This window comes from Streptomyces paradoxus (genome assembly GCF_014202475.1).
In the GTDB taxonomy this organism is placed as follows: domain Bacteria; phylum Actinomycetota; class Actinomycetes; order Streptomycetales; family Streptomycetaceae; genus Streptomyces; species Streptomyces paradoxus.
In genome coordinates, this window is the sequence record NZ_JACHGV010000004.1 from 450839 (window position 1) to 565314 (window position 114476).

Sequence of the window (114476 nt, forward strand, 5' to 3'; positions counted from 1 at the left end):
GCGTCCTGCTGCTCAACGCCGGCCACGAGGCCACGGTGAACGCCACGGTCAACGGCTGGTACGCCCTGTTCCGCAACCCGGCCCAGCTGGAGACGCTGCGCGCGGACCACACGCTCGTCCCCTCCGCGATCGAGGAGCTGATGCGCTACGACACCCCGCTCCAGCTGTTCGAGCGCTGGGTCCTGGACGAGATCGAGATCGACGGCACGACGATCCCGCGTGGCGCGGAGATCGCCATGCTCTTCGGCTCCGCCAACCACGACCCGGCGGTGTTCCGGAACCCGTCCGCCCTCGACCTCACCCGCGCGGACAACCCCCACATCTCCTTCAGCGCGGGCATCCACTACTGCATCGGCGCACCCCTGGCCCGTATCGAGCTGGCGGCGTCGATGGGGGCGTTGCTGGAGAGGGCCCCGACGCTGCGCCTCGCCGCCGAACCGGAGAGGAAGCCGAACTTCGTGATCAGAGGTCTGGAGGAGTTGGCGGTCGAGGTCGGCTGACTGGCGCGAGCACCGGAGACAAGACGTTCGGGCCGGGTGAGCCCCGTCCCGGAAAGGATCACGAACCCGGCGGCGCACTGCCCGCCGGCACCGTCAGCCCCCACGCCCCCTCCCGCACCACCCACGTCCGGGTCCGCACCGGCCCCGACACCACGGTGTCCGCGCGATAGCGGAAGTGCGCCCCGGACACCGTCACGGTCCGGCCCTCCGCCAGCAGTGGCGAGGCCTCCGCACCCACCGACACGGGTCTGACCTCCACCGACGCGACACCCGACGCCGACGGTGACACCGACACCGCCTCCACCGGCTGGTTCAGGTCGACGAGGGTCTCCCCGTCCACCTCGACCCGCAGCCGCGAGGGCCCCGGCTCGGGCGCGGCGGCCGGCCGGGACGGGCGGCCCGCCGGAACCAGCGTCCGGACCAGCGACTGGCAGGTCCGCAGCCACGGGCGGCCCGGCACGTCGTCCGGGTCCGGCGCGTCCTCCGGGTCCGCCCCGGCCGCCGGTGCGGGCCGCAGCGGCGGTATCCGCAGCGCGCCGAGCACCACCCCGTCGCTGTCGTCGACCATCAGGTCCATGCGCCGCTCGACCCCGTCGAGCACCGCCCGCGCCGCTGCCACCGGCCCCGTCGGCACCCCCAGCGACCGCGCCAGGGACAGCGCGCCCCCGACCGGCACCACCGACAGCGCGCATCCGGACAGCTCCCGGTGCCGGTGCAGCAGCGCCACCGCCCGGATCAGCGCCCGGTCGTCGCCCACCACCACCGGCCGCCGCGAGCCCCGCCGGGCCAGCGCACGGGCGAACTCCTCCGGCCCGTCCGGCAGGCACAGCTTCAGGCCGGCACCCGCCCCGAGCACGTCTTTCGCGATCCTGACGGACTCGCCGTCCGACCTACGGGCGACCGGGTCGACCACCACCAGCAGCTGCTCGGACGTCGCGGAAGTCGCCACCTCGGCCATGCCTCGCTTCCTCGGGTAGCATCTTTGTGCAAGAGCCCCTTGCGCTATTGCGCCAGGGGCTTCGTCTATTCCGGGGCATCCGGTCCGACGGTTGGCGGCCAACGGCGGTCGCGGTGCACGCGGCTGCATATTCTCCGCGTTCGCCCTCGACCATGGACATGCCCCGCCCGGAAGGGGTGTACGCGCGTGCCCGCACTTGTGCTGCTCGGTGCTCAGTGGGGTGACGAAGGCAAGGGAAAGGCCACCGACCTTCTCGGTGGCTCCGTGGACTATGTAGTGCGCTACCAGGGCGGCAACAACGCCGGCCACACGGTGGTCGTGGGTGACCAGAAGTACGCACTGCACCTCCTCCCTTCCGGAATCCTGTCCCCCGGCTGCACGCCGGTCATCGGCAACGGCGTCGTCGTCGACCCGTCGGTCCTGCTCTCCGAGCTGAGCGGTCTGAACGAGCGTGGCGTCGACACGTCCAAGCTCCTCCTCAGCGGAAACGCGCACATCATCACCCCGTACAACGTGACGGTGGACAAGGTGACCGAGCGCTTCCTCGGCAAGCGGAAGATCGGCACGACCGGGCGCGGCATCGGCCCGACCTACGCCGACAAGATCAACCGCGTCGGGATCCGCGTGCAGGACCTGTACGACGAGTCGATCCTCACGCAGAAGGTCGAGGCGGCCCTCGACGTCAAGAACCAGATCCTCACCAAGCTCTACAACCGGCGCGCGATCGCCGTCGACCAGGTGGTCGAGGAGCTGCTGGGGTACGCCGACAAGCTCGCGCCGTACGTCTCCGACACCGTCCTGGTCCTCAACCAGGCGCTGGAGGAGGACAAGGTCGTCCTGTTCGAGGGCGGCCAGGGCACGCTCCTGGACATCGACCACGGCACGTACCCCTTCGTCACCTCGTCGAACCCGACCGCGGGCGGCGCCTGCACCGGCGCCGGCGTGGGCCCGACGAAGATCAGCCGGGTCATCGGCATCCTCAAGGCGTACACCACCCGCGTCGGCGCCGGCCCGTTCCCGACGGAGCTGTTCGACGAGGACGGCGAGGCGCTGCGCCGCATCGGCGGCGAGCGGGGTGTCACCACCGGCCGTGACCGCCGCTGCGGCTGGTTCGACGCGGTCATCGCCCGCTACGCGACCCGCGTGAACGGCCTGACCGACTTCTTCCTCACCAAGCTCGACGTCCTCACCGGCTGGGAGCAGATCCCGGTCTGCGTGGCGTACGAGATCGACGGCAAGCGGGTCGAGGAGCTGCCCTACTCCCAGACCGACTTCCACCACGCCAAGCCGGTCTACGAGATGCTCCCGGGCTGGAACGAGGACATCTCCAAGGCGAAGACCTTCGCCGACCTTCCGAAGAACGCCCAGGCGTACGTGAAGGCGCTGGAGGAGATGTCCGGCGCCCCGATCTCCGCGATCGGCGTGGGCCCGGGCCGGGACGAGACGATCGAGATCAACTCGTTCCTGTAGCCGCACCGGACGGCACACGCGCCACGCCCCGGCGACCCCCGCGGTCGCCGGGGCGTGGCGCTGTCTGCTCCCGATGGAGCACTCAAGGGGCATAACCGTCATATCCGGACATAGTCTGAGCCTGCGAATCGCAGCAGCCACCACCACCCCAGCCACCACCCCGAGACGGAAGAAGTGAGTGCTATGCGCGTGATGCTCAAGGCGACGCTGGACACCGACAAGGGCAACGTCGCCATCCAGGGCGGCAAGATGCCGCAGATCATGCAGGAGGCCCTGGAGAAGCTGAAGCCGGAGGCGGCCTACTACGGGCCCTGCGGGGGCCGCAGAACCTGTTTCATGGTCTTCGACATGCAGGAGAGCGCCCAGCTCCCGCCCCTGCTCGAACCGTTCTTCAACGACCTCAACGCCGACGTCGAGGTCTTCCCGATCATGAACGGCGACGACCTCCAGAAGGGCCTGTCCCAGCTGGCCTGACCCTCAGCTGAAGACGATCATCGACCCCTGGGCGAGACTGCGGGTCACGGCCGCGTGCAGCCCCAGCCAGACGTGCCGCTCACGGGCGAACGGACTCGGGTCGTACGGGGCGGGGACGGCGGGTTCCTCCAGCTCCGTCGGGGCGAGCGGCGGCTGGGGAGCCGCCGGCGGGTTGGCCGGGTCGATCCCGATGCCCGGGGCGACCGTCTCCAGTTCCCGCAGCAGGGCGTGCGAGGAGCCCAGCGGGCCGCCGCCCGCGAGGAGATCGTCGTCGGCGAGCGGACTGGGGAAGTCGACGGGGACGTAGGCGCCCGCGTGGTCGTAGTGCCAGACCAGGTGCGACTGCTGGGCCGTCGACTCGAACATCTCCAGCAACTGCTCGTAGTCACCGCCGAGTTCGTCGACGGGTGTCACCGGCAGGCCGCACACCTGGAGCAGATACGCGCGGCGCAGGAAGTGCAGCGCGTCGTAGTCGAAGCCCGCGACCGGGGCGACCTCACCGGACAGGCCCGGCATGTACTGGTACACCGGCACCGGCGGCAGACCGGCCTCGGCGAGCACCTTGTTGTATTGCGCGAGTTCCTCGGCGAAGGGGTTGTCCGGCGTGTGGCACAACACGTCCACGAGCGGTACCAGCCACAGGTCACAGGCCAAAGAAGGCTCCTCGCTCAGCGCGATCGGGTAGCACGGTGGTCAAGAAGGGTAGCGGTGCGGCACGGTCACGGCTCCCGCCGTGCATGTCCCATACCCAGACGGGCAGCGGCGACGCGGGTCATCCGGAGGCGAGCCGCTCGATCAGGGTGAGCGAGTCCGCGTTGTACCGGGCGATGATCGCCCGGGCGGTGTCGTTGTCGCGGTCGATCAGGGCCTCCACCAGCTGCGTGTGACCGGCCCACAGCTCGCCGCGCAGATCGGTCAGCCGCCGCAGGTGCTGCACCGCGCAGACCCAGGTCTGGACGCGCAGCCGGTGCAGGAAGTCGGCGAGGTAGGGGTTGCCGAAGCAGGCGCCGAGCTCGCGCCAGAAGCGCAGGTCGTAGCCGATGAGGACGGTGAGGTCACCGGCCGCGGCGGCCCGCTGCGCCTCCTCGCCGCGCCTGCGGACCCCGGCGACGACGGCGGCGGCCCGGGGATCATCGGGCCGCACCGCGTTCGGCCGCCCCTCGTTCAGGGCGAGGAACATGCCCTCGATGACCAGCCCGCGCGCCTCGATCATGCCGCGGAAGTCGTCGACCGAGTACTCGCGGACCCGGAAGCCGCGGTGCTGGTCGGCTTCGAGGAGTCCCTGCGCGGAGAGGTCGACGAGCGCCTCGCGCACCGGTGTCGCCGACACCCCGTACTGCTCGGCGATCTCCTTGACCGTGAACTCCTGCCCCGGCTGGAGCCGCCCGGCCAGCACCTCGTCACGGAGCGCGTCGGCTATCTGCTGCCGCAGGGTGCTGCGCGTCACGGCGCCGTTGCCGGTGCTGGCGGGCATGGTCAGGGCGTCTCCCTCGTCGCGTTCGGGTGGCGTGCGCGTATCTGTCTACGAGCACGCCACCTTACGCGTTCGACTGAGGCACGAGAATGTCGGTTACTGACGGGTTTACAGGCCTTTACTCCGTGTACTCGTCAGCGACCGAGAGTGCCGCGTCCAGCGCCGCGAGCCCTTCCTTGAGCTCCGCCTCGCCGATGTTGCAGGGCGGCACGACATGCGTCCGGTTCATGTTCACGAAGGGCCACAGGCCGCCCTTCTTCGCGGCGGCGGCGAAGGCGGCCATCGGGGCGTTGGCCTCACCGGCCGCGTTGTACGGCACCAGCGGCTCCCGCGTCTCGCGGTCGCGGACCAGTTCCAGCGCCCAGAACATGCCGGTGCCGCGCACCTCGCCGACGCTCGGGTGCCGCTCGGCGAGCGCGCGCAGCTCCGGCCCGACGACGTCGGCGCCCAGCCGGGCCGCGTTCTCGACGACACCCTCCTCGGCCATGACGTCGATGGTCGCCACCGCGGCGGCGCACGCCAGCGGGTGCCCGGAGTACGTCAGGCCGCCGGGGTACGGGCGCTTCCCGAACGTCTCGGCTATGGCACCGGAGATCGCGACCCCGCCCAGCGGCACGTACCCGCTGTTCACGCCCTTCGCGAAGGTCAGCAGGTCGGGCGTGACGTCGAACAGGTCGGCCGCGAACCACTCACCGGTCCGCCCGAAACCGGCCATGACCTCGTCCAGGACGAAGACGATCCCGTGCTTGTCGCAGATCTCCCGCACGCCGGCGAGGTAGCCGGGCGGCGGGACCATGATCCCGGCCGTGCCCGGGATGGTCTCCAGGATGATCGCCGCGACGGTCGAGGGCCCCTCGAAGGCGATCGTCGTCTCCAGGTGCTCCAGCGCCCGGGCGCACTCCTGCTCCTGGGTCTCGGCGTAGAAGCGGGAGCGGTAGAGGTAGGGCGCCCAGAAGTGCACGACCCCGGCCGTGCCGCTGTCGGACGCCCAGCGGCGCGGGTCGCCGGTGATGTTCACGGCCTGCTGGGTGCCGCCGTGGTACGAGCGGTACGCCGAGAGCACCTTCGGGCGGCCCGTGTGCAGACGGGCCATCCGGATGGCGTGCTCGACGGCGTCGGCGCCGCCGTTGGTGAAGAAGATCTTGTCCAGGTCGCCCGGGGTCCGCTCGGCGATCAGCCGGGCCGCCTCCGACCGGGCCTCGACGGCGAAGGCGGGCGCGAAGGTCGTCATCCTCGCGGCCTGCTCCTGGATCGCGGCGACGACCTTCGGGTGCTGGTAGCCGATGTTCGTGTAGACGAGCCCGCTGGAGAAGTCGAGGTAGCGCCGGCCGTCGTAGTCCCAGAAGTACGACCCCTCGGCACCGGCGACGGCGAGCGGGTCGATGAGCTCCTGCGCGGACCAGGAGTGGAACACGTGCTGACGGTCGGCGGCCTTGACGGCGGCGCCGGCTTCGGGGTTCGGCTGAGGGGTCATGCGGGCGAGCGTAGGTGCGGGGGAGACGGCGGTGAAAGCGGCGGCCTGTCGGGCGTCGGCGGCCTTCCTCCGACAGGTTGTCCAGAGACACGGCCCAACACATTGACAGTCTTCTGTCGTACTGACAGGATGCTGTCATAAGTAGCGCAGGACCGAGGAGGAGTCATGAACGCCACCACCGGCCGCCCCGGCAAGCCCGTCCATCTCGCCGTCTACGACACCCTCGCCGACTGGGAGACCGGCCACGCCACGGCCCAGCTCGCCCGCACCGGTCACGAGATCCGGACCGTCGGCCCGTCCGCCGCCCCGGTGCGGAGCGTCGGGGGCCTGCGCATCCAGCCCGATCTGGCCCTGGACGACCTGCGACCCGAGGACAGCGCGCTGCTGATCCTCCCGGGCGCCGACCTCTGGGCTGTGACATCAACCGCTACCGCGGCGGGGGGCGATTCCCTGGCCCCCTTCGCCCGCACGGCCCGGGCCTTCCTGGACGCGGGCGTCCCGGTCGCCGCGATCTGCGGAGCCACCGCCGGACTCGCCCGCGAGGGCCTGCTCGACGACCGCGACCACACCAGCGCGGTCTCCTTCTACCTGGCCGCGACCGGCTACGCGGGCGGCGGACGCTACGTCGAGGCCGACGCCGTCACCGACGGCGCCCTGGTCACCGCCGGCCCGACCGAACCCGTCGCCTTCGCCCGCGAGATCCTCCGCCTGCTCGGGGTCTACGAGGGCGAGGTGCTGGACGCCTGGTTCCGGCTCTTCCACGACTCCGACACGGCGGCGTACGCGGTGCTGGAGAAGGCCGGCGCGCTGTGAGCCGCGAGCGTCAGGACCTCCTCAGCCGCAGCGCCCTCGGGGTGTTCCGGCTCAACGGCCAGTTCCTCGCCGTCGCGGAGGAACTGGCCCGGCCCGCCGGGCTCACGGCCGCCTGGTGGCAGGTGCTCGGCGCGGTCCTCGGGGAGCCGCTGCCCGTCTCCGGCATCGCCCGCGCCATGGGCATCACCCGGCAGAGCGTGCAGCGCATCGCCGACCTGCTGGTGGAGCGGGGGCTCGCGGAGTACCGACCGAACCCGGCGCACCGCCGCGCCAAGCTCCTCGCGCCGACCGAGGAGGGGCGTGCGGCGATCGCCCGGATCGACCCCGGGCACGCGGCCTTCGCGGACCGGCTGGCGGAGGCGTTCGGTGAGACGGAACTGGCGGAGGCGGTGCTGATGCTGGAACGGCTGTCCGAGGTGCTCGACCAGGCAGGTCCGCCTGTTACGGAACCGTAGACGTCGTCCAGGCCACCCGGCCCCGGCCCCGCACTATTCTCGATCCGTTGCTCACGTGTGGGGGGAAGGCGGCTGAGCGATGGAGAAGCTGGGGCCCGGGGATCCGCAGCACATCGGTGCGTACCGGTTGCTGGCGCGGCTCGGTGCGGGGGGCATGGGGCACGTGTATCTGGCCCGCTCCGGGCGGGGCCGCACGGTCGCCGTGAAGCTGGTCCGTGAGGAGCTCGCCGCACAGGAGGAGTTCCGGGAGCGGTTCCGGCAGGAGGTGCAGGCCGCGCGGCGGGTCGGCGGCCACTGGACGGCGCCGGTGCTCGACGCCGACACCGAGGCCGCCGTGCCGTGGGTCGCCACCGGGTACGTCGCCGGGCCGAGCCTGCAGCAGGTCGTCGGGCACGACCACGGTGCCCTGCCCGAGCGCACGGTCCGCATCCTCGCGGCCGGGCTCGCGCACGCCCTCAAGGACATCCACGCCGCCGGCATCGTGCACCGCGACCTCAAGCCGTCCAACGTGCTGGTCACCATCGACGGCCCGCGCGTCATCGACTTCGGAATCGCACGCGCCCTGGAGACGGTGACGGACGGCGGGCTCACGCGCACCGGCGCGCTCGTCGGATCGCCCGGCTTCATGGCGCCCGAGCAGGTGCGGGGCGACCGCATCACCCCGGCGTGCGACGTCTTCTGCCTCGGCTCGGTCCTCGCCTACGCCGCGACCGGCGCCCTGCCCTTCGGCACCGCCAACAGCGGTGTGCACGCCATGATGTTCCGCATCGCCCAGGAGGAACCGGACCTGGACGGCGTCCCCGAGGGCATCGCCGACCTGGTCCGGGACTGCCTGCGCAAGGACCCCGCCGCCCGGCCCTCCCTCGACCGCGTCCTGGAACGCACGGGCGCGCACGACACCGTCGCCGACGGCCGCGCCCTCGATCCGTGGCTGCCGAGTGCGCTGGTGGCGCAACTGGGGCGGCACGCGGTGCGGCTGCTGGAGACGGAGGACCCGGAGGGAGTCGGCTCCGCCGAGGGGGCGGGTCCTCCCGGGCCGGCTGCCGGTCAGCGGGGTTCCGGCCCCGGCCCCACCCCCGAGCACGCGCCCGCCGCCGACGAGGCGTCACCGCGCCCCGCGCTGCCCCCGGCCCCCGCGACGGCGCCCGCCGCGACCCCCGGCCCGCCCCCGCCGGGCCTGCCCGGCGAGGGTCCGCCGGTCAACCATCTGCCCACCATGGTGGCGGGTCAGAGCGCGCCCCCGGCGCCGCAGCAGCTCCCGGCCGCGGGAGCCCCGCCCCACCCGCAGCCGCAGACACCCCCGCCCGCGCACCCGGCGTACGGCTACCCCCAGCAGCACCCCCAGCCCCATCCCGCCTACGGCGGCCTCGGCTCCACCCCGCCGTACGGCCCGCCGCCGTACGGCCCCCCGCAGCCGCAGCGGGGAAGAGACGGCCGCTCCACCGCGCTGCTCGTCCTCATCGCCCTGGTCGTCGCGCTCGCCGCGGGCGGGTCGGTGTACGCGCTGATGCAGGGCGGCGGCGACGACCGGGCCGACGACCGCCCGGGCCCCACCCAGGGCACGGGCACGTCCCCGACCACCCCGGGCCCGTCCCCGACGACCTCGCGGCCGGACACCTCCCCCTCCCCGGCGGACGGCACGATCCCGGCCGGGTACCTCGGCACCTGGACCACGACGATCGACAACGCCGACGGCGAGCACAGCCGTTCGCTCACCCTCCAGCAGGGCGACCCGGGTGACACCGTCCTGTCCCTCGTGGCCGACGGCCCGACCCAGGGCGGCGGCACCTACCACTGCGTGTTCGAAGGGCGGTTGACCACGGAACCCGGCAGCGACGGCACGCTGAGCATCGGCCCGTCCACCGTGAAGGTCGGGCAGCCCCGCACCGCCTGCAGCCCGGGCGCGGCCACCGAGGTGACCCTCCTCCCGGACGGCACACTCCAGCGTGTGAACACCAACAGCGGGGAGCGGCTGACGTACACGAAGCAGTGACCAACTGACCTCAGCGGCACGGTCGTTGAACGTCGGGCGAATTCCGGCCGACGAGAGCCGGATGGGCGCTCGCGCCGCCGTACGGTGGCCGGACGAGCGAACGTCCGGGCGGCGGCAGCGGGGGCACCCACGGTGGAGTGGTTGAGCGCGGAGAACCTCGTGGCCGTGGCCACGGCCCTCCTCGGCATCATCGCCTCGGGCGTGATGGTCTGGTACGAACGCCGCGTGCCGCGCCGCAAACGCGTGGGCTACCGGGTGCAGATGGACAACCCCGTCGGCGACGACGTGCGCTCGGGCCGCGCCAACCGCCGCCTCGGCCTGTTCGACGAGGCACCCGGCATGTCCGACGCGACCCTGGTCCTGCTGCGCATCGAGAACGACGGCTCGCAGGGCATCGACCGCGACGACTACACCGGCCCCGAAGTGCACGGTCTGACCGCGGTGTTCGCGGGCCGAACCGTCCGCGGTGTCTCGGTCACCCAGCCGTCGGACACCGACCACCTCATGGACCACTTCACCGCGGCACGCGGCTTCGCCTACGACGGCAACACCCTGCGCATCCCACGCGTCCCGCTCAACCGCGGCGACCACTTCAAGCTGCTCGTCCTCCTCTCCGGCGGTGACGTCGGGGACGAGATCCGGCTGGTCGGCGGACTGCGCGACGGCGAGGTGCACCCCAACCGCAGTGCCACGCCGGACGAGAAGCCGCCGTTGTTCAGCCGGGCCGCGCGGCTGATCACCATCGCGCTCACGGCGAGCGTGGTCACCCTGGCGGCGATCGTCGTCGCCCAGGACGACACCCCGCCCCCGATCGGCTGCGCGAGCGGCACCCTCACCCTCACCGGCTCGACCGCGTTCGCACCCGTCCTGCGCGAGGTGGCCGAGAAGTACGAGCGCGACTGCGGCGGCGACCCCGTCATCGACGTGGACGCCCACGGTTCCACGGCCGGGATACGCGAGCTCACGGCCACCGGCGACCGGGCGAAACGGGACTCCGGGGGTTCCCCGCCGGTGGTCGCCCTGTCGGACGGCCCCAAGCCGGCCGGGCTGCCCGACCTGCGGGAGAACCGGGTCGCGGTGTCCGTCTTCGCGCTCGTGGTCCACGACGACGTGAAGCTGACGGACCTGTCCACCGACGACGTCCGGCGCCTCTACCGGGGCGAGATCCGCAACTGGCGGCAGCTCGGCGGCCCCGACCTGCCCGTGCGCCTCGTCAGCCGGGACGCCAACTCCGGGACGAGGCAGGTCTTCCAGCGCCGGGTGCTGGGCCGGGGCGAGATCGCCAACTCCTCCGTCGACTGCGTGCACAGGGACGACCCCACGGCAGCCGTCCCGCGCTGCGAACTCGACTCGACCGAGCAGGTCCTGGCGACGGTCGCCCGCCTCCCCGGCGCCGTCGGCTACAGCGAACTGAACCTCGCCGCCCGGGCGAAGGGCCTGCACGCGCTGCGCCTGGACGGCGACCCGCCCTCCGTCGACGCCATCGAACACGGCACGAGCGCCTACCCCTACCGCGAGATCGAGTACGCCTACACCTACGGACGCCCCCCGGCCGACTCCCTGGCCTCCAGCTTTCTCACGTACCTGGCCCGCGGCAACGGCCAGGACGTCATCCGCACCCACGGCCACGTGCCGTGCTGGACCCCGGAAGGGCTCACCCTGTGCGCGCAGGACGGCGGGAGCTGAGGCCCCTCACCGCGGCTCCGGCGGACGCTGGCGCGGCATGTTCGGCCGGGTCCCGCCGTGCGGCGGCACCGTGAACCGCCCGTTCACCCCCGCCTCGGGCCCGCGGCCCGGCCCCGGGAACACCACCGTCTGCAAACCCGCCGGCGCGGCACAGCCCGACCGGAACTCGCCCATCCAGTCGGCGGTCTCCACCCGCACCAGCTCCGTCATGTCATCGGAGAACCTCCGCAGCACCCCGAGGCACCGCTCGGCGGCCTCGCCGGCCGTGCCCTCCGCCGGCCCGAGCACCTCCCGCACGCTCTCCGCCGCCCAGTCGAACTGCAGCGCCTGCAGTCGCCGCTGCACGGCCTGCGCGGTCGCCACGTCCCGCATCCAGCCCGACGTCACCCCGAAGTACCGGTCGACGGCCACGCAGGCCGCCCCCACCAGCAGCGCCAGACACCCCCAGGGCGCGATCCCGCCCGCGACCCCGGTCAGATCCAGCAGGGGCAGCGCGACCCCGGTGACCGCCCCGGCCGCGGTCCCGCAGCGCAGCACCCGCGCGCACCGCCGCTTCCACACCCGGTCCGCGAGGTACCAGGCCGCCGTCCGCAGCGCCCCGCGCTCCACCCACCGGTACAGCTCGTCCAGCCGGACCGCCGGCTCGCCCCAGTCCCCGAGCGGAAAGACCCGCCCGGTCAGATCGCCCGGCCGCAGCCCGGCCGCCGCCTGCTCGCCCCACCCGTCCTGAGGCGGCCCCTCGGGCTGCATCTCCGGCTGACCCACCCGGCACTCCTCACTGATCACGAATGACCACGCACGGTTCACTCACCGATCACGCTGCGCGATGGACGAAAGCCCGCATCCGGAACGCGCCCGACCCTTCCTACCTCCCAATGGGTGGCGAAGACGTAGCTTTCGCCTCTTTTCCGCCCGGAAGTATTCCTTGATCGGGTATAGGGCGCGAGCGGGACTCACTCGAAAGAGTGCCGGGGCGACGGCAGCCCCGACCACGTAGGCTCGTGCCGAACGGGAAAACCCGTACCGAGCAAGGAGCTGATCGTGATCCCCGGTGGTGGCCAGCCCAATATGCAGCAGCTGCTCCAGCAGGCCCAGAAGATGCAACAGGACCTGGCACAGGCGCAGGAGGAACTGGCGCAGACGGAGGTCGACGGGCAGGCGGGCGGCGGTCTCGTGACGGCCACCGTCACCGGCGCCGGCGAACTGCGCGCCCTGAAGATCGACCCGAAGGCGGTGGATCCGGAGGACACCGAGACCCTCGCCGACCTGGTCGTGGCGGCCGTCCAGGCGGCCAACGAGAACGCTCAGACGCTCCAGCAGCAGAAGCTGGGCCCGCTCGCGCAGGGTCTGGGCGGCGGCGGTATCCCCGGCCTGCCGTTCTGACCCGGCTCACCGCCTTCCTCGGACAGGCGGCAGACAACTACGGTACGTACGGGACGGTGCGTACCGACCCCGAAGACCCAGGAAGGGCAGTCCGTTGTACGAAGGCGTGGTCCAGGACCTGATCGACGAGCTGGGGCGGCTGCCCGGCGTCGGTCCGAAGAGCGCCCAGCGGATCGCCTTCCACATCCTGCAGGCGGAGCCGACGGACGTACGGCGCCTCGCGCAGGCCCTGATGGAGGTCAAGGCGAAGGTCCGCTTCTGCGCGACCTGCGGCAACGTCGCGCAGGAGGAGCTGTGCAACATCTGCCGCGACACCCGCCGCGACCCGGCCGTCATCTGCGTGGTCGAGGAGCCGAAGGACGTCGTGGCGATCGAGCGCACGCGTGAGTTCCGGGGCCGCTACCACGTCCTGGGCGGCGCGATCAGCCCGATCGACGGCGTCGGCCCGGACGACCTGCGCATCAGAGAACTCCTGGCCCGCCTGGCGGACGGGACGGTCACCGAGCTGATCCTGGCCACGGACCCGAATCTCGAGGGCGAGGCGACGGCCACGTACCTCGCCCGCATGATCAAGCCCATGGGCCTGAAGGTCACCCGCCTGGCCAGCGGCCTCCCGGTGGGTGGGGACCTGGAATACGCGGACGAGGTCACCCTCGGACGCGCCTTCGAGGGGAGACGACTCCTAGATGTCTGACGCCACGCTGCACGCGACCGACCAGAACCCGGACGATTTCGCGGTCCAGATCGCGGACCAGATCGAGAGCTTCCTGGTCGCCGTCACGGAGGTCGCGAAGGGCGACGAGCCGGAATCGGCCGTGCCCTTCCTCCTCCTGGAGGTCTCCCAACTCCTCCTGGCCGGCGGCCGGCTCGGCGCGCACGAGGACATCGTGCCCGACGAGCGCTACGAACCCGACTCGGGCCCCGAGCCGGACGTCGACGAGCTCCGCGAGAACCTGGCCCGCCTGCTGGACCCCGTCGACGTGTACTCCGAGGTCTTCGACCCCTACGAGCCCCGCAAGGCCCCGGTCCCGGCCCGCATCTCCGACGACCTCACGGACGTCATCACGGACCTGCGCCACGGCATGTCCCACTACCGGGCGGGCCGCACCACGGAGGCTCTGTGGTGGTGGCAGTTCTCCTACTTCTCCAACTGGGGCTCCACCGCCTCGGCGAGCCTGCGGGCCCTGCAGTCGGTCCTCGCCCACGTCCGCCTCAACCAGCCCCTGGCCGAACTCGACGGCCTGGACACGGACCAGGGCATGGGCGACGACACACTGGAGATCGAGGCGGGCCGCGTGATGGCCGAGGAGATCGCGGAGCCCCTGGGGCTGCGCCCGGCTAAGTAGCGTCGACCGGCCGGGCGCTGCCGCCCGGCTCCTGCTTCATGACCAGACCGGGCACTTCGGGCAACGCGGCGAGAACGGCATCGCGCACGCGCTGAAGATCGACGTCCAGACCCTCCAGCCGTTCCACGAGTTCCTTGGCGGGCAGGGCGACGCGGCGCGCGACCAGAAGGAAGTCGGAGATCGGCTCTTTGAGGCCGAGGCACGAGTTCTGCTTCCCCGGGCCTCGTTCCACTCGGCAGAGGCGGTGGTCGGTCTCGTCCAGCCGGCCGATCCGGTCCTCGGGGACCCGGAAGCCGAACGCGGTCAGTCGTTGCGCGATCTCGTGCGGCTCCTTGGGCAACTTCCGGATGACGGACACCAGATGGTGCAGGGGGACCGGTCGGCCTTCCTCGAGCGGCAGCTGCATCTCCTCGTGCAGGCCGAGGAGGTACTGGTCGAAGGCATAGGCGTCTTCCGGTGCGGTGTCGAGCGTCGTGAGCAGACCGTACTGAGCGAGACGGTCGACCACCGCCCGGGGTGGTAGCCCTAGGCCGGAGGACTTCATGACCACGTGGTGCACCGACACCGGCCGGTCCGGAGACAGCGGCTCCCCGGGTGGCCCGAAGCGCCGAGTCGTCCCGAGCAGGATGTCGTCCCTGGGTTCGGCGCTCGGAGGGAACGAGACGTCCGGTGGTACGAGACCGTAGGCGCGCAGCCGGTCCGCCACCTCCGCCGGGCGTAGCCCGGACTCGAGCGCTGCTCGGACCACCTGATGGGCGGTCACGACGTCATCCGCCCGGATCCAGGGGGGCCGGGCGTCGGCACGGGCACTGAGGATCACCACGTCCGTGTCGTTCGCCATGGGCGGCAACGCTGAGGGCGTGGGCAGTCCCAGTGCCTCGACACCTCGAGACATCTCGTGCAGGGGAACGCCCTGCGCGGCTGAGACGCGGGCCAGTACACCGGGCGGAATCGCCGTTTCCTCCCGCAGGCTGTGCCACTCTCGGGAGCCCCACCCCCACTCCCTGCTCCGCTGGAGGAAGTGGTCGGCCTGTTCTTCGCCGGCGGGGACGAGTTCGGGATGGAATCCGAGGGCGCGCAGTTCCCTCACGATGTGCGACACCGGACGCTGCAACTCGGCTGCTGCATGGAGCACATGGCCGAGGGGGACCGGCTTCTCGGGGTCCAGCGGGGCTTCCCCCTGCAGGCGGTCGCTGACCAGGCGAAGCGTCCTCTCGGCCCTGGCCTCCAGCAGGGGAGCGTCCGCCGTGACGGTGAAGCCGAACCACCTCAGCCACTGGACGGCCGTGCCGAGGTCGATACCGGCGTCGCGGCAGGCCTTGAGGAGGTGACCCGGTGGCACCGGTGCGTTGACCTCGAGCCAGGGGCTCCGGCCGTTCAGGCGCCAGCTGAGGAGGACCAGTGCCCGCTCGTCCAAGTCCTCCGCCGACGGGTCCGGTTCCACCACGGTGAACCCGAATCCCCGCATGCGTCGCGCGGCCTCACGGAGACTCATGCCGAACTCGAGCCGGGCCTTGAGCAGGTGCCCTGGGGGGACCGGCCCAGCACTGTCGATCCAGAGCGACATCGGAATGCCGGAGCGGAACGGAGGGGCCAGGTCATGGCTCAGGAGCGCCAGGTTGATGTCGTCGATGACGGGTTCCTCCTCCGCTGCCGGTGGTGTCTGCAGGCGGAGTTCCCTCATGCGTTCCAGGGCCTCGCGGTAAGGGATGCCTCGGATCGTTGAGAAGAAGAGGGCATGTCCGGGGGAGGCCAGGGAGATGCCGAGGTCCCGGAAGGGCCAGTGGCGCTGGTTCCAGTCACCGTCGACGGGGGTGCACGCGAGGACGTCGGACGGAAGCGCAGGCAGGACCCGCTCCACCCGGTCGAGCTCCGGGACGACCGCGGTGAGCGCCGTCAGTTCGGCGTTGGGCCTGTGGGCCAGCAGCCTCCAGAGCAGGAGGTGGTCGTCCATGGTGCCGATCACCCTGCCGGCCGGGGTCTCGCCGCCGGTGATCTCGAAGTCCTTGAGGCGGGAGTCGCTTCGGTGGACGAGCAGAGCGTCTTGGGGGAAGAACCCGGTGGCGGCCATGGACGTCAGATGACCGTGCAGTTCCATCTCGTGCCCCGCCGCCCTCGCCGCCTCCGTGACGATGTCGGCGAGCCGGGGGCTGCGGCCCGCGATCTCGGACAGCCACGCGACGTCCAGGATCGGGGGGTCGGCCGACAGGAGCGCCGGGAACGCGGCTCTGAGCAGCGCTTCGACGTCCGCGCAGACGTCGGCGTCCAGAATCTCCGTCCGGTCCACGGACAGCCGGCGGGGGCGGGTCCGGCCGGTGAGGTTGACCACGGCACCGCGCAGGGCGCGCTGGTCACCCGGGGCGGTCAGTACGCCACGCAGGACCCGGGGTTCGGCGTAGATCCCGTCGACCAGGACGCCTCCGCCGTGCCGGCACCAGACGACCTGGCCGTCCTCGCCGTCGGGCCCGGCCTGCCAGGAGACCAGGTGGCCGTGCGCCTCGAAGCCGTCCGACCGCAGCGCGAGTGCCTCCCGCGGGCGCAGGACCCCGGGCTCCCACACCACGGTCTGCCTGCCCTGCCGGGCGGTGGTCGCGAACTCGGCGATGCCCAGGAGCCTGCGCAACTCCCTGACGCAGGACGGTGCCTCCTCGCCGTCGCGCAGATACAGGCGGACCGTGGTGCCGATGGATCCCGGGCTTCCGGTCGGCCGGACGCGGAAGTAGTGGCCCGGGCCGCTGATCAGCACCGTGATCTCGCGTAACCGGCCGTCCACTCCGTTCATGTGGCAGGTGGTCACACGGATCTCGTCGGCGAGCATGAAGTAGCTGAGCACTCCGATGCCGAACCGGCTGTTCGGGTGCATGGTGACGCCGCGGCTCTGCCACTCCTGCCGCTCCTCCTGGAATCGCGGGAGGTCCGTGAAACGTACTCCGGCCTGGGAGAACACCTCGGACAGGGTGATCTCGTCCATGCCGACGCCGTTGTCCCGGCACTCCAGGTAGTGCCGGTCCTCCTCCTCGTCGTACCCCTGGGTGAACTCGATCCGCCCCCGGTACCCGCTGTCGGTCTCGGTGGCCTCGGACCGGGCCTTGCGGTAGCGGCAGGCGTCCAGGGCGTTCTGGTAGAGCTCGCGGATGGCGAGGGACCGGTCACGGTAGAGGTTCTCGCCCATGAGGAGCTCCTGGACGCGTTCCTCGTCGAGCCGGAAGCGGATGACGCCGCCGACGGGAACGGCCCTGCCCTCGGCGTCGACTTCACGGACCTCCTCGGCCCCCGTGTACAGAGGCAGGGCGTCGAAGTCGGGTGCTGCGGCCCGCCGGACGGCCCGCAGCAGGGACTCCAGCCGTCGGGTGTGCTCGGTGAGAGCGGCCACCACGGCGGGGTGGCCGCAGCGGGCCCGGAGCCCGATCCCCTCCCCGCGCGGCTGCCACGAGGCCTTGTCCACCGTGGTGAGGAGCTTCGCCGGGTCGAGGGGGTCGGGAATGCCCACGTGCCGCACGATCACCGAGGAGAGGTCCGTGGTCTCGACCGCCATGCCGTGCGCCACGGCGAAGACGGACCCCACCAGCCGTTCCCGTACGTCCTGGAAGTCCCGTCCGTCGAAGTCCAGTTGGTAGGGGTCCTCACGCAGGTGGTCCGGACGGGCGGCGTCGAACAATTCGTTCGGGCCCGAGTGGGCGCAGCCCAGCAGACGTGACAGCGGCTCCGGATCGAGCACGGCCTCCAGACCGGTGCCTTCGGTGCCCATTGCCGACAGGAACCGGGGGAGTCGCCCCGGCTGCCGTCCCGCCCACTGGTGGAACAGCCACCACCCGATCTCCCGCCGCCCGTCCGGCCTGTCCCTCAGGGCGCCCAGTTCCGCCCGCCGGACGAGCCGTTCATGGCCGCCCAGCAGCACCTCGAACATCCGCCGTTCCGTGTCCGGCGACGTCCGCTGCCCGAGGTCCGTCGGATCGACGTGGGACAGTTCCGCCGCCGTCCGTGTTCGGTGGGTCTGGTGGAGGAAGGGGAGCAGGGAGACGAGCGCGGCCTCGGCGGGGGACAGGAGCAGTGCCCCGCCGCTGCGGGGCAGATCGAGGAACCAGTTGGTCCAGCGGGAGATCCGTCGTGCGAGGTTCACGTCGTGCCACGGGTCCTCGGCGAGCGCGGCCCGGGCCTCGTCATACAGCTCGGCCAGCCGCCCCGCGGCATTCCGGGCCCGGGCCTTCAGCGGTTCGGCCTGTTCCGCCGCGCCCGGCCGCAGCAGCCGCCAGGCAGGGGAGTGGGTGACGGCCTCCTCCCAGCACGAGCGGACGTCTGAGACGGGGGACGCGGCGGGGCGGACGAGCGCGGGGCCGGTGCCCTTCCCGCGCTCCGCGCGGGCCTTCGCGGCGAGGGCGCGCCAGCGTGCCGTGGGCGGGATGCGCAGGGACGGGTTCCGTCGGCGCGCGATGGTCTCGAGGGCGGAGACCAAGAGCACCACTTTGTCGTCGGTGCGGGGGACCATTCCCCTTTTCACCCAGTCCGCGACGCTGCTGTCCGACGGGACGTCACCACGGGAGGTCACCAGGGTCCGGATCTCCGCGTGCACGGCGGTCGGGTCGGGCCCGTCGGCAAGCCGCAACAGCCGGTCCAGCTCCGTCCAGTAGGTGTGTGGTTCCGTCATGACCCCTGCCCCCGTGCGCGTGCCCCGCCCCGTCGCCCCGAGTCGGGCGAGTCGGCCGACTCGGAAAGTTCCAAGCTACCGACCTGACCTGCACGGCAACCCCTGATCGAGAGGATTGGCCCGCACGGTGGCCGGTCCTGCCCCGGCACCCTTCAGGACGTTCCCTTCACACCGACGCCCTCGAAGGAGACGCAATGGACCCGCTTCTCATCGCTGCCGTGTGCGCGTGCAGCGTCCTGACCCTGCTGATCGTCGCCCTGGCGGCCGTGCACTTCGTGCGCTCGGCGCTCGACGGAGCGGCGTCCGAGGACCGGGCCCGGATCCTGGGTGCCCTGGCCGAGGTGATTCGGGCGGTGCGGGGCAGGCGGTGATCTCCCCGGCGCTCAGAGTCGTACGGCCGCCCCCGTCACGCCGATGCCCGTGCCCGGATCCGCCGGTACCGTCACCGTGATCGTGCTCGGGCGGCCCATGTCCGTGCCCTGGTGGATCGTCAGGGTGGCCGGTACCGAGGTGAGTTCCAGTTCCCTGAGGTAGCCGCCGAACGCGGCCGCCGCCGCTCCCGTCGCCGGGTCCTCGGTCACGCCGCCGGGCGGGAACGGGTTGCGGGCGTGGAAGACGGCGGGGGATTCGCGCCAGACGAGGTCGACCGTGGTCCAGTCCCTGCGGGCCATGAGGGCGGTGAGCGCGGGCATGTCGTAGTCCAGGTCCGCCAGCCGGTCCCGGGTCGCGGCGGCGATGACCGGGTGCCAGGCTCCGGCGAAGGCCACCCGGGGCGGCAGGGCCGGGTCCAGGTCCCCGGCGGACCAGCCGAGGATCGCCAGCAGTTCGGCGAGGTCGGCCTCATCGAGGGGGACCGTACGCGGGGCGACGCTCACCAGGGTCGCCACGAGGGTGCCGTCCGCCGTCCGGTCCGTGGTGACGGTGACCAGGCCCGCCGCGGTGCGCAGCAGCAGCCGTCCGGTGCCGTGCCGCTCCGCGTGGGCCACGGCCGTGGCGATCGTCGCGTGGCCGCAGAACGGCACCTCGGCGAGCGGGCTGAAGTAGCGGACGTTCAGGGAGCCGTCGCAGGCCTCCACCGCGAACGCCGTTTCCGAATAGCCCACTTCGGCCGCCGTCGCCAGCATCGCCGCGTCGTCGGCGCCGCTCGCGTCGAGCACCACCCCCGCGGGGTTGCCGCCCTCGGGATCCGTGCTGAACGCCACGTAGCGCAGTATCTCCATGCCCAGACGGTAGCGCCCGGCCCCCGGTCACGCAGCGTGATTTGGCGGCTCCTTGTACGGGCCCTGGACGCGGGCTGTACGGCCCCTAACCGGTGAAACGCGAGGCTGGAGTCACTTCCACCGCAGAGAACGCGGAGGCAAGCCGACTCCCCTCGATCACACCGGAGATGTCATGAACCGTCGCCCCGCCCGCCGGCGCATAGCCGTAGCCGCCATCGCCACCGCAGTCCTGGCCGCCGGCACCTTCGCCCTCGGTGCCGGGGTCGCCGGAGCCGACGCAGGGAACAAGGGCGGGAAGCACGCCAAGCCGGTGACCAAGACGCAGGTGCTCGGGCTGTTCGACCAGTGGAACGCCGCGCTGCAGACCGGTGACCCGAAGAAGGTCGCCGACCTGTACGCGAAGGACGCCGTCCTGCTCCCGACGGTCTCCAACCAGGTCCGTACGGACAGAGCCGGGATCGTCGACTACTTCGAGCACTTCCTGCAGAACAAGCCGAAGGGTACGAAGATCGAGTCCGTCGTCAACGTCCTCGACCGCGACACCGTCATCGACACCGGGGTGTACGAGTTCGCGCTCACCGACCACGACACGGGCGAGAAGAGCACCGTCAAGGCCCGCTACACCTACGCCTACGAGAAGCAGCCGAACGGCAAGTGGCTGATCGTGAACCACCACTCCTCGAAGATGCCGCAGGGCTGAGCGGGTCAGCCACCGCCGCGGTGGGACGCCCGCAGCGTGATCGTCACGCACAGGCCGCCGCTCGGAGCGTCCGTCAGCGCCACGGTCCCGCCGTCGTCCGTCGCCAGCTGCCTGACGACGGCGAGACCGAGGCCGGAGCCGGACTTCCCGGTCAGGCCCTGGCCGCGCCAGAAGCGGTCGAAGGCACGGGACTTCTCGGCATCCGACATGCCGGGCCCCTCGTCCAGGACCGACACCCCCACCACGTCGCCCCGGGGCTCCACCCGCACGGTGATCGTCCCGCCGTCGGGCGAGACCTCCAGGGCGTTGGAGAGCACGTTGTCCAGCATCTGGTCCAGATGACCGGGGCTGGCCAGCACAGACGGCCGGCCGTCGGTACTCCCCCTGAGCGCGATGGTGACTCCGCGCTCGTCGGCGGCCGGCCTCCACACGGCGAGCCGCTCCCGCACGATGTCCATCAGCGGGAGCGGCTCGGCCGCCGTCACCTTCGCCTCGGCCCGGGCCAGCACCAGCAGTCCGCTGACCAGCCGGCTCATCCGGACGACCTCCGCCGTGGCCTGCTCCACGTCCTCCCGGACGAACTCGTCGTCGACGCCGTCCGCGATGTTGTCCAGGGACAGCCGCAACGCCGTGAGCGGCGTGCGCAGTTGGTGGGAGGCGTCCGCGACGAAGATGCGCTGGGCCGCGATCAGGGTGTCCAGCCGTTCGGCGCCCTGGTTGAGGGTGCGCGCCAGGGTCTGGGTCTCGGGCGGGCCCGTCACGGGGGAGCGGGCCGTCAGATCGCCGTCGCTGAACTTGCTGGCCATGTCGTTGAGCTGGCGCAGCGGCCGGGTGAGGCGCCGGGCCACCGCGACGCCGAGCAGCGCGGCCACCCCGAGGACGAGCACGGCGAGGACCGCCCGGAAGCCCCAGATCTGCCACAGCCGGCCGGTCATCTCGTCGGTCGAGTACAGGATGCGCACGGCGCCGACGACCCGGTCCGTGCCGGCCGCGCGGGCCGGCACCGTGATCTCCAGTTCGGGGCCCCAGATGAAGGAGGAGCCCCAGTCGGTCGTGGACCCGCCCTCCTCCAGGGCCTTGGCCAGGGCCGCGTCCGCCGTCGGCCGCGGCAGGTCCGCCGGGCAGCTCGCGGTGCGGGTCACCTGGATCTCGTCGTCGTAGGCCTTGGCCATCTCCTCCAGCGCCCGGCAGGAGGCGGCCCGGCCGTCGCCCAGGAGCAGGGCCATGGCGTCGGCCTCGCGCAGGACCGACGACCTGGTGTCGTCCCGCAGCTGGTCCGTGAGCGTGAACGCCACCGGCACGGTGAACAGCGCGATGGCGACCGCGACGAGCAGGACGTAGCTGCGGACGAGCTGGCGGATCATGAGGCGGTGCCGTCCCCGCCCGCGTCCTTCGTGATCTCCAGCCGGAAGCCGACCCCGCGCACCGCCTCGATGGTGATCGCCCCCGCGAGCTTGCGCCGCAGCGCCGCCACGTGCACGTCCAGCGTCTTCGTCGGGCCGAACCAGTTCGCGTCCCAGACCGCTTCCATGATCTGCTCGCGCGACATCAGCGCCCCGGGCTCCTCGGTGAGGAAGGCCAGCAGGTCGTACTCCTTGGGCGCGAGGGCGACCTCCTCGCCGTCCAGGCGCACCCGGGCCGCCTTGCGGTCGATCGTCAGGCGGGTGCCGTAGCGGTCGGGGCCCGCGCCGGGCGTCCCCGCGGGGGTGCGGGGCCGGGTGCGGCGCATGACGGCCCTTATCCGCGCGATGACCTCCCGGACGCCGAACGGCTTGGAGACGTAGTCGTCCGCGCCGAGCTCCAGGCCGACCACCCGGTCCGTCTCGTCGCTGCGGGCGCTGATCACGATGATCGGGAGGTCGCCGCGCTCGCGCAGCGCCTTGCAGACGTCGAGGCCGTCGGTGTCGGGCAGGCCGAGATCGAGCAGGACGACGTCGTAGGGGCCCTCGTGCCGGAGGGCCGCCTCGCCCGTGGTCACCCACTCGACCTCGAAGCCGTAGCGCCTGAGGCCGCGGCGCAGGGACTCGGCGACCGGTTCATCGTCTTCCACCAGGAGTACGCGCACAGCCGAACCCTAGTGCTTGAAAGTTGTGTGACCGGGACCGCGGCTCGTGCGATTGTGACGCCGGGCACTTTCCCGAGTGGCGTGTGCCCAGATGGGCATGAGCGACTCTGGACGGGCGGGCCGAGATCTCACCATGCGATATCGCGGAAGGGATTTTCGGACGCTCGTTAGACTGAGCCGACCGCGGTACGAATGCGTATGAGCGGATAGAGACGGATTGAGCGAGGAGCGCACGTGGGCCTTGTCGTGCAGAAGTACGGAGGCTCCTCCGTAGCCGATGCCGAGGGCATCAAGCGCGTCGCCAAGCGGATCGTGGAAGCGAAGCAGAACGGCAACCAGGTGGTTGCCGTGGTTTCCGCGATGGGCGACACGACGGACGAGCTGATCGATCTCGCCGAGCAGGTTTCCCCGATGCCTGCCGGGCGCGAGCTCGACATGCTGCTGACCGCCGGAGAGCGGATCTCCATGGCCCTGCTGGCGATGGCGATCAAAAAGCTGGGCCACGAGGCCCAGTCGTTCACCGGCAGCCAGGCGGGTGTCATCACCGACTCGGTCCACAACAAGGCCCGGATCATCGACGTCACGCCGGGCCGGATCAAGACCTCGGTGGACGAGGGCAACATCGCCATCGTGGCCGGTTTCCAGGGTGTCAGCCAGGACACCAAGGACATCACCACGCTCGGCCGCGGCGGCTCCGACACCACGGCGGTGGCCCTCGCCGCCGCCCTCGACGCCGACGTCTGCGAGATCTACACCGACGTCGACGGCGTGTTCACCGCCGACCCGCGGGTGGTGAAGAAGGCCCGGAAGATCGACTGGATCTCCTTCGAGGACATGCTCGAACTGGCGGCGTCCGGGTCCAAGGTGCTGCTCCACCGCTGCGTGGAGTACGCCCGCCGGTACAACATCCCGATCCACGTCCGGTCCAGCTTCAGCGGGCTGCAGGGCACGTGGGTCAGCAGCGAGCCCGTCGTTCGCACGACACAGCAAGGGGAAAAGCAGGTGGAGCAGGCTCTCATCTCCGGTGTCGCGCACGACACCTCCGAGGCCAAGGTCACGGTCGTCGGCGTGCCGGACAAGCCGGGCGAGGCGGCCTCGATCTTCCGCACGATCGCCGACGCCGAGATCAACATCGACATGGTCGTGCAGAACGTGTCCGCCGCCTCCACGGGCCTGACGGACATCTCCTTCACGCTGCCGAAGACCGAGGGCCGCAAGGCCATCGACGCGCTGGAGAAGAACAAGGCCGGCATCGGCTTCGACTCCCTGCGCTACGACGACCAGATCGGCAAGATCTCCCTGGTCGGCGCCGGCATGAAGACCAACCCGGGTGTCACGGCCGACTTCTTCACGGCCCTGTCCGACGCGGGCGTGAACATCGAGCTGATCTCGACCTCCGAGATCCGCATCTCGGTGGTCACCCGCGCCGACGACGTCCCCGAGGCCGTCCGCGCCGTGCACTCCGCGTTCGGGCTCGACTCCGACAGCGACGAGGCCGTCGTCTACGGGGGCACCGGCCGCTGATGGCCGACCTCCGACAGGACGCCCGGACCGTACGGTCCGGGCGTCCGACGCTTGCCGTGGTGGGTGCGACCGGTGCCGTCGGCACGGTCATGCTCCGGATCCTCTCCCAGCGGGCCGACGTCTGGGGCGAGATCCGGCTGATCGCCTCCCCGCGCTCGGCCGGCCGCAAGCTGACCGTGCGCGGCGAGGAGACCGAGGTCCTCCCGCTCACCGAGGAGACCTTCGACGGGGTCGACGTCGCCATGTTCGACGTCCCCGACGAGGTCGCCGAGCGGTGGGCGCCCCTCGCCGCCGCCAAGGGCGCGGTGGTGGTCGACAACTCGGGCGTCTTCCGGATGGACCCGGACGTGCCGCTCGTCGTGCCCGAGGTCAACCCGCACGCCGTGCGGATGCGCCCACGCGGGATCATCGCCAACCCCAGCTGCACGACGCTCTCCATGATCGTGGCCCTGGGCGCGCTGCACGCCGAGTTCGGCCTGCGCGAGCTGGTCGCCTCCTCGTACCAGGCCGTCAGCGGTGCCGGGCGCGACGGTGTGCAGACCCTGCGCCGGCAGCTCTCCCTGGTCGCCGGCACGGAGCTGGGCACCAACCCCGGCGACGTACGGCGGGCCGTCGGGGACCACACCGGGCCGTTCCCGGAGCCGGTCGCCCTGAACGTCGTGCCGTGGACCGGTACGGCGTGCGAGGACGGCTGGTCGTCGGAGGAGCTGAAGGTGCGGGACGAGTCCCGCAAGATCCTCGGCCTGCCCGGCCTTCCCGTGGCCGTCACCTGTGTCCGGGTGCCGGTGATCACCACGCACTCCCTGACCGTGCACGCCCGCTTCGAGGGCGAGGTCACCGTCGACAAGGCCCGCGAGATCCTCGCCACGGCGCCCGGTGTCGTACTGTTCGACAACCCGGCCGCGGGGGAGTTCCCGACGCCGGCCGACGTGGTCGGCACCGACCCGACCTGGGTCGGGCGGGTCCGGCGGGCGCTGGACGACCCCACGGCGCTCGAACTGTTCGTGTGCGGGGACAATCTGCGCAAGGGGTCCGCGCTCAACACCGCGCAGATTGCCGAGCTGGTCGCGGCCGAGCTGCCCTGACGGGTCATCGATCCGTTTTCGAGAAGTTTCGCCGCGGCAAAATGCCCGGGCCGATGTCATAGGCGGTTTGTAGGATCTCTGCACGACATGTGAGCCGGTCGATGGTCCGGACCACTTGTCCATGGCGCTTCGGCATCAGAGGATTTACCTCCCCGTCCTCCGCAACCGTGCGGAGGGCGGGGAGCGTCTTTGCGGTCGCCCTTCGGCCGTGGAAGCGCTTTATCAGGCGTGGGGACGCCTGGAACCGGGCGTGGGGACGTCCGTTTACATTTGGACATAGGGGAAGAGCGGGACGCATGAGGGCATTTGATGCACCATCGGTTGTGCTGCCTGACGCGGGTAGACCGTCCACGACGACGGTCGGCGTGAAAGTGATGCCCGGCACGTACAACCCTGACAGGGGTCAGCGTGTCCAACAGGCGTGGCAGAGGTACTCGACTTCAGCGCGGCACGCGGCACGGTCCTTCGACCGCCCCGTCCGGCGGCTCTACGACCCCGCATGGCCGGTACGCCCGGTGGCATGCCGGTGATCGCGCCCGTGCCCGCAGCGCGGCCGGCCCGCATACCCAACCAGCGTGACGGCGCAGAGGACGGCGTCGCCGCCGGGACCTCCGTCGACCACCTCACGGAGACCTACCGCGCGCACTACCGCTCGCTGCTGGGTCTCGCCGCCCTCCTCCTCGACGACACCGCCTCCTGCGAGGACGTCGTCCAGGAGGCGTTCATCCGTGTCCACTCCGCCCGCAAGCGGGTCCGCGACCCGGAGAAGACCCTGGCGTACCTGCGCCAGACCGTCGTCAACCTCTCGCGCTCCGCGCTGCGCCGCCGCATACTCGGCCTGAAGCTGCTGTCGAAGCCGATGCCCGACATGGCCAGCGCCGAGGAAGGCGCCTACGACCAGCTGGAGCGCGACTCCCTCATCAAGGCGATGAAGGGGCTGCAGCGCCGCCAGCGCGAGGTGCTGGTGCTGCGCTACTTCGCGGACATGACCGAGGCGCAGGTCGCCGAGGCCCTCGGCATATCGCTGGGCTCGGTCAAGGCGTACGGCTCGCGCGGCATCGCGGCGCTCCGGCTGGCCATGGAGGCGCCGGCATGAGTGACCGCAACGGCGCGGGCGGCAACGGGCGCGAAGGCCCCGAGCCCGCCGAGCGCCCCGACGAGTGGCAGGCGCCGACAAGGCGGCACGGGCAAGATCCGAAGCAATCGCACGCTGGGAACGGAACTGTGAACCACGGCCCCGACGACCAGAGCCCGGACGGGCTCGACTCGGACGAGCTGGACCTGCGCACGATGCTGCACCAGGTGGTGCAGGAGGTGGAGCCGCGCGACGGCACCCTGGAGTACCTGCGCAAGGCGGTGCCCCAGCGGCGGACCCGCAAGCGGCAGGCCGTCGTCGGCATGGCCGCCGCCGCGCTCTTCATCGGCACCGCCATCCCCGCCCTGGTGCACGTCTCCAACGCCACCGGCTCCGACGCCAACCCGTCCGCCATCGGCCACGCCTCCGAGACGCAAGGCGGCTCGGGCGGGGGGAAGGGCCCGGACGGCGGCGAGAGCACCGCGGGCGGCTCCTCCGGCAAGACCGAGGGCAAGGAGAAGGGCGACAAGAAGGAGAAGGACAAGGGCAAGGGATCCGGCGCCTCCACCGGCGCGTCCCAGGGCGGTACCGGCCCTTCCTCCACCGCCGCCGCCGGCATCCAGGCGTGCACCGCCGCCCAGCTCGGCCCCGCCTCCGGAAGCGCCGGCGCCCCCGACTCCACGGGCGCTGTCTCCGGCTCCTTCCGTGTCGTCAACGTCTCCGGCGCGGCCTGTACGGTCACCGGCCCCGGCTCGGTGAGCGCGCTGCCGCAGGGCGCCGCCGACATGAGCAAGGTCAGTTCGGCCCGGCACATCGCGGGCGACGCGGCGTCCGGTCTGCTGCCCGACCCGTCCCTGGAGGCCGCCCAGCTGGTGCTCCAGCCAGGCATCGGCTACGACGTGAAGTTCGCCTGGGTCCCCTCCGAGACCTGCCCCACTCCCGGCGGCAGCGTCGGCGGTCCCGACCCCAGCCCCGACCCCACCCCCTCGGAGGACCCGGCGACCACGGCCGGCACCTCCACCGGCGGCGACACGGGCGCGGCCCCGCAGCTGGCCAGGGAGGACGGCACGGTCGACGGCAGCGTGGCGGTGACGTACACCCCGGGCACGGGCTCGGGCGCCACCTCGGTGACGGTGTCCAACGCGTGCGCGGGCACCGTGTACTGGACGGGCGTGCTGGCGGGGGCGTAGCCGGTCACGGTGTATCGGAGGGGCGTGCCGACGGGGGCGTGGGCGCGGGCACGGTGTACTGGACGGGCGGTGCCGGCGGGGGCGTACGAAGGGGAGCAGTCTCGCCCGGGCTGCGGACCCACCCTGGCCCCGGCGAAGACGCCCCTCACTTCACGGCGGCGTCCACGGCGACCGGCTCCTCGTCCGTCACCAGCCCCAGCTCCGCGTCCCGCACGGACTCCACCTCACGCCGCAGCAGCCGGAACCACATGAAGATCACGAACCCCACGAAGGCGAACCACTCGGCGGTGTAGCCCAGGTTCTGGAACGCCTTCAGGTCCAGCCCCGAGTCCGGCGGCGCGGCGGCCGGCACCGCCTTCATCCCCGCGTCACCCTTCGACAGCGTGACCCACGCGTCGTACACGTCGTAGGGCACCAGGTTCACCAAGGACGCCGCGCTGATCGCCGCCGTCTGCCCGGCGGGCAGTCCGCCCTGCGCACTGACCCCGTTGTCCCCGGGGGTCTCCGACGCCTGGAGCGCCCCGGTGACGGTGACCTCGCCGGCAGGCGGTGCGGGAACCCGTGCGGTTCCCGCGGCCCCGGGCAGCCAGCCCCGCACCACCGGCAGCGCCTCGCCCGAGCCGGTTCGCAGGAGGGTCAGCACGTAGAAGCCCTGCTTGCCGTCGAGCTCCCGCCCGGGCACCAGCAGCTGCTTGCCGTACCGCCCGCTCGCGGTGACCAGCTTCCCGGACGTGGCCTTGGTCACCGGCAGCATGTCCTTGAGGGGCCGGGGCGCCTCGCGTCCGGCCTCGGCGACCTGCTCGGTCGCGGTGTGATGGTCCTGCACGCGGTCCTCGAACCGGCCCAGCTGCCAGGACCCCATGAAGATGCAGAAGGGGATGGACAACAGCACGAAGACGTTGATCCCCCACCATCGGGGCGTCAGCAGAAACCGGTACACACCCCCACGGTACGGGGCTGTCGGGCACGCCCTGCCCGCGGGGTCGGCAACGGAGAGGGCCCGTCGGGGAGGCCGGCGGAGAAGAGAGCGGTTGCCGACCCGCCAGGCCTCGGCGAGCCCGACGTCGGGCCGCGGGGCCCGACCGGCTCGGAAGGGGGAACCGGTGGAGGTTGTCCACAGGCTGGGGACCTCGCCAGCGCATTGTCGGCCCGGGCGGGCAGTATGGGGCCATGACTGAGAGCAACGGGTCCGAAGCGCGGGATCAGCGGGACCAGCACGAGCAAGCGGTACAGGCGGGACAGCAGGAGCGGATGCCGGACTGGGAAAAGCGCTTTCGGGCGCCCCGGGTCTCCCTGCCCGACTGGGCGGAGGACGCTCCGGACCGTGCCCTGTTCGTCTCGAACGCGACCGGGACGTACGAGCTGTACGCCTGGGACCGGTCGACGGGCGAGCAGCGCCAGGTGACGGACCGCCCGAACGGCACGACGGACGGTGTGCTGTCCCCGGACGGCGCGTGGATCTGGTGGTTCGACGACAAGGACGGCGACGAGTTCGGCGTGTGGCGCCGCCAGCCCTTCACGGGCGGCGCGGACGAACCGGCCGCCGAGGGCCTGGAGGCCTCCTACCCGGCGGGCCTCGCCCTCGGCCGGGACGGGCGCACGGCGGTCGTGGGCCGCTCCACGGACGAGGACGGCACGACCATCCACCTGGTGCGCACCGGCGAGGAACCGGTGGAGATCTACCGCCACCGCGAGTCGGCCGGAGTCGGCGACCTCTCCCACGACGGCTCGCTCATCGCCATCGAGCACACCGAGCACGGCGACGCGATGCACTCCGCGCTGCGCGTCCTGCGCCCCGACGGCACGGTGGTCGCCGGCCTCGACGACACCGAGGGCGGCACCCGCGAGCTGGGCCTGGAGGTCCTCGGCTTCGCCCCCGTCGACGGCGACACGCGCCTGCTCATCGGCCACCAGCGCCGCGGCCGCTGGGAGCCCCTGGTGTGGGACGTGGCCACCGGCGAGGAGGCGGACCTGGCGCTGGAACTGCCGGGCGATGTCAGCGCCGAGTGGTACCCGGACGGCAGCGGCCTGCTCATCGCGCACAGCTTCGAGGCCCGCAGCGAGCTGTTCCGCTACGACCTGGCCGGCCGCGCCCTCACGGAGATCCCGACCCCGCCGGGCACCGTGTCCGGTGCGACGGCCCGGCCGGACGGCAGCGTGGAGTACCTGTGGTCCTCGGCGGCCGAGCCGTCCGCGGTCCGCTCCACGTCGGGCGGTGTCGTGCTCGACCCGCCCGGCATGAAGTCGCCCGGCTCGGTGCCGGTGGAGGACGTGTGGGTGGAGGGGCCGGGCGGCCGCATCCACGCCCTCGTCCAGAAGCCGCAGGGCGCCACCGGCCCGCTCCCCACGGTCTTCGACATCCACGGCGGGCCCACCTGGCACGACAGCGACTCCTTCGCGGCGGGCCCCGCGGCCTGGGTCGACCACGGCTATGCGGTGATCCGTGTCAACTACCGGGGCTCCACCGGCTACGGCCGGGCCTGGACGGACGCCCTGAAGCACCGCGTCGGCCTCATCGAGCTGGAGGACATCGACGCGGTGCGTGAATGGGCCGTCGGCTCCGGCCTCGCCGACCCCGACCGCCTCGTCCTCACCGGCGGCTCCTGGGGCGGCTACCTCACCCTCCTCGGCCTCGGTGTCCAGCCCGACGCGTGGACCCTCGGCATCGCGGCGGTGCCCGTCGCCGACTACGTCACGGCGTACCACGACGAGATGGAAGCGCTGAAGGCGATGGACCGCACGCTCCTGGGCGGCACGCCCGAGGAGGTCCCCGACCGCTTCGAGGCCTCGTCCCCCCTCACCTACGTCGACCAGGTCAAGGCCCCGGTCTACATCTCGGCCGGCGTCAACGACCCCCGCTGCCCGATCCGCCAGATCGAGAACTACGTCAAGCGCCTGGAGGCGCGAGGCGCGGTGCACGAGGTGTACCGCTACGACGCCGGGCACGGCTCGCTGGTGGTGGACGAGCGGATCAAGCAGGTGCGGCTGGAGCTGGAGTTCGCGGAGAGGCACCTGAGGGAACGGGGGAGCGCCCAGTAGCCCAGGAGGCGGGGGTGGTCCGGCGGCTGCGGGTGGGGTGTGGCTGATCGCGCGGTTCCCCGCGCCCCTCGGGCGCGGGCGTCACGCCCCCGCCCGCTCCCGCCGCCTCCGCCCCAGCAACTCCGCGAGCCCCCGCCGGGTCGCCGCCAGCACCACCCGGTCCCCGGCCCCCAGCACATACGTAGGAGGCAGATCCCACACCAGCCCCGATGCCGCCGGCACCCGCTCCTCGCCCGCCGGTTCTCCCTCTCCCCGACGTCCCCCGGGAGGTGACGTGTTGAGCGCCAGCACCCGCCAGGCCCCGGCCCGGAACGCCTCCCCGACCGTCCGCCCCTCCAGCTGCGGATGCCCGGCCACGTCCAGCTCCGCGAACAGCAGCACCCGCCGCTCCACCGGAATCGCCCCCAGGATCTGCCGACCCATCATCGCCCCGGCGAACGCGGGAGCGGCCAGGTGCGACACACTGCGGCTGCGCGTGAGGGCGAACGGATGCGCGGCCCGCAGCGTGCGGTACACGGCCGTCGCGAAGTCGTCGTCGTACAGCCGCAGTACGACCCGCAGGTCGGGCCGTACGGACCTGGCGTACAGCGACGCCTCCAGGTTCGTCGTGTCCGCGCTGGTCAGCGCCAGCAGCGCATGGGCCCGGTGGATCTTCGCGGCCTCCAGCACGCCTTCCTGGGTGACGTCCCCGAGTACCACCGGCACTCGCAGCCGGCGCGCCGTGGCCATCCCTCGCGCGTCCGGATCGGACTCCACGCACACCACGGGGATGTGCAGCTCCCGCAACCGCGTCAGCACCCGCGTCCCGATCTTGCCGAGCCCGAGCAGCACCACGTGCCCGCCGAGGCCCCGCGGCGGCTTGCGCAGCGCGGACGCGCTGCGGAACGTGCCGAGTGCCTCCAGCACCGCGGCCAGCAGCACCGGCAGCAGCAGCAACCCGACCAGCCCGGACAGCAGTTGCAGCACCTGCCGCGCGGTCGACTTATGGAACGCGGGATCGTTGATGCCGAACAGATCGAGCAGCGTCACGTAGGTCGCGTACAGCGGATGCTCGCCGGTCACGATCATCAACCCGACGGCGAGCGCCAGCACACAGCCCACCAGCCCGGCCAGCGACCACCGCAGCCGCCGCGAGAACAGCGAGGCGAACGGCGGCACACCGCCCCGCCCGGCGGGCAGGGACGGCCCCGAGTACGACACCTGCTCCAGGACGACGGTGCCGCGCCCGGTCGCCGCCGCCACCGCGGCCTCGTCCGGCAGCAGCCGGGGCCGGTTCTCCCCGCTGCCCTCGGAACCGTCCGCCCCGGCCGGGTCGTTGCTCGTCGCGGACAGCAGCGCCAGGGTGCACAGCCCCGGGTCGGCCACCTCGCCCGGCCGCGGCGGCTGGCGTTCCACAGCACGCAGCACCAGCCCCTCCGTCTGGACGACCTTGCTGGTGCCGGCGAGAGCGGTGGCGGCCAGCGCGGGCGCGGCCGTGTCGGCGTCGGACAGCACGGTCGTCGACGCGTCGAGGCCCGCTCCCCGCCCGTCCCCGGCGGCGACGGCGGCGGTCTGGTCCAGCAGTTCCTCGATGTGCTGCCCCAACCGCCGGTTGTACAACCGGAGTACGAGGCGGATGCGGGGGTTGAGCCGGCGGGCGGTGAGCGCGGCGCGGATGTTGGTCTCGTCGTCGTCGTAGACGAGCGCCAGTGCCGCCGCCCGGTCGGCGCCCACCTCGGTGAGCACCGCCTCGGTGACCTCGGCGGCCTCGACGACCTGCTCGTTCGCGGCCGGTTCGCCGCCGCCCGCCCCCGCCCGGCTGACGGCCGCGCTCACCACCCGGTCGAGCAGCGCCGCCGACGCGGCCCTGGCCCGCCCGACCACCGGGCGGCGCACCCGCCTGCCGGAGGGCGGTACGACGAGCGTGACCTGCTCGGCGTAGACGCCGCGGAGTTCGGCGGCCAGCCGGTGCGCGAGCCCGTCGTCACCGCACACGATCATGTGCGTGGCCGGATCACTCGGCTGACCTTGGTTCGGAACGCTCCCCACGAGGAGAAGACTGCCTCACCGGGACGGCCGGTTCCAGAAGGGGACGGTGCCGCGTGAACGCCCGGCCGTCGCCGTCCGTACGCAAGGGGAGGGAATGGGGAATGCCCTCGCGCACCACCGGAGGTACCGGGCCCGTGGCCATCACGAAGACTGCCCCGCAGGACAGCGCCGAGCCCGGCGGCACCGAGGGGGACGGCGGCGCGACGGAAGGCCGCGCGACGGAAGCCCGCGCCAAGGAAGCCCGCGGGAACGAAGGGCGCGAACAAGAAGGCCGCGAGCAAGAAGGCCGGCACCTCAACTCCCCCCTCCTGCTGACCCTTGTGCTGCTCACGGCGGTGATGTTCCAGGACCCGATCCGCGGGGCCCTGGCCGCACCCGTGATGCAGAGCTGGATGACGGTGTTCGTCGCGGTCATGGTCCAGGCGCTGCCGTTCCTGGTGCTCGGCGTGCTGTTGTCGGCGGCGATCGCGGTGTTCGTGCCGCCGTCGTTCTTCGCGCGGGCGCTGCCGAAGCGCCCGGCCCTCGCCGTCCCGGTCGCGGGCGCCGCCGGTGCCGTACTGCCGGGCTGCGAATGCGCGTCCGTGCCGGTGGCCGGAGCCCTGGTCCGCCGGGGGGTCACGCCCGCCGCGGCCCTGGCCTTCCTCCTCTCGGCACCCGCCATCAACCCGATCGTGCTGACGGCGACGGCCGTGGCGTTCCCCGGCAACCCGGAGATGGTCCTGGCCCGTTTCGTCGCGAGCCTGCTGGTGGCCTGCTCGATGGGCTGGCTCTGGCACCGCCTCGGCCGCACGGACTGGCTCCGCCCACCGGACCGCGCGTCGTACGAGGGGCAGGGCAGGGGAGCGGCCTTCTGGGGGTCGGTGCGCCATGACGTGACGCACGCGGGCGGTTTCCTGGTGATCGGCGCGATGGCCGCGGCGACCCTCAAGGCCGTGGTCCCGGCGCAGTGGCTGAGCCTCGCGGCGGGCAACCCGGTCCTGTCGGTCCTGGTCCTCGCCGCCCTGGCCGTCCTGCTCTCCATCTGCTCGGAGGCGGATGCGTTCGTGGCGGCGTCCCTGACCCAGTTCTCCCTGACGGCCCGTCTGACGTTCCTGGTCGTCGGCCCGATGATCGACCTGAAGCTCTTCGCGATGCAGGCGGGCACCTTCGGCCGTGCCTTCGCCCTGCGCTTCGCCCCCGCGACCTTCGCCCTCGCCGTCGTCGTATCGGCCCTGACCGGAACGGTCCTGCTGTGAACCGCCTGGCCCAGACGGCCCTCCTCTTCCTCCTCGGCGCGACCCTCCTGCACGCCGCCACGACCGACCTCTACCTGCGCTACGTCAAGGAGGGCCTGCGCCCCCTGGTCCTCCTGGCCGGCGCGGTCCTCATCGCCACGGCGGCCGCCACCCTCTGGTACGACCGCAGGGGCCGCGCCCACGACCATCACCCGCACCGCGAACCCCGTGTCTCCTGGCTCCTCACGCTCCCGGTCCTCGCCCTGATCCTGGTCGCCCCACCGGCCCTGGGCTCCTACAGCGCGGCGCACACCGGCACGGCCCTGACGAAACCCTTCGGCTTCCCAGCCCTCCCCACCGGGGACGCACCCCTGCGCCTCGCCGTGGCCGATTACGCGGGCCGCGCGGTCTACGACGACGGCCGCTCCCTCCAGAACCGCCGGCTGAAGATCACCGGCTTCGTCACCCTGGACCGCAAGGGCACCCCCTACCTGGTCCGCATGGGCCTCAACTGCTGCGCGGCCGACGCCCAGCCGGTCAAGATCGCCCTCACGGGCGCCATCCCCCCGGTCCTGCGGCCGGACACCTGGCTGGAGATCACGGGCACCTACACCCCCCGCCGTATGAAGGACCCGGTGAACGGCGGCCCGATCCCGTACCTGAAGGTGACGACCGCCCGACCGGTCCCCACCCCGCACGACCCGTACGACGAGACGTGGAACACCTGAACTCCGGTGTGCCACGCCCGCTTTGGGGTACTCGGGAAGAACCGCTGATCAGCGAGGAGTACGCATGAGCACACTCCACGGCGAGCACACGGCGGAACTCGACCCGCCGCGCCTGTCCGAGGCGGTCCGCGCGGAGCTGGCCAAGGCGGACCACCGGGCCGGCCTGACCCTGGCCACCCTCGGCGCGGCCCTGACCGCCCTCCTGGCCGCGATCACCGCCGGGGTCATCACGCCCACCCAGTACGCCACGATCCCCCAGCTCCTCCTGTGGACCGGCTGCGCGGCCTGCGCGCCGTCCCTGGTTCTGCTGAGCCTGGCCACAGGGCCCCGGCCTGCCGACATCCCGTCCCGGCACCGCCGCATACGGCACGCGATGGGATGGGGGGCGGTGTTCCTGGCTCTCACTGTGGCGGGGACGCTGGCCGGGGTGCTGTCCTAGTGCCTCAGGCCCCGAGCCGGACGCCCCATTACATTACTCGCCGGTATTGAGATCGGCCGTTCAAGAGGAACGCTCGTTCGGTCAATTCAGGCTTCCACGCGAGAAAACAGGCCACTTCTCTTCACCTCTGTTTGCCAGGGCACGGCCCGACGGCAGCATGGTCGGGCTTGAGCGGCGCGAGGCGCCGCGGAGTGAGACCGTCGGAGGTGCTGGTGAATCACGTGTGGCCGCCATCAACATTTCTCGGCCGGTTGCGGAATGCCACACGCGAGGAACTCCTGGAACTGGGCACGCCGATCGCCTATCCACCGCATCGTGCGCTGCTGCAGCAGGGCGACGAGAGCCGGCACGTCCTGCTGATCACGAGCGGTGTCGTGAAGGTCGTCGCCAGCGCGGAGAGCGGCTACGACATGCTGCTGGCCGTCCGGATAGCGGGCGACCTGGTCGGTGAGATGGCCGCCTTCGAGGACCGCCCGAGGTCCGGCACGGTCGTCGCGTGCAGCGACGTGACCGCGCGCATCATCCAGATGCGCGCACTTGAGGCCTTTCTCACCCGCCACCCGGACGCGATGCGGGCCATCCTCCACATGCTGTGCGCCCGCCTGCGCTGGGCCAACCGGCGACGGGTGGACTTCCAGGCCTACGACTCGCTGACCCGGCTGGCCCGGGTCCTGGCCGAGCTGAGCCAGGCCTACGCCCAGCCCGTGCCGGACGGCGACGGCCGGCGGTGCGACCTCGGTGTGACGCTCACCCAGAAGGAACTCGCCTCGCTGGCCGGTCTGAAGCTCAACACGGCCGAAAAGAGCCTGGCCGCACTGACAGCACAGGGACTGGTGGAACGCAGTTACCGAACCATAACCATCTGTGACGTCCCGAAACTGCTTGAATTCGCCAAAGTCGTGGCCGACAACCCGTATTAGTACGGGATCACTTCTCGCCCCCTCTCCTAGCCTCTCGGGCAGCACTTCGTGAGCGGTGCCCGCTCATGGCACGTCCAGAGAGGAATGATCGGGTGGCTGAGTGGTCCGGTTTCCGTCCTTGCGCCTGTATAGCCGTGGACGCGGAGGCCTACGGTGGAAAGAACGACCGTGGACAGTCCCAGACGCAGCATGATCTGCCGCGCCTTCTGGACGGCGCCGCCAGGGGCGCCGACCTGGATCGCGCGCAGTGGCAGATCCAGCGCAAGGGCGACGAGCAGCTCGCGGTGCGTCTCCTGGACGGCACCGAGCCGCGCCTGGTCGACGACTACATTCGCCATCTCGTCGCCGAGTTGCGCGAGTACAACGTCCAGCGCGTGCCCGAGGCCCGGATGCGGCTGCGGGCGGTCGTCCACCAGGGGCTGGTGGAACTGGCCGACAACGGTTTCGCCGGCACGGCGGTGGTGGCCACCGCACGCCTGCTGACCGCGCGTCCGCTCTACGACGCCCTGGCCGCCCACCCCGGTGCCGACCTGGCGCTGCTGTTGTCCGACGACGTCTTCCGGTCCACGGTGGCGGGAGGGCACACGACCCTGTCCACCGAGGACTTCACCCGCGTCACCGCGCAGGTGAAGGAGTACGAGGCCACGGCCTGGCTGTGGGTGCCCGCCCCGGCCGTGGCTCCGCCTGAGCCCGGGGCCGCGCAGTGGGGGAAGCACGCGGCCCCGGCACCGGGGGAGCCCGCGGCGGACCGGCCGCAGCCGGCCGCCGTGGGCGGGCCGTTGATCAGCAACGAGTACCGGGGCGAGCACACCAACGTCACCAACATCGCCGGCCCGGTGGACGCCCGGGGAGCCGTCTTCGGCTTCGGGAGCGCCGGTGGCTGACGTCACGGACCCGGACGACGGGCTGGACCCGCCCCTCGTCCCCGCTCCCGACGAGGACCCCGAGCCGCCCGTGCCGGACGACCCCGGCAGCGCACCGCGGGCCGGGGACGAGGAGCAGGGCTCCGACAGGCCCGCCGAGCGGCGCCGGGAGCCGGACGAACGGGAGGAGGACGACCGCGGTTACGACGACCTCCGCCGCGTCCACCAGCTCGTCAACAACAACTTCTACGGTGTCGTCGACGCCACGGGAGCGGCGTTCGGCATGGGCGCCGCCTCGTCCCCGGGCCTCGCCCCGGGCACCATCGAACCGGAGGAAGCGGACCGGGCCCTGCGGTTCTACCTGCCCCCGCAGCCCTGCTTCGACGAGGCGCTCGACAAGCTGCGCGAGAACGCCCTCGTGGTGCTGACCGGCCAGGACGGATGCGGCCGGGGCGCGGGATCCCTCGCCCTGCTCCGGGAGATCCTGGGCGACGCGGCGAGGCTGCGCAGCCTCTCACCCGCCAACGCCCTCGCCGACCTGGCCGCGTCGCGGGACCTCAGACCAGGTCAGGGATACGTCATCCTCGACTACGTGGGCGAGCTGCCCGACCGGGCCGTGCAGGCCTATGAGGTCGGGCGGCTGAGCGAGGAACTGCGCCGCACGGGGTCGTACCTGGTCGTCACGGCGGCCGGGGCGACGCGCCGGCGGCTGGCCCTGCGGGACCACTGCGTGCCGTGGCACACCCCGGACCCGGTGGAGCTGTTCGAGCACTGCCGGCGGATGCTGCCGCACGTCCCCCTCGCACCGGACACCGAGCAGGAGCTGCTGGAACGGGTCGGTGAGCAGCGGCGGCCCGCGGACGTCGTCGCCGCTGCCGCCGTCCTGCCCCAGGAGGGTGCCGGGAAGGCGCTGGACACCCTCCGGGACCTCTACCGGGAGCGGGTCCAGGAGTGGTTCCGGCAGCAGCCCTCCGCGGACGACCTGCTCCCGCTCGCGGCCCTGGCCTTCCTGGAGGGCGTGCCGGAGCGGACGTTCGAGAAGGAGTGCGCCGCGCTCGCCGTTCACGTGCACGAATGGGAGCAGAGCGGCGAGAGGCCGGTCGCCGGGGCCGACGACGAGAAGGGGACGTCACCGGGCGGCGCGGTCGCCCGGCAGTCCCGGGCCCGGTGGAGGGAACGGGCCGTGGGGCTCGTGACGACCGAGCACCGGCCGGGCCGGGGCCGGGACGCCGGCCGCAGCGAGCGGCGTCCGGTCTTCACCTCGCCGCGCGTCCGCGAGCTCGTCATCGCCGAACTCCACGACCTGTACGGATACGGGCTCTGGTACCCGCTGCGCCAGTGGCTGGGCGACCTCGCCCTGCGCGGCGACCTCGACACCCGTACCGAGGTGGCCCGCGGCGTCGCGCTGCTGGCCCGGCACGCCCTCGTCGAGGTCGACGAGAACCTGCTGAAGGTGTGGTCCGAGGGACTCACCAACCAGCGCGTCACCGCCGCGCTGACCCTGCAGTTCATGTGCGACGTCGAGCATCTCGCGCCGCAGGCCCTGAACATCGTCGTGAGCTGGACGGACAACAGCGGCCAGGGCCGTGCCGTGACGGCGGCCATGGCGCTGACGGGCCGCCTGGGCTCCCTCTACCGGCTGGACGCGCTCAACGGGCTCTGGTCGCTGGCGCAGCGCGGGGAGCGGGTCGCGTTCTCGGCCCGCCGTTCGCTGGTCCTGCTGTTGCAGACCGCCGAACTCGATCCCGAGCGCGTGCTGTTCATCCTCCGCTACGTACGGACGGTGATCGCCAGGACGGGGCCGGGGTCACGGGAGAGGTCGATCGCGCTGCGCACCACGGTCCAACTGCTGGAGGCCGTAGGGCTGGAGACCGACGAGCCCGTCACCGCTGCTCTTCTGCGCACCGTCCCGGACAGTGCCCGCCACCTCGGGTCCCTGTGGGCCGACGTACTGCACAGCGGCAACAGGAGCCGGGCGGTCGGCGCGCTGTGCCGGACGCTGGTGCAACTGCGCGACGACCCCTCCGTCACCGGCGCCGTGCGCGAACTCGGCGAGGCCATGCGCGGCGCCATGACGGGCCGCCAGTGGGCGGCCCTGTGCCACCACCTGTCCATCGCCCTGAAACACCCCGACTACGCGATCCCCGGCGCCCGCCAACTGGCGCAGGTGCTCATCGGATCACTGCGCGGACGGGCGCCGGCGGACCCCCGGCGGACCACCGCGCGCCATATATCCACCGCACCCTTCCCTTCAGCCCGAGGAGGCCGAAGCAAGTGAACTACCCGGTCATCGCCGAGCACATCCTGACCACGGTCCAGGGGACCTGGTGGTCTCGGCGTCGCCGCCGCGAGGACGTACCCCCACTGCCGCCCGGCGCGGCCTACGTCTTCAGGGTCGGCGGGAACTACCGCACCTTCCCCGAGGGCATGGTGTTCGACCCGGCCCACCCCGACGTGCTCGACGCCTCCTCGGTCAGCCTGGTCGACACCCGGGCCCGCCTGGTCGAGGTCGAGCGCACGCTCCCGTCGATGAGCGAGGCGGACAACTTCACGGTGCGGGCGGCCTTCACCTGCCAGGTGACCGACCCGACGATCGTCGCCCGGCAGGGCATCATCGATGTCACCGTTCCCCTGCGTGCCTACCTGATGGGCGACTCCGACCTGCCGAGGATGGGCGCCGGGCACCGCGTGGAGGAGGTCAATGCCGTACGCATCGAGGTCAGCCACCGTATGACGGCCTACAGCGCGATCGTGCCACCACGGGTCGCGGGCATGAGCGTGGAATTCGTCAGCGCCGAGGTGCACGCCTCGGACGACCTGCGCGACTGGGAGCAGAAGCTGCGCGACGAGCGGCGTGCCTGGGAACTCCAGCGCGGGCAGCGCGACTTCGAGACCGAGGACGCCCGGCGGATCGCGGAACTGCTCTCCCAGGGATCCGACCACGTGGACGCCTTCGGCATCGCCCGGCAGGAGATCGACGTCACCCAGGCGGCCGCCCGGATCCACCGGGCCACCGATGAGGAATCGGCCCGCCGTCACACGGCCGAGACGTCCGACCGGGCCCATGCGCAGGCGCGGGAGACGGCGGAGGCGCAGATGCGCCGCGACATGCTGCTGACGCTGCTGCGGCAGATGGGCGGCAGCGAGTACGTCGACTACCACCAGGTCCTGGACCAGGTCCTGCGGGAGACCGGCGGCCAGGCCGCACCCGCCGTCACAGCCGCCGCCGACAGCGCCCGCATGGTCGAGCCGGGCACGGCGCGCGCCGGCAGTGCGGCAGCGGGCCGGGCCGGCGCGCGCGACGCCCAGGTTGGTTTCGTCGCGGACGAGGACGATCTCGTTGACTGACTTCCTCACGAACCTCCGGACGGCCTCGCGCCCCGCGGAGGACCAGCAGCCCCATGGCGACGGCGCTGCCGCTCGCGCCGCTCGCGCAGAGAACGGACGGGCCACCGCCCGCACCACCGGGCGGCGGGAGGCGCCCGCCCCCGCCTCCGTTCCCCGCCCCTCCGGATTCGGCACCGCACGACGGCTGCGCGCCCTGACCGGTGTCGACGAGGAACTGCTGGCCAGGGTCAAGTACGAGCGGAGCAAGTACACGGCCCTCGGCGGGGTGGTGCTCGGCACCTCCGTCATCGCGGCGTTCTCCATGTGGAACTTCGCGACCGAGGCACTCGGCAGGGTCTCCTTCCTGGCCCTGATACCGACGGTCATCTGGATGCTGTTCGTCCTCAACCTCGACCGCTGGCTGGTCACCCCCCAGCCGAACGCCCGGCGACGGGCCGGCCCTCTCGTCACGCGCCTGCTCATCGCGCTCCTGCTCGGTGTGGTCATCGCCGAACCGCTGGTCCTGCGCATCTTCCAGACGGCCATCGAGGAACGCGTCGCGGACGAACGCACGGACGCCATCGACCGGCTGCGCACGAACCTGGTCCGCTGCAACCCCGTACCGTCCACGACTCGGGCCGTCACACCCGAGGGATGCGGCCGGACGTACGTCCTCTCCTTCGGTGCGACGCCCGGCGAACGCGGCGAGGAACTGGAAGCCCTGCGCTCGGACGCCGCCACCCTGCAGAAGCGAGTGGACCGGGACACCACCCGGCTGGAGGCCATCGACTCCGAGGTACGGGACGAGTGCCGCCGGCTGGTCCGTATCGCCGCCACCGGCCTCTACCAGCGGACCTCCGAGTGCCTGCGCCTGCGTGACAAGGCACAGGGCTACCGGACCACGCACCGCACCAGCGAGAACGAGAAGCGGCTCGCCGGCATGAACAACCGCATCTCGAAGATCGAGGCCGAGCTGACCGGGTCCCGCGGGGCGTTCCTGAAGGCCCGCGCCGACGGCATCGAGCAGCGGCTGGACGAGGAACGCGCCAAGCAGAGGGAGATCGGTCTCCTGGAGCGGATCCGCGCCCTCGACGAACTCGCGAGCGGCAACGCGGTGCTGTTCGCGGGCATCTGGCTGGTCCGCCTGCTGTTCGTGCTCCTCGACATGCTTCCCGTGCTGGTGAAGTACCTGAGCGGCGACACCGCGTACGACCGGATGCTCAGCAGCGAGAGCAACAGCGCCGTCAAGATCCACGGAGAGGAGGTCCGGCTCGCCGAACGCCGTGCCATGGCGAATCTGGAGATCGCCCAGGACGCCATCGAACAGGACGTCCGGCGCCACCGCGCCGAATCGGAGGCGGCGTCCAGGGAGCACACGGCCGCGATGAACATCAGGGTCCGGCAGGCCGTGAACGCCCTGGAGGACGAGATCCGCCGGTCGTCGACGGTCTGAAGCACCCGCCCGCACGAGGAACCGCGCACCACGGCTGCCGCCCGCCCGCCGGGCGGCAGCCGCCCGACACCGACGGCAAGGAGGAGGGAGCCATGACCACACCCGGAGGCGACGCCGACCGCGGCGCGGAACTCGCCAGGATCCTGCTGACCGAGGCCCGTGAGGAGCTGGTGAGGGCCGACAACAAGGCCGGTCTGATGCTGGCGTCCCTGGGCGCGGCCCTGACCGCCCTGCTCGGGGCGATCGGCAGCGGCGTGATCACCCCGCGCCAGTACCCGGCGGTCCCGCAGTTCCTCCTGTGGGCGGGCTGCGCCGCCTGCGTCCCCGCACTCGTCCTGCTCGGCCTGGCCGTGACCCCACGGCTGGGAAGCCCCCACCACTCCCGCACGCACTACTTCGGCGACGCGAGGCTGGCGCTGTCGGCCGCCCACCTGGAACGGACGGTCCGCCGCACCGACCCGGTGTCCCGCGACCTGAGCCAGCTGGCGGTCCTGTCCCAGACCGCCTGGACCAAGTACCGCTGCATACGCCACGCCCTGGCGTGGGGCACGGCCTTCGTCGCCCTCACGCTGCTGGGCATCGTGAGCGGGGCGTCGATGTAGCGGGATCCCCGCACAAACCGAAACCGAAAGGGCCTGATCCACTGGATCAGGCCCTTTCGGTTATTGCACTGTCGGGGTGGCGGGATTTGAACCCACGACCTCTTCGTCCCGAACGAAGCGCGCTGCCAAGCTGCGCTACACCCCGATGTCGCTGCTGTCGCGGCGACGACGTTTACTTTAGCCCACCGGTGGCTAGAGACGAAATCCGGTTTTGCCGCGGTGGTGGGTGGGGTTCGGGCGGGCGTGGTCGAGGGCCACGAGGAGTACGGCCAGGGCGTAGAAGGAGAGGCCCAGGAGGAGGGCGTTGCCGAGGACGCGCTTGAAGCCGTCCTGGCCGACGTCCAGGAACGGGTAGAGGTAGCGGTCGGGCGTGCCCGGGAGGAGCAGCTCGCCTCGGGTGAGGCAGAAGGCCAGGTAGGCCATGGGGTAGAGGAGCCAGGTGCTGGCCTGGCGGAGGTGCATGCGGCCGGGGGACGTGAGCAGGAGCCAGTCCAGGACCGCCGCGATCGGGGTCACCGTGTGCAGCACCGCGTGGGAGAGGGCCTGCCCGCCCGTCGGGGCGGCGGCCTCGCCCGTGAGGGAGAAGGAGCTCGCCTCGTCGGTCAGCAGCAGGTGGTGCACCAGGGCCGCGATGACGACGTAGAGCAGCGTCGCCCCCAGTACGGTACCCGGCAGGGGTCGGCCGGCCGTCCACGCGCGGCGGGCCGAGAGGGCCATGACCAGCGCGAGCAGCATGTTGCTCTGGATCGTGAAGTGACTCAGAACCCGCGACGGGTCGCCGAGGAGCAGTTCGAGTGTCACGCCCCCGGCCGCCGCGAGGGCGACCAGCAGGCGGAAGGCCGCGGCCGCGGGGCGGCGGACCGGGGGGACGACGGCCGTGGCGGGCACGGGGGAGGGCTTCAGTGCCGGCGGGGACGGTATCGCTGGGAGGTCCGGGATGTCCCGGGGTATCGGGGCGGTCATGCCCCCACGCTGGCAGAACCGGACATAGGGGGCGATGTGGCCGGGGCTGTGTGGGTTACCCGGGGCCGACCAGCCCCGACGAGTTCCGATCAGCCCCGATCAGCCCCGACCAGTCCTGCCGCGTCTAATTCCGCCAGTCCTCGTCCCGCCCGACCAACGTCAGCAGCGTGGCCTCCGGCGGGCACGCGAACCGTACCGGCGTGTAGCGGTTCGTGCCGCAGCCCGCCGACACGTGCAGGTACGACGTATTGCCCTCCGCCCTGTGCCTGGACAGGCCCTTCACCCGGTCCGTGTCCAGGTCGCAGTTGGTGACCAGGGCGCCGTAGAAGGGGATGCACAGCTGGCCGCCGTGGGTGTGGCCGGCCAGGATCAGGGGGTAGGCGTCGGCCGTGAAGGCGTCCAGGGTGCGCAGGTACGGGGCGTGCACGACGCCCATGGAGAAGTCCGCCGACTCGGACGGGCCGCCGGCCACCTGCGCGTAGCGGTCCCGCTTGATGTGCGGGTCGTCCAGGCCCGTGAGCTCCACCGAGACGCCCTCGAGCTTGAGCTCGCCGCGTGAGTTGGTCAGGTTGAGCCAGCCCGCCGCGTCGAAGCTGTCCCGCAGGTCCTCCCACGGGTTGTGCACCACGCCTTTGGCCGGCGCGTTGCCGTTGAGCCCGTGGCGGCCCTGGGCCCTCTCGAGCAGGTAGAGGGCGGGGTTGCGCAGCTTGGGGCCGTAGTAGTCGTTGGAGCCGAAGACGTACGCGCCCGGGAACTCCATCAGGGGGCCGAGCGCGTCGAGGACCTCGGGGACGCCCTCCGGGTCGGACAGGTTGTCGCCCGTGTTGATCACGAGGTCGGGGCGCAGACCCGCCAGCGACCGCAGCCAGCGCTGCTTCTTGCGCTGGCCGCCGACCATGTGGATGTCGGAGACCTGGAGCACACGCAGGTGGCGCATTCCCGGGGGCAGGACCGGGACGGTGACCCGGCGCAGGCGGAAGGAGCGGGCCTCGAAGCCCGCCGCGTACAACAGACCGGCGGCGCCAGCCGCCGCGATTCCCAGGGGGACTCCGTATCGCGCGCGCATACAACCATCGTGTCAGACCGCGACCCTTGCCCGTGCCCGGGCGGCGCCCGAAATCCCCTGACGGCACCGGCCCTTCGGCCACGGCCCCCTAAATGAAGGGGCGCTCTTCCTCCCGCACCTGCGACAATCGACCCCATGACCACGCTCAAGTCGAAGCTGCAGGATGACCTCAACGTTGCGATCAAGGAGCGCGACGAGCTGCGCTCCTCGACGCTCCGGCTGACGCTCGCCGCGATCACCAAGGAGGAGGTCGCGGGCAAGGAGAAGCGCGAGCTCTCCGATGACGAGGTGCAGAAGGTGATCACCCGGGAGGCCAAGAAGCGCCGTGAGGCGGCCGACGCCTTCGCGCAGGGTGGCCGTGCCGAGCAGGCCGAGCGGGAGAAGGCGGAGGGCGAGGTCCTCGCCACGTACCTGCCGCAACAGCTGTCGGACGAGCAGCTTCAGGAGATCGTCGCCCAGGCCGTCGAGGAGGCGAAGGCGGCCGGTGCCGAGGGGCCGCGGGCCATGGGCGCGGTCATGAAGATCGTGAACCCGAAGGTGGCCGGGCAGGCCGAGGGCGGCCGCGTCGCCGCCGCTGTGAAGAAGCTGCTCGCCGGCTGATCCGGTGATCGCCCCGGAGACCTGCTGACCCGGTACGGACGGAGACGGCCCCCTCTCACCCACGCGGGTGAGAGGGGGCCGTCCCTTGGGGCGTCCCTTTGGTCGTCCCTTGGGTCGCGCCTTGGGCCGTCCGTTTCGGTTACGTTCCGTCACGCCTGCCGATCAGCCGAACCGGCCGCCGTTTCCGTTGCCGCCGCCGTTGCTCTGGCCCCGGATGAAGCCCTCCGGGATGGAGAACGAGGGCGTCGGGAAGGGCTCGCCGCCGCCTCCGCCGTTGTTGTTGCCGCCGACGAGGCCGCCGATGAAGCCGTCGTCGCCGTTGCCGTCGTCGTCGCGGCCGCCACCGTCGTCGTCACCGTCACCGCGGTCCCGCGGCTTGCTGTCGGGGATGTGGACGGTGTTGAAGTTCTCGACGGGCTTGCCCTCCAACGCGCCGGACATCATGTCGCCCCAGATCGGGCCGGGGACCTCGCCACCGAAGACCTTGCCGTACGAGCGGCCGCCGATGGTGATGCCGACCATCTTGCGCTTGTGCGCGGGGTCGCCGACCCAGACCGCGCCGGCCATGTTCGGCGTGTAGCCCACGAACCAGGCCGCGTAGCGCTCGTCGGTCGTACCGGTCTTACCGGCACTGGGGCGGCTGCCGAGGCCGGCCTTCTTGCCCGTACCGTCCTCGACGACGCCCTTCAGCAGCGCGTTGATCGTGTCGGCGGTGTTCTCCGACATCGCGCGCGAGCAGGTCGACTTCGGCACCTCCAGGGACGAGGTCTTGTCACCGACCCGCCGGCTGACCGACTCGATGGCGACCGGCGTGCAGTACATGCCGCGCGAGGCGAAGGTCGCGTACGCGTTCGCCATGGTCAGCGGGGACATCTCCTGGGTGCCGAGGGCGATGGAGGGCACCTGGGGCATCTTGTCGCCGTCGGCCCGCACGACGCCCATCTTCTTCGCCATCGTCGTCACCGGGCAGATGCCGATGTCGCTGATCATCTGCACGTAGTAGGTGTTGACCGACTTGGCGGTCGCCTCCCGCATGTCGTACGGGCCGACCTCGGAGGAGTTCTCGTTCTCCAGTTTGGCCGGGTTGGCGGGGTCGTTCACCCACCGCTTGCCGTCACAGGCCGAGACCGGGCTCGGGTACGCCATCTGGTAGGGCGACGGGTACACCTTGTTCGCCGGCATGCCGTCCTCGAGGGCCGCGGCGGCCACGATCGGCTTGAACGTCGAACCGGGCTGGTAGCCCATGCCGCCGCCCATCGACTGGTCGACGGACAGGTTGATCTGCGTCTCGTTCTTCTTGAAGCCGTACGGACGCGACTGGCCCATGGCGAGGATCTTGCCGGTGCCCGGCTGGACGAGGGAGGCGGCGGTGGCCACCTCGTCGCTCTTGTAGACGTGCTCCTTGATGGACCGCTGCGCCGCGTTCTGGGCCTGCGGGTCCATGGTCGTGCGGATGGTGAGGCCGCCCTGGTTCCAGATCTTCGCGCGCTGTTTCTTGGTCTTGCCGAAGACCGGGTCGTTCAGGAAGACCTCGCGCACGTAGTCGCAGAAGAAGCCCGCGCCCTTGACCGCCGTGATGCAGCCGTTCTTGGGCTTGCTGACCTTCAGGCCGAGCGGTGCCTTCATCGCGTCGGCGGCCTGCGCCCTGGAGATGTCGCCGACGGCCGCCATGCGCTGCAGCACGGTGTTGCGGCGCTTGGTGGCCTCCGTCTCGTCGTTGACCGGGTCGTACCGGCTGGGCGACTGGACGATGCCGGCGAGCAGGGCCGACTGCTCCAGGCTGAGGTCCTTGGCGGACTTGGAGAAGTAGCGCTGGGCGGCGGCCTCGACGCCGTAGGCCTGCTGGCCGAAGAACGTGATGTTCAGGTAGTTCTCGAGGATCTTCTTCTTGCCCAGCTCCTCCTCGACCTGGATCGCGTACTTGAGCTCGCGGATCTTGCGGCCGATGGTCTGCTGGGTGGCCTGCGCGACCTTGGTCGGGTCGTTGCCCGCCTCCTCGACGAAGACGTTCTTCACGTACTGCTGCGTCAGGGTGGAGGCGCCCTCGGAGACCCCGCCGGTCTGCGCGTTCTTGTTGAGGGCGCGCAGGACGCCCTTCAGGTCGACCGCGCCGTGCTGGTAGAAGCGCGAGTCCTCGATCGCGACGATCGCCTTCTGCATGTACGGCGAGATGTCCTTGAGGGGGACCACCGTGCGGTCGCGCGAGTAGACCGTGGCGATCTGGCCGCCGTCGGCGTCGAGGATCGTGGTGCGCTGACTCAGCGGCGGGGTCTTCATGTTGGCGGGGAGGTCGTCGAAGCTCTCGACCGATCCCTTGGCCGCAAGTCCCAGCGCGCCCACCGCCGGGAGCGCGATGCCGGCCAGCACGGCTCCCGCGAGGACACTGACACCGAGGAACTTGGCGGCCTGCTGCGTGGGAGACAGACCACCGCCCGAGCGCTTGTTTGGCATGAGGGCAGCCTACGTTCTCATTCGCCGGACAGGCGTATAGGCCTTGGCCTAAGCTGCTCTCAACTGTCACAGCAGTGAGGTCACGTATCAATACGTCCGGCGACCCCGAATCGTTCTGGGTGTTCCCCAACTTTTTTGGTGGGGCCGTGTCCGAATCCGCCTTGTGTGTCATACGGCGTCCGTTGTGACGTAGCTGAACTGTCCCGGTTTGTCGGGAAAGTTACGTATGCCGCCAGCTCACTCCCCCGGGTGATCTGCCGCTTACCCATAGTCCGTTCGGGCCATTCAAGATTGGGCCCGAAGGGGGTGTTGCGCTGTGCCCACCTTCCGTAACGTCCTCAACTGGCGGCGGTGAATATGCCGCTGCCGCCGTGGGGGAGCCTCGATTCGGGAGAGGACGGCGCCGGTATGGGCTGGGTAGTCGACTGGAGTGCGCAGGCGGCCTGCCGCACTACCGATCCGGATGAACTGTTCGTTCAAGGAGCAGCGCAGAACAGGGCCAAGGCGGTGTGCACGGGTTGCCCGGTGCGCACGGAGTGCCTGGCCGACGCGCTCGACAACCGCGTCGAGTTCGGCGTGTGGGGAGGCATGACGGAGCGGGAGCGCCGCGCACTGCTGCGCAGGCGTCCCACGGTGACCTCCTGGCGCCGGCTGCTGGAGACGGCGCGCACGGAGTACGAGCGGGGGTGCGGTGTTCTGCCCCTGGACGACGACGAGATCTACGAGAACTACGCTGCGGTGAGCTGAGGAGTCCCCCTCGGGAGCTCCCCGGCTCCAGGTCTGAGGGCCCTTTCCGGGCCCTTCGCCATCACCTGCGAGTTCTTGGCCATGACTCAGGCGCCCCGGGTGACCTCAGGCAGTCGCCTCGGGCGGTTCCGGCTGGTCGACGGGGCCGGGCAGTTCGCGCTCGTCGGCCGCGAGCCGGTCGCCGATGGCACGCAGTCCCGCGAGGTCGTGCACATCGCCGGGCAGCGCGGCCACCTCCGTCACGGCCACCTCGGGGTGCAGCGCGGTGAAGCGGTCACGCGTGCGTTGCTCACGGGAGAGCAGCTGCATGCGATCGGCGTGCAACCTCAGCAGGCCAGCCGTGAGCTGGTCCACGGACCGCTCGGCGTCCTCGACGTGCTCGGTGTTCTCGGCGTCTTCGGTGGGGGAGCCACCCTCGGGAGCCGATCCCGGAGCCCCAGCTGGTGTTCCGGGCGTGGGAGAGTCTGAACTGGTCTGTGCGTCGGGGGAGTTACGAAGTACTGCTTTCCCGCCCTCCTGATCCACAATGCGGGGCTCTTCAAGATTTTCCGCGGCGGCGAGCGCCCGCTCGGCCGACAGCCGGTCGGCGCCGCTGCCATGCACCCGGTTGAGCACCAGGCCGGCGAGCGGCATGTCCTCCGCCGCCAGGCGTTCCACGAAGTAAGCGGCCTCGCGCAGCGCGTCCCGCTCCGGTGCCGCGACCACGAGGAACGCCGTGCCGGGCGCCTGGAGCAGCTTGTACGTCGCGTCCGCGCGCGTGCGGAAGCCGCCGAAGGTCGTGTCCATCGCGGACACGAACGTCTGGACGTCCTTGAGGAGCTGACCGCCGAGCAGCTTGCCGAGGGTGCCGGTCATCATCGACATCCCGACGTTCAGGAACTTCATCCCGGCCCGGCCGCCCAGCTTCGCCGGTGCCGTCAGCAGCCGGATCAGCCGGCCGTCCAGGAACGAGCCGAGCCGCTTGGGCGCGTCCAGGAAGTCCAGCGCCGAGCGGGACGGCGGGGTGTCGACGACGATCAGGTCCCACTCGTCCCGGGCGCGCAGCTGCCCGAGCTTCTCCATCGCCATGTACTCCTGCGTGCCCGCGAAGCCCGCCGAGAGCGACTGGTAGAAGGGGTTGCCCAGGATGGCGTCCGCCCGCTCGCGGTCCGCGTGCGCCTCGACGATCTCGTCGAAGGTGCGCTTCATGTCGAGCATCATCGCGTGCAGCTCGCCACCCGCGGTGTCGTCGATGCCCTTCACCCGGCGCGGGGTGTTGTCCAGCGAGTCGATGCCCATGGACTGGGCGAGCCGGCGGGCCGGGTCGATGGTCAGGACGACCACCTTGCGGCCCCTCTCCGCGGCGCGCAGGCCCAGGGCCGCCGCGGTCGTGGTCTTGCCGACCCCGCCCGAGCCGCAGCAGACCACGATCCTGGTCTTCGGGTCCTCCAGCAGCGGATCGACGTCGAGCAGACGCGCCGGCGACAGACGGTGGTGGGCCGGGTCCGGACGACTCATGACATCCCCTGCTTCCGACTCATGACGGGCCTCGCGTGCCTTGCCTGTCCGTCCTGGCTCATGACACGCCCTGCTCGCGCAGCTCACGGGCCAGCTCGTACAGCCCCGCCAGCTCCATGCCCTCGGCGAACAGCGGCAGTTCGTGCAGCGGCAGGCCCAGCTCGGCCAGGACCGCGCGCTGCTCGTGCTCCAGCGTGTACCGCTCGGCGTACTCCTCGGCCTGCGTGAGCAGCGGGTCCACCAGCCGCTCGGCGTGCCCGCCGCGCCGCGCCCCGCCGAGCCCCGCCGACGACAGGGACCGCGCGACAGTGGAACGCGGGACCGTCCGTACGAGTTCCAGGTCGGTCTCGTCCAACACCTCCGGCCGGACCATGTTCACGATGATCCGCCCCACCGGCAGCCGGGCCGAGCGCAGCTCGGCGATGCCGTCCATGGTCTCCTGGACCGGCATCTCCTCCAGCAGCGTCACCAGGTGCACGGCCGTCTCGGGCGACTTCAGCACCCGCATCACGGCCTGCGCCTGATTGTGTATCGGGCCGATCTTGGCGAGGCCCGCGACCTCGTCGTTCACGTTCAGGAAGCGCGTGATCCGCCCGGTCGGCGGGGCGTCCATGACGACGTAGTCGTAGACGAACCGCCCGCTGCGCTCCTTGCGGCGTACGGCCTCGCAGGCCTTGCCGGTCAGGAGGACGTCCCGGAGGCCGGGCGCGATGGTGGTGGCGAAGTCGATCGCGCCGAGTTTCTTGAGGGCCCGTCCCGCGCTGCCCAGCTTGTAGAACATCTGGAGGTAGTCCAGAAGGGCCAGTTCGGGGTCGATGGCGAGTGCGTACACCTCCCCGCCCCCGGGTGCTACCGCGATTTTCCGTTCCTCATAAGGCAGCGCTTCCGTTTCGAAGAGCTGCGCGATGCCCTGACGGCCCTCGACCTCGACGAGAAGCGTCCGCTTCCCCTCCGTGGCCAGGGCCAGCGCTAGGGCCGCGGCCACCGTGGTCTTGCCGGTACCGCCCTTGCCGCTGACGACCTGGAGCCTGCTCACGTATTCGAGCCTAACCAGTTCGTGCCCGGGCTACGCGGGAGGCTGTGGACAACCCATGCCGTGGTCGGCCGCGTGACCCCTCCGGGACAGCGGCTAGAGTCGGCCACATGACCAAGTGGGAATACGCAACCGTGCCGCTGCTCGTCCACGCCACGAAGCAGATTCTGGACACCTGGGGCGAGGACGGCTGGGAGCTCGTCCAGGTCGTGCCCGGGCCGAACAACCCCGAGCAGCTCGTCGCCTACCTGAAGCGGGAGAAGCAGTAGTGGGCGCCGTCGAGGCGAAGCTGGCCGAGCTCGGCCTGAGCCTGCCCGACGTGGTACCGCCGCTCGCCGCGTACCAGCCGGCCGTGCAGTCCGGGCCGTACGTCTACACCGCCGGGCAGCTCCCGATGGTGGACGGCAAGCTTCCGGTCACCGGCAAGGTCGGCGCCGAGGTCACCCCGGAGGAGGCCAAGGAGCTGGCACGCACGTGTGCGCTGAACGCCCTGGCCGCCGTGAAGTCCGTCGCCGGTGACCTGGACCGCATCGCGCGCGTGGTGAAGGTCGTCGGCTTCGTGGCCTCGGCCTCGGACTTCACGGGCCAGCCCGCGGTGCTGAACGGCGCGAGCGAGCTGCTCGGCGAGGTCCTCGGCGACAAGGGCGTGCACGCCCGCAGCGCGGTCGGCGTGGCGGTGCTGCCGCTGGACGCGCCGGTCGAGGTCGAGATCCAGGTGGAGCTCGCGTAGCACCCTCTTCGGTGGCCCCAGCTGCGGAATCCGTCCCCGGGGGCCACTCGAACATCCGCCCGTCACGGGATAGCCTCGCGCCCATGGCGAACGGTCAGTGGTACCCCCCGGAGTGGCCCGACCGCATCCGCGCACTCGCGGCCGGCACCCTCACCCCGGTGACCCCGAAGCGCGCGGCCACCGTCATGCTCCTGAAGGACACCGGCAGCGGCCCGGCCGTCCACATGCTGCGCAGACGCGCCTCCATGGCCTTCGCCGGAGGCGCGTACGCGTATCCGGGTGGCGGTGTCGACCCGCGCGACGACGACCACCACGTCCGCTGGGCCGGCCCCACGCGCGCGTGGTGGGCGGACCGGCTCGGCGTCGACGAGACGGCGGCCCAGGCGATCGTCTGCGCGGCCGTACGCGAGACGTACGAGGAGGCGGGCGTGCTGCTCGCCGGGCCGGCCGCCGACGCGGTCGTCGGTGACACCACGGGCGCCGACTGGGAGGCCGACCGGGCCGCCCTGGTCGCCCGGGACCTGTCCTTCGCGGAGTTCCTGGACCGCCGCGGCCTGGTCCTGCGCTCCGACCTGCTCGGCGCCTGGACCCGCTGGATCACCCCGGAGTTCGAGTCCCGCCGCTACGACACCTGGTTCTTCGTGGCCGCGCTCCCCGAGGGGCAGCGCACCCGCAACGCCTCCACGGAGGCCGACCGCACGGTGTGGATCGCCCCGAGCGAGGCGGCGGCCGGGTACGACAAGGGCGAGCTGCTGATGATGCCGCCGACGATCGCGACCCTGCGCCAGCTGACGGCATACGGGACGGCCGCCGGGGCACTCGAAGCCGCCCCGGGGCGTGATCTCACGCCCGTCCTGGCCACCGCCCGCCTGGTGGACGGGGAGATCGTGCTCTCCTGGCCGGGCCACGACGAGTTCACCAAGCACATCGCGACCGGTGGAGCCACCGCATGACGGACGCAACCGCCCTTCCCGGCCAGCCCCGCGGCGGGGTCCTCTCGGGGCCCGCCACCGCGCGGGCCGTGAACGTCCTGGCCCCCAATGCCTCGGCGATGACCCTGGACGGCACGAACACCTGGATCGTCTCCGAGCCCGGCTCGGACCTGGCCGTGGTGATCGACCCGGGTCCGCTGGACGACGGGCACCTGCGGCAGGTCGTCGCCACGGCCGAGCAGGCCGGCAAGCGGGTCGCCCTGACCCTGCTGACCCACGGCCACCCCGACCACGCGGAGGGCGCCGCCCGGTTCGCCGAACTGACCGGCACGCGCGTGCGTGCCCTCGACCCGGCCCTGCGGCTGGGCGAGGAGGGCCTGGCCGCCGGAGACGTCATCACCACCGGCGGGCTGGAACTGCGCGTCGTACCGACCCCCGGCCACACCTCCGACTCCCTCTGCTTCCACCTCCCGGCCGACCGGGCGGTCCTCACCGGCGACACGGTCCTCGGCCGCGGCACGACGGTCGTGGCCCACCCCGACGGCCGTCTCGGCGACTACCTGGACTCCTTGCGCCGCCTGCGCTCCCTCACGGTCGACGACGGCGTCCACACAGTCCTGCCGGGGCACGGCCCCGTCCTGGACGACGCCCAGGGCGCGGTCGAGTACTACCTCGCCCACCGCGCCACCCGCCTCGCCCAGGTGGAGACGGCCGTGGAGGACGGCTACCGCACCCCGCCCATGGTCGTGGCCCACGTCTACGCGGACGTGGACCGCTCCCTGTGGCCGGCGGCGGAGCTCTCGGTCCGGGCGCAGATGGACTATCTGGAGGAGCACGGGCTCATCTAGGGCCCCAGGGGAGCCCATGCCCTCAGGGACGCGGCGCTTTGACGCCGTGCACGCGCGCGTACTCCGCGGCGAGCCAGGGACCGAGATCGCCGACGTACGCCGCGAGCACGGCGGCGTCCCCGGCCGGGTCCCGCGCCAGGGCGGCCGCGGTCCGCAGCTGGTCGCCGCGCTCGGGGTAGAACCCGGCGAAGGCTTCGGCCATCTCGTGCAGGTCGCTGGTCCAGCCGTTCCAGCGGGGCATGACGAGCGTGAAGCCCGTACGGACCAGGTGCCGGGACATGAAGCGCACCAGGGGCCGGCGGGCCTCCTCCGTGTCGCCCGCCTCGGCGATCCGCCGGCGCCAGTGCGGGAGGAGCCGGGCCAGGTCGCCGTTGGTCTCGCGGGCCAGCCGCGAGTCCGGGCGGTAGCGCGGCAGGCACGCGGCCAGGTCCTCGCCCAGCAGCGGTGTGCACAGGCAGGCGACGAACCACCCCAGGTCGTACCTCTCCAGGTCGCTCAGCAGCCGTGCCCGGCTGAACAGCAGCGTGCCGTGCCCGTCGATCTGCCTGAACTCCTCGTCCAGGGCCGCGCCGAGCGCCCGGGCGTCGTCCCGGTCCGCCGCGGTCGGCTCCTGGTGCAGGGCGAGCAGCAGGTCCAGGTCGCTGCGGCCCACGCGCGCGGTGCCGCGCGGTATCGACCCGTAGAGGTACGCGCTGTGCAGCCGGTGCCCGAACACGGCGGTGAGCCGGTCACGTGCCGCGGCGACGACCGGACGGAAGGCCGGGGGCACGCGCGCGAGGGAGCCCTCCCGGGTGAGGAAGCCCCGCGCGTCGAGTCCGGGACGGCGGACAGCATTGCCGGTCATGCGCTCACGGTGCCGCGCGCAGGGCCGCCGAGGGCGCGTTTTCCGCTTCCTTGACGACTTCCTTGACGACGTCGGGCCCCGTCTCGTGAGGAGACGGGGCCCGATGACGTACGGCCAGGTGTGCGGTCAGCGTGAGCGCTTGGCGAGGCGTTCCACGTCCAGGAGGATCACCGCGCGGGCCTCCAGGCGCAGCCAGCCGCGCTGGGCGAAGTCCGCGAGGGCCTTGTTGACCGTCTCGCGGGACGCGCCGACCAGCTGGGCCAGCTCTTCCTGCGTGAGGTCGTGCACGACGTGGATGCCCTCCTCGGACTGCACGCCGAACCGGCGCGACAGGTCGAGCAGGGCGCGGGCGACGCGGCCCGGGACGTCCGAGAAGACGAGGTCGGACATCGCGTCGTTGGTCTTGCGCAGCCGGCGCGCGACGGCGCGCAGGAGCGCGGTGGCCACCTCCGGGCGGGCGTTCAGCCAGGGCTGGAGGTCGCCGTGGCCGAGGCCGAGCAGCTTGACCTCGGTCAGTGCCGTGGCGGTCGCGGTGCGCGGGCCCGGGTCGAACAGCGACAGCTCGCCGATGAGCTCGCTGGGGCCGACCACGGCCAGCATGTTCTCGCGGCCGTCGGGGGACGTGCGGTGGAGCTTCACCTTGCCCTCCGTGACCACGTACAGGCGGTCTCCGGGGTCGCCCTCATGGAACAGCGAGTCACCGCGGGCGAGGGTCACCTCACTCATGGAGGCGCGGAGCTCCGCGGCCTGCTCGTCATCGAGCGCCGCGAAGAGCGGATTGCGCCGCAGAACGTCGTCCACGAGTTCTCTCCTTGTCGACCTGCTCAGGGGATCTTGCTCCCCCGTGTACCGAGGGACCGTGGTGCCCATTTTGTCGGGCGGTCCAAACAGTGTGATCTGTCACAAGGATGCCGCACACGTGTCCCGGGGTACGCGGCAGGGGTCCAATTGGGCGCCGATCTTCAGGGGCCGGGGCGGATGCCGGTGCCGGGCCTTAGGCTGGCCGGGTGTCCAAATCGCCGGTGAGAGCACAGGCCGAGGGGGCTGCGCGGGTGGTTGTACGTCGCGATTCCGCTGTGGGCGAACAGAGCCCCGATGGCGGTAGGAAAACGGCGAAACAGAACAAGACGGAGCCGGTGAAGAAGGCCGCGTCCGCGAAGAAGGCAGCGTCCTCGAAGGGCGCTGCCTCCAAGGCGACTGCCTCGAAGGCCACGGCTTCCAAGACGGCATCGGCTTCCAAGCCGGCCTCCAAGAAGGCGGCCGCTCCCAGGAAGGCCACCAAGGCCGCGTCCGTGAAGAAGGCGCCCGCGGCCAAGAAGGTCACGGTCGCGCCCAAGAAAGCCACCGCCCGCATCAAGGGCACCGCCCCCGCCAAGACCGTCGTCCACCCGCCGGGGGACGAGTCGCGTACCGCCCTGGTCCGCCGGGCCCGCCGCATCAACCGCGAGCTCGCCGAGGTCTTCCCGTACGCGCACCCCGAGCTGGACTTCGAGAACCCCTTCCAACTGGTCGTCGCCACGGTCCTGTCCGCCCAGACGACCGACCTGCGGGTCAATCAGACGACCCCCTCCCTCTTCGCCAAGTACCCGACCCCGGAGGACCTGGCCGCCGCCAACCCCGAGGAGGTCGAGGAGATCCTCCGCCCGTGCGGCTTCTTCCGGGCCAAGACGAAGTCGGTCATAGGGCTGTCGAAGGCCCTGGCCGAGGACTTCGGCGGTGAGGTGCCCGGGCGTCTCGAGGACCTGGTGAAGCTGCCCGGCGTCGGCCGCAAGACCGCGTTCGTCGTGCTGGGCAACGCCTTCGGGCGCCCCGGCATCACCGTGGACACGCATTTCCAGCGCCTGGTGCGCCGCTGGCGGTGGACCGCCGAGACCGACCCGGACAAGATCGAGGCCGCCGTCGGCGCGCTCTTCCCGAAGAGCGACTGGACGGACCTCTCGCACCACGTGATCTGGCACGGCCGACGCATCTGCCACGCCCGCAAGCCCGCGTGCGGCGCCTGCCCGATCGCCCCGCTCTGCCCGGCGTACGGCGAGGGCGAGACCGACCCGGAGAAGGCGAAGAAGCTCCTCAAGTACGAGAAGGGCGGCTTCCCCGGCCAGCGTCTGAAGCCGCCGCAGGCCTATCTGGACGCGGGCGGCACACCGGCGCCGCCGCTGGGGGCCGGATGAACCGCCCGAAACATGCGGTCCGCCGCCCAAGCGGCCCGACGCGCCCCCCTGGGAGCCTGACGCGCCGCCCGTTCAGGGGATCCCGGGCGCTCACGGAACGATCTCGGGGCCGCCGCGCGTTGGATGCGGCAGGACGACGGGGGTGGCGATGACGCGCGCGAGCGACACACAGGACGGCCCGGTGGTGCTGAGCAAGGACGGGCTGCCCGGCTGGCTGGACCCGGTGGTGCACGCCGTGGAGACCGTCCGGCCGACGCAGCTGAGCCGCTTCCTGCCGCCGGAGGACGGCGCCGGACGGCAGTCCGCCGTGCTGGTCCTGTTCGGTGAGGGCGCACAGGGGCCGGAGCTGCTGCTCATGGAGCGTGCGACCTCCCTGCGCTCGCATGCCGGCCAGCCTTCCTTCCCGGGCGGCGCCCTCGACCCGGAGGACGGCGACCCGTTCGGTGACGGCCCGCTGCGGGCCGCCCTGCGCGAGGCGGAGGAGGAGACCGGCCTCGATCCCTCCGGCGTCCAGCTCTTCGGCGTCCTGCCCCGGCTCTACATCCCGGTCAGCGGCTTCGTCGTCACACCCGTGCTGGGCTGGTGGCGGGAGCCGAGCCCGGTCGGGGTCGTCGATCCGAACGAGACCGCGAGGGTCTTCACCGTCCCCGTGGTGGATCTCACTGATCCCGCCAACCGAGCGACCACCGTCCACCCCAGCGGCCACCGAGGTCCGGCATTTCTGGTCGAATCAGCCCTTGTCTGGGGTTTCACGGCCGGAATCATCGACCGGCTGCTGCACTTCGCGGGCTGGGAGCGGCCCTGGGACCGCGAGAAGCAGGTCCCGCTCGACTGGCGCGCATGACAGGGTGGCCTCCGTGAACGTGCTGGACATCTTGTTGCTGGTCGCCGCCGTGTGGTTCGCGGTCGTGGGGTACCGCCAGGGGTTCGTCGTCGGCATCCTGTCGGTGATCGGCTTCCTGGGCGGCGGCCTCGTCGCGGTGTACGTGCTGCCCGTCATCTGGGACGCACTGACGGACAACGCGGAGGTGAACACGACCGCCGCCGTCGTCGCGGTCGTCGTCGTCATCGTCTGCGCCTCCGTCGGCCAGGCCCTGACCACCCACCTCGGCAACAAGCTGCGCCGGCACATCACCTGGTCCCCGGCCCGGGCCCTCGACGCCACCGGTGGCGCCCTGGTCAACGTCGTGGCGATGCTCCTCGTCGCCTGGCTGATCGGCTCGGCCCTCGCGGGCACGACGCTGCCCACGCTCGGCAAGGAGGTCCGCAACTCCAAGGTGCTGCTGGGCGTCTCGCAGGCCCTGCCGGACCAAGCGGCCACCTGGTTCGCGGACTTCTCCTCCGTCCTCGCGCAGAACGGCTTCCCGCAGGTCTTCAGCCCGTTCTCGAACGAGCCGATCACCGACGTCCGGCCGCCCGACCCGGCCCTGGCGAACAGCCCGGTGGCGACCCGCGCCCAGCGTTCCATCGTCAAGGTCACGGGCACGGCCCCGAGCTGCGGCAAGGTCCTGGAGGGCACGGGCTTCGTCTTCTCCGACCGCCGCGTCATGACCAACGCGCACGTGGTGGGCGGAGTCGACGAGCCGACCGTGCAGATAGGCGGCGAGGGCAGGAAGTACGACGCCAAGGTCGTGCTCTACGACTGGCGGCGCGACATCGCCGTCCTCGACGTGCCCAATCTCAAGGCGCCCGTCCTGCGGTTCACCGGGAAGGACGCGGCCAGCGGCGACAGCGCGATCGTCGCGGGCTTCCCGGAGAACGGGTCGTACGACGTGCGGGCCGCACGCGTGCGTGGCCGCATCTCGGCCAACGGCCCGGACATCTACCACCGCGGCACGGTCCGCCGCGACGTCTACTCCCTGTTCGCGACAGTCCGCCAGGGCAACTCCGGCGGCCCGCTGCTCACCCCCGACGGCAAGGTCTACGGCGTGGTGTTCGCCAAGTCCCTCGACGACGCCAAGACCGGGTACGCGCTGACCGTGGACGAGATCCAGCAGGACATCACCAAGGGCCGCACCGCCAACCAGCAGGTGGGCAGCGACAGCTGCGCGCTCTAGGCGCGGAGCTGAGGCGGCAGGTGCCGGGGCGTCACTCGCGAGGGTGACGCCTCAGTCGCGTGTGTGGCGCAGACGTACGGAGACCCAGCGGGCCCGGCGGCGGAGGATGCGCGGGATCCCCACCCTGGGATCCGCGGTCACCATCTGCGGTGCGCCGCTTCGCTGGTGGGGGTTCGTACCGCTCGCCGAGCGGCGATTGCGGGTTGCGTCACTGTAGTCGTGCGTCCAGCCCATACCCCGACGTGTGCCCCCGCCCCATGGTCGATAACCGCGCCCGGGGCGTCCAATTGGCCTATGCGCCGGGCAATTGGCCGTTCGTCAGACAAGCGTTCACGTGCCGGTGACCGGGCGAGGCCGACCGGTCACCGGTCGGGTTCGGGATCCCGGAGCCAGTTGATGAGTTCCGAGGAGAACGCGACCGGGTCCTCCTCGTGCGGGAAGTGACCGAGGCCGTCGAACAGGCGCCAGCGGTAGGGGGCTTCGACGTACTCGCCGGACCCGGCCGCGCTGCGCGTGCGCATCACGGGGTCGAGCGAGCCGTGCAGATGCAGGGTCGGCACGCGCACGGGCCGCTTCATCCGCCGGTTGAACTGGATGCCGTCGGGGCGGGCCAGGGAACGCACCATCCAGCGGTACGGCTCGACCGCGCAGTGCGCCGCGGAGGGGATGCACATGGCGCGGCGGTACGTCTCCAGCGCCTCGTCCTCGGGCGGGCGCGGCCCGGACCACTCCTGGATCAGCTCCGCCACGAGCGCCCCGTCGTCGGCGGTGAGCTGCCGCTCCGGGATCCAGGGGCGCTGGAACCCCCAGATGTGTGAACCGGCGCGGCTCTGCTTGACGTCCCTCAGCATGGCCGAGCGCCAGCGCCGCGGGTGCGGCATGGACGCGACCGCCAGCCGCCGCACCAGCTTGGGGCGCATCGCCGCCGCCGTCCACGCGAGGTATCCGCCCAGGTCGTGGCCGACCAGCGCGGCATCCGGCTCGCCGAGGGAGCGGATGACGCCGGTGACGTCGAGCGCGAGGTTGGCGGGGTCGTAGCCGCGCGGTGTGCGGTCGCTGCCGCCGACGCCCCGCAGGTCCATGGCGACGGCCCGGAAACCCGCGTCGGCGAGCGCCACGAGCTGGTGCCGCCAGGTCCACCAGAACTGCGGGAAGCCGTGCAGCAGCAGCACCAGCGGCCCGTCGCCGAGCTCGGCGATGTGGAAGCGGGCGCCGTTGGCGGCGACGTCGCGATGGCTCCAGGGGCCGTCGAGCAGGACGGCCGGAGCCGGTGGTGCCGGGGGTGTGTCGGGGTCCGTCATGACGACGAGCGTGCCACAGCCTCGATGGCCTCGGGGACCCGGTCCTGCGGGAGCTCCGGCCGCGGGTGCGGCTTGGCCTTCTGCAGCACGACGGCGCTCTCCTTCATCGACGCGGCGACCTTCTGCGGGCCCTTGCCCTTCTTGGCCTTCTTCGCGAAGGTCACGCCGATCAGCGCGAGTACCCCGGCGACGAGCACGTTCGCCGCGAACGACAGCAGGAAGCAGACCGCGAGGTTCCAGTCGCTCCAGGTGCGGATGCCGTACGCCAGCGCGAAGTTCAGCATCGGCAGGGAGAAGATCAGCACCGCGCCGGCCGCCGAGAAGGCGCCTCCGCTGGTCGCGCCCCGCTTCACGTCCTGCCTGAGCTGCGCCTTCGCCAGCGCGATCTCGTCGTGCACCAGCGCCGACATTTCCGCTGTCGCCGAGGCGAACAGCTGGCCGATGCTGCGTTCGGCGCCGACCGGGCTGCCGTCGGGTGCGCTCATCGCGGTCTCCCTCTTCTGCGTACGGTCCGTTGTCCGCGTCTTGTCCCTGACCCGCCACAGTCGTCCGGCCGGGCACGGTCCGACTGCGTAAGGTCCCGTCTTTTGTACCGTCTCGTCAGATCATGCCGGACGATGGTGGTCCTCGCCTGCCCCGCCCGGTACTTCGGCAAGCCCGTGGTGTGCGGTTGCCTTCTCCCGGGCGATCCGGCGGTGGTCGGCGGCCTTGCGCTCGTAGAGGGCGGCGAGCCGCAGGTGGTAGGCGGGGTCGTCCTCCTCGTAGACGTCCGGGACGCCGTCGGCGTCCTCGTCGCGCTCCTCGTCCTCCCACAGCCGGCGGTACTTGGCGTTCCGCATCTTCAGCAGAACGGTCGCGAGTGTCGCGGCGATCAGCGAGCCCAGCAGGACGGCTGCCTTGACCTCGTTGGTCATCGCCTGATCGCCGTCGAAGGCGAGTTCACCGATGAGCAGCGACACGGTGAAGCCGATGCCGGCGAGACTCGCCACAGCGAACACGTCGGCCCAGGCGAGGTCGTCGCTGAGCGAGGCGCGGGTGAAACGGGCCGCCAGCCACGTCCCGCCGAAGATGCCGAGCGTCTTGCCGACGACGAGCCCGAGGACGACGCCGAGAGTCTCGGGCGTGCTGAACACGTCGGCGAGCGCCCCGCCGGACACCACGACCCCCGCGCTGAACAACGCGAACAACGGCACCGCCAGCCCCGCCGACAGCGGCCGCACGAGGTGCTCGATGCGCTCGCCAAGGGAGCGGTCCTCCCCCTCGCGGCGGTGGCAGCGCAGCATCAGGCCCATGGCGACACCGGCGACGGTGGCGTGGATGCCGCTGTTGTACATCAGCGCCCAGACGACGAGGGCGAGCGGCACGTACACGTACCAGCCGCGGACGCCCGCCCGCAGCAGCACCCAGAAGAGCAGCAGCCCGGCGACGGAGCCGCCGAGCGCGGCGAAGTTCAGGTCGGCGGTGAAGAAGACGGCGATGATCAGGATCGCGAAGAGGTCGTCGACGACGGCGAGTGTGAGCAGGAAGGCCCGCAGCGCGCTCGGCAGGGAGGTGCCGATGACGGCGAGCACGGCGAGCGCGAAGGCGATGTCGGTGGCGGTCGGCACGGCCCAGCCGTCCAGGGAGCCGCCGCCGGCGACCGCGGTGACGGTGTAGACGAGCGCCGGTACGGCCATGCCGCACAGGGCGGCGACGACCGGCAGCGCGGCGGCCTTCGGGTCGCGCAGGTCACCCGCCACGAGTTCCCGCTTGAGTTCGATCCCGGCGACGAAGAAGAAGATCGCCAGCAGTCCGTCGGCGGCCCAGTGCGCGACGGACAGGTCGAGGCCGAGGGCGGCGGGGCCGATGTGGAAGTGGGAGACGCTCTCGTAGCTGTCGTGCAGCGCGGGGATGTTCGCCCAGAGCAGCGCGGTGACCGCGGCGGCGAGCAGCAGTACCCCGCCGACGGTCTCGGTGCGCAGCGCGTTGGCCACATAGGTCCGCTCGGGCAATGACAGCCGACCGAGGACCTTACGGGGGGTGGTGGGGCGGGGCGCGGTCACGGGGGAGACCTCCGGTCGATGGGCAGGGCGGAACACCTGCCGACCAGACTTCCCGGCGCACCATGGAGCACTTGTTTTGCTTAGTTTAGGTAAGCGTACGGCTGTGCGCATCCCGCGGCCCTCGCCGCTGGTGCGTCCTGACGGAGGGCACCCGCTGATGGGTGCCCTCCGTCAGCTCCGCCATGCCGGTGCCGCGATCAGTCCTCGCTGGCCGCGGCGGGCAGCTTGGCCTGGATGAGGTCCATGACCGTGGAGTCGGTCAGCGTGGTGACGTCGCCCAGCTGGCGGTTCTCGGCGACGTCACGCAGCAGACGGCGCATGATCTTGCCGGAGCGGGTCTTGGGCAGCTCCGCCACCGGCAGGATCCGCTTGGGCTTGGCGATCGGGCCGAGGGTGTTGCCGACGTGGGTGCGCAGCTCGGCGACCAGGTCCTCGGTCTCCGAGGCCGTACCGCGCAGGATCACGAATGCGACGATCGCCTGCCCGGTGGTCTCGTCCGCGGCGCCGACCACGGCCGCCTCGGCGACCGAGGGGTGGGAGACCAGGGCCGACTCGACCTCCGTGGTGGAGATGTTGTGCCCGGAGACGAGCATGACGTCGTCGACCCGGCCGAGCAGCCAGATGTCGCCGTCGTCGTCCTTCTTGGCGCCGTCTCCGGCGAAGTACTTGCCCTCGAAGCGCGACCAGTACGTGTCGATGAATCGCTGGTCGTCGCCCCAGATGGTGCGCAGCATCGACGGCCACGGCTCGGTCAGCACCAGGTAGCCGCCACCGCCGTTCGGCACCTCGTTGGCCTCGTCGTCGACGACCGTCGCGGAGATGCCGGGCAGCGGCGTCTGCGCGGAGCCGGGCTTGGTCGCGGTCACGCCCGGCAGCGGGGTGATCATCATCGAGCCGGTCTCGGTCTGCCACCAGGTGTCGACCACCGGGGTGCGGTCGCCGCCGATGTTCTTGCGGTACCAGATCCACGCCTCGGGGTTGATCGGCTCGCCCACCGAGCCCAGCACGCGCAGGCTGGACAGGTCGAACTTGGCGGGGATGTCGTCGCCCCACTTCATGAACGTACGGATCGCGGTCGGCGCGGTGTAGAGGATCGTGACGCCGTACTTCTGGACGATCTCCCAGAAGCGGCCCTGGTGCGGGGTGTCGGGCGTGCCCTCGTACATGACCTGCGTCGCGCCGTTCGCCAGCGGGCCGTAGACGATGTAGGAGTGTCCGGTGACCCAGCCGACGTCGGCCGTGCACCAGTACACGTCCGTCTCCGGCTTGAGGTCGAAGACCGCGTTGTGGGTGTAGGCGGTCTGTGTCAGGTAGCCGCCGGAGGTGTGCAGGATGCCCTTCGGCTTACCCGTGGTGCCCGAGGTGTAGAGGATGAACAGCGGGTGCTCGGCGTTGAAGGCCTGCGGGGTGTGCTCCGCGTTCTGCCGCCCCACCAGGTCGTGCCACCACACGTCGCGGCCCTCGGTGAAGGCGACCTCCTGGCCCGTGCGGCGTACGACCAGCACGTGCTCGACGATGCCCGCCTTCTCGACCGCCTCGTCCACGGCCGGCTTGAGCGCGGACGGCTTGCCGCGCCGGTAACCGCCGTCGGCGGTGATGATCACGCGCGCGTCGGCGTCCTGGATGCGGGTGGCGAGGGCGTCCGAGGAGAAGCCGCCGAAGACGACGGAGTGCGCGGCGCCGATCCGGGCGCAGGCCAGCATCGCGATCGCCGTCTCGGGGATCATCGGCATGTAGACGGCGACCCGGTCGCCCGCCTGGACTCCCAGCTCCACAAGGGCGTTGGCGGCTTTGGAGACCTCGTCCTTGAGCTCGGCGTAGGTGATCGCGCGGCTGTCGCCGGGCTCGCCCTCGAAGTGGATGGCGACCCGGTCGCCGTGACCGGCCTCCACGTGCCGGTCGACGCAGTTGTAGGCGACGTTGAGTTCGCCGTCCTTGAACCACTTGGCGAACGGCGGGTTCGACCAGTCGAGGGTCTCGGTGGGCTCCTTGGCCCAGGTCAGCCGACGGGCCTGCTCGGCCCAGAAGCCGAGCCTGTCAGCCTTGGCCTGTTCATACGCCTCCGCCGTGACGTTGGCGTTCGCTGCCAGGTCGGCGGGGGGTGCGAACCTGCGCTCTTCCTTGAGCAGGTTGGCCAGGCTTTCGTTGCTCACGGCATCTGCCTTTCCCAGGGTGTCCGTTGTGTCCCAGGCCACAGCTCATCAGACCCGAGGGTGCGATGACAAGGGCCGACCGCCGATTGGTTTAGACCTGTCGGGCGGTGCTGTCGGGGACCGGGGTCATCCGTACCCACGGACGCCGACCAGGGAAAGTTCACTGCGGGTGCCGCCCGTCACCCGAAGCTCGGGTGGGTTGTGGGAAGTCGGGGCGTGTTCGGGGGAGGCGGGTGGCCGGGTGGCTCGGCGATGGGGCGGCGGCGGTCGGCAGCTTGTGAGGGCGCTGCGGTGGGGCGGACGGTCGCGGCCTGCTGGGGGCGGTCGTGCGAGGCGGGGGCCTGACACCTACTCGGGTGCTCGGGTGAAGCCGGGGCCCGGAAGCCTGCCGGGGCGGTCCGCTGCGACGGGCCGTCGGGTGTGCCCCCGGCTCGATCGGGAGCACACCCTCAACCCGTGCCGAGCCATCGCACACCCGGGCCCGGCGTCCGGCTCACGCCGTCAGGTCCGACTCCCGTACCCGGTCGAAGACCCCTCCGGTATCCGTCTCGGTGAGCAGATACGCCTCGGCCTCGCCCACGTGGAAGTACATCCCGTGCAGCTCCAGGGTGCCCTCGTCGAGGGCCCGGGCGACCGAGTCGTGGGCGCGCAGGTGTTCCAGCTGCTGGACGACGTTCGTCAGGGAGAGCTGCTCGACCGCGTCCTCGGGGTGGCGTCCGGCCAGCTTGCCCCAGGGCAGACTCGCGTCGGCCATGCGCTCCAGGCTCGGCAGCCCGTGCCGCAGCCACCGCTTCAGCGGGGTCCGGGCGCCGCCGGGCTCGGAGTCGAGCAGCGCCTGCATGGCGCCGCAGCCCGAGTGTCCGCACACCGTGATGGACCGCACCCTGAGCACGTCCACGGCGTACTCGATGGCGGCGGCCACCGAGTCGTCGCCGCTCTCCTCGCCCGGGCGTGGCACGAGGTTGCCGACGTTGCGCACGACGAACAGGTCCCCCGGACCACTGGAGGTGATCATCGACGTGACCAGCCGGGAGTCCGCGCAGGTCAGGAAGAGCTGCGAAGGCCGCTGCCCCTCACGTGCCAGCCGGGCCAGCTCGCTGCGCACCAGGGGCGCGGTGTTGCGCTGGAACGCGCTGATGCCACGCACGAGTTCGTGCCCCCTGGCTCCACCGGTGCCCGTCGGCTCCGTCTCGGCGCGGTCCGACCCGTCCGGGTTCTTCTCAGGCGGGGGTGCGGACTGAGGGCCGTCGCACTGGTGGTTGCGCCAGGGCGTCCAGGGCCGGCAACGGCAGTCGGTGCCGGACTGGGGCTCGGAGATGCGGGTGCCGGGATGCCGGCCGGTGATCTCGACGGTGCCGCCCTGCGCGGTGTGCGTCTTCTGCCAGTCCTGCAACGTCTCGTACGCCGCGTGGTCCATGAACGACCCGTCCAGCTCGACGACGGTGTCGGCACCGTGAGGCACGAGATGCAGGGCCCGGCTGAGCCGTGGCACCGCGAGGAACGTCAACTGCCCTCTGACGTGGACGTGGTGGACTCCTTCCTTCTCCTCGTGCGTGATGCGAGTGCGGGTGAGGCGGTGCAGGGCGACGCCGACGGCCATGGCGATGCCGAGCGCCACGCCCTCCAGGACGCCGAGGGAGACCACGCCGAGGGTGGTGACGGCGTAGACCCAGACTTCCCGGTGGCGGGTCACCGTGCGGATGTGGTTCAGGGAGACCATCTGGACGCCGACGGCCATCACCAGGGCGGCGAGCGAGGCCAGCGGGATGAGCTCCAGGATCGGGACCATCAGCAGCGCGGCGATCACTACGAGAACGCCGTGCAGCATCGTGGAGTTCCGGCTGACGGCACCCGCGTGCACATTCGCCGAACTCCGCACGGCCACACCGGCGATGGGCAGTCCGCCGAGCGAGCCGGAGACGATGTTGGCGGCGCCCTGCCCGAGCAGTTCGCGGTCGAGGTTGGAGCGCCCGACGCGGGGCGACAGGCCGGGCCGGCCGGCCACCAGCTTGTCCACGGCTACGGCGCCGAGCAGTGACTGCACGCTGCACACCAGGGTGGTGGTGAGCACGGCGGCGACCAGCCCGAGCACGGGGCCCTCGGGGAGCCCGGCCAGGGCATGGTTGCTCCAGGACGGCAGGTCGACCTTGGGCAGGCGGAGCCCGGCGAGGGCGGCGGCCGCGGTGGCTCCGGCGACGGCGACGAGCGCGGCCGGGACCTTGCGCAGCAGGAGTCCGGCCCGGCCGGGCAGTCTCGGCCAGAGCAGCAGCAGCGCCAGGGTCAGCACGCTCACGGACACCGACTCGGGACGCATGTCCGCCAGCTGGGCGGGCAGCGCGCGGAGGTTGTCCGGGACGGAACTCTGCGGTGTGCCGCCGAGCATGATGTGCAGCTGGGCGACGGCGATGGTGACGCCGATCCCGGCGAGCATGCCGTGCACGATGGCGGGGCTGACGGCGAGAGCGCCACGGGCCACGCGCAGGCAGCCCAGGCCCAGTTGGGCGAGGCCGGCGAGGACGGTGATGGCGCAGGTCGTCCGCCAGCCGTAGCGCTGGATGAGGTCGGCGGTGACGACGGTGAGTCCGGCGGCCGGTCCGCTCACCTGGAGCGCGGAGCCGCCGAGCCGCCCGGCGACCAGTCCGCCCACGGCCGCGGCGACGAGGCCGGCCTGGAGGGGGGCGCCGGTGGCGAGGGCGATGCCCAGGGACAGGGGCAGGGCGATCAGGAAGACCGCGATCGAGGCCGACACGTCGGCACCCGCGATCCGGAATCGGCGGGGCCCGGCCGGCGGCGGACTGTGGGGCGGATGGGTGCGTTCGGTCCGGTTCGGGTCGGCGGCGCGTGTGGGGACGCAGGCTGACATGGTTTCCCGTCTCCTCCGGGGCTGCGCGGTCGCGTAACGGTGGGGTCCGCTTCGGGCGGGTTCGGTCGCGGCGGTCACGGTGTAATTCGGCGGGATGAATCAACGCTCGGTAAACGGATCGTAATGCAGAGTAAAGGGCGAGCATAGACTTTACGGGCAAATGGGTGAATACATCACTCTGACGAGTGAAGTGGCTCTTTGATCGGCTTGTCGTACTAATTCCTTCTCGATCTCGTGCGAATTTGGCGGCGCTGTCCGCACCCGAGAGAAGGAAGAAGGTGGGCGGAACATGGCCGCCACCCACAGAATCGCCGCGAGTTCCGTGATCGCCGCGGTCTGCGCCGCATCGCTCGCCGGTTGCGCGACCGGCATCCCCCGGCAAGAAGCCCCCGCCCCGCGGAAACCGGCACCGGCACAGGCGCCGAAGAGCGCGATCCGGCTGATCGGCGACGGCTCGACCGCCTACACCGGCGCCCAGCCGAACCTGCCCAGACCCGAACGCCTGCGGCCCGGCCAGAAGCCCCCGCAGTTCGTCGTCTTCTCCTGGGACGGCGCGGGCGAGGACAGCCAGAAGCTCTTCTCCCACTTCCGCAAGGTCGCCAAGGACAACAACGCGACCATGACGTACTTCCTGAGCGGCGTGTACATGCTGCCGAACGAGCAGCGCGACCGGTACCGGCCCCCGCAACACTCACCGGGGCGCTCCGACATCGGTTTCAACGACCCCAGCGGCATCGCCGCCACCGCGGAGCAGCTGCGCCTGGCGTGGCTGGAGGGCAACGAGATCGGGACCCACTTCAACGGCCACTTCTGCGGCAGCGGCGGCGGCGTGGGCGAGTGGTCGGTCGAGGAGTGGAAGGACGAGATTTTCCAGGCCAAGCAGTTCGTGAAGACCTGGAAGACCAACACCGGCCTGAAGGACGCGCCCCCCCTGCCCTTCGACTACGACAAGGAGCTCATCGGCGCCCGCACGCCCTGCCTCGAAGGCCAGCGCAACTTCATGAGGGCGGCCCGCGACCTGGGCTTCCGCTATGACACCAGTGGCGTGAACGACCAGGTCTGGCCGAAGAAGAAGCAGGGCCTGTGGGACGTGTCCATGCAGCTCGTGCCGTTCCCCGGCCATTCCTTCGAGCAGCTCACCATGGACTACAACTTCATGGTCAACCAGTCGGGCACCAAGACCCAGGGCAACCCCGCCATGCACGACTTCTGGGGCGACCAGATGCGTGACGGCCTGCTCAAGGGCTTCTCACGGGCCTACAACGGCAACCGCGCGCCCCTGATCATCGGCAACCACTTCGAGTCCTGGAACGGCGGCACCTACATGCGGGCCGTCGAGGAGGTCATCGAGACGGTCTGCACCAAGGAGGAGGTGCGCTGCGTCTCGTTCCGGCAGCTCGTGGACTGGCTGGACGCGCAGGACCCGAAGACGCTGGAGAAGCTGCGCACGCTGCAGGTCGGCCAGGCACCCAAGGAGGGCTGGGCGTCCTTCCTGTCGGACCGTCCCGCCCCGGCTCCCAAGGGCGTACCCGGTCCTCCGGCAGCGGCCAGGGGGTAGCCCTCCGGGGTGACGCCGTCAGGCGCACGCGCGCGTGAAGAAGGCCACTCCGCCGTGGGGCCGGGCCCGGGGATGCGTAGGGTCGTACTCATGAGTACAGCAGGCGCGAGCGCCGATCCCCTCGCGGCCCTGGGGGCGCTGCCCGGAGTGGCCGATTCCGTGGAGTCCGTACGCAAGGCCGTGGACCGGGTCTACGGGCACCGGGTCATGCGGCGGCGCAGCAACGCGATCACCTCCGAGGCCGCCCTGCGCGGCGCCCGCGGCTCGGCGGCGCTGTCCGGCGCCGACTGGGCTCTGGAGGAGGTGCGCCGCCGTACGGACTTCAGCGGCGACGACGAGGCCCGCACCGTGGGCGCCGCCCTGCGGCTCACCGCGGAGGCGGGCCAGCTGCTGTCGATCTGGCGGCAGTCGCCCTTGCGGGTGCTGGCCCGGCTGCACCTGGTGGCGGTCGCGGACCAGGGCGACCAGGTGGGGCGCCCCCGCAAGGAGGGCGAGCAGGTCGACGAGCCGCTCGTCGGACTGCCGCTGCCGAGCGCCACCGAGACGCACGGCAGGCTGGACGGACTGGCCGGCCTGATCATCGCGGGCGGCTCGGCACCGGCGCTGGTGACGGCAGCCGTCGTGCACGGCGAACTTCTGGCGCTGCGCCCCTTCACGTCCCACAACGGCCTGGTCGCCCGCACGGCCGAACGCATCGTCCTGGTCGGCAGCGGCCTGGACCCGAAGTCGGTCTGTGCGGCCGAGGTCGGCCACGCCGAGCTGGGACGCGACGCCTATCTGGAAGCCCTCGGCGGGTACGTCTCCGGTACTCCGGAAGGCGTCGCGGCCTGGATCGCCCACTGCGGCAGGGCGGTCGAACTGGGGGCCCGCGAGTCGATGGCCGTGTGCGAGGCGCTGCAGCGCGGAGCGGCGTGACGTCATTCGGCCGGAACAATGATGCGGCGGTACGAGTTCTCGTACCGCCGCTGGCATGAGCATCGGGTTACCAAGCGTCCTCGATATATGCCCATCAGGCCGGGAGCTTTGCCCGTCCCTGGTGCGGCTGGCCCGTATTCGACGGGTCGACGTCGCGTGGGTGCCCGGTGTTCATGCTCGGTCCGTGGGGCCAAATGCGTTAAAAGGTGATCCTCTCGGATGTCCTTGGTCTCGCGGGCCGTTGAGTCCTTTGTACTCCTGCCCCGGAGCAAGCGGAAGTCCAGACTGCACTTCTTTACTTTTGGGTTCACATGGGGCGGCCGGTCGCCGCAGGTCAAGCGGCCGTCGTCCGGCGCCTGTTCGCGTACCAGACGAGTCCCGCGGTGGCAGCGGCGGCGCCTATCGCCGCGACCGCGACCAGCGCCGGGCGCGGCGGCACGGAGAACGCGGGGATGCGCTGCTTGAGGCGGACCGGGCGGTGGAAGTCCAGGATCGGCCATCCGCGCGAGAGAGCCTCGCGGCGCAGTGCCCGGTCCGGGTTCACGGCATGCGGGTTCCCGACGGATTCCAGCATCGGCACATCGGTCGCCGAGTCGCTGTAGGCATAGCAGCGGCTGAGGTCGTAACCCTCGGACTCGGCCAGTTCCCTCACGGCCTCGGCCTTGGTCGGGCCGTAGGCGTAGTACTCCACCTCACCGGTGAAGCAGCCGTCGTCGCCCACGACCATGCGGGTGGCGACCACGCGGTCCGCCCCCAGCAGCTCGCCGATCGGCTCGACCACCTCCGCGCCGGAGGTGGAGACGATCACGACGTCGCGGCCGGCGGTGTGGTGCTCCTCGATGAGCGAGGCGGCCTCGTCGTAGATGATCGGGTCGATCAGGTCGTGCAGCGTCTCGGCGACGATCTCCTTGACCTGCTCCACGTTCCAGCCGCGGCACAGGGCGGACAGATATGCGCGCATGCGCTCCATCTGGTCGTGGTCTGCGCCGCCGGCCAGGAAGACGAACTGGGCATATGCGGTACGCAAGACGGCCCTGCGGTTGATCAGACCGCCTTGGTAGAACGACTTGCTGAACGTGAGCGTGCTCGACTTCGCAATGACCGTCTTGTCCAGGTCAAAGAAGGCAGCTGTGCGGGGCAACGAGTGGTTTTCCACGCCCCAGAGCATAGGGGCAGCCCATTCGGCGTAAGGTGGGGGCGCGTGGGTTTGCCTGAGAAGGCTCTCGGGTACACCATGGAAGTCACGGATCGTTCGCGACCGTGCTAACCCGGCCCGACTCCTCCCCCCCCGAGTCGGCCGTGGGGACGACCCCCGCTCTCCCCCCCGGCGGGGGTCGTCGCATGTCCGGGTGGGTTTTCTCCTCCTTCTCGCGGTCTGCAAGCCGTTCCGATGTCACGTTGCCATGCGACTTGACATGCTCATGATGTGTCACCGTGAGTGGCCGTCGGGCTGCTCTGTGGAAGCCGGGCAGAGGGCCTGAGCGGCTCACCGGTATGGGTGACGGTGATATTCACAACCCCCGGGGCGTCCACAGTTTTCCACCAAGATCCACACGATTTCCGGGATCGCTGCACCGTGATTCCAGCGCGCCCCGCTCGCGGCGAGTTCCTGGCCGGTTCCGAGTACTCAGGGGCGTTTGGCCGGTTTCTGCCGGCCGTTCACAGGGAGGCCGCTTGCCGGCTCTTCCCACGTTTGGGAATCGCGGGGCCGCAGAGGCCGCGCGAGTCATGCAGCGAAGGGGGATGGAAACCGTGGCCGGAACCGTCACACACGACCCGCCGCCGGGCGCCGGAGGGCGGCAGGGCGGACCGCTGATCGTCACCGAGGACACCGAACTCCTCGACGACCTGCTGCGCCTGTGCGCGGCGGCGGGCGCCACACCCGAGGTGCACCACGGGGTGCCGGAGCGCAGGGGCAGCTGGGAGGCCGCGCCGCTCGTCCTGGTCGGCGACGACGCCGCGCGGCGGGTGCGCGGGGCCGTGCGCAGAAGGGGCGTGGTGCTCGTCGGCCGTGACCAGGACGACTCCGGGGTGTGGCGGCGGGCCGTCGAGATCGGGGCCGAGCACGTCCTGATGCTGCCCGACGGCGAGCAGTGGCTGGTCGACCGGATCGCCGACGTGGCCGAGGGCGTCGGCCGGCCCGCTCTCACCGTGGGCGTCATCGGCGGCCGGGGCGGGGCCGGAGCGTCCACGCTCGCGTGCGCCCTCGCCGTCACCTCCGCGCGGGAGGGACTGCGCACCCTCCTCGTGGACGCCGATCCGCTGGGCGGCGGACTCGACGTACTCCTCGGCGGCGAGACGGCCCAAGGGCTGCGCTGGCCGGCGTTCGCCTCCTCGCGCGGCCGGGTCGGCGGGGGCGCCCTGGAGGAGTCGCTGCCCGAACTGCACTCGCTGCGCGTGCTCAGCTGGGACCGCGGCGACCGGATCGCGGTCCCGCCACAGGCGGTGCGCGCGGTCCTCGCGGCGGCCCGGCGCCGGGGCGGTACGGTCGTGGTCGACCTGCCGCGCCGCATCGACGACGGCGTCGCCGAGGTCCTCACCCAGCTGGACGTGGGCGTACTGGTGGTGCCCGCCGAGCTGCGGGCCGTCGCGGCCGCGGGCCGGGTGGCCTCCGCGGTCGGCATGGTCCTGCGGGATCTGCGGGTGGCCGTCCGCGGGCCCTACCCACCGGGGCTCGACGACCGTGAGGTGGCCCGGCTGCTCGGACTCCCCCTGGTCGGCGAGGTACCGGTCGAGCCGGACCTGTCGCGCCCGGACGACGCCACGGCACCACCGGGCGCCACTCCCCGCGGACCGCTCGCCCGGTTCTGCAGGGAGTTCTGGGAGCGGGCGCTCGTCGAGGCGGGTACGGCATGAGCACCCTGGCCGGAATCGAAGGCGCGGCGCTCCTCGACGGAGTGCGGCGGTGGCTGGCCGAGAGCGGCGCCGATCCGACGCCCGCGCGCGTGGCGCAGGCTCTGCGGGAACAGGGGCGGGTCCTCGGGGACGCCGAAGTCCTGGGAGCCGCAGCACAGTTGCGGTCCGAACTGGTCGGCAGCGGGCCGCTGGAGCCGCTCCTCGCCGATCCGTCGGTGACGGACGTGCTGGTGTCGGCCCCCGACCGGGTCTGGGTGGACCGGGGCGGGGGACTGGAGCTGACGCCGGTGCGCTTCGCGGACGCGGCGGCCGTACGACGGCTCGCGCAGCGCCTCGCGGCGGTGGCCGGGCGCCGCCTGGACGACGCCCGGCCCTGGGCCGACGCCCGGCTGCCCGACGGGACCCGGCTGCACGCGGTGCTGCCGCCGGTGGCCGTGGGCTGCGCCTGCCTGTCACTGCGGGTCGTTCGGCCGCGTGCCTTCACGCTCGGCGAGCTGGTCGAGGCGGGCACGGTGCCGCCGGGCGGGGACCGCATGCTGCGCGCCCTGGTCGACGCCCGGCTCTCGTTCCTCGTCAGCGGCGGCACCGGCACCGGCAAGACCACGCTGCTCAGTGCCCTGCTGGGGCTGGTGGGACCGGACGAGCGGATCGTCCTCGCCGAGGACTCGGCGGAACTGCGGCCCGACCATCCGCACGTCGTCCGGCTGGAGACCAGACCCGCCAACCAGGAGGGCGCGGGCCTCGTGACTCTGGAGGACCTGGTGCGCCAGGCGCTGCGGATGCGGCCGGACCGGCTGGTCGTGGGTGAGGTGCGCGGGCCCGAAGTGGTGCATCTGCTGGCCGCGTTGAACACCGGCCACGAAGGCGGCTGCGGAACCGTGCACGCCAACGCCGCCACCGATGTACCGGCCCGGCTGGAGGCGCTCGGCACGGCCGCCGGGCTCGACCGGGCCGCGCTGCACAGCCAGTTGGCGGCCGCCCTCTCCGTGGTGCTGCACCTGGTGCGCGACCGCTCCGGGCGGCGCCGGATCGCCGAGGTGCACGTGCTGGAGCGGGACCCGTCGGGCCTGGTGCGGACGGTACCGGCGCTGCGGTGGGGAGCGGAGGCGTTCGTGCGTGAGCGGGGGTGGGAGCGGCTGCGGGGGCTGCTCCGGGGCGGGGCGAGCGGGAGCGGGCCGGGTGGGGCCGGGGTGGGAGGTGGTGAGTCATGACGGGGGTGGACGAGATGTCGATGGGCGCGGCCGTGGCATGCGTGGGAGCGGCTGTCTGGCTGCTGGGTGAGCGTCAGGAGGCGGCGCGACGGGCGCGGCTGCTGCTCGCGGGCGGCGGTGCGCCAGGGAGCGGGCCGCCCGGTTGGCGGCGGATGGCCGGTGAACTGCGGCACGTCCGTGAGCGGCTGAGGCCCGAGTGGTGGTCGCCGGTGGCCGGGCTGGTCCTGGCGGTGCTCGGGGTGTCGGTGCTGCCGGCCGTCCTGGGCGCGGCCGGGGTGCCGCTGTTGCGGCGGGCCCGGCTGGCCGGCCGGGCGCGGCGGGACCGGGAGCGCCGGGCCGACGCGGTGGTCGCGTTGTGCGGGGCGCTCGCCGGCGAGGTGCGGGCCGGACGGCAGCCGGGTGAGGCGCTGTTGCGGGCCGCGCGGGACTGCGGCGGACTCGCGGACGCGCAGGCGACGGTGCTGGCGGCGGCACGGTTCGGTGGTGACGTGCCGGACGCGCTCGCCACGGCGGCCCGGCAACCGGGTGCCGAGGGGCTGCGGGGACTGGCGGCGTGCTGGCGGGTCGCCGTGGACCAGGGTGCCGGGCTCGCCGCCGGGCTCGACCGGCTGGCCGCCGCTCTGCGCGCCGAACGGGACCAGCGATCCGATCTGCGGGCCCAGTTGGCGGGCGCCCGGGCCACGGCGGTGATGCTCGCCGGGCTGCCCGCGCTGGGGCTGCTCATCGGCACCGCCCTCGGGGCCGATCCCCTGCACGTGCTCCTGCACACCGGGGCGGGGCTGGGCTGCCTGGCGGCCGGCGGGGTCCTGGAGGGCCTGGGCCTGTGGTGGGTGCAGCGGATCGTGCGAGGCGCGGAGGCGGCGGCATGAGCAGCGCAGAAGTTGTCCACAGGCTGGGGGCGGCCGTGGGGATCGTGCTGGCCTGCGGATGGCTTGCGCGGTGGCTGGTGGAGGCCCGGCGGCGCCGGAGGATGCGCCGGCGGCTGGCCGAGCTGTCGGGCATCAGGGAAGCGACCGGTCCCGTCCCACGGCGGGCATGGCGCGGGGCCGCGCGGACGTGGCTGGCCCCGGTGGGCGTGGCGTGCGCCGGATGGGTGATTGCCGGAGGTTTCACCGGGGCCGCGGTGGGACTGGCCGGCGCCGTGGGGTGGTGGCGGTGGCGGCTCGGGCAGGAGACGGCCAGGGCGGCCCCGGGGACACCCGACATCGCCGAGGCCGCACGCCAACTGCCCTTGGCCGCCGACCTGCTGTCGGCCTGCATCGCTGCGGGCGCAGGCCCGGTGATCGCCGCGCAGGCGGTGGGTGAGGCCCTGGGCGGCCCGGTCGGCGACGCCCTCGCCCGGGGTGCGGCGGAGGTGCGGCTGGGCGGCGAACCGGGCTCGGCCTGGAAGAGGTTGGGTGCCGTCCCGGGCGCCGGAGGCCTGGCACGGCTGCTGGAACGGGCCGATGTGTCCGGGCTGCCCGCCGCGGTACCGGTCGCCCGGCTCGCCGCGGAGGCCCGGGCCGACTGGGGCCGTGCCGCTACGGCCCGGGCCCGGCGAGCGGGCGTGACGGTCAGTGCGCCGGTCGGGCTGTGCTTCCTGCCCGCGTTCATCGCCGTCGGCGTGCTGCCCGTGGTGATCGGGCTCGCCGGCGGGGTGCTCGGAGGGGGTGGTGGATGACGCGGCGACCGACCGGAAGCAAGTGAGTGATGAGCAGAGGAAATTCGGACTCTTTCCCACGGGGGTTGAGATGTATCAGGCGGTACGGGCACGGCTGCGTGCCCTGGTGTGCGGGATGCGTGCGGCGCGGAGGGACGCGGGGATGGTCACCTCCGAGTACGCGATGGGAATCGTCGCGGCGGTGGCGTTCGCGGTGGTGCTCTACAAGGTCGTCACGAGCGGCCCGGTCAGCGCGGAGCTGCAGAACATCGTGAAGGAAGCCCTCAATGCGCGGATGTGAGCGGGGCGCGGACCGGGGGTTCGTCACGGCGGAGTCGGCCGTGGTGCTGCCCGTCCTGGTGATGTTCGCGATGGCGCTGGTGTGGGGGCTGCTGGTCGTGGCCGCGCAGATCCAGTGCGTGGACGCGGCGCGGACGGGTGCGCGTGCGGCGGCCCGCCAGGACCCGCCCGGCGCGGTCGTGAGGCTGACCCGCGAGGCGGCGCCGCCGGGCGCGAAGGTCACCGTCAGCCGGGACGCGGAGTACGTCCGGGTGGTCGTCGTGGCCGAGCCGCCGGTGCTGCGCGGTCTGTCCTTCGCCGTGCGCGAGGAGGCCGTGGCGTCGGTGGAGGAGGCGGTGGGCACGTGAGACGGGGCCGAAGGAAGGCCGTGAGTGACCGGGCATCGGCCACCGCCCGGTGCGCCGGCCCGAACGGCGGGGCCGTCGCCGTCTGCGGGGCCGGCTCGGAACGGGAGTCCGCCGGTGTCCGGGGTGTCGGCTGGGGCCGGTGGTCCGCCGGCGGCTGGGGTGACGGCTCGGACCGGGGGTCCGCCAGCGTCTGGAGTGTCGGGGCGATCGCCGTCCTGTGCGTGGTGTTCGGTGCCGTGCTCGCGCTCGGGCAGGCCGTCGTGATCCGCCATCGTGCGGCGGGCGGTGCGGATCTCGCGGCGCTCGCCGCGGCGGACCACTGGGCCGACGGTGGCACGGCTGCCTGTGCCCGGGCCGGCCGGGTGGCCCGGGCACAGGGCGTGCGGCTCCTGCGGTGCGAGGTCGCCGGGCAGATCTCGGACGTGACGGCGGCGTCGGGACGCGGGCCGTTCACGGCGGAGGTCAGGGCCCGGGCGGGGCCTCCGACGGGTCTGCCGGATCTCCCGGCGGCTGCTCAGGTGCCTCGTCCGCCGTTTCCTTCTCCTCGGGAGCCCCCTCCAGCAGCACCGTGAGGAGCCGCACGGCCCCCCTCTTGTGCAGCGGGTCGTTGCCGTTGCCGCACTTGGGGGACTGGATGCAGGACGGGCAGCCGGTGTCGCACTCGCAGGAGGCGATGGCCTGGCGGGTGGCGGTCAGCCAGGTGCGGGCGGTGTGGAAGGCGCGCTCCGCGAAGCCCGCGCCACCCGGATGGCCGTCGTAGACGAAGACCGTGGGCAGGAGCGTGTCGGGGTGGAGCGGGATCGACACGCCGCCGATGTCCCAGCGGTCGCAGGTGGCGAAGAGGGGCAGCAGGCCGATCGACGCGTGTTCGGCGGCGTGCAGGGAACCGCCGAGGATCTCCGGGTTGATCCGGGCCCGGTCCAGCTGGTCCTCGGTGACGGTCCACCACACGGCGCGGGTGCGCAGCGTACGAGGAGGGAGGTCGAGTCTGGTCTCACCGAGCACTTCACCGGTGATGAGCCGTCTGCGGAGGTACGAGACGACCTGGTTGGTCACCTCGACGGAGCCGTAGCAGAGGCGGCCGTCACCCCAGGGGATCTCGACGTCCGTCTCCAGGACGGAGATCGACGTCGTGTCGCGGGCGACCGTGGAGTAGGGCGGGGCGGCCTCCTCGACGAGGGCGACGGAGTCCTCCAGGTCCAGCGACCGCACCAGGTACGTGCGGCCCTGGTGGAGGTGGACCGCCCCCTCGTGCACCGTCGAGGGCGCGGCGCCCGCGTCGACCGTGCCGAGCAGCCGGCCCGTGCCGGTCTCGACGACCTGGACCGGGCGTCCGCCCTCACCGCGGATGTCGGTCAGGTCGGCGGCGCGCTCACGGCGGGTCCAGTGCCAGGCCCGGGTGCGGCGGCGCAGCAGCTTCGCGGCCTCCAGCTGGGGCAGGAGGCTTTCGCCGGCCGGGCCGAACAGCTCGAGGTCCTCGTCCGTCAGGGGCAGCTCCGCGGCGGCCGCGCACAGGTGCGGGGCCAGCACGTAGGGGTTGTCCGGGTCGAGGACGGTCGATTCGACGGGCTGGTCGAACAGGGCCTCGGGGTGGTGGACGAGGAAGGTGTCCAGCGGGTCGTCGCGGGCGACCAGGACGGCCAGGGCGCCCTGCCCGGACCGTCCGGCCCGGCCCGCCTGCTGCCACAGGGAGGCCCGCGTGCCCGGGTAGCCGGCGATGACGACGGCGTCGAGGCCGGAGATGTCGATGCCGAGTTCGAGGGCGTTCGTCGCGGCGAGGCCCAGTAGTTCACCCGAATGGAGGGCTTGTTCGAGAGCGCGGCGTTCCTCGGGGAGATAGCCGCCCCGGTACGCCGCGACACGCCCGGCCAGCGACCGGTCGACCTCGGCGAGTCGCTCCTGGGAGATGACCGAGATCAGCTCGGCGCCGCGCCGGGAGCGGACGAAGGCGACCGAGCGCACGCCCTGCACGGTGAGGTCGGTCAGCAGGTCGGCGGCCTCGGCGGTGGCCGTGCGGCGGACGGGGGCGCCCTTCTCGCCGTGCAGCTCGGTCAGCGGCGGCTCCCAGAGGGCGAAGACCAGCTCACCGCGCGGGGAGGCGTCGTCGGCCACCTCCAGCACCGGCACACCGGTCAGGCGGCGGGCGGCCACCGCGGGCTCGGCGGCGGTCGCGGAGGCCAGCAGGAACACGGGCGACGCGCCGTAGCGGGCGCACAGCCGGCGCAGTCTGCGCAGCACCTGGGCGACGTGCGAGCCGAAGACGCCCCGGTAGGTGTGGCACTCGTCGATGACGACGTACTTCAGCGACTTCAGGAAGGAGGACCAGCGGGGGTGGGACGGCAGGATGCCGCGGTGCAGCATGTCCGGGTTGGTCAGGACGTAGTTGCCGTACTGGCGGATCCACTCGCGTTCCTCGAACGGAGTATCGCCGTCGTACACGGCCGCGCGAACGGAATGGCCCAGGGGATGTGAAAGTTCCTTCACGGAACGGCACTGGTCCGCCGCGAGCGCCTTGGTGGGGGCCAGGTAGAGGGTGGTCGCGCCGCGGCCGTTCGGAGCCTCGGCGCCCTCCACCAGGGCGGACAGGACCGGCACGAGGTAGGCCAGGGACTTGCCGGAGGCCGTGCCGGTCGCGACGACGACCGAGTCGCCGTCCAGGGCGTGCTCCGCCGCGCGTGCCTGGTGGGCCCAGGGATGCTCGATGCCCGCGGCTCGCACGGCCGCGACGACCTCGGCGCGGATCCGGTCCGGCCAGACGGCATGCCGACCCTCACGTGGGGGCAAGTGCTCCGTATGAGTAATGCGCGAAGCCCTGCCCGGACCGGACGCGAGCCGGTCCAGGACCGCGTCCGGCGCGGGTCGGGGGGCAGGGTCCGTCCGGGTTCGATCGGATCGGTGATTCTTGGCCATCGGCACCGAGTGTGTCACTGGCGTGACGGACAATGGAGCCAAGGCGTCGTGCACGCCTGCCGGTAAGCGATTGAATGCCATCGCGGCTGGCGAAGCGTCCAGGGGCTGAAGCCGAATGCCCCCAGGGCGACCGCTCGATAGCAAGGTGCTGGAGGATCCGTGGACCTGTCCCTGTCGACCGAAACCATGGGCGATCGCACGATCGTCAGGGTCGGTGGCGAAATCGACGTATATACCGCGCCCAAGTTGCGCGAGCAGTTGGTCGAGCTGGTGAACGACGGCAGTTTCCACCTTGTCGTCGACATGGAGGGCGTGGACTTCCTCGACTCCACCGGGCTCGGCGTACTGGTCGGCGGCCTGAAGCGCGTGCGTGCCCATGAGGGCTCCCTGCGCCTGGTCTGCAACCAGGAGCGCATTCTGAAGATCTTCCGTATCACCGGCCTCACCAAGGTGTTCCCGATTCACACCTCGGTCGAGGAAGCGGTTGCGGCCACCGACTGACACCGGACCCGGGCCACGCGCCCGGGCCGGCCGTCGTTCGGCAGAAGTGAAGACCGAGGGGACCCGGGCTTTCGGCGGCCCGGAGCCTCCCGACAGCACGCCCGTAGTTGCGAGGGGGATGCATGGCCACCGTTGAGCTCCGCTTCAGCGCGCTGCCCGAGCACGTCAGGACCGCCCGGCTGGTGGCGGCAGCGGTGGCGCGCAGGGCCGGAGTGGACGAGGCCGTCCTCGACGAGGTCAGGCTCGCCGTCGGCGAGGCGTGTACCCGCGCCGTCGGACTGCACCAGATCGGCGGGATCTCGGCACCGGTGAAGGTGCTGCTGATCGAGGAGGAGAAGCAGTTCTCCATCGAGGTCGGCGACGAGGCCCCGCACGCGGTGGCCGGCGGGGGCGCCTCCGGTGGTGGCCCCGGCGACGCCGACGGTGAGGCCGACGAGGACGAGATGGGCCTCGCGGTCATCAGCGGCCTCGTCGACGACGTCGAGGTCAGCGCGGGAGAGCACGGCGGGCTGATCAAGATGACCTGGCCGACCACGCCGCCGCCGACGATCCTGGTCTGACCCCGCCACCGCACACTGTTCATCCGAAGGGCCCCACCACCCGTGGGGCCCTTCGTCATGTGCGGGTGTCAGTGATCGCCTTTACAGTAGTTCCTGTGCCGTTCATCGCGTGAATTCGTTCACGATCATTCGCGCGCTCTCCGGCAGCCTCGGAATGCTTTCAAGGCATTACCTCGGAAGTCCAATTCCGTTTATCGCGCTCTGTTTTGATCAGGTTCCGGTACCTACAATCCCGTCCACATCTTGAGCTCAGCCCAAGCGTCAAGGAGGACGAATGGCGGGGCTTTCCCTCTCACAACAGTCGGGCCATCCCACCGACCTCGCAGCCGCCGTACTGACCGATGGCAACCGCGTCCTCATCGCGGTCATCGCGGTCGTCGCACTGGCGGCACTGGCGGTCGCGGGCGTCCTGGTACGCCAGGTGCTCGCGGCCGGCGAGGGCACCGACAGCATGAAGAAGATCGCGGCGGCGGTCCAGGAAGGCGCGAACGCCTATCTGGCACGTCAGCTGCGCACGCTCGGCGTATTCGCCGTGGTCGTGTTCTTCCTGCTCATGCTGCTGCCCGCGGACGACTGGAATCAGCGTGCCGGACGGTCGGTGTTCTTCCTGATCGGAGCGGCGTTCTCGGCGGCCACCGGCTATATCGGCATGTGGCTCGCCGTGCGCAGCAATGTGCGTGTCGCCGCGGCGGCGCGTGAAGCGACCCCGGCGGCAGGCGAGCCGGAAAAGGATCTGACCGCGGTTTCCCACAAGGCGATGAAGATCGCCTTTCGCACGGGCGGCGTGGTCGGCATGTTCACGGTGGGCCTCGGCCTGCTCGGTGCCTCCTGCGTGGTGCTGGTCTACGCGGCCGACGCGCCGAAGGTGCTGGAGGGCTTCGGCCTCGGGGCGGCGCTCATCGCGATGTTCATGCGTGTCGGCGGCGGCATCTTCACCAAGGCCGCCGACGTCGGCGCCGACCTGGTCGGCAAGGTCGAACAGGGCATTCCGGAGGACGACCCGCGCAATGCCGCGACCATCGCCGACAACGTGGGCGACAACGTCGGAGACTGCGCGGGCATGGCGGCCGACCTCTTCGAGTCGTACGCCGTGACCCTGGTCGCCGCGCTGATCCTCGGCTCGGCGGCCTTCGGCGACGCCGGGCTCGGTTTCCCGCTGCTCGTGCCGGCGATCGGTGTGATCACCGCCATGATCGGCATCTTCGCGGTCGCACCCCGGCGCGCCGACCGTAGCGGCATGAGCGCCATCAACCGCGGGTTCTTCATCTCCGCGGTGATCTCGCTGGTGCTGGTGGCGGTGGCCGTCTTCGTCTACCTGCCGGGGAAGTACTCCGAGCTCGACGGCGTCACCGACGCCGCGATCCTGGGCAAGGACGGCGACCCGCGGGTCCTCGCGCTCGTCGCGGTGGCCATCGGCATCGTGCTCGCCGCCGTGATCCAGCAACTGACCGGCTACTTCACCGAGACCACCCGCCGGCCCGTCAGGGACATCGGCAAGAGCTCGCTCACCGGCCCGGCCACCGTCGTCCTCGCCGGTATCTCCGTCGGTCTCGAATCAGCCGTCTACACCGCCCTGTTGATCGGCCTCGGTGTGTACGGGGCGTTCCTGCTCGGCGGCACGTCCATCATGCTGGCGCTGTTCGCGGTGGCGCTGGCCGGCACCGGCCTGCTCACCACGGTCGGTGTGATCGTCGCGATGGACACCTTCGGGCCGGTCTCCGACAACGCGCAGGGCATCGCGGAGATGTCCGGTGACGTCGAGGGGGCGGGCGCGCAGGTGCTGACCAACCTGGACGCGGTCGGCAACACCACCAAGGCGATCACCAAGGGCATCGCGATCGCCACGGCCGTGCTCGCGGCGGCGGCCCTGTTCGGGTCGTACCGCGACGCGATCTTCACCGGCGCGCGGGACGTCGGCGAGAAACTCAGCGGGGAAGGCGCCCCGATGAGTCTGATGATGGACATCTCGCAGCCCAACAACCTCGTGGGTCTCATCGCCGGCGCGGCGGTCGTCTTCCTCTTCTCGGGGCTGGCGATCAACGCCGTGTCACGGTCGGCGGGTTCGGTGGTCTACGAGGTGCGGCGGCAGTTCCGCGAGAAGCCCGGGATCATGGACTACAGCGAGAAACCGGAGTACGGCAAGGTCGTCGACATCTGCACCAAGGATGCCCTGCGCGAGCTGGCCACCCCCGGTCTGCTGGCCGTGATGGCGCCCATCTTCATCGGGTTCACGCTCGGCGTCGGGGCGCTCGGCGCGTTCCTGGCGGGCGCGATCGGCGCGGGCACGCTGATGGCGGTGTTCCTCGCCAACTCCGGTGGCGCCTGGGACAACGCCAAGAAACTCGTCGAGGACGGCCACCACGGCGGCAAGGGCAGTGAGGCCCACGCGGCGACCGTGATCGGAGACACGGTCGGCGACCCCTTCAAGGACACCGCGGGCCCCGCGATCAACCCGCTGCTGAAGGTCATGAACCTGGTGGCGTTGCTCATCGCGCCCGCGGTGATCAAGTTCTCCTACGGGCCGGACAAGAGCATCGGGGTGCGGATTCTGGTCGCCGTCCTCACGTTCCTCGTGATCGCCGGGGCGGTGTACGTGTCAAAGCGGCGCGGTATCGCCATGGGTGACGAAGACAACGCCGGTTCGGCACCCAAGTCGGCCGATCCGGCGGTGGTTTCGTAGGGAGGTTTCCGAGCCCCAGCTCAAGGTGCGGGCGGGCGGCGCGCGTTGACGCGTCGCCCGCCCGCGCTGTGTGGGTACACGATCACGCGTGAGCCTTATCTCGCTTGGTGCAAAAGGTTACAAAACGGTCTTAATAGACGTCTGGCGTGCGGTTGCCGTGCATCTGGCGTGTATGTTCCGGGGCCGAGAGCCATGGAAGGGACCAAACCGGTGAACAAGAAGCTCGCGGCCGCACTGTCCGGCGGTGCGGTACTGGTACTGGCGCTGTCGGGCTGCGGCGGCGACGACAGCAACGAGAAGCTGGACTCCTGGGCCAAGCAGGTCTGTGACGCCGTACAGCCGCAGGCCAAGAAGATCGAGTCGGCCAATGCCGCGATCCAGAAGGAGACCTCGGACAACAGCACGCCCGAGGACGTCCAGAAGACCGACGCCCAGGCCTTCCAGGACATGTCCGACGCCTACAAGGCGATCGGGACCGCCGTGAACAAGGCCGGGGCCCCGGATGTCGAGAACGGCGAGAAGAAGCAGCAGGACGCGGTCAAGGAGCTCAACTCGATCTCTGCCTCGTACGCCTCGCTGAAGAAGCAGGTCGACGGGCTCGACACCAAGGACCAGGGCAAGTTCGCCGACGGTCTGAAGGACATCGCCACCGAGCTGGACAAGCTGAGCCAGAGCGGGAACGACGCCCTCAGGAACCTGGAGGAGGGCGAGGTCGGCCAGGCGATGGCCAAGCAGTCCAGCTGCAAGGCGGCGACGGCGTCGGCGGGGGCCACGCAGAGCTGAGAAGCGGCGGCTGGGTGACTGCTGGGCCAAGCGTGCCTGTTGTGCCCAGTGTTCCTGTTGCGTCTAGTGCGCCTGCTGGGCCAAGCGTGGCGGTTGAGCATAAGCGTGGCTGTCAGGCCCGAGCGTGCCTGTTGTGTTGTGCCACGTGCACCTCTTGTGCCAAGCGGCCGAAGCTCGTGCGAACCCCGGCACGGGCAGGTGCGGCACCCGCACCGGCGGCCACAATGGGGGGCGTGAGTAACGCCAGCCAGTCACCCCTGCCCCCGCTGCCCGCCTCCGACCGTCCCGAAGCCGCCGCCCGGCTCCGGGACGCCCTGCTCGCGGCCTCCTTCACCGCCGACGGACTGCTCGAACTGCTCGGCGCCCCCGCGTACGCGGCGCTGGCCCGGAGCGAGACCGTGCCCGCCCTCCGGGCGACCCGCGGGGACACGCCCCTGGAGATGCTCGTCCGGCTGTTCCTGCTCCAGCAGCCGGTGCCGCACGCGCGTGTGGCCGAGGTCCTGCCCGTGGACGCCTGCCTGGAGAGCGGCTGGCTGGCCCGGGCCGGCGGGGACGAACTCGCCGCGACGGTGGACGTCCGGCCCTACGGCGGGCCCGGCGGCGAGGACTGGTTCATCGTGTCGGACCTCGGCTGCGCGGTAGGCGGCGCCGGCGGGATCGGCCGGCGTGAGGAGGGTGTCGTCCTCGGCGTCGGCGGCGCCTCGATGACCCTCGCCGGGATCACCGTCCGTACGCCCGTCGCCGCCGCGCTCGACCTCGGCACCGGCTCCGGCATCCAGGCCCTGCACGCCGCGCGGCACGCCACGCGCGTGGTGGCGACCGACCTCAACCCGCGCGCCCTGCACATCACCGCCCTCACGCTCGCGCTGTCCGGCACCGCGGCCGCCGATCTGCGCGAGGGCTCCCTCTTCGAGCCCGTGCGGAGCGACGAGACGTACGACCTGATCGTCTCCAACCCGCCCTTCGTGATCTCGCCCGGTGCCCGGCTCACCTACCGCGACGGCGGGATGGGCGGGGACGATCTGTGCCGCACGCTCGTTCAGCAGGCGGGCGATCGCCTGAACGAGGGCGGGTTCGCGCAGTTCCTCGCCAACTGGCAGCACGTGGAAGGGGAGGACTGGCAGGACCGGCTCAGGTCATGGGTGCCCCGGGGCTGCGACGCGTGGATCGTGCAGCGCGAGGTGCAGGACGTCAACCAGTACGCCGAGCTGTGGCTGCGTGACGCGGGCGACCACCAGGGCGACGCGGCGGAGTACCAGGCGCGGTACGACGCATGGCTCGACGAGTTCGAGGCGCGCAAGGTGAAGGCCGTCGGCTTCGGCTGGATCACCCTGCGCAGGACGAGTGCCGCCGTGCCCTCGCTCACGGTGGAGGAGTGGCCGCACCCGGTCGAGCAGCCGCTCGGCGACACGATCCGGGCCCACTTCGACCGGCTCGACCACCTGCGCGGCCAGGACGACGCCGCGCTGCTCGAAGCGCGTTTCCGGCTCGCCGCCGAGATCGTGCAGGAGCAGGTCGGGCTGCCCGGCGCGGAGGACCCCGAGCACGTCGTGTTGCGCCAGAACCGCGGCATGCGCCGGGCGACCCGGGTGGACACGGTCGGTGCGGGCTTCGCGGGCGTGTGCGACGGCACGATGAGCGCGGGCCGCATCCTCGACGCCATCGCCCAGCTGATCGGAGAGGACCCGGTGCTGCTGCGCGACCGCACACCGGCCCAGATCCGGCTGCTGGTCGAGCAGGGGTTCCTGGAGCCGGTCCGCTGAGCGGACCGCCGAGGGACGGCCTCGGGGGACTTCGAGGCGGCTCGCCAACAAATTCGAGTCGATTTGAACACCTCGTCCGAGACGGTTCGTGAGGAACCGGACGACCTTGATCCGCCGTCGTGTCGCCCCGGCGTTCACCTCGGGTTCGCCTGCCCGCCGCCCACGCGTGTCAGCCTCCCGTGGCTGGGGATGGGCGGACAGGGGAAAAGGGGCGCGGCGGGTCATGGAGAGTGAACCGGCGATCTTCGCGGGAGCGGTGTTCTCCCTGTTCGGAGGCGGGCTGCTGGCGTGGACGGTGACGCGCGTGCGGCAGGACCGGCCGGTGGCCGAGGGTGTGCGGCCGGTCGCGTCGGCGACCTTCGCCGGCGTCGTCGCGGTGCTCGCCCTGGCGGCCGGAACCTGGTGCTTCACTCGCCTCTGAGGCCCCTTCCGGCGACGTACCCGCGCGTGACCGGGGCGTCGCACTGCGCTCAGGTGCGGGCCGGCTCCCGCTACGCCGGGCGGCAGGATTGGTGGTAGTCGGGTTACCGTTCGAGTGGCCGTTGCGGGCTTTTCCCGTTTGACACGGGGGCGGGATGTACCGTCACACTCCGCAGCGTCAGCACGTACCCAGCCCCGGTGAGCGACTCCGGGGAGGCCCCAGACTCGACCGGAGAGAAGAGCGAAGTTGTCCCCGACCAGCGAGACCGCGAAGGGCGGCCGCCGACTCGTCATCGTCGAGTCGCCTGCCAAGGCGAAGACGATCAAGGGCTATCTCGGCCCCGGCTACATCGTCGAGGCGAGCGTCGGGCACATCCGCGACCTTCCCAACGGCGCCGCCGAGGTGCCCGAGAAGTACACCGGCGAGGTCCGCCGCCTCGGTGTGGACGTCGAACATGACTTCCAGCCGATCTATGTGGTCAACGCCGACAAGAAGGCGCAGGTCAAGAAGCTCAAGGACCTGCTGAAGGAGTCCGACGAACTCTTCCTCGCCACCGATGAGGACCGCGAGGGGGAGGCCATCGCCTGGCACCTCCAGGAAGTGCTCAAGCCCAAGGTCCCGGTCAAGCGGATGGTCTTCCACGAGATCACCAAGGCCGCGATCCAGGCCGCCGTGGCCAACCCGCGCCAGCTCAACCAGAAGCTTGTCGACGCCCAGGAGACCCGCCGCATCCTCGACCGCCTGTACGGCTACGAGGTCTCGCCGGTCCTGTGGAAGAAGGTCATGCCGCGCCTGTCGGCCGGCCGTGTCCAGTCGGTCGCCACACGTCTCGTGGTGGAGCGGGAACGCGAGCGCATCGCCTTTCGTTCGGCTGAGTACTGGGACCTGACGGGCACCTTCGCGACCGGCCGCGCCGGAGACTCGTCGGACCCGTCGTCGCTGGTCGCGCGCCTGCAGACCGTCGACGGCAGGCGGGTCGCGCAGGGCCGCGACTTCGACTCCCTGGGACAACTGAAGAGCGCGAACACCCTCCACCTCGACGAGGCGAACGCCCGCGCCCTGGCCGCCGCCCTGGAGCAGACGCGGTTCGCCGTCCGCTCCGTGGAGTCCAAGCCGTACCGCCGCTCGCCGTACGCCCCGTTCCGTACGACGACGCTGCAGCAGGAGGCCAGCCGCAAGCTCGGCTTCGGCGCGAAGGCCACCATGCAGGTCGCGCAGAAGCTGTACGAGAACGGCTACATCACCTACATGCGTACGGACTCCACGACCCTGAGCGACACGGCGGTCTCCGCCGCCCGCGCCCAGGTCACGCAGCTGTACGGCGCCGATTACCTGCCGCCGCAGCCGAGGACGTACGCGGGGAAGGTCAAGAACGCGCAGGAGGCCCACGAGGCGATCCGCCCCTCGGGTGATCGTTTCCGCACTCCCGCCGAGACCGGACTGACCGGTGACCAGTTCAAGCTCTACGAGCTCATCTGGAAGCGGACCGTCGCCTCCCAGATGAAGGACGCGACCGGCAACAGCGTCACGGTGAAGATCGGCGGCACCGCCTCCGACGGCCGGGACGTCGAGTTCAGCGCGTCCGGCAAGACGATCACCTTCCACGGCTTCCTGAAGGCCTACGTGGAGGGCGCCGACGACCCGAACGCGGAGCTCGACGACCGCGAGCGCCGGCTGCCGCAGGTCTCCGAGGGCGACGCCCTGAGCGCCGAGGAGATCACGGTCGACGGGCACGCCACCAAGCCCCCGGCCCGCTACACCGAGGCCTCCCTGGTCAAGGAGCTGGAAGAGCGCGAGATCGGCCGCCCGTCGACGTACGCGTCGATCATCGGCACGATCCTGGACCGCGGCTACGTGTTCAAGAAGGGCACGGCCCTGGTGCCGTCCTTCCTGTCCTTCGCCGTGGTCAACCTCCTGGAGAAGCACTTCGGGCGGCTCGTCGACTACGACTTCACCGCCAAGATGGAGGACGACCTCGACCGCATCGCCCGCGGCGAGGCCCAGTCCGTGCCGTGGCTGAAGCGGTTCTACTTCGGCGAGGGCACGGTCAGCGGTGGCGCGGCCGACGCCGGCAACGGCGACGGTGACCACCTCGGCGGCCTCAAGGAGCTGGTGACGGACCTGGGCGCGATCGACGCGCGCGAGGTGTCGTCCTTCCCGGTGGGCAACGACATCGTGCTGCGGGTCGGCCGCTACGGGCCGTACATCGAGCGCGGCGAGAAGGACACCGAGCAGCACCAGCGCGCCGACATCCCCGACGACCTGGCGCCCGACGAGCTGACCGTCGACCTCGCCGAGGAACTGCTCGCCAAGCCGAGCGGCGACTACGAGCTGGGCACGGACCCGGCCACCGGCCACACCATCGTCGCCAAGGACGGCCGCTACGGCCCGTACGTGACGGAGGTCCTCCCCGAGGGCACCCCGAAGACGGGCAAGAACGCGGTCAAGCCGCGCACGGCGTCCCTGTTCAAGACGATGTCCCTGGACACGGTGACCCTCGACGAGGCCCTGAAGCTGATGTCGCTGCCGCGTGTCGTCGGCGCCGACGCCGAAGGCCAGGAGATCACCGCGCAGAACGGCCGCTACGGCCCGTACCTGAAGAAGGGCACGGACTCGCGCTCGCTCCAGGCCGAGGAGCAGCTCTTCACGATCACGCTGGAGGAGGCGCTGGCGATCTACGCCCAGCCCAAGCAGCGTGGCCGGGCCGCGGCCAAGCCGCCGCTGAAGGAGCTGGGCACCGACCCGGTGAGCGAGAAGCCGGTCGTGGTCAAGGACGGCCGCTTCGGGCCGTACGTCACCGACGGCGAGACCAACGCGACCCTGCGCTCCGGCGACAGCGTCGAGGAGATCACCCCGGAGCGCGGTTTCGAGCTGCTCGCCGAGAAGCGCGCCAAGGGGCCGGCGAAGAAGACCGCGAAGAAGGCGGTCAAGAAGGCACCGGCGAAGAAGACGACCACGGCCAAGAAGACCGCGGCGAAGAAGACCACGGCCGCGAAGAAGACGACGGCGAAGAAGACCACCGCGAAGAAGACGGCCGCCAAGACGGCGACCGCCGCCAAGTCCGCGGAGGACTGAGCCCGTTCGAGTCCTGTGCGCATTCGGACCGACGCGTCCGGATCTTCGCCCCGGGTTCGGAAAGCGAACGCCCCGGCAACACTTCGGTGTCGGGGCGTGCGCATGCCAGGCCGCGCCCTCCAGGGTGCCGGTGGCTCCCGATAGGCTGAACGCATGACGCGAGCCGACCACCCAACGGCCCCTCAGCCCGCCCCCGACGACGCCCTGGTCGCGGACTCCCGCGAGCGTGCCGTCCGCGCCCTGCTGCGACGACCGCAGCTGAAGCAGTTGTGGAGCGCACAACTCGTGGGCGGCGTGGGGGACACCCTCGCCCTTCTCGTGCTGGTCGTCCTCGCGCTCCAGACGGCCGTCGCCGAAGGCTCGTTCGGAGGCGGTTACCGGGGCGTCGCGTTCGCAGTGGCGACCGTTTTCGGGGTGCGCATCCTCGCGACGCTCCTGTTCGGCGCCGTTCTGCTCGGCCCGCTCACCGCGCTCACCTCGCAGGACGGGCCGCTCGACCGCCGCTGGACCATGGTGGGCGCCGACGGGCTGCGCGCGGCGCTGCTCATCGTCGCGCCCCTGTGGATCGACTGGACGCCCGGGAACGCACTGGCCGTCCTGCTCGTCACGGTCTTCGTGATGGGGGTCGCCGAGCGGTTCTGGACGGTGTGCCGTGAGAGCGCGGCCCCCGCGCTGCTCCCCGCCCCGCCGCCGGAGGGCGCGACGGTCCGGCCGCTGCCCGACCACATGGACACCCTGCGCCGCCTGTCGCTGCGCACCGGCTTCGTGGCGATCCCCCTCGCGGCCGTCGCACTGGTCGTCGCGGCCCTGTTCAACAACCTGCTGGGCACCGGGATCGACTGGTTCGGCCAGCACCAGGCGGCTCTCGCCTCCTACCTGGCCGCCGGCCTGTTCGCCGCGTCCCTGTCGGTGCTGACCTTCCTGGAGCTGCCCGGCACGCGCACCCCGCGCGCGCGGTCGCCGCTCGAAGGGCTGCGCCGCCCGAAGACCGGCAACGGCGCCGACAAGGGCCGCACCGGCGCGATGCCGCTGCTGGTCCTGTCCTGCGCGGCCGTCGCCGCCGCGGTGTCGGCCGCCGTCGCCGTCGCCGTGCTGCACGCCAAGGACCTGGGCGGCGGCCCGGTCCTCTACGGCCTGTTCGTCGCCGCCCTGACCGGCGGTGTCGTCGTGGGCATCCGTACGGCGCCCGCCCTCGTGCCCGCCCTGTCGCGCCGCCGGCTGCTCGCGCTGACGATCGCCTTCACCGGCGTCGCCCTGCTGGCCGCCGGGCTGGTCCCGGACGTCACCACCGTGCTGCTGATCCTCGCGCTGGCCGGCCTCGGCGCGGGCCTGTCCGCCAACATCGGGCACACCCTGCTCGACCAGGAGACCGAGGAGTACCGGCGCGCCCGCACGACGGAGCACCTGCACGCGGTCGTCCGGGTCTGCGTCGCGCTCGGCGCGGTGATCGCCCCGCTGGTGGCGGCGGCGATCGGACCGCACCGGCTGGAGAGCGGCAAGTTCGTCTTCGCGCACGGCGGCGCGGCCTTCACGCTGATGCTGACCGGCGCCCTGCTGCTGCCCGTCGCCGCGCTGGTGCTGGCCAAGGTCGACGACCGTTCCGGTGTGCCGCTGCGGCAGGACCTGAAGGACGCGCTGCTCGGCGGCGACGACCCCGAGCAGGGGGCAGCGGCCTCCGGCTTCTTCATCGCCCTGGAGGGCGGCGACGGGGCCGGCAAGTCCACCCAGGCCGAGGCGCTGGCCGAGTGGATCCGCGCCAAGGGCCACGAGGTCGTGCTGACGCGCGAGCCGGGGGCCACGCCCGTGGGCAAGCGGCTGCGCTCGATCCTGCTGGACGTGTCGAGCGCGGGCCTGTCGCACCGCGCGGAGGCGCTGCTCTACGCCGCCGACCGGGCCGAGCACATCGACACCGTCGTACGGCCCGCCCTGGAGCGTGGCGCGGTCGTCATCTCCGACCGGTACATCGACTCGTCCGTCGCCTACCAGGGCGCCGGCCGTGACCTCTCGCCGACCGAGATCGCCCGGATCAACCGCTGGGCGACGAACGGGCTCGTGCCGCATCTGACCGTGCTGCTGGACGTCGCCCCGGAGACCGCGCGTGAGCGGTTCACCGAGGCGCCGGACCGGCTGGAGTCGGAGCCCGCCGAGTTCCACGCGCGCGTAAGGGCCGGTTTCCTCACCCTGGCCGCGGCCGACGCCGGACGCTACCTGGTGGTGGACGCCGGCCAGGAGCCCGAGGCCGTCACGACGGTCATCCGGCACCGGCTCGACCAGGTGCTGCCGCTCTCCGAGGCCGAGATCAAGGCCCAGGAGGAGGCCAGGAAGAAGGCCGAGGAGGAGGCCCGCCGCAAGGCCGAGGAGGAGGCCGCCCGCAAGGCGGAGGAGGAGCGCCTGGAGCGTGAGCGCCAGGAGCAGCTGGCCAAGCTGCGCGCCGAGGAGGAGGAGCGCAAGCGGCGCGAGCTGGAGGAGGCCCAGCGGCGCGAGGCCGAACGGCAGGCGGAGGAGGCCCGGCGCCGGGCCGAGGAAGCGCGCAGGAAGGCCGAGGAGGAGCGGGCACGGCTCCTCGCGGAGGAGAAGGCCCGGGCCGAGGAGGAGGCCCGCCGCAAGGCCGAGGAGGAACGGCGCCGCAAGCAGGCCGAGGAGGAGGCGCGGCTGCGCGCCGAGGCCGAGGCGCTCCGCCTGGAGAAGCAGCGCAAGGCCGAGGCCGCGCTGCTGCGGGCCGAGGAGGCACGACGGCTCGCGGAGGCGGCGGCCGCCGCGGCCGAGGCCGGGCCGAAGAGCTCCACGCCGAAGACCTCCCCCACGCAGGGTGGCGCGCCCGCCGCGGCCCATCAGGACGCGGCGACCGTGCCCACCCCGGTGGTGACACCGGGCGGTGCGGGGGACGACACGACCGTGCTGCGCCCGGTGCGGGACGACGGGCAGGGTGCGGACCGGTCCTCCGGCGAGTCGGAGGCCGAGGTGACGGCGGAGCTGCCGATGCCGCCCGCGCCCGGGGAGCAGACGGAGGTGCTGCCGCCGGTCGCGCCGCGCGCCGGGGAGGAGACCGAGGTGCTGCCGCCGGTGCGCGACCGGGACGCCTCCGGAGCGGCCGACGAGACGGCGGTGCTGCCTCCGGTCCGCCCGGCGGACGCCGAGGAGACGGCGGTGCTGCCTCCGGTCCGCCCGGCGGACGCCGAGGAGACGGCCGTACTGCCTCCGGTCCGGCCGGACGACGCCGAGGAGACGGCCGTCCTCCCGCCGGTGCGCGGGGACGAACCGGCGGACCGGGTTCCGCCCGGGTACTTCCGGAAGGACACCCCGCAAGCCCGGCCCGACGGCACCGAGGACCGTACGCGGGAGATGCCCCAGGTCGACGCCGACGGGGCGCCGCGCCGCCGCCGGTCCGACTGGGCCGAGGAGACGCCGCTGGACGACCTGCCCTCGCTGGCGGACGAGCTGCTCGGACCGCACGACGACGAGCCGGACGACAGGCGTGGTCGCCGGGGCAGGGGCGGCCGGGGCCGCTGACGCCTCCGGCGGCCCGGCCCGAGAGCCCGGTCTCCGCACCGCGAGCCAGTGGGGGTGGCAGGCGTTGTCAGTGGCCGCCCCCACAATGGATCTCGCAACGCAGCACGTGACGGAAGGGCGGCGTGACCCATGACCGTGTGGGACGACCTCGTCGGGCAGGAGAGGGTGAGCGAGCAGCTGGCCGCTGCCGCCCGGGATGCCGACGCCCTGGTCACCGCCGCCACCACCGGCACCCCGCCGCCCGAGGCGTCGAAGATGACGCACGCCTGGCTGTTCACCGGCCCGCCCGGAGCCGGGCGGAACCAGGCGGCGCGCGCGTTCGCCGCGGCGCTGCAGTGCGTCAGCCCCGACCGCGCCCTCGGCGGCTCCCCGGGCTGCGGATTCTGCGACGGCTGCCACACGGCCCTCATCGGCACCCACGCCGACGTCACCACCGTCGCCGCGGTCGGCACCCAGATCCTCGCCGACGACATGCGCGACACCGTCCGCAAGTCGTTCACCTCACCGGCTACCGGCCGCTGGCAGATCATCCTCGTCGAGGACGCCGAGCGGCTGAACGAGAAGTCGGCCAACGCCGTCCTCAAGGCCGTGGAGGAGCCCGCTCCGCGCACGGTGTGGCTGCTGTGCGCCCCCTCCATCGAGGACGTCCTGCCGACCATCCGCTCCCGCTGCCGCCACCTGAACCTGAGCACGCCGAGGGTCGACGCGATCGCCGACATGCTCGTCAGCCGCGAGGGCGTCGAGCCGGACGTGGCCGCCGCCGCGGCCCGGGCGACCCAGGGCCACGTCGACCGGGCGCGCCGCCTGGCCACCGACCCGGCCGCGCGTGAACGCCGGGCCGCCGTGCTCAGGCTGCCGCTGCGCGTCGAGGACATCGGCGGCGCGCTCAAGGCCGCCCAGGAGCTCGTCGACGCGGCCGCCGAGGACGCCAAGCAGCTCGCGGAGGAGACGGACTCCAAGGAGACCGAGGAGCTGAAGGCCGCTCTCGGCGCCGCCCAGGGCGGCCGCATGCCCCGGGGCACCGCGGGGGTGATGAAGGACCTGGAGGACAAGCAGAAGCGCCGCAGAACGCGCACGCAGCGTGACAGCCTCGACCTCGCCCTCACCGACCTCACGGCCTTCTACCGCGACGTCCTCGCCCTCCAGCTCGGCTCGCGCGTGGCCATCGCCAACGCGGACGCCGAGGACGCCCTGGAGCGTCTCGCCCGCGGCAGCTCCCCGGAGTCCACACTCCGCCGTATCGAGGCGATCGCCGCCTGCCGCGACGCCCTCGACCGCAACGTGGCGCCGCTGCTCGCGGTGGAGGCGATGACGATGGCACTCAGAGCGGGCTGAGGGGCCGGCCGGACACATGGGCCGGACCTGCGCCGGACACACGGGTCCGGCATGCGCTTGACGCCGTAACTCGTACGAGGCACGACACGCACGCACGGCATCCAATCCGTCGCCCAGAGTTACGCTCGCTGGATGTACACACGGCGCCCCTCCCGCTCCGCCTCCGGCTCCGGCGGTCTCCACCGCAGGACACGAAACCGGGCCAAGACCGCCGCCGGTCTCCTCGCCACGGCCGCGCTGCTCGTCTCCGCCTGCTCCTCCGGCGGCGCGACGACGTCCGCCGCCTCCGCGGCGGCGGAGGCGGCACTGGTCGCGCTGCCGCAGGCCACGCCCGCGGCGCTCTCGTCGTACTACGGGCAGCAGCCGGCCTGGCGCGCCTGCGGTGTCCCCGGCTTCGAGTGCACCACCCTCAAGGTGCCGCTCGACTACGCCAAGCCGTCCTCCGGCGACGTCCGGCTGGCCCTCACCCGCAAGAAGGCCACGGGCCCCGGCAAGCGGCTGGGCTCGCTGCTCGTGAACCCGGGCGGACCGGGCGGCTCGGCGATCGGCTACGTCCAGGCGTACGCGGGCATCGGCTACCCGGCCGAGGTGCGGGCCCGCTACGACATGGTGGCGGTCGACCCGCGCGGTGTGGCCCGCAGCGAACCCGTCAAGTGTCTGGACGGGCCGGGCATGGACACGTACACGCAGACGGACGCCACGCCCGACGACGGGAGGGAGACCGACGGGCTGGTCGCGGCGTACCGGACGTTCGCCGAGGGCTGCGGCGCGGACGCGCCCCGGCTGCTGCGCCACGTGTCCACCGTGGAGGCGGCCCGGGACATGGACATCGTGCGGGCGGTGCTCGGCGACGAGAAGCTGAACTTCGTCGGCGCCTCCTACGGCACCTTCCTCGGTGCGACGTACGCCGGGCTCTTCCCGGACCGGGCGGGGCGGCTGGTGCTGGACGGCGCGATGGACCCGTCGCTGCCGGCCCGGCGGCTGAACCTGGAGCAGACGGCGGGCTTCGAGACGGCGTTCCGGTCCTTCGCGAAGGACTGCGTACGGCAGGCCGACTGCCCGCTGGGCGGCAAGGGCACCCCGCCCGAGCGGGTCGGCGAGAACCTCAAGGCGTTCTTCGAGAAGCTCGACACGCGGCCCGTCCCCACCGGCGGCGGGGACCGCAAGCTCACCGAGTCCCTCGCCACGACCGGTGTGATCGCGGCCATGTACGACGAGGGTGCCTGGGAGCAGCTGCGCGAGGCGCTGACGTCCGCGATGAAGGAGAACGACGGCTCCGGACTGCTCGTCCTGTCCGACGGCTACTACGAGCGGGACGCCGACGGCGCCTACAGCAACCTGATGTTCGCCAACGCGGCGGTGAACTGCCTGGACCTGCCCCCCTCCTTCGACACCCCCGACGAGGTGCGCGGGGCGCTGCCCGAGTTCCGGAAGGCGTCGCCGGTCTTCGGCGAGGGTCTGGCGTGGGCCGCGCTGAACTGCGCGTACTGGCCGGTGCACGCCACGGGTGAGCCGCACCGGATCGAGGCGAAGGGTGCGGCGCCCATCGTCGTGGTCGGCACGACCCGGGACCCGGCGACCCCCTACCGCTGGGCGCGGGCCCTGGCCGGCCAGCTCTCCTCGGCCCGCCTGCTCACCTACGAGGGCGACGGCCACACGGCGTACGGCCGCGGCAGCTCCTGCATCGACCGGACGATCAACGCCTACCTCCTGCGTGGCACCCCGCCCACGGACGGAAAGCGCTGCTCATAGCCCTGCTGCCGGCCCCGGAGGGCCCGCCTCCGGGGCTGGTGCGGAGCACCCTCGGAAAATGTGTAGACTTACCGTCGTTGCTGATCGCACCATGGTGCGGACAGCGCGCCGCCTTAGCTCAGATGGCCAGAGCAACGCACTCGTAATGCGTAGGTCTCGGGTTCGAATCCCGAAGGCGGCTCCACTGGAACCCCAGGCCGGATGCTTTCCGGCCTGGGGTTTTCTCATGCGCGCATGCCCGCCAGCTCCACCGGCCGGGTGCGCAGGGCGAACGACGCGGGCAGGGTGGCCGCGAGGACCGCGAGGAGGGCGCTCGCGGCGATCACCGCGCCCACCGTGGGCCAGGGCACGACGATCGTGGACCGCACGTCGAGCAGGCCCAGGGCGGTGCGGACGCCGAGCAGGTTCACCGCCGAGACGGCGGCGCCGAGCACCGCGCCGACCGCCACGACCATCACCGACTCGACGGCGACCAGGCGCAGCACCTGGGGCTTCGTGGCGCCCGTCAGGCGCAGCGCGGCGAGGTCGCGGACCCGGTCCGTGGTGGCCATGACCAGCGTGTTGGCCAGCGCGATGCCCGTGTAGACCAGGGCGATGGCCAGGATCATCAGCAGGCCGAGCCGGGTGGACTCGCTGGAGCGCGGGTAGTGCGCGTCGATCCACTGCCCGGCGCCGAGCACCTCGACACCGCTCGCCTCGCCCGCCGCGCGCAGCCGCCGGTCGACGGCGGCCCGGTCGGCGTCGGCGGCTACCTTGATGTCGACGCGGTCGATGCCCGCCCCGGCGGCGTTGCGTGCGGTGAGGTACACGCCGTTGTTGCCCGTGCCGATCGAGAGGACCGCGGCGATCCTGAGGTTCGCCTTGCGGCCGTCGCCCAGCCAGACGGGCACCCGGTCGCCGACGCGGGTGGTCAGCCATTCCTCGTTGACGACGATGCTGTCGTCGTCGAGGTCGGTCAGTTTTCCCGCCACGACGGGGAGCCGGGACACCTCGGACAGTTCCCTGCCGCTGCTGACGGCGCGAGCCTCGGAGCGGACGAGGGCGGTGCCCTCCTCCAGGACGGTCACCCCGGTCGAGCGGGACGTGCTGACCGTCACGCCGGGGACGGCACGGGCCGCCCGGACGAACCCGGCGGGCAGCGCCCGGCCCGCGTCGCCCGCCGAGACCACGTAGTCGGCCCGCGTCTGGGTGCGTGCCTCGGTGGCCTTTGCCTCGTTGATGGTGGCGGTCGTGCCCATCAGGGAGCAGGCGAGCGCCACGGTGATGATGACCGGCGCGGCCACGGCCGCCGTCCGGCGCACCCCGGCCGCCGCGTTCTCCCGCGCCAGCATGCCCACGGCGCCCGGCAGCCGGGCGGGCAGCCAGGTCAGCAGCCGGGTCAGCGGCCGCACCAGAACCGGCGCGAGCAGGGCCATCGCCACGATGAGCAGCATCGGCTGGGTGATGTACGTCTTGCGCTTCAGCACGTCGCCGGGGTTCTCCACCAGCGCCGTCACCAGCAGGCCGAGGCCCGTGAGCAGCACGGCGGCGGCCACCAGGAGGCGGCTCCACGGCATCGTGCCGCTGTCGACGGCCGACTCCCGCAGCGCCGCCGTCGGTCCGGTCCGGCCCGCGCGGAAGGACGCCACGACGACACCGCACAGGGCCACGGTCAGGCCGGTCCAGAAGGCGACATGGAGCGGCCAGGCCTGCTCACCGATCCTGAACCAGGCCGGGGCGATGCCCTGCCCCGACATCCACGAGGCGAGCCGCGGCGCGGCCCACCGGCCCAGCCGGCACCCCGCGGCCGAGGCGAGCACCCCGATCACCAGGGCCTCCGCGCACACCATGCGCCGTACCTGACCGGGTGTCGCGCCCGCCATCCTCAGGAGCCCGAACTCCCGCCTGCGCTGCGCCACCGCGAAGGTGAACGTCGAGGCGACCACGAACACCGACACGAACGCGGTGATGCCGGCCGCGGTGCCGAGCAGGGCGTTCACGGAGACCAGGGCCTCCTCGTCGCGGTCCGGGTCGGGGTCGGCGCGCCGCCGGTCGTCGCCGGTCAGGACGGCCATGCCCGAGCCGGTGCCGAGCGCCGCGCGGACGGCGGCCGGGTCGGCGTCCACCGTCACCCGGTCGATGCGCGGTGACAGGCGCGCGGCCTCGGCGGCGGTGAAGAACACCGCCGATTCGAAACCGGCCGCCGGCACCGTGCCGACCACGGTGCGAGTACCGGCGCCCCCGGGCGTGACGACCTGGATCCGGTCCCCGGTGCGCACCTGCGCGCCGGGCCCGGTCGTGACGACGACCTCGCCGGGCGCAGCGGGGGCGCGTCCGGAGGTGAGACGGTACGGCGTGGCGGCGGCGACCGCCCACGAGTGGCCCACGAGCGCGGTGTCCGCACCGACCCGCCGGTCCGCGTCCGGCACCGAGACCGGGAACGTACGGTCCTCGGCGACGGGGCCCACCGTGGCCAGCTTGTCCGCCAGCTTCTCCGGCACCGCACGGGGGCTGGTCAGCTTCGACGTCCGCACCCCGATCGGGGTGTCGGCCTTCAGCTCGTCCGTGCCCTGCACCACGACCCGTGCCGCGGCGAACCGTTCGGTGCCCCGCTCCGGCGCGTCGAACGTCGCCGCGAGTGCGAGGCCCGTGGTGGCGATGAGGCCGACCCCGAGCGCGAGCGCGACGAACGAACCGACGAACGTGACCCAGCGGGTGCGCATTCCGCGCAGCGCGAGACTCAGCACGACGCCACCGCCGCGGCCTTCGAGGGGACGGCGCTCAGGGCGGTCATCCGCTGGGCGACCTGCTCCGCCGTCGGCGTGTACAGCTCGCCCTGGACCGTGCCGTCGGCGAGGAAGAGCACCCGGTCCGCGTAGGAGGCGGCGACCGGGTCGTGCGTCACCATGATCACCGTCTGGCCGCGGTCGACCATCGTCCGCAGCAGCGTCAGCACCTCGCGGCTCGTGGTGGAGTCCAGGGCGCCCGTCGGTTCGTCACCGAACAGCACGTCCGGCTGGGTGACCAGGGCGCGGGCGAGCGCCACGCGCTGCTGCTGGCCGCCCGACATCTCGCTGGGCCGGTGCCCGGCACGCTCGCGAAGGCCGACCTGCTCCAGCACGTTCAGGACCTCGGACCGCCTGGGGCGGCGGCCCGCGAGCCGCAGCGGCAGCCCGACGTTCTGCTCGGCGGTCAGCGCGGGCAGCAGGTTGAACGCCTGGAAGACGAACCCGATGCGCCGCCGGCGCAGCAGCGTCAGCTTCTTCTCGCTCAGCCGTGTCAGATCGGTCTCCCCGAGGAAGACCTGGCCCCCGGTCGGCCGGTCGAGTCCCGCCGTGCACTGCAACAGGGTCGACTTGCCGGAGCCCGAGGGGCCCATGACGGCGGTGAAGGTGCCCCGCGGGATGTCGAGGCTGACCTGGTCGAGGGCGGTGACGGCGTTGTCGCCCGTCCCGTAGGAGCGGGTCACGGAGCGGAGCCGGACGGCTGCTGGATTCATGGTGTCCACTCAACCGGGCCCGCACGACCGGGACATCGCAGCGGGACGGAGTCCTGGGGGTGGAGGTAGCTCCACCCTCCTGTGCTCGATGGCTGCACCCGGCGCGGACAGGGCAGGGCGCAAGGCCGCAGACCGCGCGGGGCGCTCCGGCACATCGCAGCTGGGCCCCGTCCCGGCCGGTAGCCGGCACCCGCCCCGATGGGGGAGCCAGCTGGGTGGTCCGGACCGGAAAGGTCTCATAGCGTGCGGCGCATGCACCCCCCGACGATCTGGACCCGGCTCCGCCTGCGCCACTACCTGCGCAGCGGCTGGCCCTGGCGCGCGGCGCTGTACCTGCTCAGCAGTGCGGTCCTCGGCCTCATCACCCTGCTCACGCTCGTGCTGCTCGCCATCACGGGCAGCATGCTCACCGTGGTCGTCGTCGGTCTTCCGCTGCTGCTCGTCCTCGTCCTCACCGGGGTGCCGCTGGCCTCGGTCGAGCGCCGCCGGCTGCGTCTGATCGACAGCGAGCCGCTCGCCGATCCGCACCGCGAACCCGACCGCACCGGTCTCACCGCCTGGCTGCGCACTCGGCTCCAGGAACGCGCCACCTGGCGCGAGTTGGGCTACGCGGTGCTCTTCGGCTTCCTGCTGTGGCCCCTCGAAGCGCTGGTCGTGGGCTCCGTCCTCCTCGTGTGCGGCGGGCTGCTCGCGGTGCCGGTGATGCTGGCGGTCGACGGCGAGGAGGCGCGGGTCCTCAAGCTGTGGATCGTGGACAGCCGGCCCGGGGCGCTCGGGGCGGCGCTCGCCGGGCTGCTGTTGCTGCCCGTGTTCGCCTACCCGCTCGGCGCGATCGCCGCGGGCCGGGCGGCCCTGACCCGCTTCCTGCTGGCCTCGCCGACCGGCGAACTGAACTCGAAGATCAAGGAGCTGGGCCGCTCCCGGGTCCGCCTCGTGGACGCCTTCGAGGCGGAGCGGCGCCGCATCGAGCGCGATCTGCACGACGGGGCACAGCAGCGGCTCGTCGCCCTGTCCATGACGCTCGGCCTGGCCCGCCTCGACGCGCCGGACGGGCCGCTCGGCTCGCTGCTCGCCAAGGCGCAGGACGAGGCGGCCACCGCCCTCGTCGAGATCAGGGAGCTGATCCGCGGCATCCACCCCCAAGTCCTCAGCGACCGGGGCCTGGTGGCGGCCGTCGAGGATCTCGCGGACCGCTCCTCGATCCCCGTAGACGTGGACCTCGACCTGCCGGTCCGGCCCCCGGAGGCGATCGAGACGGCCGTGTACTTCGCGGTCAGTGAGGCCCTCGCCAACGTCGCCAAACACAGCGGCGCGAGCAGGGCCGTGGTGCGGGGAGGCCTGGACGACGGGCAGTTGTCCGTGGAGGTCGAGGACGACGGTCACGGGGGCGCGGACGCCGGGCGGGGGACGGGCCTGCAGGGCGTCGCCGATCGCGTCTCGGTCCTCGACGGCCGCCTGCGGGTGTCCAGTCCGCCCGGCGGGCCCACCGTGTTCCGCCTGCTGGTACCGTGCCAACCGCCTGATCCGACCGCGTGATTGAGGAACTGATGCTGCGCATCGTGCTGGCCGAGGACAGCGTCCTGCTCCGCGAAGGACTCCTCGGCCTCATGGAGCGCTTCGGGCACCGGGTGGTCGCCGCGGTGGGTTCCGCGGACGAGCTCACCGAGGCGGTCGCCGCGCACGAACCCGACATCGTGGTGACCGACGTACGGATGCCGCCCGGCTTCTCCGACGAGGGCCTGCGTGCCGCCATCGCCCTGCGCCGCAGCCGGCCCGGACTGCCGATCCTGGTCCTCAGCCAGTACATCCAGCGGTCCTACGCCGAGGATCTGCTCGACTCGTCCGACGGCACCGGGGTGGGCTATCTCCTCAAGGAACGGATCGGCCGCGTCGAGGAGTTCGTCGACGCGGTGCACCGGGTCGCGGAGGGCGGCACCGTCGTCGACCCCGAGGTGGTGCGCCAGCTGATCAGGCACCGGCGCGACCCGCTGGCCCGGCTCACCGCGCGGGAGCAGGAGGTGCTCGCGCTGATGGCGGAGGGCAGGTCCAACGCGTCGATCGCCGCGGCCATGGTGGTGAGCGAGGGCACCGTCAGCAAGCACTTCGGCTCCATCCTCACCAAGCTCGACCTCTCGCTCGACGACACGACCAACCGCCGGGTCCTCGCGGTCCTCGCGTATCTGCGCGGGCGGCCCGGAGCGGACCGCGCCTAGGGCCTGTCGTTTGGATCAGGCCTGACCCAAACGACAGGCCCCATGGGGTGTCCGGGCCGCCCCCGGGTGTGTCAGCGGGTGCTTTCCCGCTCCACCGGGAGCCACAGTTCGGCGTCCGCCTCCGTGCCGTCGCCGGACAGGCGGGTGCGGAGGATCTCCGGGCCGGGGCGGGTGCGGTAGGGGTTGGACGGGAACCACTCGGTGAACACGTCGCGCCAGAGTTCCTGGATGGCCGCGGGGGCCGGGCCCGCCGTGGTGAAGACCGCCCAGGTGCCCGGCGGGACCGGCAGGGTGGTGGTGCCTTCGGGGGCCGGGGCCGGGGCCGAGGTGATCACGGCCTGGTAGTAGTCGAGTTCCGTGCCCTCCGCACGGCTGGGGTCCAGGTCGTCGCAGACCGCGACCAGACCTCCGGGTTCCTGGTCGGACAGTTTCTCCAGCCGGCCCACCGCGGACTTGTCGAGGCCGCGGACGAAATCGATGATCGCCTGGTTCGGGCCCGAGTGGATCAGGGGGACCCGGGTCTTGAAACCCGTGACCGTGAAGGCCGGGCGGTCCACGACTCGGTAGTGCATGCTGCTGTTCCCTTCGACGGTGAGGCGGAAGGCCAACCGGGGCTGGGAGACGAGCGCGGCGCCGGTGCGCCGGGCCTCGCCCGGGCCCACGCCGTGCATCGTGCGGAACGCCCGTGCGAACGCCTCGCCGGAGCCGTAGCCGTAGCGGATCGCGATCTCCAGGAGCGTCGCGTCCCCCGACAGCACCTCCGCGCCCGCGACCGTCAGCCGGCGGCGGCGGACGTACTCCGACAGCGGCATGCCGGCCAGGGCGGAGAACATGCGGCGCAGGTGGTACTCCGAGGTGCACGCCGTACGCGCCAGGTCCGCCACGTCGATGCTGTCGCCGAGGTTCCGTTCGATCCGGTCCATCGCCTGGTTGAGCCGGTCCAGCACGTCCGGTCCCCTTCCTTGTCGTGCTCTCACGCTAGGCAGCGCGGGCCCCGCCGCACCCGACATCCTGTGCCCGCTCCGGTCGGGTGCGGCCCGGGATGGACGGCGTGGGCGAACTGCCGTCCGACAGGCGTACTCAAGGCGTCCCCGCCGTGAACGGCTAGCATCGCCGGTCAGTCGTCAAGCCGCCGACCCGGACGAGGTGAGGACATGAGGGCGCCCCGGATCGCCGTCGCCGTGGTGACGATGGGCAACCGGCCCGACGAGGTCGACGCCCTGCTGGAGTCCGTGGCCAAGCAGGACGCCCCGCCCGAGCGGATCGTCGTCGTCGGCAACGGCTGCCCGCTGCCCGACTTCGCCCGGCGGCTGTCCCTGCCCGGCGAGGTCACCGCCGTCGAGCTCGACGAGAACCTCGGCTGCCCCGGCGGGCGCAACGCGGCCCTGGCCCGGCTGCGGGAGTTCGGCGACATCGACGTCGTGGTGGACCTGGACGACGACGGTCTGCTCGTCGACCCCGATGTGCTGCGCCGCGTACGGGATCTGTACGCCGCCGACGAGCGGCTCGGCATCGTCGGCTTCCGCATCGCCGACGAGCTCGGCGAGACGCAGCAGCGGCACGTGCCCCGGGTCGGCAACTCCGATCCCCTCCGGGGCGGTTACGTCACCGGCTTCCTGGGCGGCGGGCACGCCCTGCGGATGGCGATGCTCGACGAGGTCGGCGACTGGCCCGCCGAGTTCTTCTTCGCGCACGAGGAGACCGACCTCGCATGGCGCGCGGTGGACGCCGGCTGGCGGATCCTCTACGCCCCGGAGCTGCTGCTCCGGCATCCGAAGACCTCGCCCGCCCGGCACGCCATCTACTACCGGGTGAACGCCCGCAACCGGGTCTGGCTGGCCCGCCGCCGGCTGCCGCTCGCGCTCGTCCCCGTCCACCTGGGTGTGTGGGTGCTGCTCACCCTCGCCCGGAACCGGTCGGGCGCCGGGCTGCGCGCATGGTTCGGCGGATTCGCGGAAGGCCTACGGGAACCGGCGGGGGAGCGGCGGCCCATGCGCTGGCGGACGGTGTGGCGGCTCACCCGGCTGGGGCGGCCGCCCGTTATCTGACGCCGGTCGGCCGAGGCCGGCAGGGCGCCGGAGAGAAGGAGTGGGCCCCGGCCGTTCACCTCCGCCGACCGGGACCCGGACCCGGCCGCGGCGGCGACACTCCCCCGAGTTGCGCGTCCAGACGCGCGCACCGCCGGGCCAGATCCGATGTAGTGATCACATCAGGCTTTGCCAACGGATCGCTAACATATGGCCAACGCTTCGCCGTTGCGCCGTCTGCCGGTCGGCTGGAAGTCGCCGAACCAAGCCCGACGACGGCTGGGGCGGCTGCCGATTCCGGCGGAGCAGGCGAAGGCCGGGGTGGCGGAAATCCACCGCCCGGGGGGAGGAGCTCGTCAGGGCGGAGTGCACGGGGGGTAGTGGCGTGACAATGCGTTTCGGGCTGCTGGGGCCGCCGGTGCTGTTCTACGACGATCAGGGCTGCGCCGGGGGCGGGGCCCGTGCCGTCGCAGGCCCCAAGTCGCGCGTGCTGCTGTCCGCGCTGCTCCTCGATGCCGGGCGGACCGTCTCCGTCGAGTCGCTCAAGGACGCGCTGTGGGGCGAGGCGCCGCCCGTGTCCGCCGGGGCCTCGCTGCACAACCACGTCACCCGGCTGCGGCGGCTGCTCGACGATCCGGGACGGCTGCGCACCGTGCCGTCCGGGTACGTGCTGCGGATCGACGAGGGTGAGCTGGACGTCCACGTCTTCGACGCCCACGTCGCCGAGGCGCGTGCCGCGCACACCGGCCAGGACTGGGAACGGGTCGTGCGCGTGTGCGCGGCCGCGCTCGCCCTGTGGCGGGGTGCGCCGCTGGCCGGACTGCCGCCCGAGGTGGGCGGGTACGCCTTCGCGCAGCGCTTGTGCGAGGCCCGGCTGCGCCTTCTGGAGTGGCGCTACGACGCCGAGCTGGCGCTGGGCGGCCCACGGCTCCACGAACTGGTGCCGGAGCTGGCGGTGCTGACCGGCGAGTATCCGCTGCGGGAGGTGTTCTACCGGCAGTTGATGCTCGCCCTGCACCGCACCGGCCGTCAGGCCGAGGCCCTGGCCGTCCACCGCGACCTGCGCACCCGCCTCGTCGGCCAGCTCGGCATCGAGCCGGGGCCGGGCGTGCGGGAGGCGCATGTCGAGGTGCTGCGGGGGTCCACGCGGGGCGGTGGTTCCAGGGAGCCGAGGGAGTCCAGGGAGCCAGATGAGCCCCGTGAGTCCCGTGACCCCGGTGGGCCGAGTGTGCCCGGGCCGGCAGACAGGCCGACACCCGCACCCGCTCAACTGCCCCCACCCCCCGTCCACTTCGTCGGCCGCACCTCCCTGCGCGCATCCCTGCGCCACGCGCTCACGGCACCCGGTCCGCACCCCACCGCCGTCATCAGCGGCATGGCCGGCGTCGGCAAGAGCGCGCTCGCACTGCAGGTCGCCCATCAGCTGGCGGAACGTTTCCCCGATGGGCAGATCCACCTCGACCTGCACGGCGCCACCCCGGGCATGACCCCTCTCACCGCTGGTCAGGCGGTCACTGCCCTGTTGCGTGACCTCGGTACCGAACCCTGCCGCATCCCGGAACGGCCGGACGCCGCGGCCGCGTTGCTGCGTTCCCTGCTCGCGCCGACGCGCACGCTCCTGGTGCTGGACGACGCCGCGAGTGCCGCGCAGGTACGGCCGCTCCTGCCGGGGGGCGCCGGGTGCGTGGTGATCGTCACCAGCCGCTCGCCGCTGACCGCCCTCGACGGCGCGGCCCGGTTTCCGCTCGCCCCGCTGTCGGACGAGGAGAGCGCCGAACTCCTGCGCAGGGCCTCGGGCCGTGACGGCCTGGACGGTACGGACGCCGCCAGGCTCCTCGTCGAGCTCACGGGCAGGCTCCCGCTGGCCCTGCGGATCGTCGCCGCCCGGCTCGCCGCCCGTCCGGCCCTGACCCCCGGCACGCTGGCCGGACAACTCGCCGCCGCGGACGGGCGGTTGCACCACCTGGAGTACGACGACCTGAGCGTCCGCCGCTCCCTGGCCGTCGCGCACGATGCCCTCGCCGCCTCCGAGCGGCAGGCCGACCGGGACGCGGCCCGCACCCTGCGCCGCATCGGCGCGCTCGACCTGCCCACCTACGGCGCCCCGCTGCTCGCCCGCCTCACCGGCACCGGCGAGCCCCGCACCGAGGCCGCCCTGGAACGCCTCCTCGACGTGGCCCTGCTGGAGGAGTCGGCGTACGGCCGCTACGCACCGCACGACCTGGTGCGCGACTTCGCCCGGGAACGGGCCGGAGAACGGGACGCCGAGGACGCCGACGACATCGACGACACCGCCGGCACGGCGCTGCACTGGTACGCGGCCGTCGCCGAGCGCGTCCTCGCCGCGATCGTGGAACCCGGCCTCGACCTGGACGACCGCCGCCGGCCCACCTCCGCCCAGCCGGCCGGCCACGCGGCCCACGTGGACACCGTCGCCCCCTTCGCCGGCCCCGGGGAGGCCTTTGCCTGGGGGGACCGGGAGCTGGAGAACGTCGTTGCCCTGGTCGAGCGGTACGCGGACGACCCCTCCGGGCAGCGCGCGGGCCTGGCCGGCACGCTCGTCCGGCTGATCTTTCCCTACGCGCACCGCTGGGGACGCGTCGCCGAGATGGAGGTGCTCGGACGGGCCGGCCTCCGGGTGGCCCGCCGGTTCGGTGACGCGGAGGCGGAGGCGTACGCGCTGGCCGATCTCGCCGGGCTGCACTTCCTGACCGGCCGGCACAAGGAAGCGCTCGCGCTCAACGACCGGGCGCTCGCCATCTGGCGGCGGCTGGACCACCCCTCCTGGATCCGCCGCTGCCTCGACAACCGCGGCCTGTTGCTGGACGGGCTCGGCCGGCGCACCGAGGCGGGCGAGGCACTGACGCGGAGCCTGCAGTACGCACGGCAGCTGAACGACCCGTACGGCGAGGCCGTCACCCACAGCCACCTCGGCAACCTCGTCGAGCACATCGACCCGCGGGCGGCCATCGAGCGGCACCGGCGTTCGCTCGCCCTCGGGGATGAGATCGGCGCCGTGATCGTGCGGCACTCGGCGCACCGCAACATCGGGTACGCGCATCTGCGGCTCGGCCAGCCGGCCGCCGCCCTGCCGCACTTCGAGGAGAGCCTGCGCATCCTCGGCGGTCACGGCGACTGGCACGGCGAGTCCCGGACCCGGCTCGGTCTGGTCCGTGCCCTGCGTCAGCTGGGCCGCAGCGGTCGGGCCGCCCGTGAGTGCGCCGAGCTGCTCGGCCTGGCCGACGCCCGCACCGACCGCTACACCGGCGGTCTCGCCCGCCACCAGCACGGCCTGCTGCTGCGGGAGCGGGGGCACATCGGCGAGGCACGCGAGGCGTGGAGCTCGGCTCTCGCGGCTCTGGAGGGAACGGACGAGCAGGAGGTCGTCACAGAGCTACGCGCGTTGCTCGCTTCCGCCGACAGGTCCCGCGGCGCCCTCGACGACTCCCCACCCGATCCGGCTACTTGGCGTCCGCATAGCACTCCACCACCGCCGTCGTGAACGGGAACCGCACGGGCGTCTCCCCGAAGGTCAGCCGTCCGGCCAGGGCCGCCGCCTCGCTGATCGCCGCCACGACCGTCTCCGTCTCCTCCTCGGGGCAGTGCACGATCACCTCGTCGTGCTGGAAGAAGACCAGCTCGGCCGACAGCTCCGCGCAGGCCCTGCGCAACGCGGCGAGCAGCAGCAACGCCCAGTCGGCGGCGCTGCCCTGGACGACGAAGTTGCGGGCGAAGCGGCCGCGGGCGCGGGCGTTGGTGGAGGCGTAGCCGGGCACCCACTGACCGCCGTCCGGCTGCTCGTCCTCCCCGGAGCCGGAGCCGACGGCAGCCGTGGGGATGCCTGCCTCCTCCGTCGCGTCGTCCGTGCCCCGGGCCGCGGGCGGGCAGGTCCGGCCGAGCCAGGTCCGCACGAGCCGGCCCTCCTCACCGGCCCGGGCCGCGTCGTCGACGTACGCCACCGCCCTGGGGAAACGGCGTCTGAGCGCGGCGAGGTTCTTCAGGCCGTCCCCGGAGGTCTGGCCGTAGACCGCGCCGAGCACGGCGAGTTTGGCCTGGGAACGGTCGCCGGAGAAGGCGCGGTCGGAGACGGACTGGTACAGGTCGGTCTCCCGGCCGGCCACCTCCATCAGGCCGGGGTCGCGGGAGATCGCCGCGAGGACGCGCGGCTCCATCTGGTCGGCGTCGGCGACGACGAGCCGCCAGCCGGGGTCGGCGACCACGGCCCGCCGGATCACCTTGGGGATCTGGAGCCCGCCCCCGCCGTTGGTGACCCAGCGCCCGGTCACCGTCCCGCCCGCGAGGAACTCGGGTCTGAAGCGGCCCTCGCGGACCCAGTCCTGGAGCCAGGACCAGCCGTGGGCGACCCAGATGCGGTACAGCTTCTTGTACTCGATCAGGGGCTTCACGGCGGGGTGGTCGACGGACTCGATCTCCCAGCGGCGGGTCGAGGAGACCTTGATCCCGGCCTGGGCGAAGGCCTTGACCACGTCGGCCGGCAGGTCGGGGCGGACCCGGCGGCCGAACGCCGCGGACACCTCGTCGGCCAGTTCGGCCAGGCGGCGTGGCTCGCCGCCGCCCGCGTACCGGTCGCCCAGCAGGTCGTGCAGCACGGCGCGGTGCACCCCGGCGCTCCAGGGCAGCCCGGCGCGGTTCATCTCGGCGGCCACCAGCATGCCCGCCGACTCGGCGGCGGTCAGCAGCCGCATCCGGTCGGGGTGCTCGGCCCGCTGGTGCCGCTTGTGCTGCTCGGCGTAGACGGCGAGGAGGTCCGGCAGGGGAAGGTGGACGCCCTGCGGCTCGAACAGAGAGGACTGCGAGCCCGGTTCGGCGGACCGCTGCGGCGGATCGGGCGGCACGGGGCCGCCGCGCAGCCGGGCCAGGGCGGCCGCGGCCGAGCGGGGTTCCCCGTAGCGCCCCTCGTGGCCGAGGAGGAGGGTCTCGGCGGCCTCGATGTCGTAGCACCGCTCGGCTCGCACCCCCTCGGCGAGCAGGCGCGGGTAGACCTCGGCGGTGGACCGCCACACCCACCGCGTGACGCCGGGGCGGCTCCGGACGGCCTCGGCGGCGTCCGCCTCTCGCCGCGCCGGACCGGAGGGCAGCCCGGCCGGACCGAGGGGGGCGACGTCCACGCCACCGTCCTCGGCCGGAGCGAGTGCCCACCGGTCGGCCATGTCGCGAGTGTGACAGGGGGGTCTGACAACGCCCCCGCTCGCCTCGCGGAAGGCCTCGTCAGGCCTCGTCCGTCTCCTTCTGCGCCTGCATGATCTTCTCCAGCACCGTCCGGATGTACTGCTCGGCCCGCTCCTTGTCGATGCCGAGGCCGCTGAGGACGCCCTCGCCGTTCTCGTGCTCCAGCAGGGCGAGCAGGATGTGCTCGGTGCCGATGTAGTTGTGGCCGAGGCGCAGGGCCTCGCGGAAGGTGAGCTCCAGGACCTTCTTGGCCCCCTGGCCGTACGGCACGAGCTCCGGGACCTCGTCGGCGGCGGGCGGAAGAGCCGCCGTCGCCGCCTCGCGGACGGCGTCGAGCGTGACGCCCTGCTTGATGACCGCCTTCGCGGCGAGGCCGTCCGGCTCGGCCAGCAGACCGAGGACGAGGTGCTCGGGCAGGCCCTCGGCGTTGCGGGCGGCCTTGGACGCGTTGTGCGCGGCCATCACCGCGTTGCGGGCGCGGGGCGTGTACCGGCTGAAGCCCTGGCTCGGGTCGAGGTCGTTCGACTCCTTCGGCACGAATCGCTTCTGCGCGGCCTGCCGGGTGACGCCCATGCTCCTGCCGATGTCCGTCCAGGACGCGCCGGACCGCCGGGCCTGGTCGACGAAGTGGCCGATCAGGTGGTCGGCCACGTCGCCCAGGTGGTCCGCGGCGATCACCGCGTCCTGGAGCTGGTCCAGTGGCTCCGGGTGGACCTTCTTGATAGCCGCGATGAGGTCGTCGAGACGGATGGATGACGTGGTGTCGGGGTTCGTCATGTGTCAACCGTAGGTTGCGCCCTGGGGGGTGTCAACCACGAGTTGACACCCTCGCCGAAGGGGACGGCGTGGCACCATCGCCCCGTGAGCACGTCCACCACCGTCGATCGCGCGTTCGCGTCGGCCCTCTACGAGACCGGCGAGAGGGCCCTCGACGCCGGGGCCTCCCTGCTCGCCTCCGACCCGGCGGCCGACGCCGAACTCGCCCGGCGCGGACACGAGTTCGTGGCCGGGGCCTGGCGGCGGGGCTGGCAGCCGGCCGATGTCGTACGGACCGTGCGGCGCGAGCTGGACGACGGGCACGTGCTGCTGGTGGCCGCGCTGATCCGCGCCCAGGCGCCCGGCGACGGGCCCCGGGGCCGCCGCTGGAACGCCCAGCTCGCGGAGCTCCCTGACGACGCCCCGCCCCGCACCGACCGCTTCTCGCACGCCACCGCCGTGCTGGAGCTGTACCGCCTGCTGCTGCGGCTGCCGGTCCTGGAGACCCTCGACGAGGCGCCCGGGCGGGCGCCCGGCGGGGCGGGGGCCGAGTCCCGCATGCTCACCCGCATCCGTGCGCTGCTCGCCAAGGCGGAGGCCACCGGGTTCCCGGAGGAGGCGGAGGCGCTCAGCGCCAAGGCGCAGGAGCTGATGGCCCGGCACAGTGTCGACGAGGCGCTGCTCGCGGCGCGGGCGCCGTCCCCGGACGCGCCCGGGGCCTGCCGGATCGGGGTCGAGCCGCCGTACGAGCAGGCCAAGGCGGTGCTGCTGGACGCCGTCGCCGGGGCCAACCACTGCCGGGCGGTGTGGAACGAGCCTCTCGGCTTCTCCACCGTCGTCGGCTTCGAAGCGGACCTGGAGGCGGTCGAACTCCTCTACACCTCGCTCCTCGTCCAGGCCACGACCGCGATGACCAGGGCGGAGGCGACCCAGCGGGCGGGCGGCCGCAAGCGCACCAAAACGTTCCGGCAGTCCTTCCTCGCGGCCTACGCCCACCGCGTCGGCACCCGGCTGGCAGCCGCCGCCGAGACCCAGGTGACCGACGATCTGCTGCCGGTCCTCGCCTCCCGCGAGGTCGCCGTGACAGGGCGGGTGGACCGGATGTTCCCGGAGACGACCACGACCCGGCTGCGCGGGGTGCGCGACGCGGCGGGCTGGACGGAGGGCGCGCAGGCGGCGGACCGGGCCCAGGTCCGGCACCGGCCGCCGCTGCGCTGACCTGCCGTCAGTGCCGTCAGTCGCCCGAGGTCTCGAAGCCGCTCACCGAGGCCTGGGCCGCGCCGCTTCCCGCCGCCTTCAGGGCGACCTCGCCGTACGACCACGTCAGGTCGTGCGCGGCCTTCGTGTCGCCGGGAAGGGTGAAGGACGCCTTGTGCACGTCGAGACTCTCCGCAGAGCCCGCCTCCCCCCGGACGTAGGTGATCGTGAAGGACGTGGTGCCGCCCTCGCCGAGCGTGAGCGACTGGGCCTTCGCGCCCTCGTCCGGGGAGACGGACGTCGTCTTGTCGTCGGCCAGCAGGTCCACGCCGGGGAAGCCCTTCAGCGCGCACTGCGGACCCTTGTTGGTGAGCGTGACGGTGACGGTGCCGGTGTCCCCGGCGGCCGGGGCGGTGGCCGCGCCGACCTCCACGCCCATGTCGCCGAGCGCGCAGGCCGCATCGCTCTTCCGGTCCGCGTTCTTGACGTCGTCACCACCGGACTTGTCGTCGCTGCAGCCGGTCAGCAGGACCGTAGCGGCAAGGGCGGCGGCCAGGGCGAGGGGGTAGGTGCGCATGAGGTCCTCTGGACGTGTCGAACGAAAGCGGCATCGGGCCCCTGGATCATCACGCACGCGGGACCCGGACGGGCACGCACCCCCTGTGGTTCCCCCGAACGCCGGACGGGCCACAGGTCCCGTAGGGGAGCCGTGGCCCGTCCGTGCGGAGGCCGGGGTCAGCCGATGCCCGCCGTCGGGAAACCCGTGGGGAGCTTGCCGCCCTCGGCCTTCGTGTAGGTCTCCGCGCCGAGGCCGCCCTCCCAGGTGACCTTCAGGCTGCTCTTGTTCACGGAGTCGACCATGCCGGTCGTCCGGTCCTTGGAGCCGTCCGTGCACTTCAGGCGGATCATCCGCATCCCGGATTCCTCGCCGGCGGTACCGCTGCACACGCTCCCGCCGGTGGCGAACAGCGCGGCCTGCTTGCCGGTGATCACCAGGGCCACGGCCTTGCCGCCGGTCGTCGCGAGCCAGCTGCCCGCCAGCTCCCCGCCGGCCGAGCCGCCGGAACCGGATCCGGAGCCCCCGCCCGTCGCCGCCGACGCCGAGTCCGACGGGGACGGACTGGACGCCGAGTCGTCCCCCGAGCCGCCGTCGCCGCTGCACGCACTGAGCACGAGCACGCCCGCCAGCCCCGCGGCCGCCGCCGCGACGCGCACGGCGCCGGAGCGACGCGAGAAGATCACCGAAGTCACTGCAAGCCCCCAAGCTGTAGCCGGCCGGCCGGCCGGCCCGGACGGCACCGGCCGGCCTCCTGGCCGGAACGATCGCAGCAAGCTACCAGGGCCCGTCAAGGGACTCCCGAACGCCCTCTTACCAGGACGACTTGCGCACCCCGGGCAGATAACCCGCGTGCGCCTGCTCCCGCAGACTCACCCGGGACAGCCCGAACGCCCGGAAGTAGCCGCGCGGCCGGCCGTCCACCTGGTCGCGGTTGCGCACCCGCGTGGCGCTGGCGTCCCGCGGCTGCCTGCGCAGCTCCGCCTGGGCGGCGAGCCGTTCGGCCTCCGTCGACGACGGCCTCCGGATGATCTCCTTCAGCTCGGCCCGCCGGGCGGCGTACCGCGCGACGACCTCCTGCCGCCTGTCGTTCTTCGCGATCTTGCTCTTCTTGGCCATCAGACCCTCACTCCCCGGGCGCGGATCCGGGCGACGGCCGCCTCGATCCCGATCGTGTCGACGGTCTTGATCGCCCTGGTGCTCAGTCGGAGCCGGACGTAGCGGCCCTCGCTCGGCAGCCAGTAGCGCTTGGACTGGATGTTGGGGTCGAACCGGCGGGACGTGCGCCGGTGGGAGTGCGAGATGCGGTTGCCGAAGCCCGGCTGGGTGCCGGTCAGCATGCAGTGCGCGGACATGGTGGTGACGTACCTCTCTGTCTCAGGTGATGTAAATGGAATTCATTTTCAGTAGCATAGCGGCATGGCACGCAACGAACTCCGTCCGGTCATCAAGCTCCGGTCCACCGCCGGGACCGGCTTCACCTACGTGACCCGCAAGAACCGCCGCAACGACCCGGACCGCCTGACCCTGCGCAAGTTCGATCCGGTCGCCGGCCGCCACGTCGAATTCCGAGAGGAGCGCTGACCATGCGCGAGGGAATCCACCCGGCGTACGGCCCCGTCGTCTTCCGTGACCGTGCCGCGAACTACGCCTTCCTCACCCGCTCGACCATGACGAGCGAGAAGACGATCGAGTGGGAGGACGGCAACACCTACCCGGTCGTCGACGTCGAGATCTCCGACGTCAGCCACCCCTTCTACACCGGCACGGCCCGCGTCCTGGACACCGCGGGCCGCGTGGAGCGCTTCGAGCGCCGGTACGGAAGGAAGGGCTGACCCATGGCTGTCCCTCCTGGGCTCCCCGTCGTGATCGTCGGCGGGCTGCACGCCGATGCCCGCAGGGCGGCCGTCGCGCGGCTGCTCGCCGACGTGCCCGGCAGCGTCGTCCTCCACCACGACCTCGCGACGGCCGCCGCGGGCACGGTCGTACGGACCATCAGGGACGCCACCGGCATCCTCGACGCGGGGGAGGCGCCGCTCGTCAACGACTGCGCCTGCTGTGCCCTGCGCGAGGACCTGGTGCCGGAGCTGGAGCGGCTGCGGGACACCGGCGGCACCCGCCTCGCGGTCGTCGAGCTGTGGGACTCCGTCGAGCCCAAGGCCATGGCCGAAGTCGTCACGGCCGGCGGTCTCACCGTCACCGGCGTGATCACCGCCGTCGACCCGGCCCTGGTCCTGCCGTACCTCGGCAACGGCGACGACCTGGCCGACGGCGGTCTCGCCGCCGCGGCCACCGACCAGCGCACGGTCGCCGACACCTTCGCGCGCCAGCTGGAGTACGCCCCCGTGCTGGCCGTCGCCGAGTCCCCGGAGGCCGACGACGAGGACCGCGAGCTGCTCGCGCAGCTGCACCCGACGGCCCGCCAAGTGCTCGTCGGCCAGGACGCCCCGGCCGACCCGGACGGTGACGGCCTGACGGTGCCGACCCCGCGCCGGCGTCCGCTCTCGCCCCTGGCTCAGGCCGCCCTGGCCGGCTTCGACGTCGAGGCGGCCGCCGCCGCCCAGCACCCGGCCTGTGCCCTGCTCCCCGCCGAGGCCGACGCGCACGGCGTCTCCACCCTGGTGTGGAGCAGGCGGCGCCCCTTCCACCCCGAGCGGCTGTACGCCGCGCTGGAGGACCTGACCTGTGCGGCCGCCCGCAGCCGGGGCCGGTTCTGGCTCGCCGACAAGCCCGACACGCTCTTCCACTGGGACGCGGCGGGCGGGGCCCTGTGCGTGGAGAGCACGGGCCCGTGGCTGGCCTCCCTGCCGGACGCGGCCTGGGACATGGTCCCGCCGGTGCGCCGGGCCGCCGCCGCGCTGGACTGGCACCCCGAGCACGGCGACCGCTGCCAGCACCTCGTCTTCACCTCGCCCGGCCTCGACCGGGACGGCCTGGAGCGACTGCTGGAGTCCTGCCTGCTGACCGACGCCGAGTACGCCGCCGGGCCGGACGCCTGGCAGCGCCTGCCGCACGCTTTCGACACCCTCCTGGAGGTCTGACCCCTCATGCCGCGCAAGCCCGACCGCAAGCCCGTCAAGGACCGGCCCAACCCCCTGGACCAGGCCGGGATCACCTACATCGACTACAAGGACACCGACCTGCTGCGGAAGTTCATCTCCGACCGCGGCAAGATCCGCAGCCGCCGCGTGACCCGGGTCTCGTCCCAGCAGCAACGACAGCTGGCCAGGGCCATCAAGAACGCCCGCGAGATGGCCCTGCTCCCTTACGCGGGCCGCTGACCCGGGTGACCACGAGTGCGGCCGGGCCGGAGCGGGATGCCGGTGGGGCCGGCGGTGGCGTCGCCAGGCTCAGCCGGCGCGCACGCGCGATGTGCCGGGTGAGGTTCCCGACATGTGACGGGTGGGGGCCCTTCACCGTGATGAGACCGGCTCGGAAGCAGCTGTCGGCCGACAGCCGGGTGTCCCGGCCGTTCGAGGAGCCTGCCCACGCCGTGACCGAGCCGGAAGCTGTGAGCCGACTGGCACGGGGGTCCGGACCGTGGCCGGGCGGGGTGCCGGTGGCATCGGTCGTGGCGGTCGCCAGGCTCAGCCGACCGCATTCGGTGCGCACGCGCGCGTGGGGGAGACCTCTGCCCATGCCGTGACCAGCCCGGAAAGTGCTGTCGGCACACCGGCGTCGCGGACCGCGGCGGGCAGCCGGGACCGGCCGGGGCTTCGGCACCGGCGGTCGCCGGGCTCTGTCGGCGTCCACACGTGCGCGACCGGGTGAGGTTCCCCACGCTTGACGCGTGGGGAACCTCCTGCGCATCACGTGCCGGGGTCTGCGGCCGTCGTCGATCGGCCAGGCCCCTTGGGCCCGCCGCGGGCGCCCCGGACCGGGACGGACGCCGGCCGGCCCGGGTGCGCGACGCCGACGGCGGGAGCGGACCGGGTGGCCGGTGCGCGGGTCGTCGGGGGCCGGAGGCCGGGCGCGGTATCCGGCGATGGTCCGAGCAACGCACCGGACACAGGGACGACCCCGGCCTGCTGCGACCGGCCCATTTCTCCCCGTCCCCGCAGGCCGTGGCCGCCTTCCGGATGCGGTTCGGCCCGTCGAACGACCGCCCCGTGACCCGCGCCTCAGCTCACGCTTCTCCGGTGCGGCCCCCGCGCGGCCCCTCGCCCCGCCGCCGAGTGGATGCTCCGCCTCCACCGGACCTCCGCCGAACCCGCCGACTTCGTCGCGGGCCTCGGGGAACGAGAGGCACGGACAAGTCGTCAAACAGTCAAGAACTTCGGTAAAGCGGTCGTCAAAGCTGTAACCGCGGGAGCACCCCGCGTGCACGTGCATCTGCCCATGCATCTGCACATGAACAGGGCTATGATCCGGGTCAGTTGACCACTGCATCAATGGCCACACCAGCCAGTGCACCACCGGGGAGCGACCTGTGGACCACGACGTGTACAACGGTATGGCGGCCGCCGGGCTGCACGGTGTGGCCTGGCAGAAGAGCCGGCACA

The 114476-nt window shown here is 72.2% G+C and carries 98 protein-coding genes, 2 tRNA genes and 1 pseudogene (2 of these 101 running past the window's edge); 65 read left to right on the forward strand and 36 right to left on the reverse strand.

All coding sequences use genetic code 11. The features are described 5' to 3' along the window. On the forward strand, positions 1-500 hold the final stretch of the coding sequence (locus HNR57_RS16605) for a cytochrome P450 (protein WP_184560770.1). The gene continues 721 nt to the left of window position 1, outside the view; 500 of the gene's 1221 nt are visible here — the last part of the coding sequence; its start codon lies beyond the left edge, outside the window; it ends in the stop codon at positions 498-500. 58 nt (positions 501-558) lie between these two features. Here HNR57_RS16605 and HNR57_RS16610 read toward each other — a convergent pair whose 3' ends face one another. After that, positions 559-1458: a diacylglycerol kinase family protein gene (locus tag HNR57_RS16610; protein WP_184560771.1), complete on the reverse strand. Its 900-nt coding sequence runs from the start codon at positions 1456-1458 to the stop codon at positions 559-561. A 186-nt stretch (positions 1459-1644) separates the two neighbouring features. Between HNR57_RS16610 and HNR57_RS16615 the strand changes: the two genes are divergently transcribed. Then, complete coding sequence (locus HNR57_RS16615) at positions 1645-2928, forward strand: adenylosuccinate synthase (protein WP_184560772.1); 1284 nt, start codon at positions 1645-1647, stop codon at positions 2926-2928. A 183-nt stretch (positions 2929-3111) separates the two neighbouring features. Then, entirely contained in the window at positions 3112-3402 is a 291-nt protein-coding gene (locus HNR57_RS16620; protein ID WP_184560773.1) for a DUF3303 family protein, read from the forward strand. A 3-nt stretch (positions 3403-3405) separates the two neighbouring features. Here the strand turns inward: HNR57_RS16620 and HNR57_RS16625 are convergent, their stop codons facing one another. From HNR57_RS16625 to HNR57_RS16635, 3 genes are all read right to left on the reverse strand, one after another. After that, positions 3406-4056 carry a putative DNA-mimic protein gene (locus HNR57_RS16625; RefSeq protein ID WP_033310151.1) on the reverse strand — a complete coding sequence of 217 codons (651 nt, stop codon included), beginning with the start codon at positions 4054-4056 and terminating at the stop codon, positions 3406-3408. A gap of 118 nt (positions 4057-4174) precedes the next feature. Further along, positions 4175-4876, reverse strand: coding sequence for a GntR family transcriptional regulator (locus HNR57_RS16630; RefSeq protein WP_184560774.1), 702 nt, complete (start codon positions 4874-4876; stop codon positions 4175-4177). A gap of 118 nt (positions 4877-4994) precedes the next feature. Next, positions 4995-6350, reverse strand: a complete 1356-nt coding sequence (locus tag HNR57_RS16635) for an aspartate aminotransferase family protein (protein WP_184560775.1) — start codon at positions 6348-6350, stop codon at positions 4995-4997. Positions 6351-6515: 165 nt separating this feature from the next. Between HNR57_RS16635 and HNR57_RS16640 the strand changes: the two genes are divergently transcribed. From HNR57_RS16640 to HNR57_RS16655, 4 genes are all read left to right on the forward strand, one after another. Then, entirely contained in the window at positions 6516-7163 is a 648-nt protein-coding gene (locus HNR57_RS16640; RefSeq protein ID WP_184560776.1) for a DJ-1/PfpI family protein, read from the forward strand. Next, positions 7160-7618 (forward strand): MarR family winged helix-turn-helix transcriptional regulator, encoded by a 459-nt coding sequence (locus tag HNR57_RS16645; protein ID WP_184560777.1) that lies wholly within the window; start codon positions 7160-7162, stop codon positions 7616-7618. Before HNR57_RS16640 ends, HNR57_RS16645 begins: the two co-directional genes overlap by 4 nt. Before the next feature lie 79 nt (positions 7619-7697). Then, positions 7698-9611, forward strand: coding sequence for a serine/threonine-protein kinase (locus HNR57_RS16650; RefSeq protein ID WP_184560778.1), 1914 nt, complete (start codon positions 7698-7700; stop codon positions 9609-9611). A 132-nt stretch (positions 9612-9743) separates the two neighbouring features. After that, positions 9744-11297, forward strand: coding sequence for a substrate-binding domain-containing protein (locus HNR57_RS16655; RefSeq protein ID WP_184560779.1), 1554 nt, complete (start codon positions 9744-9746; stop codon positions 11295-11297). A gap of 6 nt (positions 11298-11303) precedes the next feature. Here the strand turns inward: HNR57_RS16655 and HNR57_RS16660 are convergent, their stop codons facing one another. Continuing rightward, positions 11304-12062 carry an SLATT domain-containing protein gene (locus HNR57_RS16660; RefSeq protein ID WP_184560780.1) on the reverse strand — a complete coding sequence of 253 codons (759 nt, stop codon included), beginning with the start codon at positions 12060-12062 and terminating at the stop codon, positions 11304-11306. 276 nt (positions 12063-12338) lie between these two features. Between HNR57_RS16660 and HNR57_RS16665 the strand changes: the two genes are divergently transcribed. The 3 genes from HNR57_RS16665 to HNR57_RS16675 all read left to right on the forward strand — a co-directional run bounded on the left by HNR57_RS16665 (position 12339) and on the right by HNR57_RS16675 (position 14026). Further along, positions 12339-12680 carry a YbaB/EbfC family nucleoid-associated protein gene (locus tag HNR57_RS16665; protein ID WP_078615225.1) on the forward strand — a complete coding sequence of 114 codons (342 nt, stop codon included), beginning with the start codon at positions 12339-12341 and terminating at the stop codon, positions 12678-12680. A 94-nt stretch (positions 12681-12774) separates the two neighbouring features. Further along, the gene (gene recR, locus HNR57_RS16670; protein ID WP_003991835.1) at positions 12775-13374 is read left to right on the forward strand and encodes a recombination mediator RecR; all 600 of its coding nucleotides are present in this window, start codon (positions 12775-12777) and stop codon (positions 13372-13374) included. Continuing rightward, complete coding sequence (locus HNR57_RS16675; protein ID WP_184560781.1) at positions 13367-14026, forward strand: DUF5063 domain-containing protein; 660 nt, start codon at positions 13367-13369, stop codon at positions 14024-14026. The genes recR and HNR57_RS16675 overlap by 8 nt, the downstream gene beginning before the upstream one ends. Here HNR57_RS16675 and HNR57_RS16680 read toward each other — a convergent pair. Further along, positions 14019-18671, reverse strand: a complete 4653-nt coding sequence (locus HNR57_RS16680; RefSeq protein ID WP_184560782.1) for a wHTH domain-containing protein — start codon at positions 18669-18671, stop codon at positions 14019-14021. The genes HNR57_RS16675 and HNR57_RS16680 overlap by 8 nt on opposite strands. A 194-nt stretch (positions 18672-18865) precedes the next feature. Between HNR57_RS16680 and HNR57_RS16685 the strand changes: the two genes are divergently transcribed. Next, positions 18866-19042, forward strand: a complete 177-nt coding sequence (locus tag HNR57_RS16685) for a hypothetical protein (RefSeq protein ID WP_184560783.1) — start codon at positions 18866-18868, stop codon at positions 19040-19042. A 12-nt stretch (positions 19043-19054) separates the two neighbouring features. Here HNR57_RS16685 and HNR57_RS16690 read toward each other — a convergent pair whose 3' ends face one another. Next, positions 19055-19891 carry a PhzF family protein gene (locus HNR57_RS16690; protein ID WP_184560784.1) on the reverse strand — a complete coding sequence of 279 codons (837 nt, stop codon included), beginning with the start codon at positions 19889-19891 and terminating at the stop codon, positions 19055-19057. Between the two features lie 172 nt (positions 19892-20063). On the opposite strand from HNR57_RS16690, the gene HNR57_RS16695 reads away from it, so the two are divergent. Continuing rightward, positions 20064-20591: an SgcJ/EcaC family oxidoreductase gene (locus HNR57_RS16695; protein WP_184560785.1), complete on the forward strand. Its 528-nt coding sequence runs from the start codon at positions 20064-20066 to the stop codon at positions 20589-20591. Positions 20592-20596: 5 nt separating this feature from the next. On the opposite strand, the gene HNR57_RS16700 is transcribed toward HNR57_RS16695, so the two are convergent. Together HNR57_RS16700 and HNR57_RS16705 are read right to left on the reverse strand one after the other, a co-directional pair. After that, positions 20597-21955: a sensor histidine kinase gene (locus HNR57_RS16700; protein WP_184560786.1), complete on the reverse strand. Its 1359-nt coding sequence runs from the start codon at positions 21953-21955 to the stop codon at positions 20597-20599. Then, positions 21952-22656, reverse strand: a complete 705-nt coding sequence (locus tag HNR57_RS16705) for a response regulator transcription factor (RefSeq protein ID WP_184560787.1) — start codon at positions 22654-22656, stop codon at positions 21952-21954. The genes HNR57_RS16700 and HNR57_RS16705 overlap by 4 nt, the downstream gene beginning before the upstream one ends. Positions 22657-22890: 234 nt before the next feature. Here HNR57_RS16705 and HNR57_RS16710 point away from each other — a divergent pair, with 234 nt between their 5' ends. The 4 genes from HNR57_RS16710 to HNR57_RS16725 all read left to right on the forward strand — a co-directional run bounded on the left by HNR57_RS16710 (position 22891) and on the right by HNR57_RS16725 (position 27530). Continuing rightward, a complete protein-coding gene (locus HNR57_RS16710; protein WP_184560788.1) occupies positions 22891-24180 on the forward strand; it encodes an aspartate kinase in 1290 nt (429 codons plus the stop codon). Continuing rightward, positions 24180-25265: an aspartate-semialdehyde dehydrogenase gene (locus HNR57_RS16715; RefSeq protein ID WP_184560789.1), complete on the forward strand. Its 1086-nt coding sequence runs from the start codon at positions 24180-24182 to the stop codon at positions 25263-25265. Before HNR57_RS16710 ends, HNR57_RS16715 begins: the two co-directional genes overlap by 1 nt. 520 nt (positions 25266-25785) lie before the next feature. Beyond that, positions 25786-26361: a SigE family RNA polymerase sigma factor gene (locus tag HNR57_RS16720; protein ID WP_184560790.1), complete on the forward strand. Its 576-nt coding sequence runs from the start codon at positions 25786-25788 to the stop codon at positions 26359-26361. Positions 26362-26489: 128 nt separating this feature from the next. After that, a complete protein-coding gene (locus tag HNR57_RS16725) occupies positions 26490-27530 on the forward strand; it encodes a hypothetical protein (RefSeq protein WP_184560944.1) in 1041 nt (346 codons plus the stop codon). Positions 27531-27675: 145 nt separating this feature from the next. Here HNR57_RS16725 and HNR57_RS16730 read toward each other — a convergent pair whose 3' ends face one another. Beyond that, a complete protein-coding gene (locus HNR57_RS16730; protein ID WP_184560791.1) occupies positions 27676-28470 on the reverse strand; it encodes an SURF1 family protein in 795 nt (264 codons plus the stop codon). 230 nt (positions 28471-28700) lie between these two features. On the opposite strand from HNR57_RS16730, the gene HNR57_RS16735 reads away from it, so the two are divergent. Further along, entirely contained in the window at positions 28701-30569 is a 1869-nt protein-coding gene (locus tag HNR57_RS16735) for a S9 family peptidase (RefSeq protein ID WP_184560792.1), read from the forward strand. A gap of 81 nt (positions 30570-30650) precedes the next feature. On the opposite strand, the gene HNR57_RS16740 is transcribed toward HNR57_RS16735, so the two are convergent. Then, complete coding sequence (locus tag HNR57_RS16740) at positions 30651-32549, reverse strand: potassium channel family protein (RefSeq protein WP_184560945.1); 1899 nt, start codon at positions 32547-32549, stop codon at positions 30651-30653. Between the two features lie 182 nt (positions 32550-32731). Here HNR57_RS16740 and HNR57_RS16745 point away from each other — a divergent pair, with 182 nt between their 5' ends. From HNR57_RS16745 to HNR57_RS16785, 9 genes are all read left to right on the forward strand, one after another. Further along, positions 32732-33832 carry a permease gene (locus tag HNR57_RS16745; protein WP_184560793.1) on the forward strand — a complete coding sequence of 367 codons (1101 nt, stop codon included), beginning with the start codon at positions 32732-32734 and terminating at the stop codon, positions 33830-33832. Next, the gene (locus HNR57_RS16750) at positions 33829-34539 is read left to right on the forward strand and encodes a TIGR03943 family putative permease subunit (RefSeq protein WP_184560794.1); all 711 of its coding nucleotides are present in this window, start codon (positions 33829-33831) and stop codon (positions 34537-34539) included. The genes HNR57_RS16745 and HNR57_RS16750 overlap by 4 nt, the downstream gene beginning before the upstream one ends. A gap of 64 nt (positions 34540-34603) precedes the next feature. Further along, positions 34604-34978 (forward strand): Pycsar system effector family protein, encoded by a 375-nt coding sequence (locus HNR57_RS16755; protein WP_184560795.1) that lies wholly within the window; start codon positions 34604-34606, stop codon positions 34976-34978. A 251-nt stretch (positions 34979-35229) separates the two neighbouring features. After that, positions 35230-35898 (forward strand): Crp/Fnr family transcriptional regulator, encoded by a 669-nt coding sequence (locus tag HNR57_RS16760; protein WP_184560796.1) that lies wholly within the window; start codon positions 35230-35232, stop codon positions 35896-35898. Between the two features lie 92 nt (positions 35899-35990). Beyond that, positions 35991-36782 (forward strand): hypothetical protein, encoded by a 792-nt coding sequence (locus HNR57_RS16765; RefSeq protein WP_184560797.1) that lies wholly within the window; start codon positions 35991-35993, stop codon positions 36780-36782. Then, on the forward strand, positions 36775-39039 hold the full coding sequence (locus tag HNR57_RS16770; protein ID WP_184560798.1) for a hypothetical protein: 2265 nt from the start codon (positions 36775-36777) through the stop codon (positions 39037-39039). The genes HNR57_RS16765 and HNR57_RS16770 overlap by 8 nt, the downstream gene beginning before the upstream one ends. Further along, positions 39036-40109: a hypothetical protein gene (locus tag HNR57_RS16775; protein WP_184560799.1), complete on the forward strand. Its 1074-nt coding sequence runs from the start codon at positions 39036-39038 to the stop codon at positions 40107-40109. Before HNR57_RS16770 ends, HNR57_RS16775 begins: the two co-directional genes overlap by 4 nt. Beyond that, positions 40102-41541 carry a DUF4407 domain-containing protein gene (locus tag HNR57_RS16780; RefSeq protein ID WP_184560800.1) on the forward strand — a complete coding sequence of 480 codons (1440 nt, stop codon included), beginning with the start codon at positions 40102-40104 and terminating at the stop codon, positions 41539-41541. The genes HNR57_RS16775 and HNR57_RS16780 overlap by 8 nt, the downstream gene beginning before the upstream one ends. Positions 41542-41633: 92 nt before the next feature. Then, positions 41634-42143: a Pycsar system effector family protein gene (locus HNR57_RS16785; RefSeq protein WP_184560801.1), complete on the forward strand. Its 510-nt coding sequence runs from the start codon at positions 41634-41636 to the stop codon at positions 42141-42143. A gap of 71 nt (positions 42144-42214) precedes the next feature. Here HNR57_RS16785 and HNR57_RS16790 read toward each other — a convergent pair. The 3 genes from HNR57_RS16790 to HNR57_RS16800 form a co-directional block, all read right to left on the reverse strand. After that, positions 42215-42288, reverse strand: a tRNA-Pro gene (locus HNR57_RS16790). 47 nt (positions 42289-42335) lie between these two features. After that, a complete protein-coding gene (locus HNR57_RS16795) occupies positions 42336-43106 on the reverse strand; it encodes a Pr6Pr family membrane protein (protein WP_184560802.1) in 771 nt (256 codons plus the stop codon). Between the two features lie 124 nt (positions 43107-43230). Beyond that, a complete protein-coding gene (locus HNR57_RS16800; RefSeq protein ID WP_184560803.1) occupies positions 43231-44172 on the reverse strand; it encodes a metallophosphoesterase in 942 nt (313 codons plus the stop codon). 135 nt (positions 44173-44307) lie between these two features. On the opposite strand from HNR57_RS16800, the gene HNR57_RS16805 reads away from it, so the two are divergent. Continuing rightward, positions 44308-44772, forward strand: a complete 465-nt coding sequence (locus tag HNR57_RS16805; RefSeq protein WP_184560804.1) for a GatB/YqeY domain-containing protein — start codon at positions 44308-44310, stop codon at positions 44770-44772. Positions 44773-44934: 162 nt separating this feature from the next. Here the strand turns inward: HNR57_RS16805 and HNR57_RS16810 are convergent, their stop codons facing one another. Then, positions 44935-47223 (reverse strand): transglycosylase domain-containing protein, encoded by a 2289-nt coding sequence (locus HNR57_RS16810; protein ID WP_184560805.1) that lies wholly within the window; start codon positions 47221-47223, stop codon positions 44935-44937. A gap of 408 nt (positions 47224-47631) precedes the next feature. Here HNR57_RS16810 and wblA point away from each other — a divergent pair, with 408 nt between their 5' ends. Then, positions 47632-47970, forward strand: a complete 339-nt coding sequence (wblA, locus tag HNR57_RS16815) for a transcriptional regulator WblA (protein WP_030846174.1) — start codon at positions 47632-47634, stop codon at positions 47968-47970. Between the two features lie 105 nt (positions 47971-48075). Here the strand turns inward: wblA and bagB are convergent, their stop codons facing one another. Continuing rightward, positions 48076-49467, reverse strand: a complete 1392-nt coding sequence (gene bagB / locus HNR57_RS16820) for an ATPase BagB (RefSeq protein ID WP_184560806.1) — start codon at positions 49465-49467, stop codon at positions 48076-48078. Positions 49468-49525: 58 nt separating this feature from the next. Then, positions 49526-50503 carry an ATPase BagA gene (bagA, locus tag HNR57_RS16825; RefSeq protein WP_184560807.1) on the reverse strand — a complete coding sequence of 326 codons (978 nt, stop codon included), beginning with the start codon at positions 50501-50503 and terminating at the stop codon, positions 49526-49528. A gap of 107 nt (positions 50504-50610) precedes the next feature. Here bagA and sp36 point away from each other — a divergent pair, with 107 nt between their 5' ends. From sp36 to HNR57_RS16845, 4 genes are all read left to right on the forward strand, one after another. After that, on the forward strand, positions 50611-50769 hold the full coding sequence (gene sp36 / locus HNR57_RS16830; protein WP_003991873.1) for a Sp36 family protein: 159 nt from the start codon (positions 50611-50613) through the stop codon (positions 50767-50769). Next, on the forward strand, positions 50769-51230 hold the full coding sequence (locus tag HNR57_RS16835) for a RidA family protein (protein ID WP_031115991.1): 462 nt from the start codon (positions 50769-50771) through the stop codon (positions 51228-51230). Before sp36 ends, HNR57_RS16835 begins: the two co-directional genes overlap by 1 nt. 83 nt (positions 51231-51313) lie before the next feature. Further along, positions 51314-52183, forward strand: coding sequence for an NUDIX hydrolase (locus HNR57_RS16840; protein WP_184560808.1), 870 nt, complete (start codon positions 51314-51316; stop codon positions 52181-52183). Then, entirely contained in the window at positions 52180-53010 is an 831-nt protein-coding gene (locus tag HNR57_RS16845) for an MBL fold metallo-hydrolase (protein WP_184560809.1), read from the forward strand. The genes HNR57_RS16840 and HNR57_RS16845 overlap by 4 nt, the downstream gene beginning before the upstream one ends. A gap of 22 nt (positions 53011-53032) precedes the next feature. Here HNR57_RS16845 and HNR57_RS16850 read toward each other — a convergent pair whose 3' ends face one another. Together HNR57_RS16850 and HNR57_RS16855 are read right to left on the reverse strand one after the other, a co-directional pair. After that, positions 53033-53854, reverse strand: a complete 822-nt coding sequence (locus tag HNR57_RS16850) for a nucleotidyltransferase domain-containing protein (RefSeq protein WP_184560810.1) — start codon at positions 53852-53854, stop codon at positions 53033-53035. 126 nt (positions 53855-53980) lie between these two features. Then, the gene (locus tag HNR57_RS16855; RefSeq protein ID WP_020129286.1) at positions 53981-54655 is read right to left on the reverse strand and encodes a Crp/Fnr family transcriptional regulator; all 675 of its coding nucleotides are present in this window, start codon (positions 54653-54655) and stop codon (positions 53981-53983) included. 335 nt (positions 54656-54990) lie between these two features. On the opposite strand from HNR57_RS16855, the gene nth reads away from it, so the two are divergent. From nth to HNR57_RS16870, 3 genes are all read left to right on the forward strand, one after another. After that, positions 54991-56025, forward strand: coding sequence for an endonuclease III (gene nth / locus HNR57_RS16860; RefSeq protein WP_184560811.1), 1035 nt, complete (start codon positions 54991-54993; stop codon positions 56023-56025). A 148-nt stretch (positions 56026-56173) separates the two neighbouring features. After that, positions 56174-56869 carry an NUDIX hydrolase gene (locus HNR57_RS16865; protein WP_184560812.1) on the forward strand — a complete coding sequence of 232 codons (696 nt, stop codon included), beginning with the start codon at positions 56174-56176 and terminating at the stop codon, positions 56867-56869. Between the two features lie 13 nt (positions 56870-56882). Then, on the forward strand, positions 56883-58082 hold the full coding sequence (locus tag HNR57_RS16870) for a MarP family serine protease (RefSeq protein ID WP_184560813.1): 1200 nt from the start codon (positions 56883-56885) through the stop codon (positions 58080-58082). 51 nt (positions 58083-58133) lie between these two features. Here the strand turns inward: HNR57_RS16870 and HNR57_RS39570 are convergent, their stop codons facing one another. The 6 genes from HNR57_RS39570 to HNR57_RS16895 all read right to left on the reverse strand — a co-directional run bounded on the left by HNR57_RS39570 (position 58134) and on the right by HNR57_RS16895 (position 66441). Beyond that, positions 58134-58316 carry a hypothetical protein gene (locus HNR57_RS39570; protein WP_079129072.1) on the reverse strand — a complete coding sequence of 61 codons (183 nt, stop codon included), beginning with the start codon at positions 58314-58316 and terminating at the stop codon, positions 58134-58136. Positions 58317-58444: 128 nt separating this feature from the next. Beyond that, on the reverse strand, positions 58445-59383 hold the full coding sequence (locus HNR57_RS16875; protein WP_184560814.1) for an alpha/beta fold hydrolase: 939 nt from the start codon (positions 59381-59383) through the stop codon (positions 58445-58447). Then, entirely contained in the window at positions 59380-59868 is a 489-nt protein-coding gene (locus tag HNR57_RS16880; RefSeq protein ID WP_184560815.1) for a phage holin family protein, read from the reverse strand. Before HNR57_RS16880 ends, HNR57_RS16875 begins: the two co-directional genes overlap by 4 nt. A gap of 120 nt (positions 59869-59988) precedes the next feature. Further along, a complete protein-coding gene (gene nhaA / locus HNR57_RS16885) occupies positions 59989-61425 on the reverse strand; it encodes a Na+/H+ antiporter NhaA (RefSeq protein ID WP_184560816.1) in 1437 nt (478 codons plus the stop codon). Between the two features lie 197 nt (positions 61426-61622). Continuing rightward, complete coding sequence (gene acs, locus HNR57_RS16890) at positions 61623-63578, reverse strand: acetate--CoA ligase (RefSeq protein ID WP_184560817.1); 1956 nt, start codon at positions 63576-63578, stop codon at positions 61623-61625. A 493-nt stretch (positions 63579-64071) separates the two neighbouring features. Beyond that, positions 64072-66441 (reverse strand): bifunctional SulP family inorganic anion transporter/carbonic anhydrase, encoded by a 2370-nt coding sequence (locus tag HNR57_RS16895; protein ID WP_184560818.1) that lies wholly within the window; start codon positions 66439-66441, stop codon positions 64072-64074. 289 nt (positions 66442-66730) lie between these two features. On the opposite strand from HNR57_RS16895, the gene HNR57_RS16900 reads away from it, so the two are divergent. Both HNR57_RS16900 and HNR57_RS16905 read left to right on the forward strand, forming a co-directional pair. Then, positions 66731-67999: a polysaccharide deacetylase family protein gene (locus HNR57_RS16900; RefSeq protein ID WP_184560819.1), complete on the forward strand. Its 1269-nt coding sequence runs from the start codon at positions 66731-66733 to the stop codon at positions 67997-67999. 90 nt (positions 68000-68089) lie between these two features. Then, complete coding sequence (locus HNR57_RS16905) at positions 68090-68914, forward strand: Fic family protein (RefSeq protein WP_184560820.1); 825 nt, start codon at positions 68090-68092, stop codon at positions 68912-68914. Between the two features lie 334 nt (positions 68915-69248). Here the strand turns inward: HNR57_RS16905 and HNR57_RS16910 are convergent, their stop codons facing one another. Continuing rightward, entirely contained in the window at positions 69249-70082 is an 834-nt protein-coding gene (locus HNR57_RS16910) for an HAD family hydrolase (RefSeq protein ID WP_184560821.1), read from the reverse strand. 575 nt (positions 70083-70657) lie between these two features. On the opposite strand from HNR57_RS16910, the gene ssd reads away from it, so the two are divergent. The 7 genes and pseudogenes from ssd to HNR57_RS16945 all read left to right on the forward strand — a co-directional run. Beyond that, the gene (gene ssd / locus HNR57_RS16915; RefSeq protein ID WP_184560822.1) at positions 70658-71770 is read left to right on the forward strand and encodes a septum site-determining protein Ssd; all 1113 of its coding nucleotides are present in this window, start codon (positions 70658-70660) and stop codon (positions 71768-71770) included. Next, the gene (locus tag HNR57_RS16920; protein ID WP_184560823.1) at positions 71767-72981 is read left to right on the forward strand and encodes a TadA family conjugal transfer-associated ATPase; all 1215 of its coding nucleotides are present in this window, start codon (positions 71767-71769) and stop codon (positions 72979-72981) included. Before ssd ends, HNR57_RS16920 begins: the two co-directional genes overlap by 4 nt. Then, complete coding sequence (locus tag HNR57_RS16925; RefSeq protein ID WP_184560824.1) at positions 72978-73850, forward strand: type II secretion system F family protein; 873 nt, start codon at positions 72978-72980, stop codon at positions 73848-73850. Before HNR57_RS16920 ends, HNR57_RS16925 begins: the two co-directional genes overlap by 4 nt. After that, the gene (locus HNR57_RS16930) at positions 73847-74641 is read left to right on the forward strand and encodes a type II secretion system F family protein (protein WP_184560825.1); all 795 of its coding nucleotides are present in this window, start codon (positions 73847-73849) and stop codon (positions 74639-74641) included. The genes HNR57_RS16925 and HNR57_RS16930 overlap by 4 nt, the downstream gene beginning before the upstream one ends. Before the next feature lie 70 nt (positions 74642-74711). Then, positions 74712-74921, forward strand: coding sequence for a DUF4244 domain-containing protein (locus tag HNR57_RS16935; protein WP_078899406.1), 210 nt, complete (start codon positions 74712-74714; stop codon positions 74919-74921). Continuing rightward, positions 74908-75267, forward strand: coding sequence for a TadE family type IV pilus minor pilin (locus HNR57_RS16940; RefSeq protein ID WP_184560826.1), 360 nt, complete (start codon positions 74908-74910; stop codon positions 75265-75267). Before HNR57_RS16935 ends, HNR57_RS16940 begins: the two co-directional genes overlap by 14 nt. A 167-nt stretch (positions 75268-75434) precedes the next feature. Then, positions 75435-75839, forward strand: a pseudogene (locus HNR57_RS16945) (Rv3654c family TadE-like protein); the annotation flags it as partial. On the opposite strand, the gene sftH reads toward HNR57_RS16945, so the two are convergent. After that, complete coding sequence (gene sftH / locus HNR57_RS16950) at positions 75730-78258, reverse strand: DNA 3'-5' helicase SftH (protein ID WP_184560827.1); 2529 nt, start codon at positions 78256-78258, stop codon at positions 75730-75732. The pseudogene HNR57_RS16945 and the gene sftH overlap by 110 nt on opposite strands. 78 nt (positions 78259-78336) lie before the next feature. Between sftH and bldG the strand changes: the two genes are divergently transcribed. From bldG to HNR57_RS17005, 11 genes are all read left to right on the forward strand, one after another. Further along, a complete protein-coding gene (gene bldG / locus HNR57_RS16955) occupies positions 78337-78678 on the forward strand; it encodes an anti-sigma factor antagonist BldG (protein WP_003991900.1) in 342 nt (113 codons plus the stop codon). Between the two features lie 122 nt (positions 78679-78800). Next, positions 78801-79238: an ATP-binding protein gene (locus tag HNR57_RS16960; RefSeq protein WP_184560828.1), complete on the forward strand. Its 438-nt coding sequence runs from the start codon at positions 78801-78803 to the stop codon at positions 79236-79238. A gap of 274 nt (positions 79239-79512) precedes the next feature. Next, a complete protein-coding gene (locus tag HNR57_RS16965; protein ID WP_184560829.1) occupies positions 79513-81918 on the forward strand; it encodes a sodium-translocating pyrophosphatase in 2406 nt (801 codons plus the stop codon). Positions 81919-82110: 192 nt separating this feature from the next. Then, positions 82111-82701 carry a small secreted protein gene (locus HNR57_RS16970; RefSeq protein WP_174569450.1) on the forward strand — a complete coding sequence of 197 codons (591 nt, stop codon included), beginning with the start codon at positions 82111-82113 and terminating at the stop codon, positions 82699-82701. A 224-nt stretch (positions 82702-82925) separates the two neighbouring features. Next, a complete protein-coding gene (locus tag HNR57_RS16975) occupies positions 82926-84464 on the forward strand; it encodes a DUF7059 domain-containing protein (RefSeq protein ID WP_184560830.1) in 1539 nt (512 codons plus the stop codon). 223 nt (positions 84465-84687) lie between these two features. Next, positions 84688-84885: a hypothetical protein gene (locus HNR57_RS16980; protein WP_184560831.1), complete on the forward strand. Its 198-nt coding sequence runs from the start codon at positions 84688-84690 to the stop codon at positions 84883-84885. A gap of 246 nt (positions 84886-85131) precedes the next feature. After that, positions 85132-87960, forward strand: a complete 2829-nt coding sequence (gene topA / locus HNR57_RS16985) for a type I DNA topoisomerase (protein WP_184560832.1) — start codon at positions 85132-85134, stop codon at positions 87958-87960. A gap of 153 nt (positions 87961-88113) precedes the next feature. Beyond that, positions 88114-91470 (forward strand): dTMP kinase, encoded by a 3357-nt coding sequence (gene tmk, locus HNR57_RS16990; RefSeq protein WP_184560833.1) that lies wholly within the window; start codon positions 88114-88116, stop codon positions 91468-91470. Between the two features lie 129 nt (positions 91471-91599). Beyond that, entirely contained in the window at positions 91600-92805 is a 1206-nt protein-coding gene (locus HNR57_RS16995; RefSeq protein ID WP_184560834.1) for a DNA polymerase III subunit delta', read from the forward strand. A gap of 132 nt (positions 92806-92937) precedes the next feature. Then, positions 92938-94557: an alpha/beta hydrolase gene (locus tag HNR57_RS17000; protein ID WP_184560835.1), complete on the forward strand. Its 1620-nt coding sequence runs from the start codon at positions 92938-92940 to the stop codon at positions 94555-94557. 107 nt (positions 94558-94664) lie between these two features. After that, positions 94665-94741: transfer RNA gene (locus tag HNR57_RS17005), tRNA-Thr, on the forward strand. Between the two features lie 40 nt (positions 94742-94781). Here HNR57_RS17005 and HNR57_RS17010 read toward each other — a convergent pair. Both HNR57_RS17010 and HNR57_RS17015 read right to left on the reverse strand, forming a co-directional pair. Beyond that, positions 94782-97283, reverse strand: a complete 2502-nt coding sequence (locus HNR57_RS17010) for an FtsX-like permease family protein (protein ID WP_184560836.1) — start codon at positions 97281-97283, stop codon at positions 94782-94784. Then, positions 97277-98035 (reverse strand): ABC transporter ATP-binding protein, encoded by a 759-nt coding sequence (locus HNR57_RS17015; protein ID WP_184560837.1) that lies wholly within the window; start codon positions 98033-98035, stop codon positions 97277-97279. Before HNR57_RS17015 ends, HNR57_RS17010 begins: the two co-directional genes overlap by 7 nt. Positions 98036-98287: 252 nt before the next feature. Between HNR57_RS17015 and HNR57_RS17020 the strand changes: the two genes are divergently transcribed. Beyond that, entirely contained in the window at positions 98288-99571 is a 1284-nt protein-coding gene (locus HNR57_RS17020; RefSeq protein ID WP_184560838.1) for a sensor histidine kinase, read from the forward strand. 11 nt (positions 99572-99582) lie between these two features. Continuing rightward, the gene (locus tag HNR57_RS17025; RefSeq protein WP_184560946.1) at positions 99583-100248 is read left to right on the forward strand and encodes a LuxR C-terminal-related transcriptional regulator; all 666 of its coding nucleotides are present in this window, start codon (positions 99583-99585) and stop codon (positions 100246-100248) included. A gap of 71 nt (positions 100249-100319) precedes the next feature. Here HNR57_RS17025 and HNR57_RS17030 read toward each other — a convergent pair whose 3' ends face one another. Continuing rightward, positions 100320-101195 carry an AraC family transcriptional regulator gene (locus HNR57_RS17030; RefSeq protein ID WP_184560839.1) on the reverse strand — a complete coding sequence of 292 codons (876 nt, stop codon included), beginning with the start codon at positions 101193-101195 and terminating at the stop codon, positions 100320-100322. Between the two features lie 207 nt (positions 101196-101402). On the opposite strand from HNR57_RS17030, the gene HNR57_RS17035 reads away from it, so the two are divergent. Then, positions 101403-102296: a glycosyltransferase family 2 protein gene (locus tag HNR57_RS17035; RefSeq protein WP_184560840.1), complete on the forward strand. Its 894-nt coding sequence runs from the start codon at positions 101403-101405 to the stop codon at positions 102294-102296. A 370-nt stretch (positions 102297-102666) separates the two neighbouring features. Next, the gene (locus HNR57_RS17040) at positions 102667-105777 is read left to right on the forward strand and encodes an AfsR/SARP family transcriptional regulator (RefSeq protein WP_184560947.1); all 3111 of its coding nucleotides are present in this window, start codon (positions 102667-102669) and stop codon (positions 105775-105777) included. Here the strand turns inward: HNR57_RS17040 and HNR57_RS17045 are convergent. Together HNR57_RS17045 and HNR57_RS17050 are read right to left on the reverse strand one after the other, a co-directional pair. Further along, on the reverse strand, positions 105737-107446 hold the full coding sequence (locus HNR57_RS17045; protein ID WP_184560841.1) for a bifunctional 3'-5' exonuclease/DNA polymerase: 1710 nt from the start codon (positions 107444-107446) through the stop codon (positions 105737-105739). The genes HNR57_RS17040 and HNR57_RS17045 overlap by 41 nt on opposite strands. 58 nt (positions 107447-107504) lie before the next feature. After that, positions 107505-108242 carry a Clp protease N-terminal domain-containing protein gene (locus tag HNR57_RS17050; protein WP_184560842.1) on the reverse strand — a complete coding sequence of 246 codons (738 nt, stop codon included), beginning with the start codon at positions 108240-108242 and terminating at the stop codon, positions 107505-107507. Positions 108243-108326: 84 nt separating this feature from the next. Here HNR57_RS17050 and HNR57_RS17055 point away from each other — a divergent pair, with 84 nt between their 5' ends. Then, positions 108327-109439, forward strand: coding sequence for a DUF2786 domain-containing protein (locus tag HNR57_RS17055; RefSeq protein WP_184560843.1), 1113 nt, complete (start codon positions 108327-108329; stop codon positions 109437-109439). A gap of 16 nt (positions 109440-109455) precedes the next feature. Here HNR57_RS17055 and HNR57_RS17060 read toward each other — a convergent pair whose 3' ends face one another. The 4 genes from HNR57_RS17060 to rpmB form a co-directional block, all read right to left on the reverse strand. Continuing rightward, positions 109456-109995, reverse strand: a complete 540-nt coding sequence (locus tag HNR57_RS17060) for a DUF4232 domain-containing protein (RefSeq protein ID WP_184560844.1) — start codon at positions 109993-109995, stop codon at positions 109456-109458. A gap of 158 nt (positions 109996-110153) precedes the next feature. Beyond that, positions 110154-110669: a hypothetical protein gene (locus HNR57_RS17065; protein WP_376772256.1), complete on the reverse strand. Its 516-nt coding sequence runs from the start codon at positions 110667-110669 to the stop codon at positions 110154-110156. 118 nt (positions 110670-110787) lie between these two features. Continuing rightward, a complete protein-coding gene (gene rpsN, locus HNR57_RS17070) occupies positions 110788-111093 on the reverse strand; it encodes a 30S ribosomal protein S14 (protein WP_062928325.1) in 306 nt (101 codons plus the stop codon). Further along, a complete protein-coding gene (gene rpmB / locus HNR57_RS17075; protein WP_184560845.1) occupies positions 111093-111329 on the reverse strand; it encodes a 50S ribosomal protein L28 in 237 nt (78 codons plus the stop codon). Before rpmB ends, rpsN begins: the two co-directional genes overlap by 1 nt. A gap of 64 nt (positions 111330-111393) precedes the next feature. Here rpmB and rpmG point away from each other — a divergent pair, with 64 nt between their 5' ends. From rpmG to HNR57_RS17100, 5 genes are all read left to right on the forward strand, one after another. Beyond that, positions 111394-111558, forward strand: a complete 165-nt coding sequence (gene rpmG / locus HNR57_RS17080; protein ID WP_033310252.1) for a 50S ribosomal protein L33 — start codon at positions 111394-111396, stop codon at positions 111556-111558. A 2-nt stretch (positions 111559-111560) separates the two neighbouring features. Then, the gene (locus tag HNR57_RS17085; protein WP_184560846.1) at positions 111561-111809 is read left to right on the forward strand and encodes a type B 50S ribosomal protein L31; all 249 of its coding nucleotides are present in this window, start codon (positions 111561-111563) and stop codon (positions 111807-111809) included. 3 nt (positions 111810-111812) lie between these two features. Continuing rightward, positions 111813-113015: a CobW family GTP-binding protein gene (locus tag HNR57_RS17090; protein WP_184560847.1), complete on the forward strand. Its 1203-nt coding sequence runs from the start codon at positions 111813-111815 to the stop codon at positions 113013-113015. A 6-nt stretch (positions 113016-113021) separates the two neighbouring features. Continuing rightward, positions 113022-113255 carry a 30S ribosomal protein S18 gene (rpsR, locus tag HNR57_RS17095; protein WP_184560848.1) on the forward strand — a complete coding sequence of 78 codons (234 nt, stop codon included), beginning with the start codon at positions 113022-113024 and terminating at the stop codon, positions 113253-113255. Positions 113256-114427: 1172 nt separating this feature from the next. Continuing rightward, positions 114428-114476: the 5' end (the start) of a DUF397 domain-containing protein gene (locus tag HNR57_RS17100; protein WP_045296613.1), read on the forward strand. 170 nt of this gene lie beyond the right edge of the window; 49 of the gene's 219 nt are visible here — the first part of the coding sequence; it begins with the start codon at positions 114428-114430; the stop codon falls past the right edge of the window.

What these genes read in the sequence shown, in the direction of transcription:
- HNR57_RS17015 (WP_184560837.1), bottom strand. Translation starts at nt 98,035, where the DNA reads ATGAATCCAGCAGCCGTCCGGCTCCGCTCCGTGACCCGCTCCTACGGG.
- HNR57_RS16690 (WP_184560784.1), bottom strand. Translation starts at nt 19,891, where the DNA reads ATGGAGATACTGCGCTACGTGGCGTTCAGCACGGATCCCGAGGGCGGC.
- HNR57_RS16920 (WP_184560823.1), top strand. Translation starts at nt 71,767, where the DNA reads ATGAGCACCCTGGCCGGAATCGAAGGCGCGGCGCTCCTCGACGGAGTG.
- HNR57_RS16610 (WP_184560771.1), bottom strand. Translation starts at nt 1,458, where the DNA reads ATGGCCGAGGTGGCGACTTCCGCGACGTCCGAGCAGCTGCTGGTGGTG.
- HNR57_RS16640 (WP_184560776.1), top strand. Translation starts at nt 6,516, where the DNA reads ATGAACGCCACCACCGGCCGCCCCGGCAAGCCCGTCCATCTCGCCGTC.
- HNR57_RS16970 (WP_174569450.1), top strand. Translation starts at nt 82,111, where the DNA reads ATGGAAGGGACCAAACCGGTGAACAAGAAGCTCGCGGCCGCACTGTCC.
- sftH (WP_184560827.1), bottom strand. Translation starts at nt 78,258, where the DNA reads ATGGCATTCAATCGCTTACCGGCAGGCGTGCACGACGCCTTGGCTCCA.
- HNR57_RS16850 (WP_184560810.1), bottom strand. Translation starts at nt 53,854, where the DNA reads ATGACCGGCAATGCTGTCCGCCGTCCCGGACTCGACGCGCGGGGCTTC.
- HNR57_RS16755 (WP_184560795.1), top strand. Translation starts at nt 34,604, where the DNA reads ATGAGCACACTCCACGGCGAGCACACGGCGGAACTCGACCCGCCGCGC.
- HNR57_RS16795 (WP_184560802.1), bottom strand. Translation starts at nt 43,106, where the DNA reads ATGACCGCCCCGATACCCCGGGACATCCCGGACCTCCCAGCGATACCG.
- HNR57_RS16845 (WP_184560809.1), top strand. Translation starts at nt 52,180, where the DNA reads ATGACGGACGCAACCGCCCTTCCCGGCCAGCCCCGCGGCGGGGTCCTC.
- rpsR (WP_184560848.1), top strand. Translation starts at nt 113,022, where the DNA reads ATGCCGCGCAAGCCCGACCGCAAGCCCGTCAAGGACCGGCCCAACCCC.
- HNR57_RS16935 (WP_078899406.1), top strand. Translation starts at nt 74,712, where the DNA reads ATGTATCAGGCGGTACGGGCACGGCTGCGTGCCCTGGTGTGCGGGATG.
- tmk (WP_184560833.1), top strand. Translation starts at nt 88,114, where the DNA reads ATGACGCGAGCCGACCACCCAACGGCCCCTCAGCCCGCCCCCGACGAC.
- HNR57_RS17090 (WP_184560847.1), top strand. Translation starts at nt 111,813, where the DNA reads ATGGCTGTCCCTCCTGGGCTCCCCGTCGTGATCGTCGGCGGGCTGCAC.
- ssd (WP_184560822.1), top strand. Translation starts at nt 70,658, where the DNA reads ATGGAAACCGTGGCCGGAACCGTCACACACGACCCGCCGCCGGGCGCC.
- HNR57_RS16680 (WP_184560782.1), bottom strand. Translation starts at nt 18,671, where the DNA reads ATGACGGAACCACACACCTACTGGACGGAGCTGGACCGGCTGTTGCGG.
- HNR57_RS16980 (WP_184560831.1), top strand. Translation starts at nt 84,688, where the DNA reads ATGGAGAGTGAACCGGCGATCTTCGCGGGAGCGGTGTTCTCCCTGTTC.
- HNR57_RS16685 (WP_184560783.1), top strand. Translation starts at nt 18,866, where the DNA reads ATGGACCCGCTTCTCATCGCTGCCGTGTGCGCGTGCAGCGTCCTGACC.
- HNR57_RS17050 (WP_184560842.1), bottom strand. Translation starts at nt 108,242, where the DNA reads ATGACGAACCCCGACACCACGTCATCCATCCGTCTCGACGACCTCATC.
- HNR57_RS16965 (WP_184560829.1), top strand. Translation starts at nt 79,513, where the DNA reads ATGGCGGGGCTTTCCCTCTCACAACAGTCGGGCCATCCCACCGACCTC.
- HNR57_RS17020 (WP_184560838.1), top strand. Translation starts at nt 98,288, where the DNA reads ATGCACCCCCCGACGATCTGGACCCGGCTCCGCCTGCGCCACTACCTG.
- HNR57_RS16785 (WP_184560801.1), top strand. Translation starts at nt 41,634, where the DNA reads ATGACCACACCCGGAGGCGACGCCGACCGCGGCGCGGAACTCGCCAGG.
- HNR57_RS16805 (WP_184560804.1), top strand. Translation starts at nt 44,308, where the DNA reads ATGACCACGCTCAAGTCGAAGCTGCAGGATGACCTCAACGTTGCGATC.
- wblA (WP_030846174.1), top strand. Translation starts at nt 47,632, where the DNA reads ATGGGCTGGGTAGTCGACTGGAGTGCGCAGGCGGCCTGCCGCACTACC.
- HNR57_RS17025 (WP_184560946.1), top strand. Translation starts at nt 99,583, where the DNA reads ATGCTGCGCATCGTGCTGGCCGAGGACAGCGTCCTGCTCCGCGAAGGA.
- HNR57_RS16620 (WP_184560773.1), top strand. Translation starts at nt 3,112, where the DNA reads ATGCGCGTGATGCTCAAGGCGACGCTGGACACCGACAAGGGCAACGTC.
- HNR57_RS16900 (WP_184560819.1), top strand. Translation starts at nt 66,731, where the DNA reads ATGGCCGCCACCCACAGAATCGCCGCGAGTTCCGTGATCGCCGCGGTC.
- HNR57_RS16695 (WP_184560785.1), top strand. Translation starts at nt 20,064, where the DNA reads ATGAACCGTCGCCCCGCCCGCCGGCGCATAGCCGTAGCCGCCATCGCC.
- HNR57_RS16675 (WP_184560781.1), top strand. Translation starts at nt 13,367, where the DNA reads ATGTCTGACGCCACGCTGCACGCGACCGACCAGAACCCGGACGATTTC.
- HNR57_RS16735 (WP_184560792.1), top strand. Translation starts at nt 28,701, where the DNA reads ATGACTGAGAGCAACGGGTCCGAAGCGCGGGATCAGCGGGACCAGCAC.
- HNR57_RS16840 (WP_184560808.1), top strand. Translation starts at nt 51,314, where the DNA reads ATGGCGAACGGTCAGTGGTACCCCCCGGAGTGGCCCGACCGCATCCGC.
- HNR57_RS16720 (WP_184560790.1), top strand. Translation starts at nt 25,786, where the DNA reads ATGCCGGTGATCGCGCCCGTGCCCGCAGCGCGGCCGGCCCGCATACCC.
- HNR57_RS16930 (WP_184560825.1), top strand. Translation starts at nt 73,847, where the DNA reads ATGAGCAGCGCAGAAGTTGTCCACAGGCTGGGGGCGGCCGTGGGGATC.
- HNR57_RS16800 (WP_184560803.1), bottom strand. Translation starts at nt 44,172, where the DNA reads ATGCGCGCGCGATACGGAGTCCCCCTGGGAATCGCGGCGGCTGGCGCC.
- rpsN (WP_062928325.1), bottom strand. Translation starts at nt 111,093, where the DNA reads ATGGCCAAGAAGAGCAAGATCGCGAAGAACGACAGGCGGCAGGAGGTC.
- HNR57_RS17000 (WP_184560835.1), top strand. Translation starts at nt 92,938, where the DNA reads ATGTACACACGGCGCCCCTCCCGCTCCGCCTCCGGCTCCGGCGGTCTC.
- HNR57_RS16960 (WP_184560828.1), top strand. Translation starts at nt 78,801, where the DNA reads ATGGCCACCGTTGAGCTCCGCTTCAGCGCGCTGCCCGAGCACGTCAGG.
- sp36 (WP_003991873.1), top strand. Translation starts at nt 50,611, where the DNA reads ATGACCAAGTGGGAATACGCAACCGTGCCGCTGCTCGTCCACGCCACG.
- HNR57_RS16940 (WP_184560826.1), top strand. Translation starts at nt 74,908, where the DNA reads ATGCGCGGATGTGAGCGGGGCGCGGACCGGGGGTTCGTCACGGCGGAG.
- HNR57_RS17045 (WP_184560841.1), bottom strand. Translation starts at nt 107,446, where the DNA reads ATGGCCGACCGGTGGGCACTCGCTCCGGCCGAGGACGGTGGCGTGGAC.
- HNR57_RS16910 (WP_184560821.1), bottom strand. Translation starts at nt 70,082, where the DNA reads ATGCTCTGGGGCGTGGAAAACCACTCGTTGCCCCGCACAGCTGCCTTC.
- HNR57_RS16740 (WP_184560945.1), bottom strand. Translation starts at nt 32,549, where the DNA reads ATGATCGTGTGCGGTGACGACGGGCTCGCGCACCGGCTGGCCGCCGAA.
- HNR57_RS16875 (WP_184560814.1), bottom strand. Translation starts at nt 59,383, where the DNA reads ATGACGGACCCCGACACACCCCCGGCACCACCGGCTCCGGCCGTCCTG.
- HNR57_RS39570 (WP_079129072.1), bottom strand. Translation starts at nt 58,316, where the DNA reads ATGGGCTGGACGCACGACTACAGTGACGCAACCCGCAATCGCCGCTCG.
- HNR57_RS17060 (WP_184560844.1), bottom strand. Translation starts at nt 109,995, where the DNA reads ATGCGCACCTACCCCCTCGCCCTGGCCGCCGCCCTTGCCGCTACGGTC.
- HNR57_RS16905 (WP_184560820.1), top strand. Translation starts at nt 68,090, where the DNA reads ATGAGTACAGCAGGCGCGAGCGCCGATCCCCTCGCGGCCCTGGGGGCG.
- bagB (WP_184560806.1), bottom strand. Translation starts at nt 49,467, where the DNA reads ATGAGTCGTCCGGACCCGGCCCACCACCGTCTGTCGCCGGCGCGTCTG.
- HNR57_RS16865 (WP_184560812.1), top strand. Translation starts at nt 56,174, where the DNA reads ATGACGCGCGCGAGCGACACACAGGACGGCCCGGTGGTGCTGAGCAAG.
- HNR57_RS16715 (WP_184560789.1), top strand. Translation starts at nt 24,180, where the DNA reads ATGGCCGACCTCCGACAGGACGCCCGGACCGTACGGTCCGGGCGTCCG.
- HNR57_RS16880 (WP_184560815.1), bottom strand. Translation starts at nt 59,868, where the DNA reads ATGAGCGCACCCGACGGCAGCCCGGTCGGCGCCGAACGCAGCATCGGC.
- HNR57_RS16635 (WP_184560775.1), bottom strand. Translation starts at nt 6,350, where the DNA reads ATGACCCCTCAGCCGAACCCCGAAGCCGGCGCCGCCGTCAAGGCCGCC.
- HNR57_RS16995 (WP_184560834.1), top strand. Translation starts at nt 91,600, where the DNA reads ATGACCGTGTGGGACGACCTCGTCGGGCAGGAGAGGGTGAGCGAGCAG.
- HNR57_RS17085 (WP_184560846.1), top strand. Translation starts at nt 111,561, where the DNA reads ATGCGCGAGGGAATCCACCCGGCGTACGGCCCCGTCGTCTTCCGTGAC.
- HNR57_RS16700 (WP_184560786.1), bottom strand. Translation starts at nt 21,955, where the DNA reads ATGATCCGCCAGCTCGTCCGCAGCTACGTCCTGCTCGTCGCGGTCGCC.
- HNR57_RS16650 (WP_184560778.1), top strand. Translation starts at nt 7,698, where the DNA reads ATGGAGAAGCTGGGGCCCGGGGATCCGCAGCACATCGGTGCGTACCGG.
- HNR57_RS16810 (WP_184560805.1), bottom strand. Translation starts at nt 47,223, where the DNA reads ATGCCAAACAAGCGCTCGGGCGGTGGTCTGTCTCCCACGCAGCAGGCC.
- HNR57_RS16975 (WP_184560830.1), top strand. Translation starts at nt 82,926, where the DNA reads ATGGGGGGCGTGAGTAACGCCAGCCAGTCACCCCTGCCCCCGCTGCCC.
- HNR57_RS17035 (WP_184560840.1), top strand. Translation starts at nt 101,403, where the DNA reads ATGAGGGCGCCCCGGATCGCCGTCGCCGTGGTGACGATGGGCAACCGG.
- rpmG (WP_033310252.1), top strand. Translation starts at nt 111,394, where the DNA reads ATGGCACGCAACGAACTCCGTCCGGTCATCAAGCTCCGGTCCACCGCC.
- rpmB (WP_184560845.1), bottom strand. Translation starts at nt 111,329, where the DNA reads ATGTCCGCGCACTGCATGCTGACCGGCACCCAGCCGGGCTTCGGCAAC.
- HNR57_RS16895 (WP_184560818.1), bottom strand. Translation starts at nt 66,441, where the DNA reads ATGTCAGCCTGCGTCCCCACACGCGCCGCCGACCCGAACCGGACCGAA.
- HNR57_RS17040 (WP_184560947.1), top strand. Translation starts at nt 102,667, where the DNA reads ATGCGTTTCGGGCTGCTGGGGCCGCCGGTGCTGTTCTACGACGATCAG.
- HNR57_RS16630 (WP_184560774.1), bottom strand. Translation starts at nt 4,876, where the DNA reads ATGCCCGCCAGCACCGGCAACGGCGCCGTGACGCGCAGCACCCTGCGG.
- HNR57_RS16925 (WP_184560824.1), top strand. Translation starts at nt 72,978, where the DNA reads ATGACGGGGGTGGACGAGATGTCGATGGGCGCGGCCGTGGCATGCGTG.